Origin of the sequence: Rhodosalinus sp. FB01, assembly GCF_041365715.1 — a bacterium.
Classification (GTDB): Bacteria; Pseudomonadota; Alphaproteobacteria; order Rhodobacterales; family Rhodobacteraceae; genus Rhodosalinus.
The window spans coordinates 279,077-389,039 of sequence record NZ_JBGFSH010000001.1; the positions used below are offsets into that span (position 1 = coordinate 279,077).

The 109,963-nt window shown below is 69.7% G+C and carries 109 protein-coding genes, 6 tRNA genes, 1 pseudogene and 1 riboswitch (2 of these 117 cut by a window edge); of the genes and pseudogenes, 52 read left to right on the forward strand and 64 right to left on the reverse strand.

Annotated features, from left to right (window positions below; translation table 11 throughout):
- Together AB6A65_RS01315 and AB6A65_RS01320 are read right to left on the reverse strand one after the other, a co-directional pair.
- Nucleotides 1–796: the 5' portion of an N-acetylmuramoyl-L-alanine amidase gene (locus AB6A65_RS01315; protein WP_371036550.1), read on the reverse strand. 425 nt of this gene lie to the left of the window's left edge; only the first 796 of its 1,221 coding nucleotides appear in the window; it begins with the start codon at nt 794–796; the stop codon falls past the left edge of the window.
- Between the two features lie 59 nt (nt 797–855).
- On the reverse strand, nt 856–2,013 hold the full coding sequence (locus tag AB6A65_RS01320) for a pyridoxal phosphate-dependent aminotransferase (protein WP_371036551.1): 1,158 nt from the start codon (nt 2,011–2,013) through the stop codon (nt 856–858).
- A 56-nt stretch (nt 2,014–2,069) separates the two neighbouring features.
- Here AB6A65_RS01320 and AB6A65_RS01325 point away from each other — a divergent pair, with 56 nt between their 5' ends.
- The 3 genes from AB6A65_RS01325 to AB6A65_RS01335 are packed head-to-tail and all read left to right on the forward strand — an operon-like array spanning nt 2,070 to nt 4,916.
- Nucleotides 2,070–3,392 carry a M48 family metalloprotease gene (locus tag AB6A65_RS01325; RefSeq protein WP_371036552.1) on the forward strand — a complete coding sequence of 441 codons (1,323 nt, stop codon included), beginning with the start codon at nt 2,070–2,072 and terminating at the stop codon, nt 3,390–3,392.
- A 35-nt stretch (nt 3,393–3,427) separates the two neighbouring features.
- Entirely contained in the window at nt 3,428–4,186 is a 759-nt protein-coding gene (locus AB6A65_RS01330) for a DsbA family protein (protein ID WP_371036553.1), read from the forward strand.
- Nucleotides 4,167–4,916: a hypothetical protein gene (locus AB6A65_RS01335; protein ID WP_371036554.1), complete on the forward strand. Its 750-nt coding sequence runs from the start codon at nt 4,167–4,169 to the stop codon at nt 4,914–4,916. Before AB6A65_RS01330 ends, AB6A65_RS01335 begins: the two co-directional genes overlap by 20 nt.
- 8 nt (nt 4,917–4,924) lie before the next feature.
- Here the strand turns inward: AB6A65_RS01335 and ispG are convergent, their stop codons facing one another.
- The 3 genes from ispG to hemA form a co-directional block, all read right to left on the reverse strand.
- On the reverse strand, nt 4,925–6,052 hold the full coding sequence (gene ispG, locus AB6A65_RS01340) for a flavodoxin-dependent (E)-4-hydroxy-3-methylbut-2-enyl-diphosphate synthase (protein WP_371036555.1): 1,128 nt from the start codon (nt 6,050–6,052) through the stop codon (nt 4,925–4,927).
- Nucleotides 6,053–6,122: 70 nt separating this feature from the next.
- The gene (locus AB6A65_RS01345; RefSeq protein ID WP_371036556.1) at nt 6,123–7,337 is read right to left on the reverse strand and encodes a helix-turn-helix domain-containing protein; all 1,215 of its coding nucleotides are present in this window, start codon (nt 7,335–7,337) and stop codon (nt 6,123–6,125) included.
- A 105-nt stretch (nt 7,338–7,442) separates the two neighbouring features.
- Nucleotides 7,443–8,666, reverse strand: a complete 1,224-nt coding sequence (gene hemA, locus AB6A65_RS01350) for a 5-aminolevulinate synthase (RefSeq protein WP_371036557.1) — start codon at nt 8,664–8,666, stop codon at nt 7,443–7,445.
- Between the two features lie 198 nt (nt 8,667–8,864).
- On the opposite strand from hemA, the gene AB6A65_RS01355 reads away from it, so the two are divergent.
- Both AB6A65_RS01355 and AB6A65_RS01360 read left to right on the forward strand, forming a co-directional pair.
- On the forward strand, nt 8,865–10,259 hold the full coding sequence (locus AB6A65_RS01355; protein ID WP_371036558.1) for a M20/M25/M40 family metallo-hydrolase: 1,395 nt from the start codon (nt 8,865–8,867) through the stop codon (nt 10,257–10,259).
- Nucleotides 10,256–11,137: an alpha/beta fold hydrolase gene (locus tag AB6A65_RS01360; RefSeq protein ID WP_371036559.1), complete on the forward strand. Its 882-nt coding sequence runs from the start codon at nt 10,256–10,258 to the stop codon at nt 11,135–11,137. The genes AB6A65_RS01355 and AB6A65_RS01360 overlap by 4 nt, the downstream gene beginning before the upstream one ends.
- Here the strand turns inward: AB6A65_RS01360 and AB6A65_RS01365 are convergent.
- The 6 genes from AB6A65_RS01365 to AB6A65_RS01390 form a co-directional block, all read right to left on the reverse strand.
- A complete protein-coding gene (locus AB6A65_RS01365; protein ID WP_371036560.1) occupies nt 11,121–11,345 on the reverse strand; it encodes an RND transporter in 225 nt (74 codons plus the stop codon). The genes AB6A65_RS01360 and AB6A65_RS01365 overlap by 17 nt on opposite strands.
- A 35-nt stretch (nt 11,346–11,380) precedes the next feature.
- Nucleotides 11,381–11,457: transfer RNA gene (locus AB6A65_RS01370), tRNA-Asp, on the reverse strand.
- Nucleotides 11,458–11,509: 52 nt separating this feature from the next.
- Nucleotides 11,510–11,586: transfer RNA gene (locus tag AB6A65_RS01375), tRNA-Asp, on the reverse strand.
- 52 nt (nt 11,587–11,638) lie between these two features.
- Nucleotides 11,639–11,715, reverse strand: a tRNA-Asp gene (locus AB6A65_RS01380).
- A 52-nt stretch (nt 11,716–11,767) separates the two neighbouring features.
- A tRNA-Asp gene (locus AB6A65_RS01385) sits at nt 11,768–11,844 on the reverse strand.
- A 52-nt stretch (nt 11,845–11,896) separates the two neighbouring features.
- Nucleotides 11,897–11,973, reverse strand: a tRNA-Asp gene (locus AB6A65_RS01390).
- A 296-nt stretch (nt 11,974–12,269) separates the two neighbouring features.
- Here AB6A65_RS01390 and AB6A65_RS01395 point away from each other — a divergent pair.
- On the forward strand, nt 12,270–12,887 hold the full coding sequence (locus AB6A65_RS01395) for a class I SAM-dependent methyltransferase (protein WP_371036561.1): 618 nt from the start codon (nt 12,270–12,272) through the stop codon (nt 12,885–12,887).
- 368 nt (nt 12,888–13,255) lie between these two features.
- On the opposite strand, the gene AB6A65_RS01400 is transcribed toward AB6A65_RS01395, so the two are convergent.
- Nucleotides 13,256–13,672, reverse strand: a complete 417-nt coding sequence (locus AB6A65_RS01400; RefSeq protein ID WP_371036562.1) for a hypothetical protein — start codon at nt 13,670–13,672, stop codon at nt 13,256–13,258.
- An 87-nt stretch (nt 13,673–13,759) separates the two neighbouring features.
- Here AB6A65_RS01400 and AB6A65_RS01405 point away from each other — a divergent pair, with 87 nt between their 5' ends.
- The 5 genes from AB6A65_RS01405 to AB6A65_RS01425 all read left to right on the forward strand — a co-directional run bounded on the left by AB6A65_RS01405 (nt 13,760) and on the right by AB6A65_RS01425 (nt 17,724).
- Nucleotides 13,760–14,311 (forward strand): hypothetical protein, encoded by a 552-nt coding sequence (locus AB6A65_RS01405; protein WP_371036563.1) that lies wholly within the window; start codon nt 13,760–13,762, stop codon nt 14,309–14,311.
- Between the two features lie 299 nt (nt 14,312–14,610).
- Nucleotides 14,611–15,417 (forward strand): lipo-like protein, encoded by an 807-nt coding sequence (locus tag AB6A65_RS01410; RefSeq protein ID WP_371036564.1) that lies wholly within the window; start codon nt 14,611–14,613, stop codon nt 15,415–15,417.
- Between the two features lie 296 nt (nt 15,418–15,713).
- Nucleotides 15,714–15,920, forward strand: coding sequence for a cold-shock protein (locus AB6A65_RS01415; protein WP_371036565.1), 207 nt, complete (start codon nt 15,714–15,716; stop codon nt 15,918–15,920).
- 75 nt (nt 15,921–15,995) lie between these two features.
- Nucleotides 15,996–16,988 (forward strand): fatty acid desaturase, encoded by a 993-nt coding sequence (locus tag AB6A65_RS01420; RefSeq protein ID WP_371036566.1) that lies wholly within the window; start codon nt 15,996–15,998, stop codon nt 16,986–16,988.
- A 58-nt stretch (nt 16,989–17,046) separates the two neighbouring features.
- A complete protein-coding gene (locus AB6A65_RS01425) occupies nt 17,047–17,724 on the forward strand; it encodes a hypothetical protein (protein ID WP_371036567.1) in 678 nt (225 codons plus the stop codon).
- 219 nt (nt 17,725–17,943) lie between these two features.
- Here AB6A65_RS01425 and AB6A65_RS01430 read toward each other — a convergent pair whose 3' ends face one another.
- The 4 genes from AB6A65_RS01430 to AB6A65_RS01445 form a co-directional block, all read right to left on the reverse strand.
- Nucleotides 17,944–18,462 (reverse strand): toxin-activating lysine-acyltransferase, encoded by a 519-nt coding sequence (locus AB6A65_RS01430; RefSeq protein WP_371036568.1) that lies wholly within the window; start codon nt 18,460–18,462, stop codon nt 17,944–17,946.
- The gene (locus AB6A65_RS01435; RefSeq protein WP_371036569.1) at nt 18,459–19,430 is read right to left on the reverse strand and encodes a Hint domain-containing protein; all 972 of its coding nucleotides are present in this window, start codon (nt 19,428–19,430) and stop codon (nt 18,459–18,461) included. The genes AB6A65_RS01430 and AB6A65_RS01435 overlap by 4 nt, the downstream gene beginning before the upstream one ends.
- A gap of 285 nt (nt 19,431–19,715) precedes the next feature.
- The gene (locus AB6A65_RS01440; protein ID WP_371036570.1) at nt 19,716–19,925 is read right to left on the reverse strand and encodes a hypothetical protein; all 210 of its coding nucleotides are present in this window, start codon (nt 19,923–19,925) and stop codon (nt 19,716–19,718) included.
- Between the two features lie 189 nt (nt 19,926–20,114).
- A tRNA-Leu gene (locus tag AB6A65_RS01445) sits at nt 20,115–20,201 on the reverse strand.
- 58 nt (nt 20,202–20,259) lie between these two features.
- On the opposite strand from AB6A65_RS01445, the gene lipB reads away from it, so the two are divergent.
- Nucleotides 20,260–20,940, forward strand: a complete 681-nt coding sequence (gene lipB, locus AB6A65_RS01450) for a lipoyl(octanoyl) transferase LipB (RefSeq protein ID WP_371036807.1) — start codon at nt 20,260–20,262, stop codon at nt 20,938–20,940.
- A 5-nt stretch (nt 20,941–20,945) separates the two neighbouring features.
- Here lipB and AB6A65_RS01455 read toward each other — a convergent pair whose 3' ends face one another.
- Nucleotides 20,946–21,161, reverse strand: a complete 216-nt coding sequence (locus AB6A65_RS01455; protein ID WP_371036571.1) for a hypothetical protein — start codon at nt 21,159–21,161, stop codon at nt 20,946–20,948.
- A gap of 259 nt (nt 21,162–21,420) precedes the next feature.
- Between AB6A65_RS01455 and ctaD the strand changes: the two genes are divergently transcribed.
- Both ctaD and AB6A65_RS01465 read left to right on the forward strand, forming a co-directional pair.
- Nucleotides 21,421–23,094 carry a cytochrome c oxidase subunit I gene (gene ctaD / locus AB6A65_RS01460; RefSeq protein WP_371036572.1) on the forward strand — a complete coding sequence of 558 codons (1,674 nt, stop codon included), beginning with the start codon at nt 21,421–21,423 and terminating at the stop codon, nt 23,092–23,094.
- A gap of 171 nt (nt 23,095–23,265) precedes the next feature.
- Nucleotides 23,266–23,718 (forward strand): DUF2244 domain-containing protein, encoded by a 453-nt coding sequence (locus AB6A65_RS01465; RefSeq protein WP_371036573.1) that lies wholly within the window; start codon nt 23,266–23,268, stop codon nt 23,716–23,718.
- A gap of 19 nt (nt 23,719–23,737) precedes the next feature.
- On the opposite strand, the gene AB6A65_RS01470 is transcribed toward AB6A65_RS01465, so the two are convergent.
- The gene (locus AB6A65_RS01470; protein WP_371036574.1) at nt 23,738–24,196 is read right to left on the reverse strand and encodes a GatB/YqeY domain-containing protein; all 459 of its coding nucleotides are present in this window, start codon (nt 24,194–24,196) and stop codon (nt 23,738–23,740) included.
- Between the two features lie 194 nt (nt 24,197–24,390).
- Here AB6A65_RS01470 and carA point away from each other — a divergent pair, with 194 nt between their 5' ends.
- Nucleotides 24,391–25,536 carry a glutamine-hydrolyzing carbamoyl-phosphate synthase small subunit gene (gene carA / locus AB6A65_RS01475; protein ID WP_371036575.1) on the forward strand — a complete coding sequence of 382 codons (1,146 nt, stop codon included), beginning with the start codon at nt 24,391–24,393 and terminating at the stop codon, nt 25,534–25,536.
- A gap of 85 nt (nt 25,537–25,621) precedes the next feature.
- A complete protein-coding gene (locus tag AB6A65_RS01480; RefSeq protein WP_371036576.1) occupies nt 25,622–27,541 on the forward strand; it encodes a glycosyltransferase in 1,920 nt (639 codons plus the stop codon).
- Between the two features lie 4 nt (nt 27,542–27,545).
- Here the strand turns inward: AB6A65_RS01480 and AB6A65_RS01485 are convergent, their stop codons facing one another.
- The gene (locus AB6A65_RS01485) at nt 27,546–28,193 is read right to left on the reverse strand and encodes a GntR family transcriptional regulator (RefSeq protein WP_371036577.1); all 648 of its coding nucleotides are present in this window, start codon (nt 28,191–28,193) and stop codon (nt 27,546–27,548) included.
- A 117-nt stretch (nt 28,194–28,310) separates the two neighbouring features.
- On the opposite strand from AB6A65_RS01485, the gene AB6A65_RS01490 reads away from it, so the two are divergent.
- The 3 genes from AB6A65_RS01490 to AB6A65_RS01500 all read left to right on the forward strand — a co-directional run bounded on the left by AB6A65_RS01490 (nt 28,311) and on the right by AB6A65_RS01500 (nt 30,574).
- Nucleotides 28,311–28,955 (forward strand): pyrimidine 5'-nucleotidase, encoded by a 645-nt coding sequence (locus AB6A65_RS01490; RefSeq protein WP_371036578.1) that lies wholly within the window; start codon nt 28,311–28,313, stop codon nt 28,953–28,955.
- A gap of 94 nt (nt 28,956–29,049) precedes the next feature.
- Nucleotides 29,050–29,298: a hypothetical protein gene (locus tag AB6A65_RS01495; protein WP_371036579.1), complete on the forward strand. Its 249-nt coding sequence runs from the start codon at nt 29,050–29,052 to the stop codon at nt 29,296–29,298.
- A 61-nt stretch (nt 29,299–29,359) separates the two neighbouring features.
- Entirely contained in the window at nt 29,360–30,574 is a 1,215-nt protein-coding gene (locus AB6A65_RS01500; RefSeq protein WP_371036580.1) for a UbiH/UbiF family hydroxylase, read from the forward strand.
- On the opposite strand, the gene AB6A65_RS01505 is transcribed toward AB6A65_RS01500, so the two are convergent.
- A complete protein-coding gene (locus tag AB6A65_RS01505) occupies nt 30,571–31,026 on the reverse strand; it encodes an Lrp/AsnC family transcriptional regulator (protein WP_371036581.1) in 456 nt (151 codons plus the stop codon). The genes AB6A65_RS01500 and AB6A65_RS01505 overlap by 4 nt on opposite strands.
- On the reverse strand, nt 31,023–31,478 hold the full coding sequence (locus tag AB6A65_RS01510) for an Lrp/AsnC family transcriptional regulator (RefSeq protein ID WP_371036582.1): 456 nt from the start codon (nt 31,476–31,478) through the stop codon (nt 31,023–31,025). The genes AB6A65_RS01505 and AB6A65_RS01510 overlap by 4 nt, the downstream gene beginning before the upstream one ends.
- Nucleotides 31,479–31,608: 130 nt before the next feature.
- On the opposite strand from AB6A65_RS01510, the gene ilvC reads away from it, so the two are divergent.
- On the forward strand, nt 31,609–32,631 hold the full coding sequence (gene ilvC, locus AB6A65_RS01515) for a ketol-acid reductoisomerase (protein ID WP_371036583.1): 1,023 nt from the start codon (nt 31,609–31,611) through the stop codon (nt 32,629–32,631).
- Between the two features lie 43 nt (nt 32,632–32,674).
- Here the strand turns inward: ilvC and AB6A65_RS01520 are convergent, their stop codons facing one another.
- Nucleotides 32,675–32,836 carry a hypothetical protein gene (locus AB6A65_RS01520; RefSeq protein WP_371036584.1) on the reverse strand — a complete coding sequence of 54 codons (162 nt, stop codon included), beginning with the start codon at nt 32,834–32,836 and terminating at the stop codon, nt 32,675–32,677.
- 102 nt (nt 32,837–32,938) lie between these two features.
- On the opposite strand from AB6A65_RS01520, the gene AB6A65_RS01525 reads away from it, so the two are divergent.
- Together AB6A65_RS01525 and AB6A65_RS01530 are read left to right on the forward strand one after the other, a co-directional pair.
- Nucleotides 32,939–33,877, forward strand: coding sequence for a DMT family transporter (locus AB6A65_RS01525; RefSeq protein WP_371036585.1), 939 nt, complete (start codon nt 32,939–32,941; stop codon nt 33,875–33,877).
- Between the two features lie 56 nt (nt 33,878–33,933).
- Nucleotides 33,934–34,479, forward strand: coding sequence for a hypothetical protein (locus AB6A65_RS01530; RefSeq protein WP_371036586.1), 546 nt, complete (start codon nt 33,934–33,936; stop codon nt 34,477–34,479).
- A 3-nt stretch (nt 34,480–34,482) separates the two neighbouring features.
- On the opposite strand, the gene glmM is transcribed toward AB6A65_RS01530, so the two are convergent.
- The 8 genes from glmM to AB6A65_RS01570 form a co-directional block, all read right to left on the reverse strand.
- A complete protein-coding gene (gene glmM, locus AB6A65_RS01535) occupies nt 34,483–35,832 on the reverse strand; it encodes a phosphoglucosamine mutase (RefSeq protein WP_371036587.1) in 1,350 nt (449 codons plus the stop codon).
- A complete protein-coding gene (gene folP, locus AB6A65_RS01540; protein WP_371036588.1) occupies nt 35,822–36,838 on the reverse strand; it encodes a dihydropteroate synthase in 1,017 nt (338 codons plus the stop codon). Before folP ends, glmM begins: the two co-directional genes overlap by 11 nt.
- A 43-nt stretch (nt 36,839–36,881) precedes the next feature.
- Complete coding sequence (locus AB6A65_RS01545; RefSeq protein ID WP_371036589.1) at nt 36,882–37,811, reverse strand: dihydroneopterin aldolase; 930 nt, start codon at nt 37,809–37,811, stop codon at nt 36,882–36,884.
- Between the two features lie 100 nt (nt 37,812–37,911).
- On the reverse strand, nt 37,912–38,550 hold the full coding sequence (locus AB6A65_RS01550; protein ID WP_371036590.1) for a cell wall hydrolase: 639 nt from the start codon (nt 38,548–38,550) through the stop codon (nt 37,912–37,914).
- A gap of 126 nt (nt 38,551–38,676) precedes the next feature.
- Nucleotides 38,677–41,283, reverse strand: a complete 2,607-nt coding sequence (locus AB6A65_RS01555; RefSeq protein ID WP_371036591.1) for a putative PEP-binding protein — start codon at nt 41,281–41,283, stop codon at nt 38,677–38,679.
- Between the two features lie 31 nt (nt 41,284–41,314).
- Nucleotides 41,315–43,570 (reverse strand): glycine--tRNA ligase subunit beta, encoded by a 2,256-nt coding sequence (gene glyS / locus AB6A65_RS01560; RefSeq protein ID WP_371036592.1) that lies wholly within the window; start codon nt 43,568–43,570, stop codon nt 41,315–41,317.
- Complete coding sequence (locus AB6A65_RS01565; RefSeq protein ID WP_371036593.1) at nt 43,570–44,100, reverse strand: DUF6446 family protein; 531 nt, start codon at nt 44,098–44,100, stop codon at nt 43,570–43,572. The genes glyS and AB6A65_RS01565 overlap by 1 nt, the downstream gene beginning before the upstream one ends.
- A 93-nt stretch (nt 44,101–44,193) precedes the next feature.
- Complete coding sequence (locus AB6A65_RS01570; protein WP_371036594.1) at nt 44,194–45,135, reverse strand: glycine--tRNA ligase subunit alpha; 942 nt, start codon at nt 45,133–45,135, stop codon at nt 44,194–44,196.
- Nucleotides 45,136–45,295: 160 nt separating this feature from the next.
- Here AB6A65_RS01570 and AB6A65_RS01575 point away from each other — a divergent pair, with 160 nt between their 5' ends.
- On the forward strand, nt 45,296–47,041 hold the full coding sequence (locus tag AB6A65_RS01575) for a trypsin-like peptidase domain-containing protein (RefSeq protein ID WP_371036595.1): 1,746 nt from the start codon (nt 45,296–45,298) through the stop codon (nt 47,039–47,041).
- 22 nt (nt 47,042–47,063) lie between these two features.
- Here the strand turns inward: AB6A65_RS01575 and AB6A65_RS01580 are convergent, their stop codons facing one another.
- A complete protein-coding gene (locus AB6A65_RS01580) occupies nt 47,064–48,512 on the reverse strand; it encodes a TrkH family potassium uptake protein (RefSeq protein ID WP_371036596.1) in 1,449 nt (482 codons plus the stop codon).
- 96 nt (nt 48,513–48,608) lie between these two features.
- Between AB6A65_RS01580 and AB6A65_RS01585 the strand changes: the two genes are divergently transcribed.
- On the forward strand, nt 48,609–48,977 hold the full coding sequence (locus AB6A65_RS01585; RefSeq protein ID WP_371036597.1) for a VOC family protein: 369 nt from the start codon (nt 48,609–48,611) through the stop codon (nt 48,975–48,977).
- Nucleotides 48,978–48,984: 7 nt separating this feature from the next.
- On the opposite strand, the gene folE2 is transcribed toward AB6A65_RS01585, so the two are convergent.
- Nucleotides 48,985–50,079, reverse strand: a complete 1,095-nt coding sequence (gene folE2, locus AB6A65_RS01590; protein WP_371036598.1) for a GTP cyclohydrolase FolE2 — start codon at nt 50,077–50,079, stop codon at nt 48,985–48,987.
- 122 nt (nt 50,080–50,201) lie between these two features.
- Nucleotides 50,202–51,383 carry an O-succinylhomoserine sulfhydrylase gene (gene metZ / locus AB6A65_RS01595; protein ID WP_371036599.1) on the reverse strand — a complete coding sequence of 394 codons (1,182 nt, stop codon included), beginning with the start codon at nt 51,381–51,383 and terminating at the stop codon, nt 50,202–50,204.
- Nucleotides 51,384–51,444: 61 nt separating this feature from the next.
- Nucleotides 51,445–51,523, reverse strand: a riboswitch (SAM riboswitch).
- 114 nt (nt 51,524–51,637) lie between these two features.
- Between metZ and AB6A65_RS01600 the strand changes: the two genes are divergently transcribed.
- Both AB6A65_RS01600 and AB6A65_RS01605 read left to right on the forward strand, forming a co-directional pair.
- Nucleotides 51,638–52,582 carry a DUF726 domain-containing protein gene (locus tag AB6A65_RS01600; RefSeq protein WP_371036600.1) on the forward strand — a complete coding sequence of 315 codons (945 nt, stop codon included), beginning with the start codon at nt 51,638–51,640 and terminating at the stop codon, nt 52,580–52,582.
- A 21-nt stretch (nt 52,583–52,603) separates the two neighbouring features.
- Nucleotides 52,604–53,311 (forward strand): glutathione S-transferase N-terminal domain-containing protein, encoded by a 708-nt coding sequence (locus tag AB6A65_RS01605; protein WP_371036601.1) that lies wholly within the window; start codon nt 52,604–52,606, stop codon nt 53,309–53,311.
- Between the two features lie 85 nt (nt 53,312–53,396).
- On the opposite strand, the gene AB6A65_RS01610 is transcribed toward AB6A65_RS01605, so the two are convergent.
- The 3 genes from AB6A65_RS01610 to ftsY form a co-directional block, all read right to left on the reverse strand.
- Nucleotides 53,397–54,023, reverse strand: coding sequence for an inner membrane-spanning protein YciB (locus AB6A65_RS01610; protein WP_371036602.1), 627 nt, complete (start codon nt 54,021–54,023; stop codon nt 53,397–53,399).
- On the reverse strand, nt 54,016–54,918 hold the full coding sequence (locus AB6A65_RS01615) for an EamA family transporter (RefSeq protein ID WP_371036603.1): 903 nt from the start codon (nt 54,916–54,918) through the stop codon (nt 54,016–54,018). Before AB6A65_RS01615 ends, AB6A65_RS01610 begins: the two co-directional genes overlap by 8 nt.
- A gap of 187 nt (nt 54,919–55,105) precedes the next feature.
- Nucleotides 55,106–56,422, reverse strand: a complete 1,317-nt coding sequence (gene ftsY, locus AB6A65_RS01620) for a signal recognition particle-docking protein FtsY (RefSeq protein WP_371036604.1) — start codon at nt 56,420–56,422, stop codon at nt 55,106–55,108.
- A 122-nt stretch (nt 56,423–56,544) separates the two neighbouring features.
- Here ftsY and AB6A65_RS01625 point away from each other — a divergent pair, with 122 nt between their 5' ends.
- The 3 genes from AB6A65_RS01625 (at nt 56,545) to AB6A65_RS01635 (ending at nt 58,926) form a co-directional block, all read left to right on the forward strand.
- Nucleotides 56,545–57,108: a GNAT family N-acetyltransferase gene (locus tag AB6A65_RS01625; protein ID WP_371036605.1), complete on the forward strand. Its 564-nt coding sequence runs from the start codon at nt 56,545–56,547 to the stop codon at nt 57,106–57,108.
- A 73-nt stretch (nt 57,109–57,181) separates the two neighbouring features.
- On the forward strand, nt 57,182–57,595 hold the full coding sequence (locus tag AB6A65_RS01630; protein ID WP_371036606.1) for a hypothetical protein: 414 nt from the start codon (nt 57,182–57,184) through the stop codon (nt 57,593–57,595).
- A 95-nt stretch (nt 57,596–57,690) separates the two neighbouring features.
- A complete protein-coding gene (locus AB6A65_RS01635) occupies nt 57,691–58,926 on the forward strand; it encodes an META domain-containing protein (RefSeq protein WP_371036607.1) in 1,236 nt (411 codons plus the stop codon).
- 6 nt (nt 58,927–58,932) lie between these two features.
- Here AB6A65_RS01635 and xseA read toward each other — a convergent pair whose 3' ends face one another.
- Both xseA and AB6A65_RS01645 read right to left on the reverse strand, forming a co-directional pair.
- Nucleotides 58,933–60,498 carry an exodeoxyribonuclease VII large subunit gene (gene xseA / locus AB6A65_RS01640; protein ID WP_371036608.1) on the reverse strand — a complete coding sequence of 522 codons (1,566 nt, stop codon included), beginning with the start codon at nt 60,496–60,498 and terminating at the stop codon, nt 58,933–58,935.
- 37 nt (nt 60,499–60,535) lie between these two features.
- Complete coding sequence (locus tag AB6A65_RS01645) at nt 60,536–61,096, reverse strand: type 1 glutamine amidotransferase domain-containing protein (RefSeq protein WP_371036609.1); 561 nt, start codon at nt 61,094–61,096, stop codon at nt 60,536–60,538.
- 125 nt (nt 61,097–61,221) lie between these two features.
- On the opposite strand from AB6A65_RS01645, the gene purD reads away from it, so the two are divergent.
- Entirely contained in the window at nt 61,222–62,502 is a 1,281-nt protein-coding gene (gene purD / locus AB6A65_RS01650) for a phosphoribosylamine--glycine ligase (RefSeq protein ID WP_371036610.1), read from the forward strand.
- Nucleotides 62,503–62,617: 115 nt separating this feature from the next.
- Here purD and AB6A65_RS01655 read toward each other — a convergent pair whose 3' ends face one another.
- Entirely contained in the window at nt 62,618–63,358 is a 741-nt protein-coding gene (locus AB6A65_RS01655) for an FG-GAP-like repeat-containing protein (RefSeq protein WP_371036611.1), read from the reverse strand.
- On the reverse strand, nt 63,358–63,681 hold the full coding sequence (locus AB6A65_RS01660; RefSeq protein WP_371036612.1) for a 2Fe-2S iron-sulfur cluster-binding protein: 324 nt from the start codon (nt 63,679–63,681) through the stop codon (nt 63,358–63,360). Before AB6A65_RS01660 ends, AB6A65_RS01655 begins: the two co-directional genes overlap by 1 nt.
- A gap of 150 nt (nt 63,682–63,831) precedes the next feature.
- On the opposite strand from AB6A65_RS01660, the gene AB6A65_RS01665 reads away from it, so the two are divergent.
- Complete coding sequence (locus AB6A65_RS01665; protein ID WP_371036613.1) at nt 63,832–64,293, forward strand: OB-fold nucleic acid binding domain-containing protein; 462 nt, start codon at nt 63,832–63,834, stop codon at nt 64,291–64,293.
- On the opposite strand, the gene AB6A65_RS01670 is transcribed toward AB6A65_RS01665, so the two are convergent.
- The 7 genes from AB6A65_RS01670 to rpiA all read right to left on the reverse strand — a co-directional run bounded on the left by AB6A65_RS01670 (nt 64,290) and on the right by rpiA (nt 72,138).
- Nucleotides 64,290–65,693 (reverse strand): magnesium transporter, encoded by a 1,404-nt coding sequence (locus AB6A65_RS01670; RefSeq protein ID WP_371036614.1) that lies wholly within the window; start codon nt 65,691–65,693, stop codon nt 64,290–64,292. The two genes, AB6A65_RS01665 and AB6A65_RS01670, sit on opposite strands and share 4 nt — an antisense overlap.
- A 138-nt stretch (nt 65,694–65,831) precedes the next feature.
- Nucleotides 65,832–67,271: a Do family serine endopeptidase gene (locus AB6A65_RS01675; protein ID WP_371036808.1), complete on the reverse strand. Its 1,440-nt coding sequence runs from the start codon at nt 67,269–67,271 to the stop codon at nt 65,832–65,834.
- Between the two features lie 204 nt (nt 67,272–67,475).
- Complete coding sequence (locus AB6A65_RS01680) at nt 67,476–67,670, reverse strand: DUF2065 domain-containing protein (protein WP_371036615.1); 195 nt, start codon at nt 67,668–67,670, stop codon at nt 67,476–67,478.
- Between the two features lie 28 nt (nt 67,671–67,698).
- Nucleotides 67,699–68,727 carry a protease modulator HflC gene (hflC, locus tag AB6A65_RS01685; RefSeq protein ID WP_371036616.1) on the reverse strand — a complete coding sequence of 343 codons (1,029 nt, stop codon included), beginning with the start codon at nt 68,725–68,727 and terminating at the stop codon, nt 67,699–67,701.
- Nucleotides 68,727–69,887 (reverse strand): FtsH protease activity modulator HflK, encoded by a 1,161-nt coding sequence (gene hflK / locus AB6A65_RS01690; RefSeq protein WP_371036617.1) that lies wholly within the window; start codon nt 69,885–69,887, stop codon nt 68,727–68,729. Before hflK ends, hflC begins: the two co-directional genes overlap by 1 nt.
- Before the next feature lie 78 nt (nt 69,888–69,965).
- Nucleotides 69,966–71,324 carry a glutathione-disulfide reductase gene (gene gor, locus AB6A65_RS01695; RefSeq protein WP_371036618.1) on the reverse strand — a complete coding sequence of 453 codons (1,359 nt, stop codon included), beginning with the start codon at nt 71,322–71,324 and terminating at the stop codon, nt 69,966–69,968.
- A 25-nt stretch (nt 71,325–71,349) separates the two neighbouring features.
- Nucleotides 71,350–72,138, reverse strand: a complete 789-nt coding sequence (rpiA, locus tag AB6A65_RS01700; protein ID WP_371036619.1) for a ribose-5-phosphate isomerase RpiA — start codon at nt 72,136–72,138, stop codon at nt 71,350–71,352.
- A 176-nt stretch (nt 72,139–72,314) separates the two neighbouring features.
- Here rpiA and AB6A65_RS01705 point away from each other — a divergent pair, with 176 nt between their 5' ends.
- From AB6A65_RS01705 to AB6A65_RS01720, 4 genes are read left to right on the forward strand one after another with little or no spacing between them, the layout of a single operon-like run.
- Nucleotides 72,315–73,019, forward strand: a complete 705-nt coding sequence (locus AB6A65_RS01705; RefSeq protein ID WP_371036620.1) for a glutathione S-transferase family protein — start codon at nt 72,315–72,317, stop codon at nt 73,017–73,019.
- Complete coding sequence (locus AB6A65_RS01710; protein WP_371036621.1) at nt 73,019–74,392, forward strand: L-serine ammonia-lyase; 1,374 nt, start codon at nt 73,019–73,021, stop codon at nt 74,390–74,392. Before AB6A65_RS01705 ends, AB6A65_RS01710 begins: the two co-directional genes overlap by 1 nt.
- A gap of 7 nt (nt 74,393–74,399) precedes the next feature.
- Nucleotides 74,400–75,338 (forward strand): DMT family transporter, encoded by a 939-nt coding sequence (locus AB6A65_RS01715; RefSeq protein WP_371036622.1) that lies wholly within the window; start codon nt 74,400–74,402, stop codon nt 75,336–75,338.
- Nucleotides 75,339–75,378: 40 nt separating this feature from the next.
- Nucleotides 75,379–76,320 (forward strand): DMT family transporter, encoded by a 942-nt coding sequence (locus tag AB6A65_RS01720; protein ID WP_371036623.1) that lies wholly within the window; start codon nt 75,379–75,381, stop codon nt 76,318–76,320.
- Here the strand turns inward: AB6A65_RS01720 and AB6A65_RS01725 are convergent.
- The gene (locus tag AB6A65_RS01725; RefSeq protein WP_371036624.1) at nt 76,241–76,939 is read right to left on the reverse strand and encodes a thiamine diphosphokinase; all 699 of its coding nucleotides are present in this window, start codon (nt 76,937–76,939) and stop codon (nt 76,241–76,243) included. The genes AB6A65_RS01720 and AB6A65_RS01725 overlap by 80 nt on opposite strands.
- Before the next feature lie 141 nt (nt 76,940–77,080).
- Between AB6A65_RS01725 and AB6A65_RS01730 the strand changes: the two genes are divergently transcribed.
- Nucleotides 77,081–79,564, forward strand: coding sequence for a hypothetical protein (locus tag AB6A65_RS01730; protein ID WP_371036625.1), 2,484 nt, complete (start codon nt 77,081–77,083; stop codon nt 79,562–79,564).
- Between the two features lie 7 nt (nt 79,565–79,571).
- Here AB6A65_RS01730 and AB6A65_RS01735 read toward each other — a convergent pair whose 3' ends face one another.
- Both AB6A65_RS01735 and AB6A65_RS01740 read right to left on the reverse strand, forming a co-directional pair.
- Nucleotides 79,572–79,808 carry a DUF2842 domain-containing protein gene (locus AB6A65_RS01735; protein WP_371036626.1) on the reverse strand — a complete coding sequence of 79 codons (237 nt, stop codon included), beginning with the start codon at nt 79,806–79,808 and terminating at the stop codon, nt 79,572–79,574.
- The gene (locus AB6A65_RS01740) at nt 79,808–81,100 is read right to left on the reverse strand and encodes an adenylosuccinate synthase (protein ID WP_371036627.1); all 1,293 of its coding nucleotides are present in this window, start codon (nt 81,098–81,100) and stop codon (nt 79,808–79,810) included. The genes AB6A65_RS01735 and AB6A65_RS01740 overlap by 1 nt, the downstream gene beginning before the upstream one ends.
- A 188-nt stretch (nt 81,101–81,288) precedes the next feature.
- Here AB6A65_RS01740 and secG point away from each other — a divergent pair, with 188 nt between their 5' ends.
- From secG to AB6A65_RS01820, 16 genes and pseudogenes are all read left to right on the forward strand, one after another.
- Nucleotides 81,289–81,660: a preprotein translocase subunit SecG gene (secG, locus tag AB6A65_RS01745; RefSeq protein WP_371036628.1), complete on the forward strand. Its 372-nt coding sequence runs from the start codon at nt 81,289–81,291 to the stop codon at nt 81,658–81,660.
- Nucleotides 81,661–81,843: 183 nt separating this feature from the next.
- Nucleotides 81,844–83,487 (forward strand): annotated as a pseudogene (locus AB6A65_RS01750) (CTP synthase).
- Complete coding sequence (locus AB6A65_RS01755; RefSeq protein WP_371036629.1) at nt 83,484–84,206, forward strand: hypothetical protein; 723 nt, start codon at nt 83,484–83,486, stop codon at nt 84,204–84,206. The pseudogene AB6A65_RS01750 and the gene AB6A65_RS01755 overlap by 4 nt, the downstream one beginning before the upstream one ends.
- 69 nt (nt 84,207–84,275) lie before the next feature.
- Nucleotides 84,276–84,569, forward strand: a complete 294-nt coding sequence (locus tag AB6A65_RS01760) for a DUF1330 domain-containing protein (protein WP_371036630.1) — start codon at nt 84,276–84,278, stop codon at nt 84,567–84,569.
- Between the two features lies 1 nt (nt 84,570).
- The gene (locus AB6A65_RS01765) at nt 84,571–85,020 is read left to right on the forward strand and encodes a TerB family tellurite resistance protein (protein ID WP_371036631.1); all 450 of its coding nucleotides are present in this window, start codon (nt 84,571–84,573) and stop codon (nt 85,018–85,020) included.
- A 39-nt stretch (nt 85,021–85,059) separates the two neighbouring features.
- Nucleotides 85,060–85,500, forward strand: a complete 441-nt coding sequence (locus AB6A65_RS01770; protein WP_371036632.1) for a TerB family tellurite resistance protein — start codon at nt 85,060–85,062, stop codon at nt 85,498–85,500.
- Entirely contained in the window at nt 85,497–86,240 is a 744-nt protein-coding gene (locus AB6A65_RS01775; RefSeq protein WP_371036633.1) for a phosphate/phosphite/phosphonate ABC transporter substrate-binding protein, read from the forward strand. Before AB6A65_RS01770 ends, AB6A65_RS01775 begins: the two co-directional genes overlap by 4 nt.
- Nucleotides 86,241–86,349: 109 nt before the next feature.
- Complete coding sequence (locus AB6A65_RS01780; protein ID WP_371036634.1) at nt 86,350–87,126, forward strand: ABC transporter ATP-binding protein; 777 nt, start codon at nt 86,350–86,352, stop codon at nt 87,124–87,126.
- Nucleotides 87,127–87,173: 47 nt separating this feature from the next.
- Entirely contained in the window at nt 87,174–87,890 is a 717-nt protein-coding gene (locus AB6A65_RS01785; protein WP_371036635.1) for a transporter substrate-binding domain-containing protein, read from the forward strand.
- Nucleotides 87,891–87,946: 56 nt separating this feature from the next.
- Nucleotides 87,947–88,831, forward strand: coding sequence for an ABC transporter permease (locus AB6A65_RS01790; protein ID WP_371036809.1), 885 nt, complete (start codon nt 87,947–87,949; stop codon nt 88,829–88,831).
- Nucleotides 88,828–89,634: an ABC transporter permease gene (locus AB6A65_RS01795; RefSeq protein WP_371036636.1), complete on the forward strand. Its 807-nt coding sequence runs from the start codon at nt 88,828–88,830 to the stop codon at nt 89,632–89,634. The genes AB6A65_RS01790 and AB6A65_RS01795 overlap by 4 nt, the downstream gene beginning before the upstream one ends.
- Nucleotides 89,635–89,720: 86 nt before the next feature.
- Nucleotides 89,721–91,037 (forward strand): glutamine synthetase family protein, encoded by a 1,317-nt coding sequence (locus AB6A65_RS01800; protein WP_371036637.1) that lies wholly within the window; start codon nt 89,721–89,723, stop codon nt 91,035–91,037.
- A gap of 57 nt (nt 91,038–91,094) precedes the next feature.
- A complete protein-coding gene (locus AB6A65_RS01805; RefSeq protein WP_371036638.1) occupies nt 91,095–91,778 on the forward strand; it encodes a type 1 glutamine amidotransferase in 684 nt (227 codons plus the stop codon).
- The gene (locus AB6A65_RS01810; protein ID WP_371036639.1) at nt 91,775–93,133 is read left to right on the forward strand and encodes a glutamine synthetase family protein; all 1,359 of its coding nucleotides are present in this window, start codon (nt 91,775–91,777) and stop codon (nt 93,131–93,133) included. The genes AB6A65_RS01805 and AB6A65_RS01810 overlap by 4 nt, the downstream gene beginning before the upstream one ends.
- A 28-nt stretch (nt 93,134–93,161) precedes the next feature.
- Nucleotides 93,162–94,472, forward strand: a complete 1,311-nt coding sequence (locus AB6A65_RS01815) for an NAD(P)/FAD-dependent oxidoreductase (protein ID WP_371036640.1) — start codon at nt 93,162–93,164, stop codon at nt 94,470–94,472.
- A 193-nt stretch (nt 94,473–94,665) separates the two neighbouring features.
- Nucleotides 94,666–96,141, forward strand: a complete 1,476-nt coding sequence (locus AB6A65_RS01820; RefSeq protein WP_371036641.1) for a DEAD/DEAH box helicase — start codon at nt 94,666–94,668, stop codon at nt 96,139–96,141.
- 195 nt (nt 96,142–96,336) lie between these two features.
- On the opposite strand, the gene AB6A65_RS01825 is transcribed toward AB6A65_RS01820, so the two are convergent.
- The 14 genes in view from AB6A65_RS01825 to nuoG are tightly spaced (at most 49 nt apart) and all read right to left on the reverse strand, a layout consistent with a single transcriptional unit that may run on beyond the window.
- Nucleotides 96,337–98,007, reverse strand: a complete 1,671-nt coding sequence (locus AB6A65_RS01825) for a ribonuclease J (RefSeq protein ID WP_371036642.1) — start codon at nt 98,005–98,007, stop codon at nt 96,337–96,339.
- Complete coding sequence (locus AB6A65_RS01830) at nt 98,004–98,786, reverse strand: type III pantothenate kinase (protein WP_371036643.1); 783 nt, start codon at nt 98,784–98,786, stop codon at nt 98,004–98,006. The genes AB6A65_RS01825 and AB6A65_RS01830 overlap by 4 nt, the downstream gene beginning before the upstream one ends.
- 5 nt (nt 98,787–98,791) lie before the next feature.
- Entirely contained in the window at nt 98,792–99,559 is a 768-nt protein-coding gene (locus tag AB6A65_RS01835; protein WP_371036644.1) for a biotin--[acetyl-CoA-carboxylase] ligase, read from the reverse strand.
- Complete coding sequence (gene nuoN / locus AB6A65_RS01840) at nt 99,549–100,991, reverse strand: NADH-quinone oxidoreductase subunit NuoN (protein WP_371036645.1); 1,443 nt, start codon at nt 100,989–100,991, stop codon at nt 99,549–99,551. The genes AB6A65_RS01835 and nuoN overlap by 11 nt, the downstream gene beginning before the upstream one ends.
- A gap of 13 nt (nt 100,992–101,004) precedes the next feature.
- Complete coding sequence (locus AB6A65_RS01845) at nt 101,005–102,549, reverse strand: NADH-quinone oxidoreductase subunit M (protein WP_371036646.1); 1,545 nt, start codon at nt 102,547–102,549, stop codon at nt 101,005–101,007.
- Nucleotides 102,549–104,633: an NADH-quinone oxidoreductase subunit L gene (nuoL, locus tag AB6A65_RS01850; protein ID WP_371036647.1), complete on the reverse strand. Its 2,085-nt coding sequence runs from the start codon at nt 104,631–104,633 to the stop codon at nt 102,549–102,551. The genes AB6A65_RS01845 and nuoL overlap by 1 nt, the downstream gene beginning before the upstream one ends.
- A 4-nt stretch (nt 104,634–104,637) precedes the next feature.
- Nucleotides 104,638–104,943: an NADH-quinone oxidoreductase subunit NuoK gene (nuoK, locus tag AB6A65_RS01855; RefSeq protein WP_371036648.1), complete on the reverse strand. Its 306-nt coding sequence runs from the start codon at nt 104,941–104,943 to the stop codon at nt 104,638–104,640.
- Between the two features lie 49 nt (nt 104,944–104,992).
- Nucleotides 104,993–105,601: an NADH-quinone oxidoreductase subunit J gene (locus AB6A65_RS01860; protein WP_371036649.1), complete on the reverse strand. Its 609-nt coding sequence runs from the start codon at nt 105,599–105,601 to the stop codon at nt 104,993–104,995.
- On the reverse strand, nt 105,598–106,005 hold the full coding sequence (locus AB6A65_RS01865) for a carboxymuconolactone decarboxylase family protein (RefSeq protein ID WP_371036650.1): 408 nt from the start codon (nt 106,003–106,005) through the stop codon (nt 105,598–105,600). The genes AB6A65_RS01860 and AB6A65_RS01865 overlap by 4 nt, the downstream gene beginning before the upstream one ends.
- On the reverse strand, nt 106,002–106,496 hold the full coding sequence (gene nuoI, locus AB6A65_RS01870) for an NADH-quinone oxidoreductase subunit NuoI (protein WP_371036651.1): 495 nt from the start codon (nt 106,494–106,496) through the stop codon (nt 106,002–106,004). The genes AB6A65_RS01865 and nuoI overlap by 4 nt, the downstream gene beginning before the upstream one ends.
- Nucleotides 106,493–106,681: a hypothetical protein gene (locus tag AB6A65_RS01875; protein ID WP_371036652.1), complete on the reverse strand. Its 189-nt coding sequence runs from the start codon at nt 106,679–106,681 to the stop codon at nt 106,493–106,495. The genes nuoI and AB6A65_RS01875 overlap by 4 nt, the downstream gene beginning before the upstream one ends.
- 1 nt (nt 106,682) lies before the next feature.
- Complete coding sequence (nuoH, locus tag AB6A65_RS01880) at nt 106,683–107,720, reverse strand: NADH-quinone oxidoreductase subunit NuoH (RefSeq protein ID WP_371036653.1); 1,038 nt, start codon at nt 107,718–107,720, stop codon at nt 106,683–106,685.
- A gap of 7 nt (nt 107,721–107,727) precedes the next feature.
- A complete protein-coding gene (locus tag AB6A65_RS01885; protein WP_371036654.1) occupies nt 107,728–108,135 on the reverse strand; it encodes a hypothetical protein in 408 nt (135 codons plus the stop codon).
- A 1-nt stretch (nt 108,136) separates the two neighbouring features.
- Nucleotides 108,137–109,963, reverse strand: partial view of an NADH-quinone oxidoreductase subunit NuoG gene (gene nuoG, locus AB6A65_RS01890; protein ID WP_371036655.1) — the 3' portion only. The gene runs 192 nt beyond the window's last position; the window shows 1,827 of its 2,019 coding nt (coding positions 193–2,019); its start codon lies beyond the right edge, outside the window; its stop codon occupies nt 108,137–108,139.

The following is a 109,963-nucleotide window of genomic DNA, read 5'->3' on the forward strand; positions in this document are numbered from 1 at the left end:
AGGCCGTCGCGCCCCGCGCGCGCCCCGACGCGAGCGAATCGGCATGGAGCGAGATGAAGAGATCCGCGCCGGACCGGTGCGCGATCTGCACGCGCCGCTCCAGGGAGACGAAGACGTCGTCCTCGCGCGTCAGCACCACCTCGTAGCGCCCCGCCCGGCGCAGCGCCTCGCGCAGCTCGAAGGCCAGCGCGAGCATCAGATCGGCCTCTCTCACCTCTCCCACCTCGGCGCCCGGGTCGATGCCGCCATGGCCGGGATCGAGCACCACGACGAGCCCCCGATCGCCCCGGCCTTCGCGGCGCGCGGGGTCCGTCTCGGCGGGCTCGGGCAGGTCCCAGCGCGGGTCCCCGGGCGCGCCGGCCTCCGCGTCGAAGGTGGCCTCGTCCACCGGGGCGAGCAGCAGGCGCAAGGCGGCCTGCCCTGTCAGGTCGCGGACCGACAGCCCCGCCTCCCGCACCGCCAGAGGCCGCTCGAGGTCGGCGACGAGCCGCGACCATCCGGGCCGGAACGTGCCCGCCCGCAACGCGCCAAGGCCGGACGTCGCGAAGCGGTCGGTGTCGAGGCCCGTCCCCTCCACCTCGCGGAAATCGAGCACCAGCCGGTCCGGGTCGGACAGGGTGAAGACCCGCCAGGGCACGCCCTGGCTCAGCAGAAGGTCGATCCGGACGCCGCCCGCGGCGGTCGCCTCGGCGCCGCTGCGCGTCGGGTCGAGCCGCGCGAGGCCACCCATGTCCTGCGCCCCGGCGGGCGCCGCCAGCGCCACGAGAAGCGCGAATGCCGCGACAAGCCTGCTCATGTGATCCGCCCCGCCTTTTGCGCGGACCCTATCCCAAAGCGGACGGCGCGAAAACCGCGTCACGCCGGAAGATGGCCCCGGGCGCGCATGAACTCCGCGAGGCGGGACAGCCCCTCCCGGATGTCGGCCATTGAGGCCGCGTAGGAAAAGCGCAGCGTGCCGCCGCCCCGGACCGGGTCGAAATCGAGCCCCGGCGTGACCGCCACGCCCGCCTCGTCGAGGATCTCCCGCGCGAAGCCGAGGCTGTAGGAGGTGATGTGGCTCACATCCGCGTAGACGTAGAACGCCCCGTCCGGCGGCGCGATGCGGTCGAACCCCGCCGCCGGCAGCCCTTCCAGCATCAGCTGGCGGTTCTCGGCATAGACGGCCAGGTTGGCCGCGAGTTCGTCCTGCGCGTCGAGCGCGGCGAGCGCGGCCACCTGCGCGGCGTGCGAGGGGCAGATGAAGAGATTCTGCGCCAGTCGCTCCACCCGGCGGACATGGTCCTCGGGCACGACCATCCAGCCCACGCGCCAGCCGGTCATGGAGAAATACTTCGAGAAGGAGTTGATGACGTAGACATCGTCGGAAAGCTCGAGCGCGGTGACCGCCTTCGCCTCGTACTCGATGCCGTGATAGATCTCGTCGCTGATGAAGGCCGCGCCTTCCGCCTCGGCCCAGCCGATGAGCGCGCCCAGCGCCTCGCGGCCCAGCATCGTTCCGGTGGGGTTCGCGGGCGAGGCGACCATGAGCCCCGAAAGCCCCTGCCCCGAAAGCTCCTCCGGCACGGGCTGGTAGCGGTTTTCCGGGCGCGTCGGGATGTCCACCGGCCGCAGGTCGAGCGCGCGCAGGATCTGGCGGTAGCTCGGGTAGCCCGGCGCGCCGATGCCGACCGCTTCGCCCGCGTCGAAGAGCGCGGTGAAGGCGAGGACGAACGCGCCCGAGGAGCCCGAGGTCACGACCACCCGGGCGGGATCGAGATCGACGCCGTACCACTCGCGGTAAAGCCGCGCGATGCGCGCGCGCAGTTCGGGGCGGCCGAGCGCGACGGTGTAGCCCAGCGGGCCCGCCTCCATCTCCCGCACGAGGGCCTCGCGCGCGGCGACGGGCGCGGGCGTTCCGGGCTGGCCCACCTCCATGTGGATGACGTGGCGGCCCGCGGCCTCCGCCGCGCGCGCGGCTTCCATCACGTCCATCACAATGAAGGGATCGACCTCGCCGCGCCTTGAGTTCCGCATCGCTCCGCTCCTACTCTGGGTCGAGCCGCTTTTCACAAGCCCGGGAAGGCCCGTCAATGCACCGCGCCCGCCAGTTCGCTGCCGCGCTCGCCGCACTCGCCCTCGTAGCCCTGCCCGGCCCGGCCGCCGCGCTCGGGCTTCTGCGCGACAGCGACGTCGAACGCTCGCTCTCCCAGCTGGCGGCGCCCGTGATCCAGGCCGCGGGGCTGAGCCCGTCGCAGGTGCGTGTGCTGGTGGTGGATGACGGATCGCTCAACGCCTTCATCGTGGATAACCGCCACATATTCATCAATTACGGGCTGATCCTGAAGCTCGACAGCCCCGCGCAGCTTCAAGCGGTGATCGCGCACGAGGCCGCGCATATCGCCAACGGGCACATCACCCGGCGGATGACGAACATGCGGGCGATGACGACGGCGGCGGGGCTCGGCACCGCGCTCGCCGCGATGGCGGCCGCGGCGGGCGCCGACGGATCGGCCGCCGCCGGCGTGGCGATGGGCGCGGCAAGCTCGGCCATGCGGCGCTTCCTGACCCATACGCGGGCCGAGGAAGCCTCGGCCGACCGCTCCTCCATCCGGTATCTCGTGCGCGCGGGCGTCGATCCGCGCGGGGCGGTGGAGGTGATGAAGCTCTTTTCCGGGCAGGAGGTTCTCACCACCGCGCGGCAGGATCCCTACGCGCGCACGCATCCGCTGTCGCGCGACAGGCTGCGCGCGCTCGACTCCTACGCCGCCGCCCATGGCAGCAAGACCGCCCCCGACCCTGCGGCGATCTACTGGCACGACCGCGCGCGCGGCAAGCTCTCGGCGTTCCTGCGCGCCCCGAAATGGACGATGCGCCGCGCCCCGGACAGCGTGTCGCAGGACATCCGGCTGATGCGCGAGGCGGTGGCGCATCACCGCCGCTCGGACACGGGGCGCGCGGTGCGCGCCATCGACGCCGCGCTCGCCCTGCGGCCCGGCGACGCGGGCTACATGGACCTCAAGGGGCAGATCCTGCTCGAAAGCCGGAATTTCGCCGCCGCGGTGCAAGCCTACGGCGCGGCGGCCAACGCGGCGCCCGGCGACGCGCTGATCCTCGCAGGCTACGGCCGCGCGCTTCTGGCCGCGGGCCGGCCCGGCGAGGCGCTGACCGCGCTCGAACGCGCCCGCACGATCGATTTTCGCAATGGTCGGATGCTCCGCGATCTCGCACAGGCCTACGCCCAGACCGGACAGGTCGCCATGGCCTCGGTGGCCACGGCGGAACGCTACGCGCTGCAAGGGCGCATGGAGGACGCGAAACTGCACGCCGAGCGCGCGCGCGCCCGCCTGCCCCGCGGGAGCGGGGGCTGGCAGCGCGCGCAGGATGTGTTCAGTGCCGCCGAGCGCGCCCTCTGACGACAGTCGGACAGCCAACACGGGAGACCCCCACCATGACCGCCCCCCGCCTCGTTTCCGCGGCGCTCGCCGCAACGCTCGCCTTCGCCGCGCCGGCCGGCGCGCTCGACGTCACTCAGATGACCGACGCGGAGCGCGAGGCGTTCCGCGCCGAGGTGCGCGCCTACCTGCTCGAGAACCCCGAGGTGATCATGGAAGCGGTGGCCGTGCTGGAAGAGCGTGACGCCGCCGCGCAGGCCGCCGCCGACACCGAGCTGGTGCAGACCTACGCCGAGGAGATCTTCGACGACGGCTATTCCTGGGTGGGTGGCAATCCCGACGGGGACGTGACGCTGGTGGAGTTCATCGACTACCGCTGCAGCTATTGCCGCCGCGCCCATGAGGACGTGAACGAACTGGTCGAAACCGACGGCAACATCCGGCTCGTGATCAAGGAGTTCCCGATCCTCGGGCCCGACTCGCTGGCCTCGTCGCGTTTCGCGGTGGCGGTCAAGCAGGTGGCCGGCGACGACGCCTACCACCTGGCCAAGGAGGCGCTGATCGAGATGACGGGCGAGGCCAACGAAACCACGCTCGCCCGGCTGGCCGAGACGCTGGGCCTCGATGCCGACGCGATCCTCGTGCAGATGGAAAGCGAAGAGGTGACGGCGGTTCTGGCCGAGACCCGCGCCCTCGCCCAGCGCCTCGGCATCAACGGCACACCCACCTTCGTGCTGCCCGATCGCATGCTGCGCGGCTACGTCCCGCTGGAGGGCATGCGCGAGATCGTGGCCGATGTGCGCGACGCGGGCTAGCGCGGCGCTCCTCGCAGCGGCGCTCGGCCTTGCGGGCGGCGCCCAGGCCGCGGGCCTCGACCTGACCCCGGACGAGCGCGCGGCCTTCGGCGCCGAGGTCCGTGCACTGCTGCTCGGGGAACCGGACATCGTGGACCGCGCCCTGGGCGCGCTTTCCCCGGCGCCGGACTACGCCGACGAGATCGCCCGTGACACCGCGCTTCTGGACGCAGAGCGCGACGCGCTTGCCGCGGATTCGGGCGACTGGAGCGAGGGCCCGGAGGACGGCACCCCCCTTGTCGTCTTCCTGCCGCCAGCCTGCACGGAGTGCCAGCCGCTGCTGGCCGAGCTTCGCGCGCTCGGGGCACGGCGTGGCGACACGCGGCTTGTCGTGAAGGACATGCCGGGCACCGAAGACGGCGGGCAGTCGGCCGAGCGGTTCCTGACCGCCGTCCTCGACGAGGTCGGCCCCGACGCCTGGCTCGAGGCGCGCGAGGGCCTTGCCGCGCTGCCCGAACCCGCCAATCCCGCGATGCTCGAACTTTTCGCCCAGACCATGGCCTGGCCCGCCGGGAAGGTCGTGCAGAAAATGGACGCGTCCACCACCACCGCGCGGCTGGACCGGGTCCGCGACCTGGCCGGCCGCCTGGGCATCGACATCGCCCCGTCCTTCGTGGTGGGCGGCATTCTCGTGCGCGGAAACGTGCCCGCGGCCGTATTGGAGCGCTATCTCGACCGCAGCGCCGACTGAGGCCTGCGCTACTCGGCCGCCTGTGTCGCCGCGTCGGCCTCGAGTTCGGCGGCTTTCTTCTCCACCTGCTCGACGATGTGCTCGATCATCTCGTCGTTCGACATCCGGTGGCTCTGCTTGCCGGCAAGGTAGACCATGCCGTGGCCGGCCCCTCCGCCGGTGAAGCCCACATCCGTCATCAGCGCCTCGCCCGGGCCGTTGACCACGCAGCCGATGATCGACAGGCTCATCGGCGTCTTGATGTGCTCGAGCCGCTTCTCGAGGATCTCCACCGTCCGGATCACGTCGAAGCCCTGCCGCGCGCAGGACGGGCAGGAGATGACGTTGACGCCCCGGTGTCGAAGGCCAAGCGATTTCAGGATCTCGTAGCCCACGCGGATCTCTTCCACGGGATCGGCCGAGAGCGACACGCGGATCGTGTCCCCGATCCCCATCCAGAGCAGGTTGCCAAGACCGATCGCGGACTTGATCGTGCCGGACATGAGCCCCCCCGCCTCGGTGATGCCGAGGTGGATCGGCGCGTCCGTGGCCTCCGCGATGCCCTGGTAGGCTGCGGCGGCAAGGAACACGTCCGAGGCCTTAACGCTGATCTTGAATTCGTGAAAGTCGTTGTCCTGCAGGATCCGGATATGGTCGAGGCCCGACTCGACCATCGCCTCCGGGCAGGGTTCCGCGTATTTGTCGAGCAGGTGCTTTTCCAGGCTTCCGGCATTCACGCCGATGCGGATCGCACAGCCGTGGTCGCGGGCGGCGCTGATGACCTCGCGCACCCGCGCCTCGGATCCGATGTTGCCGGGGTTGATGCGCAGGCAGGCGGCGCCCGCCTCGGCCGCCTCGATCCCGCGCTTGTAGTGGAAATGGATATCGGCAACGATCGGCACCGGGCTTTCGCGCACGATCTCCCGCAGCGCGCGGGCCGACGCTTCGTCAGGCACCGAAACGCGCATGATATCGGCGCCGGCCTCCGCGCAGGCCTGAATCTGCGCGACGGTGGCGGCGACATCCGTGGTGGCCGTGTTCGTCATGCTTTGCACCGAAATCGGCGCATCGCCGCCCACCGGCACCGATCCCACATGGATCTTGCGGCAGTCCCTGCGGTAGATGTTGCGCCACGGGCGGACGTGATTGAGGGTCATGGCGGCCTTTCCGTCGCGTGCCTTGTCGCCCCGAAAATAGGCCGCAGCGCCCCTCGGCGCAATGCGTGCGCTACTCCGACGCGCCGGAGATTTCGCGCGCCTCCGCCATCGCGACGACCTTGGCAAGCTCGGGGTCTTCGCCGAAATCGGCAAGCGCGTAGCCTTGCGTCAGCGCGTCCACGGAAAGCGCCACGTCGCGGATCGTCGACGTGCCCTGCCCCGCCGGGCCGTAAAGCTCTCCGTTCACCTCGAAGTAGAGCGACCCCGACATCCCGGCACGCAGCGTCGGCGCGCCTTCGGTGCGCGGCAGCGTGTAGGCTTCGCCCGCATCGAGGATCTTCTCGAAGATGACCGAGCCGTCGGCGCCGCGCACGCGGATCCACGCCGGACGCACGGCGAGGATCTTCACCTCGGGCGCCTCGGCCTCCACCACCTGGGGCATCTCGGCGGCGGTGGTGGCCGCGCGTTCGGGAACGGCCGGCGAGGCCAGGTCGAGGCCCGACGGCGCGGCGGGCCGGTCCGCGCGCGCGAAGGCCCCCGTGGTCTCGGGATCGAGCGTCGAGATCGGCGCGTCGCGCGCGATCATCACCGGCACGTCGAGCGCCTGGGGCCGGTAAAGGCGCTCCAGCGCCTCGGTGGACAGCGACGGGCCGTCCGGCTCGGATGATCCCGCCCCGTCGAGCGGGTCGAGCTCGGCGAGCACCACCGGCGTCTGGTCCACCGGCGACAGCTGCACACGCTGGATCTCGCGCAGGACCGACCAGCCCCCGAACCCGATCGCGCCGACCAGTGCGGCAAGCACCACGAGCGAGCCGACGGCCCCGGGCTCCACCCTTGAAAACAGGCTTTCGCTGCGCGGGATGAAGGGCGTGGCGGGTTGCACGAAGGGGTCGCGCGCCCCGCCCGACGTCGTCGCGGGCTTGCCGCGGCGGGTCGGTTTCCGAACGCTCGAGGCGTCCTTCGACATGCCATGGGCGGGAGAGAACCCGCTTTCGGCACAGAACTCGGCGAAGGCCCGGTCGGGGTCCATGCCGAGATAGCGGGCATAGGAGCGCACATAGCCCGCGATGAAACCGGGCGTGTCGAAGGCGGACGGATCGGAGTTTTCGATCGCGGCGATGTAGCTCGCCCTGATGCGCAATTCGCGCTGCACGTCCAGAAGCGACTTGCCGAGGGTGGCGCGCTCCCCGCGCATCACGTCGCCAAGACGCAGATCGAAATCGTCGAAGCGCTTGGGCTTCGCCACGGGCTGCGCGTCAGCTCGGGATGGCTTGCGCCGGATCATGCCTGCTGCCTCTGCTCCGTTGGGTCACGGGCCTGCCGCGATTCGGACCCTTCTTTGATTGCAGAAGGTTACCACAGAGGAAACAGCCGGACAGACGAAACACGTTCAGGCGGACTTCTCGGCGCGATTCAGCGCACAATGCGACCACAAATCGTCCATCGCGCTTACCAGCCGGTCCATCTCGTCCGGGCCGTGCACCGGCGAGGGCGTGAAGCGCAGCCGCTCGGTTCCGCGCGGCACGGTGGGGAAGTTGATCGGCTGGCAGTAGATCCCGTAATCCTCGAGCAGCATGTCGGAGATGCGCTTGCAGTGGACCGGGTCGCCCACGATCACGGGCACGATGTGGCTTCCATGATCGATGATCGGCAGCCCGAGCGCCTTGAGCCGCGTCTTGAGAATCCGTGCCTGGGTCTGGTGCTTCTCGCGCCGCGCCCAGTCCGTCTTCAGATGCGCGACACTGGCCGCGGCGCCGGCCGCGACGGCCGGCGGCAGCGAGGTCGTGAAGATAAACCCCGGCGCGTAAGACCTTATGGCGTCGCACATCTTCGCGCTCGCCGCGACGTAGCCGCCCATCACGCCGTAGGCCTTCGCCAGCGTGCCGTTGATGATGTCGATCCGGTGCATGAGCCCGTCGCGCTCTGCCACGCCGGCCCCGCGCGGGCCGTACATGCCCACCGCGTGCACCTCGTCGATGTAGGTCAGCGCGTTGAACTCGTCGGCCAGATCGCAAAGCGCCGCGATCGGGCCGAAATCGCCATCCATGGAATAGATCGATTCGAACGCGATGAGCTTGGGCGCGTCCGGATCGTCGGCCTCGAGCAACTCGCGCAGATGCGCCACGTCGTTGTGCCGGAAAACGCGCTTGGCGCCGCCGTTGCGCCGGATCCCCTCGATCATCGAGGCATGATTGAGTTCGTCGGAATAGATGATGAGCCCGGGGAACAGCTTCGGCAGGGTGGACAGCGTGGCGTCGTTCGCGATGTAGGCCGAGGTGAAGAGAAGCGCCGCTTCCTTGCCGTGCAGATCCGCCAGTTCGGCCTCGAGCCGCTTGTGATAGACCGTGGTACCGGAGATGTTGCGCGTTCCGCCCGAGCCCGCGCCGGTGCACTCGATCGCCTCGTGCATGGCGGCGAGCACCGCCGGGTGCTGGCCCATGCCGAGGTAGTCGTTGCCGCACCAGACCGTGATCGGACACGTCTCGCCGTCCGGGCGGCGCCAGGTGGCATGCGGAAACGAACCGCGCCTGCGCTCGATGTCGATGAAGGTCCTGTAGCGGCCCTCGTCATGCAGGCGCTGGATCGCTTGGTCGAGTTTGGCGGTGTAGTCCAACGTCACTCCCCCCGGTTTGCTGGCAGCGGGGTCGGCCCCAACATATTCAACAATTCACGGATATAACCGTGAACGGCGTCTTGCAACACGTTACGCGGCGCGGTCCTTGGGGCTCATTGATCCAGATCAACCGCCTTGCTGGACAGCGCATGACGCAATGATAGTGTGCGCCCTGACGCTCGACAGGAGATCCCAGACATGCGCGACACCACGACGCTGGACCCGGTTCTGAACCGCCTCGACGCGGGGCTCGACGCATCGCTGGAACGGCTGATGGCGCTGATGCGGATACAGTCGATCTCCACCGATCCGGACTACGCGGCGCGGTGCCGCGAGGCCGCGCAATGGCTTGTCGAGGATCTGCAAGGGCTCGGCGCCGAGGCCCGGCTTGCCGAGACGCCGGGCCATCCGATGGTGGTGGGACACATCGGCGAAGGCGCCCCGCACCTTCTGTTCTACGGCCATTACGACGTGCAGCCCGTCGATCCCCTCGACCTGTGGGACCGCGACCCATTCGATCCGGCCGTCGAGGAGACCGATCAGGGCCGGGTCATCCGCGGGCGCGGCGCCTCGGACGACAAGGGTCAGCTCATGACCTTCGTGGAGGCGTGCCGCGCCTGGATCGCCGAGAACGGGGCCCTGCCCTGCCGCGTGACCTTCTTCTTCGAGGGCGAGGAGGAGTCGGGCTCGCCCTCGCTGATCCCGTTCCTGCGGGAGAACGCCGCGGAACTGACCGCGGACCTCGCGCTGATCTGCGACACCGGCATGTATGACCGCCAGACGCCGTCGATCGCCACGCAATTGCGGGGCATGTTGCGCGAAGAGGTCGTGATCCGCGGCGCCTCGCGCGACCTGCACTCGGGCCTCTACGGCGGGCTGGCCGTCAACCCGATCCATGTGCTCTCGCGCGTCCTTGCCGGGCTGCACGACGAAACCGGGCGCGTCACCCTGCCGGGCTTCTACGATGGCGTGCCCGAAACGCCCCCCGAGGTGATGGAGCAGTGGGCCGGGCTCGGCTTCGACACCGCCCCGTTCCTCGGCAAGGTGGGCCTGTCGCACGGCGCCGGCGAGCAGGACCGCACCCCGATCGAGCGGCTCTGGGCGCGCCCCACGGCCGAGGTGAACGGCATCTCCGGCGGTTACGCCGGCGCGGGATTCAAGACCGTGCTGCCCGCGGAGGCGCGCGCCAAGGTCAGCTTCCGCCTCGTCGGCACCCAGGACCCCGAGGCGATCCACGAAAGCTTCGTGGCCTATGTGGAAAGCATGCTGCCGCCGGACTGCACCGCCGAGTTCCCCATGGGCGACGGCGCGCCCGCCTGCCGCATGGACACAACCCGCCCCGAATTCGAGGCCGCGCGCGCCGCGCTGTCGGACGAGTGGCCGCAGCCCGCGGTCTTCGCCGGCATGGGCGGCTCGATCCCGGTCGCCGGCTACTTCAAGGAGATCCTCGGCATGGACGCGATGCTCGTCGGCTTCGCCCATGACGCCGACCGGATCCACTCGCCCAACGAGAAATACGACCTCGAAAGCTTTCACAAGGGCGCGCGAAGCTGGGCGCGCATCCTGCACGCGCTGGCCGACGCCGGCGCATGATCCCGGGCTTCGCCGCGCATGTCTTCACGCGGGACGGCGTGGACATCGCCTACGAGACGGGCGGCGACGGCCCGCCGCTTCTGCTCCTGCACGGCTTTCCGCAGACCCGCGCGATGTGGGCGCGGATCGCGCCGCGGCTTGCCGAGACCCACACGGTGGTCTGCCCCGACCTTCGCGGCTACGGCGCCTCCTCGAAACCGCGGGGCACGGAGAACTACAGCTTCCGGGCGATGGGGGCGGACCAGCTCTCGCTGATGGCGCATCTGGGCTTCCACCGCTTCCACCTCGCCGGCCATGACCGGGGCGGGCGCACGGCGCAACGTATGGCGCTCGACGCGCCGGAGCGGGTGGCGAGCCTAGCACTCATGGACATCGTGCCCACGCATCACCTGCTCACATGCCTCACGCACGAGGTGGCGCGGGCCTATTATCACTGGTTCTTCCTCGCCCAGCCGCACCCCTTCCCCGAGCGGATGATCGAGGCCGACCCGGACGCCTTCTACGAGCGGTGTCTGCTGGGGTTCGGCAAGGCCGCGCTTTCCGATTTCGCGCCGGACCAGCTTGCGGCCTACCGCGCGGCCTGGCGCGACCCGGAGGCCATCCGCGCGATGTGCGACGACTACCGCGCCGCGCTCGATCACGATCTCGCCCTCGACGACGCCGATCTGGACCGGCGGGTCGCCTGCCCCGCCCTCGTGCTCTGGGGCGCGCAGGGCGCCATGGCGGCGGCCTACGACGTGCCCGGCACCTGGGCCGGCCGGCTGGCGCGGATGGAGGCCCGGCCGATGCCGGGCGGGCACTTCTTCCCCGACCAGCACCCTGACGCGACCGCCGAGGCGCTTGGCGCCTTCCTCGCGTCGCTCAGCCTTTCGGCCTGACGGCCGTCCAGCCCTTTGCCATCAAGAGGACCCAGGGCGCCCCGTGCAGCGCGAGGTCCAGGATATCGATGGGCCGGGTGAGCGTGCCCGCGCCCAGCATGCGAAGCTTTTCGACGAGATGGGGGTCCGGCGTGAAGGGCGCGAGGCCGAGCGTCAGCGCCAAGATCACCGCGACGCTCCATGGCACCTGATCGAGAAGCGCGCGCATCGGTCTTCCGGAGCGTCCCGTGCTTGGGGAAGGTGTGGCGCGGTTGACGGGGCTCGAACCCGCGACCCCCGGCGTGACAGGCCGGTACTCTAACCAACTGAGCTACAACCGCGCATGGGGTGGACGGATCCACCGGGATGCCCTCCGGGCCGGTTCGGCGGCGATGGCGCGGTTGACGGGGCTCGAACCCGCGACCCCCGGCGTGACAGGCCGGTACTCTAACCAACTGAGCTACAACCGCGCATGGGGTGGACGGATCCACCGGGATGCCCTCCGGGCCGGTTCGGCGGCGATGGCGCGGTTGACGGGGCTCGAACCCGCGACCCCCGGCGTGACAGGCCGGTACTCTAACCAACTGAGCTACAACCGCACATGGGGTGGCCGGATCCACCGGGATGCCCTCCGGGCCGGTGCGGCGGCGATGGCGCGGTTGACGGGGCTCGACCCCGCGACCCCCGGCGTGACAGGCCGGTACTCTAACCAACTGAGCTACAACCGCGCATGGGGTGGACGGATCCACCGGGATGCCCTCCGGGCCGGTTCGGCGGCGATGGCGCGGTTGACGGGGCTCGAACCCGCGACCCCCGGCGTGACAGGCCGGTACTCTAACCAACTGAGCTACAACCGCATGCCGCCTGCCCGGTTGCCCGGGCGTGGGGCGGGTTCTATGCGCGGCCCTCGGTCGCGTCAAGCGCATTTGGCGCGGTTTGAGGCCGAGACATCGCGGCGGCGACGCGATCGCCCCTCTGCCGAGACCGCCGCCCTCGGCGCCGCAAGCGCGGCATCCTGCGCCGGGCCTCGCATCGCGGCATTGCGGCGGGGCCGGTCGGGCGCGAAAGGCGCCCGCGAATGTCGGCGATTTCCCCGGCGCGCGGTATGGGGCATAGATCGCGCAGAGCACACCCGACCGCGAAAGGACATCCCGTGGACGCAGCCGCCTTCTGGGACCGCGCCGCCGAGGCCTACGCCCGCCGCCGGATCTCCGACCCCGGCGCCTACGAAGCCGCCCTCGCGCGCGTGAAATCCCGCCTCCGGCCGGAAGACCGGGTGCTCGAGCTGGGCTGCGGGACAGGCTCGACCGCGCTTCGCCTTTCCCCCTGCGTGGCCACCTATGTCGGCACCGACCTCTCCGGCGCGATGATCGCGATCGCCGAGGAGAAACGCCGGACCGCGGCCCAGGGCAACCTGATCTTCCGCCAGGCCGGGGTCGCCCGCGCGGCCGCCCCCGGCGAAGACGTCGGTGCGGTGCTCGCCTTCAACCTGCTGCACCTGCTGCCGGACCTGGCCAAAGGGCTGGGCTCCATGCGCGACGTCTTGCGCCCGGGCGGGGTCTTCATCTCCAAGACCCCGGCGATCGGCGAGAAATGGCGCTATCGCCCCGTGGTCGCGGCGATGCGGGCGTTGGGCAAGCTCCCTGCCATGAGCCTGCTGAAGGTGGCGCAAATCGACCGGGCCATCGCGGAGGCCGGATTCGAGATCCTCGAGACCGACCTGCTTCCGCCCTCGCTTCCCTCGCGCTTCGTCGTCGCCCGCAAACGGTGAAGCGCTTCCCGCATGTTGCGGGCAGGCGCCTCGGCCTGCGTCGCGGACAGTGGCGGCACACCACCCGGGACCTTCATCTTTCCAAGCGTGTCGCGACCGATCCCTTCGGTAGCCGGAGGCGCTGAACCCCCGATCGCTGCGTCGTCCGTCTTCGCGTCCGTGCCGATCCCCGATCTCGGGACGGCTTCAAGCGCGCCTTACCCACGACGCGTTGCTGGCTGGAAAGGCGGCGACACGCATGAAGCATCGAAGGGCCCCGCGCGCGGGAGGCGGTCCCCCGAAAGCGGGACGAGGAAGGCAGGCCCGCAGGATCAGCGGGCGGAGAAATCCATGAAGGCCGTCCGCACGGCCATCGAGGTCACGGCATGTCACTGTTGCTGGATGCTCGACGGGCTGTTCGAACTCCAGAAACATCGGTCGAAATCGACATATTTCAGCATGTCTTCGGTTCTTCCCACCGCGACGATACGCGAGCAGCCCTCCATCGCGTCGAAATCTTCGAACGCGGACACCACACCGGTCCGGTCTGCAAGGGCGCCGTGAACGCAAAGCTGTTCGCCGGGCGCCAGTTTCCGAACGCGCCGTCCGGCCTCCGGCGCTTCTACCGCGAAGACATGGGGCTGCGCGCTGGCATTGCGGACACACAAGGTGCCGTGGGCCGCCGTCGACTGATTCGAGGCCGCCAGGCCCGGCACGGCGACGAGGCTCAGTATGGCGATAGACTTACGGAACACAGCACAAGTGTGTCCCCGCACCACCGGCTCGGTCAATTCCTGAATGATCACGTTCTCCCCACGGTCGGATCAGTCGATCGTGACCCTGCGATCCCGGGATCCGGGTTAACCTATGGGTGAAACGGGAGGAGGTTTCAGATGACCCTAGGACATACCGCGAAAGGCGGCCTGGCCGCTCTGGCGTTGAGCGCGGGCAGCGCGACCGCCCAGGAGGCGCCTTTCGGAACCGACGCGGATACCGGTTATGCGGCCGAATTGTGGGCCGCGATGGAGGACATGAACCTCGCCGGGGAAGGCATGCTGCGCAGCTTCCCTTACCAGGGCGTCGCACCGCATGGCATGATGCTGGAGACGCTCTATACCACAGCCACGATCGACGGACATTCCGGCGATCTGGTGATCAAGCGCAATTACGGTCCCGAAGGCGTCGGGATCGCCGACGTGCTGAGCGACCCCGACACGCATCTCGCCGCGGTCACGGTGATGTTCCGCCGCGAGGCGGGATATGATCCGGACAACGCCGACTGGTTCTGGGCGAAGTACCTGCCCGACGGATCGCTCGACAGGAACCCGAAGGGCATGCGCCTCGCGGGCAGGGTCGCGAAGGGCACGAACGCCGGCTGCATCGCGTGCCATTCCGGCGCTGGCGACGACATGCTTTTCACGACAGATCATCTGGGCTCCGACTGAGACCCGGTGGTCCTCGTCCGCGGCCTCGCGTGACCGTGAAACGGGACTTCCGCGACGGGCAGGCGTGACAGAGGTGCGAAGATGTCATGCGCCGGGGGCGGACCGCCCCCCGCACGCTTGGGCAAGACAGGTTGCCGTATCTCCACCCCGGTCGCGTTCCCCCGCTGGAAGGTCCCGTCCCGGCGCCCGATCCCGGCCGGCGGAGGATGAGTGATGCAAATCATCCGGCCCGTGCACATCGCTGAAAGCGGCCGCGCGACGGCCGGACGGCCGGTTGAGCCGGCGCCACGGAGATGCAGGTGACCGCGTGGTTCGACGCGTTGCTCGATCGTGCCGGTCGCGGCATCGCCCGACGGCTGGAGCAGCCCAGTTCCGGTTACGTGCCCTTCACGCCCTCGGATTTCGAGACCCTGCAAAACACGCTGCGGCCCGCCGACATTCTCCTGATCGAGGGACGGCAGCGTGTCTCGGCCGCGATAAAGTACCTGACGCAGTCAACCTGGTCCCACGCCGCGATGTTCGTCGGGGATCGCACCGTTGGAGGATCCGGCTCCGAGGAGTCCCGTCGCCTGGTCGAGGTCAATCTGGGGGAGGGCTGTGTCTCTTCTCCGCTGAGCAAGTACGCCACGTTCAACACCCGGATATGCCGGCCTGTCGGCCTGAGTGAAGGCGAGGCCTGCGCGGTGGTCGACTTCATGACGTGCCGGATCGGCCTGCGCTACGACATGCGCAACATCGTGGATCTCGCGCGGTACCTGCTGCCCACGCCGCCCGTGCCCGTGCGCTGGCGGCGGCGCATGCTGGCGCTCGGCTCCGGCGATCCGACCCGCGCGATCTGCTCATCTCTGATCGCCCAGGCTTTCCAATCGGTGCGCTACCCGATCCTGCCCGACATCCGGACGGTCGAGGCACGCTCGGGCTCTCGATACGCGCGGCGGGAGATCCTCCACGTCCGGCATCATTCGCTCTTCGCGCCGCGGGATTTCGATCTCTCGCCCTACTTCGAGATCGTGAAGCCGCACCTCGTTTCCGGATTCGACCATCGCAGTCTCGACTGGGCCGATCTGCCGACGGCCGATACCCGGGACGAGGCGCCTCGCTCGTGAACGTGGAATACCCGCGCGAGCCGAACTCGCGTCTTCCACCCGCGCCTCGAGGTCGAGCTTCGATGGTGAATGTTCCGGGCGGCAAGGGCGGCCGGCCTCCTTCATGCCGAAAACCGAAACCTCGGCGAAAAGCGACAGCCCTTGTATGCGATGCTGCGAATGCCCAGCTATGTGAAGCCTGTGTTTTTCGCTTCGAACCGCTGCTTCCGTTCATCCGGCTCTCAGTCGATCGATTCAGTCTGACTCTGCCGGGCTGCCGCATTCCGCGGGCAGCACTTGAACAGGAGACAACGGACATGGCCAATGGCACCGTGAAATGGTTCAACGCCACCAAAGGCTTCGGATTCATCGAACCGGGGTCCGGCGGCAAGGACGTCTTCGTCCACATCTCTGCCGTCGAACGCGCCGGCCTCACCGGTCTCGCGGACGCCCAGAAGGTGACCTTCGACGTTGAAACCGGCCGCGATGGCCGCGAGAGCGCGACCAACATCGCGCTTGCCTGACCCGGTGGTCAAGGGCGCCCCGATGGGCGCCCGGTCTCGTCATCATCCTCGCACAAGCACCAGGAGTACGCCGGTTTGAAGCCGCAACAGTGGACCCGTGTCCTCACGAAGTATCGCGAACCCATCCCCGCCCGCAGCCTTCTCGAGTTGTCCGTGACGCTTCTGCCCTTCCTGGCGATCTGGGCACTCGCCTGGTGGGCCCTGTCGATCAGTCCCGTTCTTTCCGTCGCGCTGGCCATGGTGAACGCCGGCTTTCTCGTCCGAACCTTCATGATCCAGCACGATTGCGGCCATGGGTCGTTTTTCCGAAACCGGAAACTCGGTGACTGGATCGGAAGGGCCCTCGGGGTTCTGACGCTCACCCCCTATGACGTCTGGCGCAAGACGCACGCGATCCACCACGCCACCACGGGCAACCTCGACCAGCGCGGCACCGGAGACGTCCCGGTTCTGACCGTGACCGAATACCGAAGCAAATCCCGGCTCGGCCGCGTGCTTTATCGTCTTCTTCGGCATCCCCTGGTTCTGTTCGGGATCGTGCCCTTCTACACCTTCTTCCTGCAAAACCGACTGCCGGTCGGGTTGATGCGATCGGGATGGCGCTACTGGCTCAGCTCCCAGGCCACGAATGCCGGGATCGGCGGGCTGCTGGCGCTTCTGATCTGGTTTGGCGGGCTGGAGGTCGTGCTGTTCATCTTCGTGCCGACGATGTTGCTGGCTGCGAGCCTGGGCATGTGGATGTTCTACGTGCAGCACCAGTTCGAGGACACGGTCTGGGAACGCCAGGAGGATTGGAACGTGCACGAGGCGGCGCTGCACGGGTCGTCCAATTACATACTGCCGCCGGTCCTGAACTGGCTCACCGGGAATATCGGGGCGCATCACGTGCACCACCTGGCCAGCCGGATACCGTTCTATCGCCTGCCCGAGGTCCTTCGCGACCACGACGACCTCGTCGAGACGCGCCGCCTCACCCTGTGGGAAAGCCTGCGTTGCGCAAGCCTGGCGCTCTGGGACGAAAACGACCGAAAGCTGATTTCCTTCGCCGAGGCCCGGCGACGTCCGTGACGACACCGAAACGGATGCGCCGGTCCGTGACCGACCCGAAACAAGGAGACGACACCCGATGGCACAGTTCAGTTCCGTGGGCCGCACAGGCCAGGCCCCCGATCCCTTCAAGGGCATGACAAAGACCAAGAAAAAAGACGCCAAGCCGAGCGCCCCGCACGAGATCCTGCTCGGAGAGCACAGCCGGTATCAGGTCAAGTCGGGTTGGCTTGCGGGCAAATTCGTCGCACGCGCGTTCCCTAAGCCTCCGACGAAGGCACGCGGCATGATCGCCGAAGCGACCGGCGCGACGGAAGAGGCGGCCATCGCCGCGTTGCAAGACATCCTCGACGCACGGGAAGATCGCAGGACAGGCGAGCGCCGCGAGGATCCCAGAACAGGCATCGCCGTGCCCGGCACGGAAGAATACGTCGAGGCGATCCGGCAGGTCGCGCTCTCACGACCGCAACACGCGATGCTCGCGGCCTTGTCGCTGGCCGGCGAAGACGGGCTGACGGATGGGCGCATGGCAAGCGCCGCGGGGTACAAATCGCAAGCGTCGGCCAACAGATCCTTTCTGGCGGCGGGCCTGCTGATCGCGGAATACCTTTCGGTGAAAGCCGACCCCGACCAGACGTCCGGCGCTTCGGAAGGGGCTGCCCTGCTCGGGTTCAAGGGTGAAACGGAAACCGACGGCGGCACCGGGAACTGGATTCTGCACGAGGAGTTGCGCGAGGCGATCCGGATGACGCTTTGACGCCATCGACCGCCGCGCGGGTGCCCGCGAGGTCGAATGCCGCGCCGCGGACCGAAGAGACGTGCATCCCGGGTGGGATGGCGCCGCGCGGCGCGGAGGTGAGTGCCGTCAGGTCGGCGTGGCAGCCCCGGCGCATGGCAGGCGAAAATGGCAGCCGGGCCGGGGGCGGCGCCGGTCGGGCGTGGAAAAGCTGCGGAAGAGCATTGCACCGCGCATGGCTCAGTCGAAGCGCTTCGGGAAGGCGGTTTCGGAATACACCTTGGCCAGGTCCTGCCGCCGGAAATCGATATGGACGATACGGCGCGTGCGATTGTCGTCGCCGACCCGGCGATAGAAGAATTCCTCGTCGGTGAAATGCCCCTTGCGCATGATCCAGCGGACCATGCTGGCGGTCGTCCCCCTGTAGGGTGCCATGATGTCCACGATCCAGAGGCGGTCGCCCGCGTTCCAGTCCTCGGGCGTCAGTTGCTCGCCGGTGATGAGGCGGCGTTCGCCTCCGGCGCCGAGCCACGCCCAAGTGTAGAGCCCGCGTGCCACGCCGTCGAAACGGAACAGCCGGAACTGGCCCAGCAGAAGTGGCGGTTCGATGTAGCTGCGCAGTTGCGCGACCGGCATCCTCGCATGCCGCGCACTTCGAAAGGCCAGGAAGATCATGTCCCCGTAGGCGCGCAGGCGTTCGGGCCCGGGGCTCTCGACATCCGGCAGGGTGCGACCGAGGGAATCGCGCCGCGCGATCACGGGGCGCCCTTTTCATCCACGACGCCGCCACGCGCCTGCAGGAGCGCGCCTTCCCACGGGCGCAGGGTCATGCGCGCGGTCGCGATCGCGGTGTTGCCTCCGGCGAGTTCGGGGAAGAGCTTGAACAGTTCCTCGCGCGCCTCGCCCTCGATCCCGCAAAGCGCGTAGTCGCCCGGGTGGAAGCTTTCGGTCGCAAGCCCCTCGGTCAGCATGATCTCGTGGCGATCGAAGAGAACGTGATGGTACTCGACCCATCCGGCCTCGTCCTCCACGCGGATCGTCGTGTCGTTGATCAGCCCCTTGGCGGGCACGAGAACCTCCTGCGCGCCGAAGAAAAGCTCCGCGCGCCAGCCGGTCACGAGCACCCGGTGCTGGGGGGAAACGCGCAACTCCCGCGCTGGACGATCGTGTCCGAATGCGCCCGCGGAAATGCGGACCGGACGAAGGGATCGGTGGGCGCGCAGTTCGGCTGGGGAGAAGCGGCGGCATCCAAGCCAGCGCACCGGCCGGAAGGGACCGTCCACCGTCCGCACCATGTCACCGACACGCAGTGCCTCGACGGCGACCGGACCGGCCTCGGTTTCGATCAGGGTGCCGCGAGCGACGCAGATCAGCAGGTTGAGGAAAAGGGTATCGGAGTCGGTGCCCGCGGTGTCGGTGCCGGTGACCGAAATGGCCACCGTCTGGTCCGACCCGGATGCGAAAACCGTGGCGCGGTCGATGGTGAAGGTGAATTCGCCGGTGACGGCATCGAAGCTCAGGTTGCCGAACGCTCCGCCGCTGTTGACGGTGAAACTGTACCCGTCGGAGGGCTCGCTGGAGGGCCCGCCCCCGATCGGCACCTCGTCGAAATCGCCGGAGACCGTGGTGATCCCGGTCCCGTTGAGCGTGACGTCGAAGGTCCAGGTGTCCAGCCCGCCGGTCCCGCCGCCGGTGGAGCCCGTGACCTCGCTGATATTGTAGCCCACTGCTCCGTCCCGCTTCCTGCCCTCGGGCTCTTTCCGGCCCGCGTTATTAGAAGCCAGCACCCAGGCCTGTGTCGATGGTTCGTGGACGACACGCCGTTCTTCGGCGGAAAACGTGACATTGGCGCAGCGCCACGAAGCGGGAGGCTCGAACCGGATAGCGCTGCCCGCGGCCACGACCGCGCCCTGCCCTCGGTCTCACCCGGAGCGACCCGATCTGCCTCGCGCCCTTCCCGGTGATCCGCGTTCGATGCGCGGCGCTTTCGAGACGGCAATCGACGACGGCGGTCACGAAGAGCTCGATCCTCGGCAGTTCGTGCGGAACGTGCCGGGCAGAGCGTCGCCAGTCTCGCCCGGATCGATGCCGCGGCCATGACGAACATGGCGCATCGGAACCGCGTGCAGCGTCTTCAGCCCGGCGCTCTCCTCCTCGGGCGCGTCCGGCAGGAACGGGCGGGCCCTGATCCTTTCCGGCACCTCGACGCGGCTCGCCGACACCCGGGTCCATGGCGAAGCTACCGCTTGAGCGAGAGGTGTCCTGTGCGCTGACAACGGGCCGTGGACCTGCCGGCGCGGTCACGGTTCGCGCATGGATCGCGCCGCATGTTCAGCTATGTTCGGTGAGAAGTGAGGGGCGTTCGGGTCTCTCTTGCCGTTGAGAGACCATCGCCTCGGACCTCAGGGTCTTGGTGCGGTCGAGAAGACTCGAACTTCCACGGGTTTTACCCCACAGCGACCTCAACGCTGCGCGTCTACCAATTCCGCCACGACCGCACGTGACCCAGCAGGTGGGGCGGCGTATAGAACAGGCCGCCGGGGATGTGAAGAGCAAATTCCGGCTGCCGCAACGGGAGCGCACATGGTCGAATGGATCACCTCCGACGGGCTTGTCGACTACCGCCGGGCAGAGGCGGAGATGGAAGCGCGCGCCACCGCGATCGCCGAGGGCCGCGCGGCCGAGGCCATCTGGCTGCTCGAGCATCCCCCGCTCTACACCGCCGGCACGAGCGCCCGGCCGGACGATCTGCGCGCGCCCGACCGGTTCCCCGTCCACCCCACGCGGCGCGGCGGGCAGTACACCTATCACGGGCCGGGGCAGAGGGTGGTCTACGTGATGCTGGATGTCGGCCGGCGCGGGCGCGACGTGCGCCGCTTCGTGGCCGCGCTCGAGGCGTGGGTGATCGCCACGCTCGGCCGATTCAACGTGGAGGGGATGATTCGAGCGGGCCACGTGGGTGTCTGGGTGCCGCGCCCCGACAAGCCCGCCCTGCCCGACGGCACGCCGCGCGACGACAAGATCGCCGCCATCGGCATCCGGCTGCGGCGCTGGGTCAGCTTCCACGGCATCTCGATCAACGTGGAGCCCGAGCTCTCGCATTTCGACGGCATCGTGCCCTGCGGGATCGACGGCCACGGGGTCACGAGCCTCGTGGACCTAGGGCGGCCCGTCACCATGGCGGACCTCGACGCGGCGCTGGCCGAAAGCTTCGCGGAGACGATGGACGCCACCTGAGGACGTCAGTTCCACGTCCGCGAGAAGACGTGGCGCAGGATGTCGTCGCGATGAAGCCCGATTTCCGCAAGCTCCGCGTCGCTGAGCGCGCGAAGGCGGGCGACGCGGGCGGCGAGCTCGCGGGTGCGCGCATCGAAGGGCGTGTCGAAAATGCGCCGGAGCGCGGCGATGCGCGGGGATCCGGTCGCGGTGCGGGACGTGGCAGCGTCTCGGTAGGCCATTTGGTCGATCCTGTCGTCCGGGGCGCCACCCCCCAGGTGGCGCGGAACTCCGGGGGGCCCCCGGCATCAGGAAAGTTACGCGAGCGGCGCGTATCGACCTAGTCGGGGAAACCTGACCCGAGGCGGCGGCTTGGCACGCTTTTCTTGATCTGTGTCAAATCGATCCATTGCCCACGGGGGTGACCCATTCTAGAACACGAATGGAACAAGGGGAGGAGTGCGACTCGCGCGCACTTCGGCACGACCATCAGGAGGCATCATGGCAGACGCGGCCATTCACAGCCACGAGCACGAGGACCAGCGCGGCTTCTTCACCCGCTGGTTCATGTCAACGAACCACAAGGATATCGGAATCCTCTACCTCGTCACCTCGGCGGTGGTGGGTTTCATCGCGGTGGCGTTCACCGTCTACATGCGCATGGAACTGATGGATCCGGGCGTTCAGTACATGTGCCTCGAAGGCGCGCGCCTCTTCCCGGCTGCCGCGGGCGAATGCACGCCCAATGGCCATCTTTGGAACGTGCTGATCACGGGCCACGGCGTCCTGATGATGTTCTTCGTGGTCATCCCGGCGCTCTTCGGGGGCTTCGGCAACTACCTGCTGCCGCTTCAGATCGGCGCGCCGGACATGGCGTTCCCGCGGATGAACAACCTGTCCTACTGGCTTTACGTCTCGGGCACCCTGCTCGCGATCGCCTCGCTCTTCGCGCCGGGCGGCAACGGACAGGCGGGCTCCGGCGTGGGCTGGGTCTTCTACCCGCCGCTCTCGACCAACGAGATGGGCATGTCCACGGACCTCGCCATCTTCGCGATCCACACCGCGGGGGCGAGTTCGATCCTGGGCTCGATCAACATGATCACCACCTTCCTCAACATGCGCGCGCCGGGCATGTCCCTTTTCAAGGTGCCGCTCTTCGCGTGGTCGATCTTCGTGACCGCCTGGCTTCTGGTGCTGTCGCTGCCGGTTCTGGCGGGCGCGATCACCATGCTGCTGACCGACCGCAACTTCGGCACGACCTTCTTCGACCCGGCCGGCGGCGGCGACCCGGTGCTCTACCAGCACATCTTCTGGTTCTTCGGGCACCCCGAGGTCTATATCCTGATCCTGCCCGCCTTCGGCATCATCAGCCACGTGATCTCCACCTTCTCGCACAAGCCGATCTTCGGCTACCTGCCCATGGTCTGGGCGATCATCGCGATCGGCGCGCTCGGCTTCGTCGTGTGGGCGCACCACATGTACACCGTGGGCATGAGCGTGACGCAGCAAAGCTACTTCATGCTCGCCACGATGGTGATCGCGGTGCCTACCGGCGTGAAGGTGTTCAGCTGGATCGCGACGATGTGGGGCGGCTCGCTGGAGTTCAAGACGCCGATGCTCTTCGCCATCGGCTTCGTGTTCCTCTTCACGCTGGGCGGCGTGACGGGCATCGTGCTGAGCCAGGCGGGCGTGGACCGCGCCTATCACGATACCTACTACGTCGTGGCGCACTTCCACTACGTCATGAGCCTCGGGGCCGTGTTCGGCATCTTCGCCGGCATCTACTTCTACTTCGGGAAGATGACCGGTCGTCATTACCCCGAGTGGGCCGGCAAGCTGCACTTCTGGCTCTTCTTCATCGGCGCCAACCTGACCTTCTTCCCGCAGCACTTCCTCGGGCGTCAGGGCATGCCGCGGCGCTACATCGACTACCCCGAGGCCTTCGCCTACTGGAACTGGGTGTCGAGCTGGGGCGCGTTCCTCGCCTTCGCGAGCTTCGTGTTCTTCCTGGGCATGATCGCCTGGGCGCTGGTCCGCGGGGCCCGCGTTACGGAGAACAACTACTGGAACGAGTACGCCGACACGCTGGAATGGACCCTGCCCTCGCCGCCGCCCGAGCACACGTTCGAGCAGCTGCCCAAGCGTGAGGACTGGGATCACGCCCGCGCCCACTGAGCGTGACGGCAATCCGCCGAACCAAGGCCACGGGCCCCGCGCGCAAGCCGGGGCCCGTTTCGCGTCAGGCCTTCCTTCGGCCCTTGCCCGACGCCGCGACAGACATATCCTAATCTCATGCCATACGCCTGGACGACACCGCCCACCCCGCAGCCGGACCATGTCGCGCAGATGCGTCTATGGCCACACCGGTCGCTTCCGCCCGAGGGGTTCGCGGCCTTCATCCTCGTCACCTTCGCCCTGATCTGCGTTCCGCTCTTCACCGTGCTGGGCACGGTCGTGCTATGGGGCGTTCTGCCCTTCGTGCTGCTTGCGGTGGCGGGGGTCTGGTGGGGGCTGCGGCGCAGTTACCGCGACGGATCGCTTTTCGAGGAACTGACCCTCGACGACACCGACCTGCGCCTCGAGCGGCACGACCCGCGCGGCCCGGTCAGGGACTGGGCCTGCAACACCTACTGGGCACGGGTCGAACTGCATGAAACCGGCGGCCCCGTGCCGAACTACGTCACGCTCACCGGCAATGGCCGCGCGGTCGAGATCGGCGCCTTCCTGAGCGAGCCGGAGCGAAAGGCGCTTTACGCGGACCTGATGGAAACGCTGGGCAAACTGCGGAAAGCCAACTGAGCGGCGCGCCCGGCCGCGGTCAGCCGAGGCGGTCCTTCACCTTGGGGCCGACCGTGCCGAAATCCATCTGTCCGGTGTATTTCGACTTCAGCGCGCCCATCACCCGGCCCATGTCGCGGATCGAGTCCGCGCCGAGTTCCGCGATGGCGGCATCGATGGCTTGGTCGATCTCGGACGGGCCGAGCTGGCGGGGCAGGAAATCCTGGATCACCTCGATCTCTTCCTGCTCGGCCGCGGCCAGATCGAGGCGCCCGCCCTCCTCGTAGGCGCGCACGCTTTCCTGGCGCTGCTTGACCATCTTGCCCAGGATCGCGAGCACGTCGGACTCGTCCAGCGACGTCTCGCCCTCTTCCCCGCGAAGCGCGATCTCGCGGTCCTTGATCGCCGCGTTGATGAGGCGCAACGTCGAAAGCCGGGTCGCGTTCTTGTCCTTCATCGCCTGTTTCAAGGCGGCGTTGATGCGCGCGCGCAGATCCATGAGCGGTTCATCCCCAAGCTCCGTCAAGGCGGCGACACTAGTCGAACCCCATATCCCGCGCAACAGTGACGCCGCGGCCGGCACGCCCCGACAAGATGCGGTTTCGGCGCCTCTTTCGCACCGCATGGATCGCCCTTGACCCCGGCACGGGCACACCATAGCGTCCGCGCGCAATTCAGTCCGGAGAGTCGATCATGGCCCAGCAGCGCCCCACAGCCTGCCTCGCCCTCGCGGACGGGACGGTTTTCTTCGGGCAGGGCTTCGGCGCCACCGGGCAGGCGCAGGCGGAACTCTGCTTCAATACCGCGATGACCGGCTACCAGGAGATCATGACCGATCCCTCCTATGCCGGGCAGGTGGTCACCTTCACCTTCCCGCATATCGGCAATGTCGGCGTGAACCCCGAGGACGACGAGACCGCGGAACCGGTCGCGGCCGGCATGGTGGTCAAGTGGGATCCGACCGATCCGTCGAACTGGCGCGCCGCCGAGTCGCTTTCGGACTGGCTCACCCGGCGCGGTCGCATCGCCATCGGGGGCGTCGACACCCGGCGCCTCACCCGGGCGATCCGCCAGCAGGGCGCGCCGCATGTCGCGCTGGCCCACGATCCCGAGGGGCGGTTCGACGTGGGCGCGCTGGTCGAGGCCGCGCGCGCCTTCCCCGGTCTCGAAGGGATCGACCTCGCGCGCGACGTGACCTGCCCGCAATCCTATCGCTGGGACGAGATGCGCTGGGCCTGGCCCGAGGGCTATGTCCGCCAGACCGACCCGCGCTTTCGCGTGGTCGCGGTGGATTACGGCGCGAAGCGCAACATCCTGCGCTGCCTTGCCTCGGCGGGCTGCGAGGTGACGGTGCTGCCCGCCACCGCCACCGCCGAAGAGGTGCTGGCGCATGAGCCCGACGGCGTCTTCCTGTCGAACGGCCCGGGCGACCCGGCGGCGACGGGCGACTATGCCGTGCCGATGATCCGCGAGGTGCTGGAGCGCGACATGCCGCTTTTCGGCATCTGCCTCGGCCACCAGATGCTCGCCCTCGCGCTTGGCGCACGCACGATCAAGATGAACCACGGTCATCACGGCGCGAACCACCCGGTGAAGGATCTCGAGACCGGCAAGGTGGAAATCACGTCGATGAACCACGGCTTCACGGTGGACAGCCAGACCCTGCCCGAGGGCGTGGTGGAAAGCCACGTGTCGCTCTTCGACGGGTCGAACTGCGGCATCCGGGTGGCCGACCGGCCGGTCTTCTCGGTGCAGTATCACCCCGAGGCGAGCCCCGGGCCCCAGGACAGCTACTACCTCTTCGAGCGGTTCGCCGCGGCCATGGCCGCGCGGCGCTGACCCGCGCCGCCGGGCGTCCTTAACCGCATCTTAACCTTGCTTCGCTGATCTGGAGCCGCGCGGCTGCCGCGCGGATGAAACAGCGATGGACGTCTTGCACACCGCCCCCGCCGAGATCGATTTCCTCCGGTCGCCGAGAAGCGACAGCCGGCCGCTGGGGCGCCTGCTGTGCGATCTGGGCTGGATCGACGCGGCGACGCTTCTCGACGCGCTGCGCGCGCAGAAACGCTGCGGCCGCCCCCTGGGCGAGATCCTGCTCGCGCGGGGCAAGCTTTCGGACACGCAGCTGCGCGACGCGCTCGCGCAGCAGTTCGGCGCGCCGACCGTGGCGCTCGGCCGCCACGCGCCCGATCCCGCGCTCTCCGACGCGCTCGATCCCGAAACCTGCCTCGCCGAGCGGTTGCTGCCCTGGGGGCGGCGGCGCGACGCGACGCTGGTCGCCACCGCCCGCCCGCAGGACTTCGCGCGGCAGTCGCGCGCGCTCGAGGCCCGGCTCGGCCCGGTGCGGATGGCGCTCGTCACCGAGCGCGACATCGACGCCGCCATCGCCGCGCGGCACGGGCCGGAACTCGTCCGCCGGGCGGAGACGCGCCTGCCGTCCGACCTGAGCTGCCGCGACTGGCTCGAACCCAGGCCGGCGCGCCGGATCGCGAGCCTCGTGCTGGCCGCCACGGGTGGCGCGGCCGTGCTGTTCGCGCCGGGGCTGTTCTTCTCGGTGCTCTTCTTCTGGGCGCTCGTGACGCTTCTGCTCGCCACGGGGATGAAGGCGATGGCCTTCGCCGCGCAGCTTCTCGCGCGGCGGCCCGCGCCGCGCGCGCTCGCCCCGCCCCTGCCCCGCCGCGTGCCGACCATCACGATCCTGGTGCCGCTTTACGACGAAAGCCGCATCCTGCCCACGCTCCTGCGCCGCCTCGACGCGCTGGATTATCCGCGCGAGGCGCTGGAGGTGCTTCTCATCGTGGAGGAGCGGGACGCCGCCACGCGAGAGGCGCTGTCCCGCGTGCTGCTGCCCGCGCACATGCGCCGGATCGAGGTGCCGCACGGATCCTTGCGCACCAAGCCGCGGGCGATGAACTACGCGCTGGGCTTCGCGCGGGGGGAGATCGTGGGGATCTACGACGCGGAGGACGCGCCGGAGCCGGACCAGCTTCGCCGCGTGGCCGCCCGTTTCGCCACACGGCCGCCGGACGTGGTCTGCCTTCAGGGCGCGCTCGACTATTACAACCCGCATTCCACCTGGATCGCGCGCTGCTTCACGATCGAATACGCGACCTGGTTCCGGATGGTGCTTCCCGGGCTCGCGCGCCTCGGTCTCGCCATCCCGCTCGGCGGCACGACGCTCTTCTTCCGCCGCGACGCGCTGGAGGCGCTGGGCGGCTGGGACGCTCATAACGTCACCGAGGACTGCGACCTCGGGATCCGTCTCGCGCGGCGCGGCTGGCGCACGGAAATGCTCGACACGGTCACGCGGGAGGAGGCGAACAACCGGGTCCTGCCCTGGGTGCGCCAGCGCTCGCGCTGGCTCAAGGGCTTCATGCTCACCTACGCGGTTCACATGCGGCGCCCGCGCACGCTTCTGCGCGAGCTGGGGCCGCGGCAGTTCTGGGGCGTTCAGCTTCTTCTCGTCACGGCGACCACGCAGTTCCTGATGGCTCCGCTGTTGTGGAGCTTCTGGCTGGTGCCCCTCGGCCTCGTCCACCCGCTCGAAGCGACGATAGGGTCCGAGACGCTCACCCGGGCCGGGACTGTCTTCCTTGCGAGCGAGGCGGTGGCGCTCACGGTGGCGGTTGCGGCGGTGGGCGTCACCTCCCACCGGGGTCTCCGGCGCTGGACGCCCACGATGCACCTCTACTTCCCGCTCGGCGCCTTCGCGGCCTACAAGGCGCTGTTCGAGCTTGCCGGGCGGCCCTTCTACTGGGACAAGACCACGCACGGTCATTCGCTGACCGAGCCGCCGGAGGCGCCGGAGGCGCCTTCGCACCCGCCGCCGGGGCGCGAGGGCTGACCCCTCAGGCCTTCTCGGCCGCGGAGTCGAGCTTCAGCCGGGTCACGAAAGCCACCGAGATGTGGTCGCGAAGCGCCTTGTAGGCGGCCTGCTCGTCCCGCCGGGCGATCGCGTCCACGATCGCCGCATGCTCGGCCAGCGCCTTTTCGCCCCGCCCCTCCGCGGCGAGCGAGGTGGTCGCCATCAACGCCATCGACCGGTGCACGAGGTCGAGCTGCTGCACCAGGTAGCGGTTGTGCGACGCCAGGTGGATCTGCTTGTGAAACCGGCGGTTCGCGCGCGCAAGCGCGGACGGGTCGGCCACGAGCGCGCGGTCGTCGGCCACCATGTCGCGCAGCACCTGGATCTCTTCGGCGGTGGCGTGGCGCGCCGCGAGGCTCGCGGCCAGTCCCTCCAGTTCGCAGCGCACGACGTAAAGCTCGGCCATCTGGTTGTGGTCGAGCGACGCCACGATCAGCGACCGCCCGTCCCGGGTCAGCAGCGATTGCGTCTCGAGCCGCTGAAGCGCCTCGCGGATCGGCGTGCGCGACACGCCGAAACGTTCGGCCAACTCGGATTCCACGAGACGGTCGCCCGGCTTGTAAAGCCCGCTGTCGATCGCCTCGAGGATGAGGCTGTAGGCGTCCTTCTGCGGGGTCTTGATCTGGTCCATCGACATGTCCTTGCGTGATCGGGCAAGGATATCGGCCGCGCGGCGGGGCAACAAGGCCCGCCGCCCGCGCCCGCCCGCGGCATTGCGCGCGCCCGTGGCGCGCTCTATCTCTGCGTCATGCCCAAGGAGCATTTTTCCAGCGTGGCCCACTGGGTCTTCGACCTCGACAACACGCTCTACCCGCCCCAGGCGCGCCTCTTCGACCAGATCGAGACGCGCATGACCGCCTTCGTGATGGACGCGCTCAAGGTCGACCGGGCCGAGGCTGACCGGCTGCGCACGCAATACTGGCGCGAGCACGGAACCACCCTGGCCGGGCTGATGGAAATCCACGGGGTCGAGCCCGGTCCCTACCTCGAGACGGTCCACGACATCGACCTCGGCCATCTGGAGGCGGACGCGACGCTCGCCGCGCGGATCCGCGCCCTGCCCGGGCGGCGCATCGTCTACACCAACGGCAGCGCCCCCTACGCCGAGCGGGTGCTTGCCGCGCGGGGGCTCAAAGGGCTTTTCGACGCGGTCTACGGCGTGGAGCACGCGGGCTTCCAGCCCAAGCCCCGGCGCGCCGCCTTCGAGGCGGTCTTCGCCCGCGACGGAACGGACGCCACCCGGGCCGCGATGTTCGAGGACGACCCGCGCAACCTGGCAGAGCCCCACGCGATGGGCATGCGCACCGTCCACGTCGCGCCCGAGCCGCATGCCGCGGACCACATCCACCACCACACCGACGATCTTGGCGGCTTCCTGGGGCGGCTTCTCTGACGTCACGGAATCATGCGGGATTGCGGCAATTTGCCTGTCTTCCGCGAAGAGCCGCGGGCGCATATCTCGCGGGTGAACGAAAAGGAGACACCCGATGAGCCTTGCCGAACGCCCCCGCCCGAGCCGCGCCCTGCGCGCGCTTTTCGCCGTTCCCGTGATCGGCTGGATCGCCCGCGACCTGATGATGGGAGGGCGCGAGAATTTCTATTATCTGCTGGTCGCGCTCGTCACGCTCTGGATCATGGCCGTGGCGACCTGGGGTCTGCCCGCGCTGACGCTTCCGGCCCTCGTCATGGTGCCCGTCATCATGATCACGCTGGTGACGATCACCGTCGGAAAGTGACGCGGCCGCTGGCCGGCCCATCGCGGCCGCGCTAGGTTCGCTGCAAACAAGGGGGCGCGCCATGGATCACGACATCATCGTTACGGGCGGCGGGATCGCGGGGCTCACCGCCGCCGCCGCCTTCGGCACGGCAGGCTTCTCGGTCCTCTGCGTCGATCCCGCCCCCCCGGTGACGGAGCGTGACGCCGAAGGCTCCGACCTGCGCACCACCGCCTTCCTGCAACCGGCCCGCGCATTGCTGGACCGCGCGGGCCTGTGGGAGCGCCTCGCGCCCCACGCCATGCCGCTTCAGGTCATGCGGATCATGGACGCGGGCGGAGAGGTGGCCGAGCCGCGCGTGACACGGGATTTCGACGCGGCCGACCTCTCGGACGCGCCTTTCGGGTGGAACCTCCCCAACTGGCTCCTGCGGCGCGAGATGACCGGCCGGCTCGACGAGCTGCCCAACGTGGTCTTCCGCCCCGGCGTCGCCGCCACCGGCCTCTTCACCCGCAGCTCTGAGGCCCGGGTGCGGTTGAGCGACGGAACCACCGCCCGTGCGCGCCTTGTCGTGGCCGCCGACGGGCGGAATTCGGCCATGCGCAACGCCGCCGGGATCGGTGCGCGCACCACGCGGTTCGGGCAGAAGGCCTTGGCCTTCGCGGTCACCCACCCGATCCCGCACGAGAACGTCTCCACCGAGATCCACCGCACGGGCGGCCCGTTCACGCTGGTCCCGCTTCCGGACTGGGACGGTCGTCCCTCCTCCGCCGTGGTCTGGATGGAGGAAGGGCCCGAGGCGATGCGCCTGCTGAACCTGCCGGTCGAGGCGTTCGAGGCCGAGATGTCGGCGCGCTCGACGCATCTTCTGGGGCCGCTGACGCTCGCCTCGCGGCGCACGATCTGGCCCATCATCTCGCAGATCGCCGAGCGGTTCTGGTCGGAGCGGCTGGCGCTGATGGCCGAGGCGGCGCATGTGGTGCCGCCCATCGGGGCACAGGGGTTGAACATGTCCCTCGCCGACCTGCGCGTTCTGCTGGAGCTTGCCGAAGGCGCGCCCGACCGGCTGGGCGAGGCCGATCTCCTGCAGGCCTATCACCGCCGGCGCTACGCGGAGGTGGCCGCGCGGGTTGCGGGCGTGTCGATGCTGAACCGGGTCTCGATGCAGTCGGCGCGGCCGCTGCGGGACGCACGCGCCGCCGGGATCCAGGCGCTTTACTCGGCGGCGCCCGTGCGTAAGGCGCTGATGCAGCTTGGCCTCGGCGCGCGCGGGACGCGCGGTTCCGGCACTGCCTAGAGCGGGCCCGGGTGCCGCTCTTCCGACAGCAGCACGTTCGCCTCCACCGCGCCCGCGCCCGGCAGCGTCATGATGCGCCGGCGCAGGATCCGCTCGAAATCCGAGATGTCGCGCGCGACCACGCGCAGCCGGTAGTCGTAAAGACCGAGCACATGCTCCACCGTCTGGACCTCGGGGATGGCGGTGACCGCGCGCTCGAAATCCTCGAGGCTCGCGCGGCCCTTGGTGGCGAGCTTCACGCCGAGGAAGACGGTCACCCCATATCCCAGCGCCGCCATGTCGAGCACCACCCGGCGCCCGCGGATCGCGCCCGCCTCTTCCAGGCGCTTCAGCCGGCGCCACGTCGCGGGCTGGCTGAGCCCCAGCGCCCGGCCGAGCGCGCCGGCGCTTTGCTCCGCATCCCGGGCCAGGGCGCGCAACAGCGCCCGGTCGGTCTCGTCGAGCGCAGTCACAGCGGCACCGCCTCTCCCTCCTTGATCCGCGCCACATGCATCAGCGCCTCGATGTCGGCGATGTGCGGCAAGCTCAGGATGCGGCGGCGATAGATGTCCTGGTAATGCGCGAGATCGCGCGCGATCACCGACAGGCGCACGTCCACGCGCCCGAGAAATGTCTGGATTTCCAGAACCTCGGGCACCTTGCGCGCCTCCTCCAGGAATTCGTCGAAGGCGCGCGGCTGCGTCTTGTCGAGCGTGAAGCGCAGCGAGACCTCCACCGTGAAGCCCAGCGCACGCCAGTTGACGATGGCCTCGCGGCCCTTCAGCACGCCCGCGCTGCGCAACCGGGCAAGCCGGCGCGAGGCCACCGCCGGCGTGGTCGCCGCCCTTTCGGCAAGTGCGCTGGGCCCCAGCGCCGGGTCGGCCTGAAGATGGCGCAGCAGGCGCCGGTCAAGGTCGTCGAGCATGATGCCACGCCTTATCGGACTCCTCACGAATGAAGTTTGCGCATCATGCCGGAATACTTGTGAAAATGAAATCCTTTTCGCCGTACGATGGATAGTATCGCCGCATCGGAACACAAGGGAACCCAAGGACATGCGCGTTTATTACGACCGCGATTGCGACATCAATCTCATCAAGGACAAGAAGATCGCCATCCTGGGCTACGGCAGCCAGGGCCACGCCCATGCGCTGAACCTGCGCGACTCGGGTGCACAGCACCTGGCCGTGGCACTGCGCGAGGGGTCGGCGAGCGCGAAGAAGGCGGAGGGCGAAGGGCTGCAGGTCATGGGCATCGCCGAGGCGGCGGCGTGGTGCGACCTGATGATGTTCACCATGCCCGACGAGCTTCAGGCGGAGACCTACTACAAGCACGTCCACGACAACCTGAGGGACGGCGCGGCCATCGCCTTCGCGCATGGCCTCAACGTGCATTTCGGCCTGATCGAGCCGAAGCCCGGCGTGGATGTCATCATGATGGCCCCCAAGGGCCCGGGCCACACGGTGCGCGGCGAATATACCAAGGGCGGCGGCGTGCCGTGCCTCGTGGCGGTCGACAACGACGCCTCCGGCAAGGCGCTGGAAACCGCGCTCTCCTACTGCTCGGCCATCGGCGGCGGCCGGTCGGGCATCATCGAGACGACCTTCCAGGAAGAGTGCGAGACCGATCTTTTCGGCGAGCAGGCGGTGCTGTGCGGCGGCCTGGTGGAGCTTATCCGCTGCGGCTTCGAGACGCTGGTGGAAGCGGGCTACGCGCCCGAGATGGCCTATTTCGAGTGCCTTCACGAGGTGAAGCTGATCGTGGACCTGATCTACGAGGGCGGCATCGCCAACATGAATTACTCGATCTCCAACACGGCGGAGTTCGGCGAATACGTCTCCGGCCCGCGCGTGCTGCCCTATGACGAGACGAAGGCAAGGATGAAGGCCATCCTGACCGATATCCAGACGGGCCGTTTCACCCGCGACTGGATGCAGGAATGTTCGGTCGGTCAGCCGATGTTCAAGGCCACGCGGCGCATCAATGACGGGCACCAGATCGAACAGGTGGGTGAGACGTTGCGCGGCATGATGCCCTGGATCACGGCCGGCAAGATGGTGGATCGCTCGAAGAACTGAGCGCCGCGGCGCCCGGGCCGGCGACGGCCCGGGCGTCACGCGATTACTCGTCCTTCGTCTTGGAATCGCCGTCGCGGGCCAGCGCGCTTTTCGGCGCGTCGGGGTCCTGCTTGCGGCGCTCCGTGCGGCGCTTGCTGTCCCAGGCGATCACGGCGACGACGGCAAGCGTCAGGATCGCCAGTGTCGGAATGATGTACGCGTCCATCAGGAAACCTCCTTTCGGTCGCGGTTGCGAGGCGCAGAGCAAGGCCCGCCGAACACGGGCCGTCCCGCCTCGTTACCAATGAATGTAGGTCACGGAACCGATTTGAAAACCGCCCTTCCCCACGACCTGCCCGTGATCACCGCCCGCAGCTGGGGCATGGTCGCCACGCTCGGCCTCGTCTGGGGCGCGACCTTCATGGTAATCGAGCTCGCGCTTCAGGGGTTCACGCCGCTCTGGGTCGCGACCGGGCGGCTCACGCTCGCCGCTGCGCTCTTGTGTGCGGTCTGGGCCTTCCGGGGCGGGCCCGTGCGGCTGGTCCGCGACGATCGGGCGCGCTGGCCCTATGTTCTGACCGTCGGGCTGACCGGCACGATGCTGCCCTTCATGGCGCTCTCCTGGGGGCAGACCTACGTCACCAGCGGCTTCGCCGGGGTTTGCATGGCGGCGGTCCCGCTGATGGTGCTGCCGCTCGCGCATGTCTTCGTCCCGGGCGAGCGGCTCGGCTGGCGCCGGGTGGCGGGCTTCCTGGTGGGGTTCGCGGGGGTTGCCGTGCTCATCGGCCCGGGCGCCTTCGCCTCGACCGGCGTCGCGGGCGAGGCGCTTGGCCGGCTGGCCTGCCTCGCGGCGGCCGCCTGCTACGCGGTCAGCTCGATCCTCACCCGGCGCTGTCCGCCGATCGACCCCGTGGCGCTGGCGAGCCTCACGCTTCTGGTGGGCGCGGCGATCGCCCTGCCCGTCGCGCTGGCCGTGGACGGTCTGCCCGTCGCGCCGCCGCGCGCCGCGCTCCTCGCGCTGGTGACGCTGGCGCTCGTGCCGACGGCGGCGGCGGCGCTTCTGCGCATCGTCGTGATCCGCAGCGCGGGCCCGGTCTTCATGAACCTCGTGAACTACCAGGTGCCGGTCTGGTCCATCATGTTCGGCTGGGCGCTGCTGAACGAGCCGTTGCCGCCCTCGCTGCTGACCGCGCTCGCGCTGATCCTTGCCGGGCTGGTCCTCAGCCAGTGGCGGGCGCTGGGCGCGCTCTTCCGACGGACCGGGTGACACGCGCCGGCGATGGTGTAGGATCGGGCCGACGGCAAGACCGGCAAGGGGGGTCCATGCGACGGCGCAATCTCATTCTCGGTGCGGCGCTCTCCCTGGCGACGGGGCGCGCCGCCCTGGCGCAGTTCGATGACGACGAGGACATCGAGGTCGGTCCGAACCTCGAACTCCTGCAAGTGCCCGACATCTCGGGGCGCGACCTGGCCGGCGCGCCGCGGGGCACGGGGCGCGTGCGCCGCCTTCTGCTGCTCGGGGACGCGACGGCCGAGGTCTTCTCCCTCGACCTGCCGGCCGTGGCGCAGAACGAGCACCGCTTCGGCCTGATCACGCCCACCGTCCCGCAGCGGTTCGCCGGCGCGGAAGAGGTCGGGCGCGTGCGCCTCGGACCCGGCCCCACGCTTTTCGCCGACCTCGCCGGGGCCGGGCCCGCGCGCCAGGTCGTGATCCTCGCGGGTCCGGTGAGCTACTGGCTGCCGCTCCGCCGGCCGCGCACCCGCCTGCCACGCCTGCCCGAGGGGCTGCCGGTGGTTGGGCAAGTGCTTCGCCGGCCCGGCGAGGGCCCTCAGCCGGTCCTGATCCGCCTGGACTGGCGGCGGAACTGAGCCTCAGACCGCGCGCTCGACCGCGGCCACGACCTCGTCCACGATCGCGGCCATCAGCGCCTCGTCCTCGGCCTCGGCCATGACGCGGATCAGCGGTTCGGTTCCCGACTTCCGGATCAGAAGCCGCCCGCGCGCCCCGAGCCGGCCTTCGGCCGCACGGATCGCCTCCTGCACCGAGGCGGCCTCCAGCGGCGCCTGTCCGGCGGCGTAGCGCACGTTCTTCAGGAGCTGCGGCACCGGCTCGAACTGCCGCGCGAGGCGGCTGGCAGGCTGGCCCGTGCGCACCATCTCGGCGAGGAACTGCAAGCCCGCCATCAGCCCGTCGCCCGTCGTGGCGTGGTCGGTCATCACGATGTGCCCCGACTGCTCGCCGCCGAGGTTCCAGCCGCCCCGGCGCATCGCCTCCACCACGTAGCGGTCGCCCACGCGGGTCCGCTCGAGGCGCAGGCCCGCCGCTTCGAGGTGCCGCTCGAGCCCGAGATTGGACATCACCGTGGCGACCAGGGTGCCGTCGCGCAGACGCCCCTCGCCGGCCCAGCGCGTCGCCATGAGCGCCATGATCTGGTCGCCGTCCGCGATCTGGCCGGTCTCGTCGATCAGAACCGCCCGGTCGGCGTCGCCGTCGAGGCAGATGCCCACATCGGCGCCGTGGGCCACCACGGTTTCCGCGGCCACCTGCGGCGCGGTGGAGCCGACACCGTCATTGATGTTGAAACCGTTCGGGCGAACACCCACCGCCACCACGTCGGCGCCCAGTTCCCATAGCACCTCGGGCGCGGCCCGATAGGCGGCGCCGTTGGCGCAATCCACCACGACCTTCATCCCGTCGAGGCGCATGCCCTGCGGAAAGGTGGATTTCACCCGCTCCACGTACCGGAAGCGCCCGTCGTCGATCCGCCGCGCGCGCCCGATCTCGCCCGCCGGGGCGGCATCGACTCCCGTCTCCAGCAGCGCCTCGATCTCCAGTTCGGCCTCGTCGGACAGCTTGAAGCCGTCGGGGCCGAAGAACTTGATGCCGTTGTCGTGCGCGGGGTTGTGCGAGGCGGAGATCATGATGCCCAGGTCGGCGCGCATCGAGGGCGTCAGAAGCCCCACGGCGGGTGTCGGCACCGGGCCGAGCAGCAGCACGTTCATGCCCGTGGAGGTCAGCCCCGCGGTCAGCGCATTCTCGAACATGTAGCCCGACAGCCGCGTGTCCTTTCCGATCACCACGCGATGCACCGCGCCCGCGACCGTGTCGCGGCGGAAGTAGCGGCCCGCCGCCCGCCCCAGCCGCAGCGCCACGTCGGCCGTCATGGGGTAGCTGTTCGCGGTGCCGCGCACCCCGTCCGTGCCGAAGAACTTACGCGTCATGGTCTTCTCCGTGATGCACCGCCTGCCAGAGCCGCAGCGCCTGCGCGGTCTCGGCCACGTCGTGCACGCGCAGGATCTGCGCGCCTTGCGCCACGCCCGCGAGCGCCACGGCGATCGATCCCGGGGCGCGGCGGGCGGCCTCGGGCGCGCCGCCCAGCTTGCCGATGAAGCCCTTGCGCGAGGCCCCCAGCAGCACCGGCACGCCCAGCCCGTGAAAGAGCGCCAGCCCGCGGATGAGCGCGAGGTTGTGCGCCACGGTCTTGCCGAAGCCTATGCCCGGGTCGGCCACGATCCGCGCGCGGGCGATGCCCGCGGCCTCCGCCGCGGCGATGCGCGCCGCAAGCCCGTCGAAGACATCCAGAACCACGTCGTCGTAGCGCGGATCATCCTGCATCGTCTCCGGCGTGCCCTGCATGTGCATGAGGCAGACGGGAAGCCCGGCCTCGGCGCAATAGCCGGCAAGCGCGGGATCGTGCGTCAGCGCCGAGACGTCGTTGAGCATGCGCGCGCCGGCCTCCACGGCCGCGCGGGCCACCGCGGTCTTGCGGGTGTCGATGGAGACGGGCGCCGCCACCTTGCCGCGCAGCGCCGCGATCACCGGCGCGGTGCGCGCGATCTCCTCCTCTTCGGGCAAGGGGTGCGCGCCGGGGCGGGTGGATTCCCCGCCGACGTCGAGGATGTCCGCCCCGTCCCGCGCCATGGCCTGCGCCCGCGCGATCGCGACGCCGGCCTCGAAATGCTGCCCGCCATCCGAGAAGCTGTCGGGCGTGACGTTGAGGATGCCCATCAGGCGCGGGGCGTCCATCGCGACCCCGGCCACCTTCGGGCGCGGCACGGTCAGCGCATGGCGCCAGTCATCCGGCATCTCCGAGGCGCCGATCACCCGGGCGGGCGCGCCACGTTCCAGCCGCTCGACCCGGCTGAACCAAAGCGCGCCGCCGGCGAGGGACAACGCATCGGCCGGCCGCGCCGGACCGGACTGCAAGAGCGGTCTGAAATAGATCATCTGGCCCGGTGCATGGGCGAAAGCGCCTCGATTGGCAAGCGCCTCAGAGCCGTTCGGCCGCCTCGGGCACGCGGCGCACTGGCAGGCCCGACCCGTCCGGCGGCGTTTCGCCGATGAACAGCAGTTCCGCGGCGTCCATCTGCTGGCCGAGCCACGCGGCCAGCGCCACGGCGTCGCCCGGCTCCGCCTCCGGGGAGGCGGCAGCGTCGAGAACGATCTTCGACGGCGCCCAGACGCTGATCTGGCCGTGCTTCATCGCCCAGTCCAGTTCCGTCCGGCTTTCGACCACGACGCAGCGCGCGTCCCGGCCGGCCAGCACCCAGGCGTTCTGCTCGATGGCGAGCAGGTCGATCCGGCGCTGGGCCAGCCGCGCCCGCGTCCGTGGCGCGGGAAGCTCCGGCACGCCCACGCAAAGGATGGCCGGCCGGCCCGCCGCCTCCAGCTGGTCCAGCCAGCCCGCGAGGCGGGGCGAGGCGATGGCGGCGTTCGACAGGTAGACGATCGCCGGGTGCGGGCGATCGTCGTCGCCCACCAGGTGCAGCTCGCGCGGCAGGTCGCGCCGCGTGCGCACGATCTCGACACCGAGCGCGCCGGGCCCGCGGTCCAGTTTTTCGATGCGGACGAAGGCCCGCATCGCCTGCGGCTCGAGCAGGATGCGCTCGGCGACGCGCTCGGCGAGCGTTTCCAGAAGGTTGACACGTTCCGCGGCCAGCTCGTGGGCGATGGCCTCCGTCACGCGGTCGTAGCTCAGAATCCGGTCCACGTCGTCGTCCAGCGGCTCGGAGGCCTGGCGCACCTCCACCACCACGTTGAAGCAGATGCGCTGCGTCGTGCCCCGCTCGGCCTGGAAGGCGCCGATCTCGACCTCGACCACGTGATCGCGCAACGAGATCCGGTCGCGCGGGCGATCGTCGGCCGTGGCGATCGCCCGCTCGGCGGGATGCGCGAAGGCAAGGCGGATGTCCTGTGTCATCATGGGCTCCGGCAGCGGCAACGCCGCGGACCCTACAGCCGCCGACTGCCGGCGAACAGGGCGGTCAGCGGCATCCCGGCGCCCGTTTGCGGCCACGCGCTCAGTTCGAGGAGAGCTGCGTCGGCTTGCGGTAGAAGTGATGCACCCCGATCGTCGCCGTGCGCGGGTAGACGCGCGCCCAGCGCGGGTTCACCGCCTTGGTGTGGTAATGCGTGGCGCCCTTGGTCAGATCGCGCGGCGCGCCGTCGATCATCGCGCGAGCGACCTTTCCAACCTGTGACCATGCCGTCTTTTCGTGGATCACCTCGGGCTGGCCGTCGCAGGTGTAGGTGAACTGGCATTGATACCGCTGGCCGGTGCCCTGCTTCACGACGCCGCAGACGCTGTCGGGAAAGATCGCGCTGTCCACGCGGTTCAGGATCACCTCCGCGACGGCGAACTGGCCCTTCACGCTTTCCCCGCGGGCCTCGAAATAAAGCGCCTCGGACAGGCAGCGCCATTCCTCTCCGCCCTCGGCGGCTGATCGCGTCGAAAGCCATGTGCGCGAATAGTCGATCTCGAGCGGAGTGTCGGCCGCGGGATCGCCGGAGGCGAGGCGTTTCAGCCGCTCGCGCGGCACCGCGCCCAGCGCGGCCTGCTCCTGCCGCACGATGTGTCCCATCGGATCGAGTGAAAGCTCTGCCTGGGCCGCGGTGACCGACACCGCGAGCCCGGTCAGGGCAGCGAGAATGATACGCATGTTCTTTCCGCCGACGTTCGGCGGCCCCCACAGGTCGTCTCAATTTCGCCGCTCTATAGCGCAAGGATGTCGCAAACGTCCACCCGGGGGGCCCGGCGTCGGTGCGTCACTGCCGACCGGATAGTGTCAGGCACCAGATATTGGCGCCACAAGCCGCTCCGGCTGCGCGATCTTGTCGGCGATCGCAAGCTGCGCTGCGGCAAGACGCGCGATCGGAACACGGAAGGGAGAGCAGGAAACATAATCGAAACCGGCTTTCCGACAGAAGGCAATCGATTCGGGATGGCCGCCATGCTCGCCGCAGAGCGACAGCGTGACGTCGGGCCGCGCGGCGCGGCCCCGCTCGGCGCCGATGCTCAGAAGCTCGCCCACGCCATCCACGTCGAGCACGTGGAACGGATCCTCCGCGAAGACGCGCTGTTCGACATAGGCCGACATGAAGCGCCCGGCATCGTCGCGCGACAGCCCGTAGGTCATCTGCGTGAGGTCGTTCGTCCCGAAACTCAGGAAGGCCGCGTGCTGGGCGATGTCGCCCGCCCGCAGGCAGGCGCGCGGCGTCTCGACCATGACGCCGAGGCGGTAGCTGAACCGCGCCGCCTTTTCCGTGGAGACCGCCGCGGCCACCGAATCCACCCGGGTCTTGACGAGTTCCACCTCGCGCTTGGCCGAAACCAGCGGGATCATGATCTCGGGCACGACCGGCGCGCCCTCGCGGCTGGCTTCCACCGTCGCCTCAAAGATGGCGCGCGCCTGCATCTCGTAGATCTCGGGCACGGCGATGCCGAGCCGCACCCCGCGCATCCCCAGCATGGGGTTGTATTCTCCCATCGCCTCCACACGCCGGGTGACGTCCGACAGCGGCAGGTCCAGCGCGTCGGCGAGATCCCGCAGCCCGGCGCGGTCGGAGGGCAGGAATTCATGCAGCGGCGGATCGAAAAGCCGGATGCAGACCGGCTGACCCTGCATGATGCGGAAAAGCTCTATGAAATCGCCCCGCTGCATCGGCAGCAGGCGGTCGAGCGCCGCACGCCGGTCCTCGGGCGTGTCGGCGAAGATCATCTCGCGCATCGGCGTCAGGCGGTCGGCCTCGAAGAACATGTGCTCCGTCCGGCAGAGCCCGATACCCTGCGCCATGAAGTTCCGCGCGGTCTGCGCGTCGGCGGGCGTGTCGGCATTGGCGCGCACGCCGATGTCGCGCGCCTCGTCGGCCCAGCCCAGAAAGGTCTGGAACGCGTCGTCCAGCGCGGCCTCCACCATCGCGGGCGCCCCGGCGAGAACGTCTCCCGATGTCCCGTCCACGGTGATGATGTCGCCCTCGCGCAGCGTCCGGCCATCCGGCGCCGTGAGCTGTTTCTTGCCCATCTGGAAGCGCAACTCCGACGCGCCCACCACGCAGGGCAGGCCGAGGCCGCGCCCGATCACCGCCGCGTGGCTCGTCATGCCGCCCCGCTCGGTCAGCACCGCGACCGCCGCGTGCATCCCGCGGATGTCCGAGGGCGAGGTCTCGCGGCGGACCAGAACCGCGGCCTCGCCGCGGGCCGCCGCGGCCTGCGCGGCCTCCGCGGAAAAGACCACACGGCCCGAGGCCGCGCCCGGGCTCGCCGCCACCCCGCGGGCGAGCCGGTTGCGGCGCGCGCCGGGCGCCACCTGGCGGTGCAGGAGTTCCGAAAGCGCGCGCGGCTCGATGCGCATCAGCGCCTCGTGACGGGAGATGATCCCCTCCTCGGCAAGCTGCACCGCGATGCGCAGCGCCGCGCGCGGCGCGCGCGCGACCCGCACGCCGTCGAGGATGTAGAGCCGCCCGTTCTCCAGCGTGAATTCCACCTGCATCTCGTCGCGAAGCTTCTCGCGCATCAGCCGGCCATGGGCGAGAAGCTCGGCGAAGACCTCGGGCGCGCGCTCTTCCAGCGACGGGCCGCGCGGATCGCGCTCGAGGTAGAGCGCGGCGTCGCTTTCGCGCAGCGCCTCGCGGCCCTGGCTCTGGCTGAGATAGCGCCCGGTGACGCGGGCCTCGCCGGCGGTGCTGTCCACGAGTTGCAGCACGCCCGAGCCGCACTCGCCCGCGCCGAGGCCGAAGGCCATCTCCTGCACGACGAGGCCGAGCCCGGCATCGTCGGGCGCCCCCTTCGCGCGGCGCAGAAGCCGCGCGGTCGTGCCCTCCCAGGCGCGTGCCATGGACCTCAGCACCGCCGACAGTTGCACGGCGCGATCCTGCGGGAAAGGCTCCTCGGTCTCGTCCTCGTAGGCCCGCAGCGCCTCGCCCAGCGCCTGCTGACCCGCGCCTTCGATCTCGTCGAACATGTCGGGGTCGAGCCGCGCGACATGCACCGCATAGGCCTGCACGAACCGGAAATAGAGCGAGGTCGCGGCCTCCTCGCCAAGCGTTTCCGACAAGGCGGCGTGGCGCGCGCCGTTCATCCCGATATTGAGGATCGCCCCCGGCCCGCCCCAGTCCGGATCCTCTGACGAGGGACGCACGCAGAGCAGCGCATCCTCGGGGAAATGGCCGAGGATGGTCGCGGTATCGGGCGGCACGCCACGGGCGATGTCGCGCACCGCGGCAAAGCCCAGCGCGACGGTGTGCGGCACCGGCAGGTCCAGCCGGACGAGACGCTGCAGGCATTTCGCGCGCCCCCCGTGGGTGGGGGCGCTGATCGGCGCGTCGGCCGTCACGGCCGTGATGCGGGCCTCGTCTTGCTGCACTGCGGCACCTCCCGGGAGTTCGCGCAGCATACGCCCGGCGCGCGCGCTGGCAAGGGCCCGCTCAGCCTTCGATGCGGCGCAGGTCCGCGACCTGCAGGCACACGTCGCGGATGCGCGAGAGCAGGTTCAGCCGGTTGCGTCGCACCACCGAGTTCGAGGTGTTGACCTGCACCGCCTCGAAGAAGGCGTCCACGGCGGGGCGCATCGCCGCCATCGCGCGCATCGCCGCGCCGTGATCCTCGGCCGCGAGCGCGCGCCCGATCTCCGCCTCGGCGGCGTCGAGCGCGTCGAAGAGCGCCGTCTCCTCGGGCGCCTCGGCCAGCCTGCGGTCGGCGCCGAAGCTGTATTCCACGCCATCGGCGTCCTCGGCCTGGGTCAGGATGTTGTTGGCGCGGCGGAACCCCTGAAGCAGGTTCTCGCCCTCCTCGGTTTCAAGCAGCGCGCCCAGCGCCTCGGCCCGCGCCACCACGAGCGCGAGGTCGTCCGAACCCGGCATGGCGAGCGTGGCGTCAATCACATCGTGGCGCAGCCCCTCGCCCCGCAGATGCACCTTCAGCCGGTCGTGAAGGAAGGCCAGCAGGTCGGTGGAAAGATCGGGCACGAGATCGCCCACCGTGCGCAGGAGCGATCCGTCCTCCGTCGAGGGCGCATCCTCCTCCCCGTCGAACCGGCCCAGGACGGTGCGGAAGGCCGCGCCGAAGACGCCGTGACGGGCGACCTCGTCCAGGATGCCCTCGAGCGCCTCGATCTCCTTTTCCTCCGCGTCGTCCCGGTTGAGCGCGATCTTGTGGCGCAGAAGCTGCGCGTCGACGAAGCGGTCGAGGTTCAATCGAAGACCGTTCGCCAGCACGATGCGGATGACGCCGAGCGCCGCGCGCCGGAGCGCGAAGGGATCCTTGGAGCCGGTGGGCCGCTCGTCGATCGCCCAGAACCCCGTCAGCAGATCGATCTTGTCGGCCAGCGCCACGGCCACCGACACGGGCGCCTCGGGCACCGCGTCCGAGGGGCCGAGCGGCGCGTAATGCTCCTCCACCGCCGCGGCCACGTCGGGATCGAAACCCGCCGCCTCGGCGTAGAGCCGGCCCATGTGGCCCTGAAGCTCGGGAAACTCGAAGACCATCTCGGACATGAGATCGGCCTTGCAGATGCCGCCCGCTTCCCCCGCGCGGTCGGGCGCGGTGCCCACCGCCGGGGCGATCTCGCGGGCGAGCGCGGCGATGCGCGCGACCCGGTCGGCCTGGGAGCCCAGCTTGCCATGGAAGGTGACCGTGGAGAGCCGGTCGAGCCAGGGGTGCATGTGCTCTTCTTTCGCCACGCGCAGGTCGTTCTCCCAGAAGAACTTCGCGTCCGAGAGCCGGGCGGAAAGCACCTTGCGGTTGCCGGCGAGGATCGTGGCGCCGCCGTCGGGCGCCTCCACATTGGCCACGGTGACGAAGCGCTCGATCCGGCCCGTTGCCGGGTTCCGCACCGAGAAGAACTTCTGATGTTCCTTCATCGAAGTGCGCAGAACCTCGGGCGGCAGGTCGAGGAACTCCGCCCCGATCTCTCCCATGAGCACGACGGGCCATTCGACAAGCCCCGCCACCTCGTCCAGCAGGCCGCGGTCCTCCACCAGTTCGAGCCCGGCCGCGAAGGCGAGGTTGGCGGCGTCGTGCCGGATGTGCCCGGCGCGCTCCTCGGCGTCGAGCATCACGTTCGCGCGCTTCAGCTTCGCCGCGTATTCATCGAAATTCACGACAGGAAACGGGTCCGGCGCATGCACCCGGTGACCCCGCGTCGTGTCGCGCGCGGCGATGCCGTCCACCGTGAGCGGCACCGCCTGCGCGCCCGCCTCGTCCGAAAGGATGCACAGGATCGCGTGCAACGGCCGCACCCAGCGCAGCGTGCCCGCGCCCCAGCGCATGGATTTGGGCCAGGGAAAGTTGCGGATCACGCTCTCGAGCACCTCGGCCACGATCTCGGCCGCCTCGCGGCCCGGCGTGGTGATCCGGGCGACGTAGACGGACCCCTTCTTGTCCTCCTGGACCGAGAGATCCTCGCGCGAGAGGCCGGTGGAGCGCAGGAAGCCCTCCACCGCCTTCTCGGGCGCGTCCACGCGCGGGCCGCGCCGCGTCTCGGTGACGGCCGGCGAGCGCGCGGACAGCCCCTCCACGGCGAGCGCGAGGCGGCGCGGCGTGCGGAACGCGCCGGCCGAGGCGTAGGTGAGCCCCGCCTCCACCAGCCCGTCGGTCACGCGCGCCTTCAGGTCCTCGGCCGCGCGGGCCTGCATCCGGGCGGGGATTTCCTCGGAGAAGAGTTCGATGAGAAGATCGGGCATCAGGTCTCGCCTTGCGGTGGGGGCGGGCAGCCTTCGGGGGCGGGCTTGCCGTCGAAGACCTCCTCGCCGCAGCGGTTCAGTCGGTGCCACGCGACGCCGCGACCGTCCTCGAAGATGGCCACCACGCGATCCACGCCGTATTCGATGTTCTCCACCCCGAGGAAGGCCGTGGCGCTGCCATTCTCGAGCGCCGCGCCGATGGCCTCTGCGTCGAAGCAGTCGAACCAGCCCGGGGCGACGAGCGGCACGGCGTCCTCGATCGTGACGTAGGTCTCCGCGAGGTCCGCGCGCGGCATCGAGACGGTGAAACACGCTCGGTAGCGGATCGGCGAGCTGTCGGAGTCGATGGCGCGGAAATCGCCGTGGGCCACGGGCTCGGGCACGCCGCTTGCGCGGGCAGTCAGGCGCACGTCCTCCGGTCCCGAGGGCGGCACCTCGTCGTAGAAGGCGTGAATCTGGAGATACCAGAGCGCCGCGCCCCCGATCAGGCCGCTTGCGAGGATCAGCAGGCTGACGAGCTTCCCGGTCACCGGGTCACCTCCCTGTGGCAGGACAACGCGGCCGTGGCGCAACGGCCTGAGGGCCGTGCAATGCACGCGGAGCGCCCGTGTGACCGCCCGGGGTTACGCGGCATCGGGCGCGCTCCAGCCGCCGGCGGGGCTTGCGACGAAGGCGTCGGCGCATTTCTTCGCCAGCGCGCGCACCCGCGCGATGTAGGCCTGCCGCTCCGTGGGCGAGATCACGCCGCGCGCGTCCAGCAGGTTGAAGATGTGGCTCGCCTTGATGCACTGATCGTAGGCGGGATGCGCCATGACGATCCGCCTGCCGGTTTTCGGATCCTCCTGCGGATGGGCGAGGATCGCCTCGCATTCGGTCTCGGCGTCCTCGAAATGGCGCAGCAGCATCTCCGTCTCGGCCACGTCGAAGTTGAAGCGGCTGTATTCCTGCTCGGTCTGGTGGAACACGTCGCCGTAGCTGAGCGGGAAGGTCGCGTCGGGGGCGTTGTAGGGCATCTCCATGACGTGATCGATGCCGAGCACATACATCGCCAGCCGCTCCAGCCCGTAGGTGAGTTCGCCCGAGACGGGGTGGCAGTCATGCCCGCCCACCTGCTGGAAATAGGTGAACTGGCTCACCTCCATCCCGTCGCACCAGACCTCCCAGCCCAGCCCCCAGGCGCCCAGCGTCGGGCTTTCCCAGTCGTCCTCGACGAAGCGGATGTCGTGAAGCTCCATGTCGATGCCGATGGCGGCGAGCGATCCGAGGTAGAGCTCCTGAAGGTCGGGCGGCGACGGCTTGATGAGCACCTGGAACTGGTAATAGTGCTGCAACCGGTTCGGGTTCTCGCCGTAGCGGCCGTCGGTGGGCCGGCGCGAGGGCTGGACATAGGCTGCCGCCCACGGTTTGGGCCCCAGCGCGCGCAGCGTGGTCGCGGGGTGGAAGGTGCCCGCGCCCACCTCCATGTCGTAGGGCTGAAGCACGGCGCACCCCTTCTCGGCCCAGTAGATCTGCAGCCGCAGGAGCACCTCCTGGAAGCTGCGCGGCTTCGTCGTTGCCTCTGCCATGCCTGCCTCGCGCCTCGGGAACGCGCCTTACCTATGCCGGTGCGGCATCGCGGTCAATCGCGCCCGCGAAACGCGCCCCGGCCCGGGAAATTCCCGCTCGCAACCGCCTCGTGTTGCGGTAAACTCTCCATCGCAGGCAAGCCAACGGAAAAGAGCAGTAATGGTCAGGGTATTCGTCGTTTTCTCGCTCGTCGTGATCGGACTTCTGCGGCCCGCCGCCGCGCAACAGGCCGAGAGTGTCTTCGTGCAGGTGGAGGCGCTGCCCAGCCTCCAGGAGGCGCAGACCCGCGCGCGCGCCTACGCCGCGCGCCTGCCCGACGTGAACGGCTTCGCGCTCGGCGCGGGATGGTATGCCGTCACGCTCGGCCCCTACCCGCGCGACGACGCCTCCACGCTTCTCTTCCGCTATCGCAACGCGGGGCTGATCCCCGGCGACAGCTACATCGCGCGAAGCTCCGATTACGGGCAGCGCTTCTGGCCCGTGGGCGCGATCCAACGCGACCCCCCCGCCACCGCCCTGCCCCGCGCGGACGGGGTGGGCACCCTTGAGGCGCCCGCGCCGCTGGCAGAGCCGGAGCCCGCCGGGGAAACCCCGGCCGAGGCACGCCGGAGCGAGGCCGCGCTCACCCGCCGGGAGCGCGCGGAACTGCAGGAGGCGTTGCGCTGGGCGGGGTTCTACGGCGGTGCGATCGACGCCGCCTTCGGGCGCGGCACGCGCGGCGCCATGGCCGACTGGCAGGCGGCCAACGGCCACGAGGTCACGGGCATCCTGACGACCCGCCAGCGCGCCGCGCTGCTGGGCCAGTACAACGCGATCTTCGAGGAGCTGGGCCTTGCAAGCGTGGCCGACGCCACGGCGGGGATCGAGATGCTGATGCCCACGGCCGCGGTCACCTTCGACCGCCATGAATACCCGTTCGCCCACTACGAAGCGACAGGAGAGGTGCAGGACGCGCGCGTCCTGCTGATCAGCCAGGCCGGCGACCGCGACACGCTCGCGGGGCTCTTCGACATCATGCAGACGCTGGAAATCGTGCCGCCCGAAGGGCCGCGCACGCGGACGGGCGACCGCTTCACGCTCGAAGGCCGGAACGCCGGGATCGTCTCCTACACGGAGGCATCGCTCGAGGGCGGACGGATCAAGGGTTTCACCCTGGTCTGGCCGGCGGACGACGAGACGCGCCGCGCGCGCCTCCTCGAGGAGATGCGCGAAAGCTTCACCCGCCTCGCCGGCGTGCTGCCGCCCAGCGCGGGCAGCGACGACGCGCAGGCCGTGGACCTTGTCTCGGGGCTCGCCGTGCGGGTGCCGAGGCTCTCGCGCTCGGGCTTCTACATCGACGATCGCGGCACGGTGCTCACCACCGCCGAGGCCGTTCGGGGCTGCGGCCGGATCACGCTGGAGGGCGAGTTCGACGCGCGGGTGGTCACGCTCGACGAGGCGCTCGGCGTGGCGGTGCTGCGGCCTGTCTCCGCGCTCGCCCCCGCCGAGGTCGCGGCCTTCTCCGACGGGTCGGCGCGCCTGCGCTCCGAGGTTGCGGTCTCGGGCTACTCCTTCGGCGGCCAACTCACCGCGCCCACGCTGACCTTCGGCCGGCTCGCGGCGCTGAACGGGCTTCAGGGCGAGACGGAGATCAAGCGCCTCGACCTCGACGCGCTGCCGGGCGACGCGGGCGGGCCTGTCTTCGACGAGACCGGCGCGGTTATGGGCCTCCTGCTGCCCCGGGCCGAGGGCGACCGGCAGCTGCCCGGCGACGTCCGCTTCGCCGCCAGGTCGGACGCCCTGCGTCCCCTGATCGAGGCGGCGGGCGTCCCGGCGCGCACGGCGCAGCCGGCGGCGGCGATCGCGCCCGAGGACCTGACGCGGCGCGCGATGGACATGACCGTGCTGGTGAGCTGCTGGGAGTGACCGCCGGCCGGCGCGCGCGCCCTCAGGCGCGCCAGAATACAGGCAGAAACAGGACGATCACTGCAAGAAGCTCGAGCCGTCCTGCCAGCATGGCGAGGCACATCATCCACTTGGCCGCGTCGGGCAAGGCGTCGAGAGCACCGGTCGCTCCGACCAATTCGCCAAAGGCGGGTCCGACGTTGAAAAGCGATGTCCAAGCGGCCGTGAGAGCGTCTAGCAAGGGCAGCCCCAACAGTGCAAGACCCGTGGAGAGAAAGCCCAGCGACAGGATGTAGAGCGTGAAAAGCGCCATGACCGACGTCACGACCTGCTCTGAAAGGGTCTGGCCATCGTATCGCAAGCTCATCTGTCGGTGAGGCGCACGGATCTTGAGGACCTGAACGCGAATCGCGTTGAGTAGGATCTGATACCGGAAGATCTTAATCGAGCAGGCGGTGGAGCCGGTGCAGCCACCGATCATGCCCACGACGAACAGCACCGTGAAGGGCATTGCCCCCCAGACCGTGACATCGCCCGCGCCATAACCTGTTCCGGTAAAGATCGAGACGAGGTTGAAAAGCCGCAGCCGCACGCCGTTTTCGTCAAGAAAACCGGTTGCGACCCACTCATAGGCGAGGAGCAGCACTAGGGCATAAAATACCCATCGCAGGAACGTTCTGATCTGGCTGTCGCGCCAAAGCGGGGCCGGGTTGCCGTAGATGAGCTGCATCAGGCGCACGAAGGGCAGCGCGCCCAAGATCATGAACAGCGCCGCCGCGTATTGAGGCGCGCCCGGAAAGGCGCCGAAGGAAAGATCGGACGTCGAGAATCCTCCGGTCGAGATCGTGGTCATCGCATGGACGGTCGCCTCAAAGGGCGTCAGCCCGGTCGCCGAGTAGACAAGGCTGCACACCAGCGTCAGGCCGACATAGACCTGTATCAGTCCCTTCGAGATATCGAGTGCCCGCGGCAGGACCTTGCCAAGCGTGTCGAATGCCTCCGTCTCGAAGAATTGCATCCCGCCAACGCGCATCACGGGGAGGAACACGATCGCGACGATGACGATGCCGAGCCCACCCAGCCACTGCAGGATGCCCCGCCACAAAAGCAGGCCCTTCGGCAACTCGTCCAGGCCGACGATCACGGTCGAACCGGTCGTGGTGATGCCCGACATGGCCTCGAAATAACTGTCCACGAGATTCAGTTGCGTTGCGCCGATCATGAAGGGCAGCGCGCCGAACAGCGGCAGAACGGCCCAGACACCCGTGGTGAGCAGGAACGCCTGCTGGATCGACAGACCTGCCCGCGCGCCGTTGGCGCAGCCCAGCGCGATGAGCCCGCCCGAAAGCCCGGTGACGAAGGCGCTCTGGGCGAAGACGGGCCAGTGGCCGCGCCCCTCGGCGATGTCCACCAGCATCGGCAGAAGCATCGCCGCGCCGAGCACGGCGACGAGCAGGCCGATGACGTATCCAACCGGGCGCAGATCGAACATGAGGCGGAGCGTTGGCGGGCCGTCGCGCGGCTGTCAAGCGCGCGCCTTGCCCTGCGCCGCGTCTTCGTGAGACGCTCGCGAGGTGGAGGGCACGCGATGGACTGGAAACCCGAGGGGCAGACGAGCGTGGCCCCCTACCTCATCGTCTCCGATGCGGCGGCGCAGGCCGAGTTCCTGAAGGCCGTGTTCGGCGCGGAGGTGCTGGAGGCGCACCGCCACGAAGGCGGCGGGATCAGGCACATGACGCTGCGCCTCGACGACGGCACGGTGATGATCGGCCAGGCCCCGGACGGGCCCGAGGCGCATGTGCATGTCTGGGTCGCCGACCCGGCCGCCGCGCACCGCACCGCGCTCGCCGCCGGGGCCGAGGAGGTGCAACCGCCGCGGGACACGGCCGAGGGCGACAGCCGCGCCGGCGTCCGCGTTGGCGGCATCACCTGGTGGATGAGCCGGCACCGCGGCTGAGCGCGCGTCAGCGCGCGTGGATCAGCGTGGCGAACAGCTTCGGATCCAGGCTTTCGGCGGCGAAGGTGTCACCCTCGGTCAGCACCGAGATCGCGTCGTGGCTGTGCAGGCTCTCCTGGTGGCTGGCCGCCACGCGAAAGTCGCCCACCCGCGCGTCCTGCTCCAGCTCGGCGGCGAAAAGCCGCGCCGCGTCCTCCACGAAGATAGGGTTCGCGGCGTTGAGCTCGGCGAAGGCCTGCTCGTCCTCGCGCTTGACCATCACCTGGGTCTCGGTGGGCACCGCGCGGCGGCAGAGTTCCACGAGATCCTCGAACCACAGGCACCCCTCGCCCGTCAGTTCGACGGAGACCCGCGCCACCGACCGCTGCGAATGGGGCGTGGCGAGCTGGCTCCGCTCCCGCCGCGCATGTTCCGACAGCTCCAGCGAGCAGGGGCAGGTGGACGAATACACATAGTCCAGATGCATGATGCGGCGACGCTGGCCCGCCGTCTCCACCAGTTCGAGCGCGATGTCGTAATACTGGTAGCCCGACAGGCCCGAGCGCAGGCTCTCCACCCGTACGGGGAAGGAAAAGCGCATCATGATGCGCGCGTCGAGGCTGTCGAGATCGCTCTTGTAGTCGTCGAGCGCCGCCTCGATCACGTCGAAGCTGAACACCCGCTCGGCGTGGGCGTAGAAGCTCCGCATGATGCGGCTCATGTTGATGCCCTTCTTCTCGGCTTCCAGGCTCACCGTGCCGGTGACGGACGTCTCGAGCGTCAGGTCGCCGTTGTCGCGGGTATGGAAGCGGATCGGCAGGCGGAAGTTGGAGATGCCCACATGCTGGATCGGCCGCCGCGCGCCGCGGATGAGCGCGGCCGGGCCGTTCTGAAGGTCCGGCAGCGTGGCCTTGTAGGCCGCGTCGGCGCGGAAATCATCCGGATAGTCGCGCGCGAGTTCGGGGTAGCCGTCGTGCCCGGGCAGCAGGCGCAGGACAGCCGGGTCGAGCGCGGCGATCTCTTCCTCGCTCGCGTCCTCGATCCAGCGCCGCAGCCGGGCCAGCGCCATCTCGGCCTCCTTGCGGTCGGGCGCCGTTTCCATCTCGCTCACATGCACATTCATCGGGCTCGCCCCTTCGGCAGATCCTCTGTCGGCTGAAGACATAGGACGGGCGCGGGCGGAAATCCAACGGCGACGCAGCATTTTCCGGCCCGCGCCCGGCGCTCACGCCGCCCCCGGACCGCTCATGCCGCGTCGAGCGCGCGGGTCAGATCGGCCAGCAGATCGTCGCCGTCCTCGAGCCCGCAAGAGAGCCGCACGAGCCCCGGCGTGATCCCCAGCACGGCCTTCTGCGCCTCGGGCAGGCGCTGATGGGTCGTCGTGGCAGGATGGGTGACGATCGACTTCGCATCGCCCAGATTGTTCGAGATGACGACAAGATCGAGGGCATTGAGGAAGCGGAACGCCGCCTCCTGCCCGCCGGCGAGCTCCAGCGCGAGCATCGTGCCCCCTGCGCCCATCTGCCGCTGCGCCAGCGCGTGCTGCGGATGCGAGGCGAGGCCGGGATAGAGGACGCGCGACAGCTTCGGATGACCCTCCAGCGCCGCGGCCAGCCGCGCGGCCGTCTCGGTCTGCGCCCGCACCCGCAGATCCATGGTTTCCAGGCCCTTCAGGAGAACCCAGGCGTTGAAGGGCGAAAGCGCACCGCCCGTATGCTTCATGTAGGGCTCCACGGTCCCGCGGATGAACTCCCGCGTTCCGAGGATGACGCCGCCAAGCACCCGGCCCTGCCCGTCGATGTGCTTCGTGGCGGAATAGATCACGACGTCCGCGCCCTGCAGCGCGGCCCGCGAATGGACGGGGGTGGCGAAGACGTTGTCCACGACGACGGTCGCGCCGGCGGCATGGGCGATGTCCGAAACGGCGGCGATGTCGATGACGTCCAGCGTGGGGTTCGAGACGGATTCGAAGAACGCCGCGCGCGTGCCGGGGCGCAGCGCCGCGCGCCACTGATCGAGGTCGGTGCCATCCACGAAGCTCACCTCGACCCCGTAGCGGGCGAGCACCTCCTCCAGCACGTAAAGGCAGGAACCGAAAAGCGCGCGGGCGGCCACGACATGATCGCCCGCCCGCAGCATCGACATGAGCGCGCCCGACACCGCCGCCATGCCGCTCGCGGTCGCGAAGGCGTCCTCGGTTCCCTCGAGGCCCGCGATGCGATCCTCGAACATTGCCACCGTCGGATTGCCGTAGCGGGCATAGATGAACTCGTCGGGGCCGGCGGCGCGGAACCGCGCCTCGGCGGCCTCGGCACTGTCGTAGACGAAACCCTGGGTGAGGAAGAGCGCCTCGCTCACCTCCCCGTATTGCGAGCGCCGCGCGCCGCCATGCACCAGCCGCGTGCGCGGCTTCCAGCCCTCCGACATCCTGCACCTCCCCCGGGGCTCGCCCGGACGAAAAAGCCCCCACGCGCGGTCAAGCGAACGGGGGCCCTTCGTCTTGACCTCTTTAGCGGTATCTTTCGCGTGGCCCGCAATCCGGTGAACAAATCGCCACGGGACCGCGGTTACCCGCGGCGCTGTTGCACGTCAACACCGTCACGAATCCGTAACCCCGCCGTCACGCCAGTTTCGTATGGCCGCCCTAAGCGTTGCCCACAACATGTAGTGGGGCATGGGCGATGCCGCTTCTGCGACTGGATGCACTGGGCGAGACGCCGCACCTGCACGGGAGTGCCGATGCGCCCGGGCCGCTGCTCGCCGAGGCGGCGCGCACGGGCAGCGGGCCGATCATCGTGATGGTGCATGGCTACAAGTTCCGTCCCGGCCACCCCGCGCGCTGCCCGCACGGCCACATCCTCTCGCTCGAAGAGCGCGGAGACTGCTGGAAGGCGCTCAGCTGGCCGCGCGGCCTCGGCTTCGGCGCCGGCGGTCCCGAGGAAGGGCTCGGCATCGCGCTGGGCTGGAACGCGCGCGGCACGATCTGGCAGGCCTACGACCGCGCGGCGGGGGCGGGGGCGGCGCTTGCCCAGGCGATCGAGGTGCTGCACGCCACCGCGCCCCACCGTCCGATCCATGCGCTCGCCCATTCGCTCGGCGCGCGGGTGGTGCTGCAAGCCCTTGCCCGGCTGCCCGAGCGGGCCGTGACCCGCGCCATCCTGCTCGCGGGCGCCGAGTTCGCCAGCCGTGCCGAGGCGGCGCTCGCCACGCCCGCGGGCCGCGCGGCGGAGATCGTCAACGTCACGAGCCGCGAGAACGACCTCTTCGATTTCCTGCTCGAGCGGCTGATCGCCCCGCCGCGGCGGGGCGACCTCACGCTCGGCCACGGTCTCGGCGACCGGCCCGGCGCGCTCACGCTCCAGCTCGACGACCCGGCCACCCTCGCCGTGCTGCGCGCGCGCGGCTTCCCCGTCGCGGCCCCGGCGCGGCGCGTCTGCCACTGGTCGGCCTATCTCCGCCCGGGCGTCTTCGGACTCTACCGCGCACTTCTCCGCCGCCCCGAGACCCTGCCGCTCGCAGCGCTCCGCGCCCAGCTGCCCCAACGCCCGCAACCCCGATGGTCACGGCTTCTTGCGCCGGCGCACGGGGACGCGGCCTTGTCATTGCTGCCGAACACGTCATCCTGACGGCGAGCACAGGAGGCCCGGATGACCCGACCGATAGAGTTGCATTACTGGCCCACGCCCAATGGCTGGAAGATCGCCATCGCGCTGGAGGAGATGGAGCTGCCCTACGAGGTCAAGCTCGTGAACATCGGCAAGGGCGACCAGTTCGACCCCGCGTTCCTGAAGATCGCACCCAACAACCGCATGCCCGCGATCGTGGACCCCGAAGGCCCCGACGGCCGGCCCATCTCCGTCTTCGAATCGGGGGCGATCCTGCAATATCTCGCCCGCAAGACCGGGCGCTTCCACGGAAGCACCGAGCGCGAGCGCGTGGCGGTGGAAGAGTGGCTCATGTGGCAGATGGGCGGGCTCGGCCCGATGGCCGGCCAGGCGCATCACTTCCTGAAATACGCGCCCGCCATGGATCCGCCGCAGGACCTGCCCTACGCCAAGGATCGCTACCGCAACGAGACCGCGCGGCTCTACCGCGTGCTCGACACCCGGCTCGCCGAGACCCGTTACGCGGCCGGGGAGTTCTACTCCATCGCCGACATGGCGATCTGGCCCTGGGCCTCGCTCTGGGAAGGCCAAGAGCAGACGCTGGACGACAAGCCCCACATGAAGCGCTGGCTCGAGGAGGTGGGCGCGCGCCCCGCCGTGCGGACGGGCCGCGACCTCGCCGCCGAGATGCGCAGCTCCGCCGCCGACGACCGCGAGGCGCAGAAGATCCTGTTCGGACAGAAGGGCTAGGGCCGCGCCCGCCCCTTCTTCTTGGCGCAAATACTCTCGGGGGGTGAGGGGCGACGCCCCGAGGGGGGCGGACAGCCCCCCTTTTTCAGCGCCCGCCCTCGTCCCCGTCCTCGATGTGATGCTGGAGCGCCATGATCTGCCACCAGAGGAAGACGAAAAGCAGGATCGGGAAGCCGAAGGTCTCGATCTTGACCCAGGCGTCGGTGGACATGGTGCGCCAGACGAACTCGTTGCCCACGGCGAGCGCGGCGAACATCGCCGTCAGCCGCCGCGTGAGGATCATCCAGCCCTCCTCGCGCATTGGCAGCGCCTCCGAGAGCACGTAGGCCAGCAGGCTCCGCCCCCGCAGAAGCCCAAGCCCGAGCAGCGCCGCGAAGAAGCCGTAGACGATCGTCGTCTTCATCTTGAAGAAGCGCTCGTCGTTGAACCAGGCGGTGAGCGCGCCGAAGAAGACCACCATGATCGCGGTGAAGACCTGCATCCGGCTCATCCGTCCGGTCAGCCACCAGAGCACCCCAATCGAGGCAAGCAGAATCGGCACGAAGGCTACCGTCGCCACGATGAAGCCGGAATATTCCGTGCCGGCGATGGTGAAGACGTCGTCCCTGAGCCGCAGGTAGATCACGAAGAACAGAAGCGGCGGGCCCAGTTCCAGCGTCTGCTTGAGCCAGGGAGCCACGGGCTTCGGGTCGGTGGGGCGGTTGTCAGCCATTGGCTTCCACTATCACGGCCCCCGCCGCGATCAAGGCCATCAGCGTGATCCGGCGCGGCCCAACCGTCTCCTTGAGCACGAGCCAGCCGATGAGGGCGGCGAAGACGGTCGAGGTCTCGCGCAGCACCGCCGCCTCGCCCACGTCGTCGAGCCGGGTGGCCAGCATCACCGAGCCGAAGCTGCCGAAGGCCACGAGGCCGCCGATCACGCCGCGCAGCATCAGGCCCGCGGCCGCGGGCCGCGCCGGCATCCGCCGCCAGTGGAGGTAGACGAAGCCCGGCAGCATGATCCCGTCGAGCAGGAAGAACCAGGCGAGGAAGGTGAAGGGATCGGCGGTGGCGCGGATCCCGTAGGCGTCCCAGGTGGTGTAGAGCGCCACGAAGAGCCCCGTGGCGAAGGCGAGGCCGAGCGCCGCGGGCAGCGTCTCGCGCGCTGTGGGCCAGAAGGCGAGGTTGTAGGCGGCGAGGCCGAAGATCCCCGCCAGAAGGACCGCGAGGCCCAGCCACTGCATCGGCGTGAACGCCTCGCCGAAGATCACGAGCGCGCCCAGCACCGCGAAGAGCGGCCCGGTCCCGCGCACCACCGGGTAGACCACCGTATAGGCCCCCCGCGTGTAGGCCAGGGCCTGCAGGATCTTGTAGCCCAGGTGGATCGCCATGGCCCCGGCGAAGATCGGCCACATGTGCGGCTCGGGCCAGGGCACGACGAAAAGGGCGAAAGGCGCGGCCATCGCCGCATAGGCGGCATCGATCGCGCCGCGGCTGAGCCAGGGGTCGTGCCGGCCCTTCTGCAGCGCGCCGAAGACGGCGTGCAGGAAGGCCGCGAAAAGCGCGAGCGCGGCGGCGAGCGTCTCGCCCGCCGCCGTGCCCTCGAGCGAGACGAGCCACGCGCTCATGCCCGCCGCGCTGTTTCGGGCGCCCGCCCTGGCCGGGCGCGCACCGGGCGCGGTGGCGCGGGCGGGCCGGTTCGCGGTGCGGAGCAGCGATTCGAAGAGGCCATGCGGGCATGGCGGGTGTCTGGGGCCGACGGCGACGGCTGCGCGGCCCCTGCCGCGGGGGCGGCGCCCCCGCGGGCGCGTCCATTCATGCCGAGTTGTCCAGCCCGGTCAGCGCGGCGGCGAACTCCTCGGGATCGAAGGGGGCGAGGTCGTCGATCTGCTCTCCCACGCCGATGGCGTGGATCGGCAGACCGAAGCGGTCGGCGAGCGCCACCAGCACCCCGCCTTTCGCGGTGCCGTCGAGCTTCGTCATGACAAGACCGGTCACGTCGGCGATCTTGCGGAACACGTCGACCTGGTTGAGCGCGTTCTGGCCCGTGGTGGCGTCCAGCACCAGAAGCGTGTTGTGCGGCGCGTCGGGGTCCTTCTTGCGGATCACCCGCACGATCTTGGCAAGCTCCTCCATCAGGTCCTGGCGGTTCTGCAACCGCCCGGCGGTGTCGATCAGCAGAAGGTCCGCGCCCTCGGCCTCGGCCTTCGTCATCGCGTCGAAGGCGAGGCTCGCGGGGTCCGACCCCTCCGGCGCGGTCAGCACCGGCACGCCGGCGCGCTCGCCCCAGATCTGCAACTGCTCCACCGCGGCGGCGCGAAACGTGTCGCCCGCGGCGATCACGACCTGCTTGCCCGCGGCGCGGAACTGGCTTGCGAGCTTGCCGATGGGCGTCGTCTTTCCGGACCCGTTGACGCCCACCACCAGAACCACCTGCGGGCGCCTGGCATAGATCGGCAGCGGCTTCGCCACCGGCTCCAGGATGCGGGCGATCTCCTGCGCGAGCAGGCGCTTGCTCTCCTCCACAGAGAGTTTCCGGCCGAACCGGCCCTCGGCCATGTTCGCCGTGACGCGCAGGGCCGTATCCACCCCCATGTCGGCCGCGATCAGCAACTCCTCGAGGCGCTCCAGCATCTCGTCGTCGAGGCTGCGCCGCATGACGGGCGCATCGCCGCGGCGCCCCAGAAGCCGGCCCAGAAGACCGCGGCCTTCCTGCGGCGGCTCTTCCTGCGGCGTGTCGCCGGGGATCTCCACGGGCATCGGCCCGGGCCCCGGCTCGCCCGGTTGCGGGCGCTCGCGCGGCGGGGTCGCGGGCTCGGGGTCCGCCGGGCGCGGCTCTTCGGGCGGCTCGAACGGGGCCGGGGCGGGCTCCTCCTCGGGCGGGCGCGCGGGCTCCTCCTCGGGCGCGGGCCGCGGCGCGGGCTCCGGTTCCGGCTCCGGTTCGGGCGCGGGCGAGGGGATCGGTGTCGGTTCGCGCTCGGGCGACGGCTCGGGCTCGGCCGGATGCTCGGGCCCGCGCCCGGGCGCGTCCGGCTCGACGGCGCCGCCCTCCTCGACAATGGCCTCGAGCCCCTCGTCGATCTTCGACGAGGACTTGAAAAGACGGTCCTTGAGCTTTCTGAAAAAGGCCATTCGCGCACGCTTTCGGTTTTTCTTCACCTAACCACTGGCGCGACGGGATGGAAGGGCAGAGCCGCCCCGCCTATGATCCCCGAGGATGGCATCGTTCTGGCGGAGCAGCGAGGAAACGACCGATGACGAGGACCGGAAAGACCGCGCCGCGCCGCGATGACCCGCCTGCCCCCGCAACGGGCAAGACGCCCGCCGCCCCCGCCGCGATGTCGGACCTGCGCGGCGCGGACCCCGACCTTCGCGCCAGGGCGCTGCGGCTCAACCGGATGCACGAGGCCGAGACATCGCCGCTTCGCGCCGGCGACCTCGAGGCGATGTGCGCCGCCGCCTTCGCCGCGCCGGCGTTCGGGGACGGCACGGGCTTCCTGATCGCCTTCGACGAGGGCGCGGCCTATGACAGCCCGAATTTCCGCTGGTTCAAGGCGCGTTATCCCGCTTTCGTCTACGTGGACCGGGTGATCGTGGATCCGGACGCGCGCGGGCGCGGTCTCGCACGGCGGCTCTACGCCGCGCTTTACGACGCGACGCGGGCGAGCGGGCGCAGCCTGATCGCATGCGAGGTGAACGTGGCCCCGCCGAACCCGGCCTCGCTGGCCTTTCACGCGCGCGAAGGCTTCGACGCGGTGGGCGAAGGCGCGTTCCTGCCGGGCAAGCGCGTGGCCTACATGCTGCGGCGCCTGCCCTGATGGACCGCGCATGCCGGCCCCTCGGCTGCAATGAGCGGTTAACATCGCCGCGCCGCCATGGCAGGTTCGAAAAATGTCGTACCGCACCCTTCACGCCCTGACCTGCGCCGCGCTTCTGGCCGCAACGCCGCTTGCGGCCGCCGAGCCCATGAACGCCGAGGAGTTCGACGCCTACACGCGCGGAAAGACGCTCTATTACGGTCAGTCCGGGCAGGCCTACGGGGTCGAGGAATACAAGGACGACCGCGAGGTGGTCTGGTCCTTCCTCGACGGCGAGTGCATCGAGGGGCGCTGGTACGAGGACGCGCGCGGCTACATCTGCTTCGTCTACGAGGATGACCGGCTCGGGCCGCAATGCTGGCAGTTCTTCCGCGCACCGGGCGGCGGGCTGACCGCGATCTTCGAGGATGACACCGCGGTGCCGCTCTACGAGGCGGGGGAAAGCGACGAGCCGATGCAGTGCCTCGGCCCCGAGGTGGGCGTCTGATGGCCGCGGGGTCGCGCGCCCGTTACAGAATGCCGGCACGCTCGCGCCCGGCGGACACCGTTCCGATGACACATCACCCCGCAAGGAGACGTTCCATGCCCGTTTTTCATCGCGTTGCGGCGCTTGGCCTGACGCTCGCCCTGACGGCGCTCGCGCCGGGCGTCTCGGCGCAGGACAGCCGCTCGATCGAGGGCCGCGCGTCCTACATGGCGCGCATCGCCCTGCCGCCCGACGCCGAGATCGCGGTGGAGGCGCGCGGCTTCAACGACGAAAGCCTGGGCTTCGTCCGCGAAGCCACCGAGGGCGCGCAGGTGCCCCTTCCCTTCTCGGTGGACATCCCGCAAGGCCTGCGCGCCGATCTGCGGGTGGCGATCTTCGTGGACGGCGCGCCGCGCTGGCTGAGCGCGCCCGTGGCCGTGGAACCCGGCGCAGAGCCGGTGGACGTGGGCGAGGTCATGCTGCGGCCCTACACGCCGATGGGATTCACCAGCGAGATGGTCTGCGGCGACCGGCGTCTGCGGCTCGGCTTCGCCGGCGAAAAGGCGCTTCTGGACACCGGGACCGCCGTGATCGAGCTCGATCAGGTGCGCGCGGCGTCCGGCGCGAAGTTCGAGGCCGCCGACGGTTCGGCCATGGTCTGGACGAAAGGCGACAGCGCAATGGTCGAAATCGAAGGCGAGGCGCTGCCGGAGTGCCGGCTCGTGCCCCCCGACGCCGCGCCCGCATGGACCGCGCGCGGCAACGAGCCGTTCTGGACGCTGGAGATGCAGGGCGGACAGGTCACCCTGACCACCGGCATGGGCGCCGAATCGGTGACCGCCCAGCTTCCCGATCCCGTGATCGCGGACGGGGCCTTCGGCTACGCGATGCGCGAGGCCGACATCCGCCTGACCGTGGCCGAGACGATCTGCCGCGACAGCATGACCGGAATGCCCTATCCCGAAACCGTGACCGTCGAGACGCGCGAGCAGACGCTTCGCGGCTGCGGCGGCGCGCCGATCGAGCTTCTGACCGGGCGCGAGTGGGTGGTCGAGGACATCTCCGGCGAAGGGCTGATCGATTCGTCGCGCGTGACCGTCCATGTCGGCCGGGAGGGCCGCGTCAGCGGCACCGGCGGCTGCAACCGCTATACCGGCCAGTTCGAACTGACCGGAGAGCGGCTGACCGTCGGGCCGGTCGCCGGGACCATGATGGCCTGCGCGGAGGCGGTCATGAACCAGGAACAGCGATTCTACGACGCGCTGGGGAAAGTGGACGGCTTCGACATCGACGAAACCGGCGCGCTGCTGCTGCGCGGGGGGGGCGAGACGCTCATTCTCGCCCGGCGCTGACGGCACCTAGAACAGGGAGCCCTGCTCGGGCGGCGGGTCGCTCGCCTTGCTCCCGCCGCCGCGCTTCGGGCCCTGCCCCAGGCGCAGCCGGCCATCGGCGAACTCGATCTCCAGCGCGCTCACGGCCTCGGCCGCCGCCTTGCGCGTGACCACGGCGCCGTCGCCGCGGACCACGGCATAGCCGCGCTCCAGCGTGGCGCGGTAGCCCAGCGTCTCGCGCAGCCGGTCGAGGGCGGCGAGCCGCTCGCGGCGCGCCGCGATGCCTGCCGCGCCCGCCTCGGAAAGCCGGCGGGCAACCCTGTCCAGCGCCTCGCGCCGCCGGGCGAGGTCGTCGCGCACCGGGCGCAGGTCCAGCCGGTCCGCGCGGCGGCCCAGCGCCTCGCGCCGCGCCGCGACAAGGCGCGCAAGCGCGGGGGCGAGGCGCGGGCCAAGCGCCGCGAAGGCGTCCCGGCGGAAGTCGAGGCGCGAGGCCAGCAATGCCGGCCTGAGGCTTCCCGCGGCCTCGGAAAGCGTCACGCGCCGGGCCTGCACCCCGTGCGAGAGCGCCGCGGGCAGCCGGTCCGACAGCGTGTCGAGCCGCTGGCGGGGATATTCCACCAGCGTTTCGGGGCGCGGCAGGCCGCGGCCGAGGTCGCGCAGCCGCTCGCCGCGCCGCGCGAGGCCCGCGGTCAGCGCATGGGTGAGCCGCCCGCCCTGCCCGTCGAGCCACACGACGAGGTCGAGCCGCACCGGCACCGCAAGCTCCGCCGCGGCAGTGGGCGTTGGGGCGCGGCGGTCGGAGACGAAATCGATGAGCGTGGTGTCGGTCTCGTGGCCCACCGCCGAGACGAGCGGGATCCCGGAGGCCGCGGCGGCGCGGGCCACGATCTCTTCGTTGAAGCCCCAGAGATCCTCGATGGAGCCGCCGCCACGGGCCACGATCAGGAGGTCCGGCCGCGGGATCGGCCCGCGCCTGGGCAGCGCGTTGAAGCCCCGGATGGCGTTCGCCACCTCGGGCGCGCAGCGTTCGCCCTGCACCGCCACGGGCCAGATCAGCACGTGGCGCGGGAAGCGGTCGCGCAGGCGATGGAGGATGTCGCGGATCACCGCGCCCGAGGGCGAGGTCACGACCCCGATCACCTCGGGAAGGTAGGGCAGGCGCCTCTTGCGCGCCTCGTCGAAAAGCCCCTCGGCGGCGAGCTGCTTCTTGCGCTGCTCGAGCAGCGCCATGAGCGCGCCCTGCCCGGCGGGCCGGATGTCCTCGATCACGATCTGGTAGCGCGACTGGCCGGGGAACGTCGTCAGCCGCCCGGTGGCAACCACCTCGAGCCCTTCCTCGGGCTGGGTGGCGAGCCGCGCCGCAGCGCCCTTCCAGATCACGCCCGAAAGCACCGCGCGCTCGTCCTTGAGGTCGAGATAGACATGCCCCGAGCGCGGCCGCGAGACGCGCCCCACCTCGCCGCGCACGCGGACATGGGGAAACTCCCCTTCCACGACACGCTTCACGGCGCCGGAAAGCTCCGACACCGTGAATTCGGGGGCGTTGCCGCGCGGCCCCGCTCCGGGCCCGTCATCTTCGATCAGATCGGACATGCCGCCTGCATGCCCGATCCGGCCGGCGAAGGGAAGCTCATGCCGCGCGGTCGTGGTGGCGCCCCTCGCCGATCTCCTCGACGAGCTTGTCGCAGAACGCGTCGAGGTCGCCCGGGTGGCGGCTGGTGATGAGCCCCTGGTCGATGACGACCTCGGACTCCTCCCATTCGCCGCCGGCGTTGCGCAGGTCGGTGCGGATCGAATGGTAGGAGGTCACGCGGCGGCCGCGCACGACATCCGCCTCCACCAGAAGCCAGGGCGCGTGGCAGATCGCGCCGATGGGCTTGCCGGCCGCCCAGAACGCCGAGACGAGGGCCACCGCCGCCGGCTCGACCCGCAGAAGGTCGGGGTTGATCTGGCCGCCGGGCAACACCAGCGCGTCGTAGTCCGCGGCGTCGGCCCCGGCGAGGTCGCGGTCCACGCGGACGGGGCGGCCCCAGTTGTCGCCGTCCCAGCCGGTGATCTCGCCGCTTTCGGGCGAGACCACATGCACGGTGGCGCCCGCCGCGGCGAGACGGTCCCGGGGCACCTCCAGTTCGGATTGCTCGAAGCCGTTGGTGGCGAGAATGGCAATGGTCTTGCCGTCGAGTGCGGACATGGCGTCTCTCCTCTCGGTTCGGTCTGAAGTCGAGCATACGATAACACGCCACGCAAACCGGGCCCAAGCTTGCTCCGCGCCCGCCGCGCCCCTAATCAGGCGCGACCCGAGCGGAGGCACGACGCATGAACATCCTGATTCTCGGCGGCGGGGGCCGCGAGCACGCGCTCGCCTGGGCGGCGATGCAGAACCCGAAATGCGACAAGCTGATCGTGGCCCCCGGCAACGCCGGCATCGCGGCGATCGCGACCTGCGCGTCGCTCGACATTCTCGACGGCGCGGCGGTGGCGAATTTCTGCGAAAGCGAGGCGATCGACCTCGCGATCGTGGGACCCGAAGCGCCGCTCGCCGCAGGGATCGCCGACCGGCTGCGCGACGCGGGCGTCGCCGGCTTCGGCCCGTCGGCGGCGGCGGCGCGGCTCGAAGCCTCGAAGGCCTTCACGAAGGAGATCTGCGATGCCTGCGGTGCGCCCACCGCCGCCTGGGCGCGCTTCACCGACGTCCGCGCCGCCAGGGCGCACCTCGAGACCACCGGCGCGCCCGTCGTGGTAAAGGCCGACGGGCTCGCCGCCGGGAAGGGCGTGGTGGTGGCCGAAACGCTCGACGAGGCCCGCGCGGCGGTGGACGAGATGTTCGCGGGCGCTTTCGGGCAGGCGGGCGCCGAGGTGGTGATCGAGGAGTTCATGACCGGCGAGGAGGCCTCCTTCTTCGTGCTGGTGGACGGCGAGGAGGTGCTGCCCGTCGGCACCGCGCAGGACCACAAGCGCATCGGCGAGGCCGACACCGGCCCCAACACCGGCGGCATGGGCGCCTATTCGCCCGCCCCGGTGATGACGCCGGAGGTGGAGGCCCGCGCCCTCGAGGAGATCGTGAAGCCGGTGGTGGCCGAGATGGCGCGGCGCGGCACCCCCTATTCCGGGGTCCTTTACGCCGGGCTCATGATCGCGGAGGGCCGGCCGCGCCTGGTGGAATTCAACGTCCGCTTCGGCGATCCGGAGGCGCAGGTGCTGATGCTGCGCCTCGGCGCGCAGGCGCTGGATCTCATGCAGGCGACCGCGGAGGGCCGGCTGGGCGCGGCCCGCGTCAACTGGGCGGGCGATCACGCCATGACCGTGGTGATGGCCGCGAAGGGCTATCCCGGCGACTACGCGAAGGGCGAGCCCATCGGCGGGCTGGACGCGCTGCCCGAGGACAGTTTCCACCAGTGCTTTCACGCCGGCACAGCGCGCGCCGACGGGCGCATCGTCTCGGCCGGCGGGCGGGTCCTGACCCTGACCGCGCGCGGCGCGACACTCGCCGAGGCGGCCGAGCGTGCCTACGCCATGGTGCGAGCCGTGGACTGGCCGGGCGGTGTCTGGCGATCCGACATCGGCTGGCGTGCGCTCGGCGGCGGCCGCGCGGGCTGAGAGGGCGCAGGGGGCTCCGCCCCCGCCGCGCCTGCCGGCGCGCCTCCCCCGGAGTATTTCTGCCAAGAAGAAGCAGGGAACCGTCCGCGCACGGGAGCGGGGGGAGGTTGCGCGGCTAGCCGGTCTCGCAGGCGAGGGCCGCGGCGAAGCTCGTGCCATCGGCGAGCGGGCCGATGTCGCGGGCGGCGAGACGCCCATCCGCGAGCGTCACGGCGCGAAGGCGGCGCCAGCCGGCGTCGGCCAGCACGATCTCGGGGCCCTGCCCGCAGTCGCGGATGCCGCCCGAGATCACCTCGTCGCCGATACGGTGGTTCGTGAGCCCTTCGAGCGCGGCGATCTCGGTCAGGCCGCCGGCGGCCCAGCTCCACACGCGCAGGGTGCGGACGAGGTGCGGCCGGTCCACATAGGCGATGTCGGTCACGCCGTCGCCGTTCAGATCCGCGATGCCCGCCGGTGCGAGCCAGCGAAAGCGCGTGCCGATATGCGGCGTTGCGTGCGCCTTCACGAGCGCCCCCTGCCGCAGCGAATAGACGGCAAGCTGTGCGCCCAGTTGCGGGTCGGTCTCGACGACGATCACGTCGGCCGCGCCGTCGCCATCGGCATCGGCGACGCGGGGGGCGGTGTCCTCGAACACATGGTCGGGTTCGGGCCCGTCGCGCAGGTCGATCCGCAGCGTACGCCCGTCGGTCGTGGTCACGGCGAGCACGGCCTTCTCGCGGATCGATCCCATGATGCGATGGGGATAGGTATCGAGCGACACCTCGTACCGGGCAGACGCGATATCGCCGGCAGGGCCGCCGTCGGCCGCGGCGCAGCCGGCCGCGGCGAGACAGGCGAGCGCCGCGGCGAGCCGCATCAGATCTGCTTTTCGGGCATCTGCACCACGAGGCCGTCGAGCGCGTCGGAGACCTTGAGCTGGCAGGTCAGCCGCGACCGCTCGGGATCGGGCTCGTAGGCGAAATCGAGCATGTCGGCTTCCATGTCCTCCCTGGGCGGCAGCTTGCCGACCCAGTCGGGGTGGACGTAGACATGGCAGGTGGAGCAGGCGCAGGCGCCGCCGCAATCGGCCTCGATGCCGGGGATGTTGTTGTCGCGCGCGCCTTCCATCACGGTCAGGCCGTTCGGGACCTCGACGACGTGCTCGGTGCCGTTGTGCTCGATATAGGTGATCTTCGCCATGCCGCGTCGTTCCCTTGCTCATTCCTAAGGGGGTTCCTAGCCAAGCGATCTAGGACACGCCAGAGCGATTTGCGACCCCGTTGCCGGGGCATCGCGGCCAGGACACCGGGCAGGCTTGCGCAGGCGCGCAAATGTTCTATTTTCGTTCTCATGCTGACGCTTCGCCCTGCCCCGCGCGGGCCCGCCTTTTCCGGGCCCTGGCCGCGCCCCCCAGCGGCGCTGCCGGCCGCGCGGCTTGGCGAGCCGCCCGCGGGCGCGCGGGTGACGGTGGCGGGGCTCGTGATCCTGCGCCAGCGGCCCGGCACCGCAAAGGGGGTGATCTTCGTCACGCTGGAGGACGAGACCGGGGTGGTGAACGTCGTGGTCTGGCGCGCGCTCTACGAGCGTTTCCGCCGCGCGGTGATCGCGGCGCGGCTTCTGAGGGTGACCGGGCGGCTTCAGCGCGAGCATGGCGTCACCCATGTCGTCGCCGAACGGATCGAGGACATCTCGGACATGCTCGACGCGCTTCTCGCGCCGGAGCCCTGCCGCGCGGCCGACCAGCCCGGCACCACCCATGCCGATCCGCGCACACCGCCGGCGCGGCGCGGCCCGCGCGGCGGGCCCGGCTAGAGGTAGAGCTGCGTGGCGATCGCGAAGAGGATGAGCACCCCGGCCACGTCGTTCAGGGTGAGGATGAAGATCCCCATCGCCACGGCCGGATCCACCTTCGCCCGCGCAAGCGCCACCGGCACGACCGTGCCCACCGTTCCCGCCACCAGGATCACCAGGACCTGCGACATGGCGACCGTGGCCACCAGCGCGGGCGCGCGCTCGATCGGGACCGCGAAGGACACCGCGAAAAGCAGCAGCCCGACGGCAAGCCCCATCGCCACGCCGTTCATCGCCGCGCCCGCCACCTCGCGGCCGAGGCGCGCGGCGAAGCCGCCGGTGAGCTTGCCGTGCTCCGACAGCGCCTGGATCGTCACCGTCGAGGCCTGCATGCTGGCGTTGCCGGCCGTGGCGCTGACCACGGGGATGAAGCTCGCCAGGATGGCGGCCTGGGTCAGCGTCTCCTCGTAGGCGCCCACCACGAGCGCGGTGACGAGCGCCCCGGCGAGACCGGTGAGCAGCCACGGAAGGCGCCGCCGCACGATCTGTCCCGGGCTGTCGAACCCCGTCGATTCGGGCGAGACGCTGCCCATCAGCATGATGTCCTCGCGCGCTTCGCGCCGGGCGATCTCGGTCAGTTCGCGCGGCGCTATGACGCCGAGCAGCCTGTGCGCCTCGTCCACCACGGCGATCACCGTCTCGCCCTGCGCCTTGGCGAGGTCGAGCACATCCTCCTGGTCGGTGTCCCGCGCGACCGCGGGCGGATCGCGCCGCATCACCTCCGACACCGGCGTGCGGCCGTGGTTGAGGATCAGGTCCCGAAGCTTCATGTAACCGACGAGCCGGCCTTCCGCGTCCACGACATGCAGGCTGTCGATCCGTTCGATCCGGTCCGAGCGGCGGCGGATATCCTCGATCACATCGTGGACCGTCTCGGTGTCGCGCGCCACCACCGCGCCGTGCTTCATCGCCGCTTCGGCGCTGTCGTTGTCCACGAGGATCTCGCGCAGCCGCTCTGCCTGCGGGTGGCTGTCGGCGAGTTCGAGCGCGAGGCGCGTGGGCAGCGTCACGAGAAGGCGCTTGGCCCGGTCGAGCGTGAGCCGGCCGAGCAGCTTGGCGAACTTCGCCCGCGTGGCCTCCGCGAAAAGCGCATGGTTGAAGCGCGGATCGACCTCCGACAGGACCCGCAGGCTGAGATCGTCGGACAGCCAACGCAGCATCTTCTGCGCGTTCTTCGTGCGGAGCGCGAGAAAACAGTCGAGGATGTCGGAGGGCGCCCAGGTCTCGAGCGCGGCGACCACGCGCTCGCGCTCGCCGGCCGAGATCAGCTCATCGAGCCTGCGCGCGGTGGCCGCGTTGGCGGCCGCGACCTCGGCGCTGTCGCCGCGCCGCCATTCCAGAGACGTCCCATTCTCGGCCATCGCGCGCCCGCGCTCCACCTGCACCCCTGCCTGCCAGAAGGGGCAAAGGCGCGCCGCATGACAAGCCCCGCGACCGCCCCCAAACGAAAAAGGGCGCCCCGTCGGAGCGCCCCTTTCATGGTCGATCCGGCGACGGCGTCAACCTTCACCGATGCCGAGCGCCACGAACCGCGGATCGCCCCCCCGGCGGACGAGAAGGAGCAGGGATTTGCGGCCCGCGTCACGGGCGTCCTCGATCCGCGCCTCGAGTTCCTCGGCCGAGGTCAGACGCTCCTGCCCCGCCTCGGTGATCAGGTCACCCGCGCGCAGGCCCTTGTCGTAGGCTTCGGACTCGACGTCCACGTCCGTCACGACGAGGCCCTCGGCATCGGACGAAAGCTCCAGCTGGGCGCGCAGCTCCTCGGTCAGCGGCGACACCGTCATGCCGAGCATCTGCGATTCGGCTGGCTCTTCCTCGGGACCGGGCTGGGCCGCGGGCACCGACCCCTCCGCCGTCTCGCGGCGGCCGAGCGTCACCCTGAGCGTCTGGCTCTTGCCGTCGCGCAGCACGGTGACCCGCACCGACTTGCCGACGGCGGTATTGGCGACCACGCGCACGAGCTGCCGCGTGTCCATCACCTCTATGCCGTCGAAGCCGAGGATCACGTCGCCCGATTCCATCCCGGCCTCGCGCGCGGGTCCCTCGGGCACGTCGGTGACGAGCGCGCCACGCGCCTCTTCGAGCCCGTCGATGCTCTCGGCAATGTCGGGGGTGACATCCTGGATGCGCACGCCGAGCCAGCCGCGCCGCGTTTCGCCGAACTCCTTCAGCTGGTCGACGACACCGATCACGACATTCGACGCCATGGCGAAACCGATGCCGATGGAGCCGCCGTCGGGGCTGCGGATGGCGGTGTTCACCCCGATCACCTCGCCGTCCATGTTGAACAGCGGCCCGCCCGAATTGCCGCGGTTGATGGCGGCGTCGGTCTGGATGTAGTCGTCATAGGTGCCCGAACGCGCCCGGTTGCGCGCCGACACGATGCCGGCGGACACCGAGAAGCCCTGTCCGAGCGGGTTGCCCATCGCCATCACCCACTCGCCGACGCGCGCCGCATCGCTGTCGCCGAAAGGCACGTGCCGCAGCGGCTCGTCCGGAGCGACCTTGAGAAGCGCGATATCGGTATTGGGGTCGGTGCCGACCACCTCGGCCTGAAGCTCGAAACCTTCGAAGAATTCGACGAGGATCTCGTCCGCGCCCTCGATCACGTGGTTGTTGGTGACCACGAAGCCGTCCTCGGAGATGACGAACCCCGAGCCGAGGGAGGAGCTGCGCCGCGGGGCCGGCTCGCCGGGTCCCTGGAATTCGCGGAAGAAATCCTCGAAGGGCGAACCTTCGGGGAACATGCGGGGCGCGTCGGTTCCGGCGACGGTCGTCGTCGTGGTGATGTTGACCACGGCCGGGCTGACCTGGTCGGCGAGGTCGGCGAAACTTTCGGGCGTGCCGCGCGCCTGGGCGGACACGGCCTGCGCGAGCGCGAAGGCCAGCGCCAGCATGAAAAGCCAGAAACCGCGCAGGATGCCGGGCGCGGCCGGCATCGTCGTCTGGATTGCCTTTGATTGCACCGGAGCACTCCTTTTCTGGTGTTCGGTATCCTGTGAGCCGGAAGCGGCCCGACGCGGGACGCGACAGACCGGCAGGCGTATTGCTGAGGCTAATGTATGGCAGCGAAGCGCGCGCGCAAACCTTCAACCCCGCCCTCGCCGTGATGTGAACGCTGCCGGCTGGCCGATGCGCGGCCGTCACAGCCCAAGCGCGCTGGCCGCCCACAGAAAGACCGCGCCGATCGAAATGGCAACGAGACCCAGCAGCCGCCGTGTCTCGGGAGGCAGCGCGCGAAGCGCCGCGAGCAGGTCCTCGACGATGCGGGGGGCCAGCGCGTAGACCAGCCCCTCCAGCACGAGGGCGAAGCCGAGGCCGAAAAGAAGATATTCCATGTCTTCCCCCGGCGGGCCGGCCGACGGATCAGCCGCCGGTGCCCTCCTCCTCGGCCGCCTGCGCATCCTCTTCGAGGCGTTCGCGCACCTCGGGCGGCAGCTCCTCGGACGGCGTCCGTTCGGGCGCCAGCTCGCGCAGCTCGTCCGGCGAGGTCAGTTGCGCGCCCGTGCCGACGATGCCCTCCGCCCGGATCGCGTCGAACAGCGGCTGGATGAATTCGCTGTCGGGCGAGACGACGAGCGTCGAGGTTTCCGTCTGCAGCGAGCTTTCGAGCGCCGCGAGAGAGCGGTAGAAGCTGAAGAACTGCGGGCTGTCGCCGAACGCTTCGGCGTAGATGCGGTTACGCTCGGCGTCCGCCTCGCCTCGGATGATCTCCGCTTCGCGTCCGGCATCCGACAACGTCTCGACCACGGTCCGGTCGGCGATGGCGCGCACGCGCTGGGCGGCCTCATTACCGCGGGCGATCTCGTCGGCGGCTTCCCGCTCACGCTCGGCACGCATCCGGGCATAGGTCGCTTCGAGGTTCTGCTGCGGCAGGTTCGTCTGCTTCAGCCGGACGTCGATCACGTCGAGACCAAGGCTGAGGGCGGAGGCGCGCGCGTTGTCGCGGATCCGACGCGCGAGTTCGGCGCGCTCGACCGAAAGAATCCGGTCCGACGTCACCTGATCGGCACCGAGCACCTCCCGGATCTGGGCGTTCAGGATCGACGACAGGCGATCCTCGGCGACGCGAAGCCCCCCCACGCCGACGGCCTGGCGGAACTGGACCACGTCGTTGATCCGGTACCGCGCGAACGCGTCCACGACGAGGCGGCGGTCGTCCGCCGGCGTGACCTCGATGGTGTCGGTATCCAGCGACAGGATCCGGTCGTCGTAGCGCACGACCTCCTGGATCAGCGGCACCTTGAAGCCGAGCCCCGGCTCCTCGCGCACCTGCTTGATCTGGCCGAACTGGAGAACCAGCGCCTTCTGGCGCTCGTCCACGATGAAGAGCGTGGACCAGATTCCCACCAGCACCACGGCGAGGATCGGAAGGATGAAGGCAGATTTCCGCATCAGTTGGTCCTCCCGGTGTTCGCCGGCACGTTCCGGCGCAGTTCGTCGAGCGGCAGGTAGGGCAGCACTCCCTCGCCCTGCGCGCTGTCGATCAGGTACTTGTCCACGGCGCCGAGCGTCCGCTCGATCGTTTCGAGGTAGAGACGCCGCTGGGTAACCTCCGGCGCGGCCTCGAATTCCTGTGCCACGGCGAGGAAGCGGCTGGCTTCACCGATGGCTTCGTTCACGACCCGGGCGCGGTAGCCCTCGGCCTGTTCGAGCGACTGCGCCGCCTCGCCGCGCGCCTCGGCGATGACACGGTTGGCGTAGGCGTCGGCCTGACGCTGAAGCCTGTCACGCTCCTGCTCGGCCGCCTGGACCTCGCGGAACGCGTCGATCACCTCGGCCGGCGGGTCCGCCTGGTCGAGGTTGAGGCGGACGATGTTGATCCCCGCGTCGTAGTCGTCGAGCGCGCTCTGGATCCGCTGCACGGCCTGGTCGGCGATCACGCCACGGTCGCGGTTCAGAATCGGTGCCAGGTTCGAGGCCGCGATGATCTCGCGCATCGCCGCCTCGGAGACCGCCTGAACGGTGAGTTGCGGATCGCGGATGTTGAACAGCAGCTTTGCGGGGTCGTTGATGTTCCAAACCACCTGGAACTCGATATCGACGATGTTCGCGTCGGTGGTCAGCATCAGGCCCTCGTCGCGGGCCCGCGTGCTCGCCCCGATAGTCTCGGTCCGCTCCGAGGTCACATTGACGACCTCCGCAGTGACCAGCGGCCAGGGCGCGAAGTTCAGGCCCGGATTGCCGATCTTGTGGAACTGCCCGAGGAAGAGCTCGACGGACTGTTCTTCCGGTTTGACGGTGTAGAGGCTGGAAAACGTCCAGAGACCCACGGCCGCCAGCGCGCCCACGATGATCGTGGAGCGGTTGAAGGCCGGGCCGCCCCCGCCACCGCTTCCGTCGCCCTTGCCGCCGCCACCGCGGCCACCCATCAGCACGCGGAGCTGCTCCTGCCCCTTGCGGACCAGATCGTCGATCTCGGGGATCGGCGGTCTGTCGTCGGGACCTCCGGGGCGGCGTCCGCCGCCCTGGTTCCTGTCGCGTTCGCCGCGATCACCGCGATCGCCGCCTCCTTGACCGCCGCCCCCCCAGGGGCCGCCGCTATGTCCTGCCATACGTTTCTTCCTCGCTTGCGCGTCCGTGACGTCTTGGGTTTAAACTGTGCATGTCGGGCGGGATTTCAAGCCGGAGCGTCAGACCTTCCGGACCGGGTCCCGCATGGTCACCAGCTCTTCCGAAACGGTGGGGTGCACCGCAACGGTCTGGTCGAACTGCTCCTTCGTGGCGCCGAGCTTCACCGCGACCGCCGCCAGCTGGATCATCTCGCCCGCGCCCGGCGCGACGATATGGCACCCCAGCACCCGCCGGGTGTCGGCGCACACGACGAGTTTCATGAGCACACGGTCGGGCCGGCCGGCGAACGCCGTGCGCATGGGACGGAACGACGTGCAGTAGACCTCGATCGGCCCCTGCTCCGCGGCCGCCTCCTCGGACAGCCCCACCGTGCCCATTTCCGGCTGGGTGAAGATCGCCGTGGCCACGCGATCGTGATCGACCGGCGTCGGGTTGCCCCTGAACACCGTCTCGACGAAGGCCATGCCCTCGCGGATCGCCACCGGCGTCAGGTTCAGCCGGTCGGTCACGTCGCCGATCGCGTAGATCGACGGCACCGAGCTTTGCGAGTAGGCGTCCACCAGCACCTCGCCCCGGCGGCCGAGATCCACACCGAGCCCGGACAGCCCCAGATCGTCGGTGTTGGGCACGCGGCCGGTGGCGAACATCACCTTCTCGAACACGCGCTCGGTGCCGTTGGTGGCCTTCACGCGCACGCCGCCGTCGGCCTCCTCCATCCCGATGATGTTGGTGCCGATGTGCAGATCGACCCCGTTCTGGCGCATCTCTTCGGAAATGAGGCCGCGGGCCTCGTCGTCGAAACCGCGCAGGATCTGCGCGCCGCGGTAGTACTGGGTCACCTCGACGCCCATGCCGTTCAGGATGCAGGCGAACTCGCAGGCGATGTAGCCGCCGCCGACGATCAGGATCGAGCGCGGCAGCCGGTCGAGGTGGAAGATGTCGTCCGAGGTGATGCCCAGCGCGGCGTTCTCCATCTCCGGCCGCAGCGGGCGCCCGCCCGTGGCCAGCAGGATGTGCCGCGCGGTCTTGCGGGTGCCGTCGGCCAGCTCCACCGTGTGCGGGTCGGCCAGCCGCGCGCGCTGATCGAAGGTCTCCACCCCCGAGCCGGCGAGAAGCTTGCGGTAGACGCCTTCGAGCCGGTCGAGTTCCGCCTCGAGCTTTCCGCGGAACTGGCCCCAGTCGAGACCGTTCTCGCGGATGTCCCAGCCATAGGCGCGCGCGTCCTCGACCATCGGCGCGAATTCGGAAGCGAAGACCATCAGCTTCTTGGGCACGCAGCCGCGGATCACGCAGGTGCCGCCGTAGCGGCTTTCCTCGGCGAGAGCCACCTTCGCGCCGGCTCCGCCCGCGGCCACGCGGGCCGCGCGCACCCCGCCCGATCCGCCGCCGATCACGAAAAGGTCGTAGTCGAAATCCATCGTTCCCCCAGAAAGGTCGTCAGGCTCAGTCGTTGATGTCGCGGAAGAGGTTGTCGGGCTCGCCCGGATCGAAGCTCTCTCTCTCCACGGTGCCGGAACCGAGGTCGCGCACCTCCACGCGCCCGTCGCCGAACCCGATCACGACGGTGTCGCAGATGTCGATGAAGAGGCCGTTCTCGACCACGCCCGGGATCTGGTTCAGCACCATGGCAAGCTGGCGCGGTTCGCCGATGCGCTTGAGGTGCAGATCGAGGATGTAATTGCCCTCGTCGGTGACGAAGGCCGCCTCGCCGTCCATCCGAAGCGACACGTCGCGGCCGAGCACGTCCATGGAGATCAGGGTCTCCTCGACGAGCGCCCGGGTCGTCTGCCAGGCGAAGGGGATCACCTCCACCGGCAGCGGGAAGGCGCCCAGCGTCTCCACCTCCTTGCCGATATCCGCGATCACCACCATTCGGTCCGAGGCGGTGGCCACGACCTTTTCGTGCAGGAGCGCGCCGCCGCCGCCCTTGATGAGGTTGAGGTCGCCGTCGAACTCGTCCGCGCCGTCGATGGTGATGTCGAGCCAGCGCGCCTCGTCGAGGCCGATCACCGGGATGCCCGCCTGCCGGGCAAGCTCGGCGGTGCGCGTCGAGGTGGGAACGCCGCGGATGCGCAGCCCGTCCTCGCGCATCGCGTCGCCCAGGCAGCGCACCAGCCACGCCGCGGTCGAGCCGGTGCCGAGCCCCACGCGCATCCCGTCCTCCACCAGCTCCGCGGCGCGTCTCGCGGCGGCGAACTTGGCCTTGTCGATGGGCGACAGCTCTCCGGTCATGGGCGGCTCCGTGCAGATGCGCGGCCGTTATAGGGGGATCGGCCGCGGGGTGCGAGCGGGTTTTCGCCGCCGCGCCGCCGCGCGGTGGCCTTCCGCCGGGCGAGGGCGCGCGGTTTCCGGCCCGAAAGGTCGTTTTCGGGCAGGCGTGCCGCGCGCGATGCTCTAGGGGTGCCGCCATGCCCGCGCCCTATCGCCTGCATTACGCTCCCGACAACGCCTCGCTGGTCGTCCGGCTGGCGCTGGAGGAGCTTGGCCAGCCCTACGAGACGGCGCTCGTGGACCGCGCGCGCGGCGCGCAGAAAAGCCCCGCCTACCGCGCGCTCAACCCCTCGGGCCTCATCCCGGTACTGGAAACGCCCCAAGGCGCGATCTTCGAGACGGCCGCGATCCTGCTGTGGCTCGCGGACCGGCACGGCGCCCTCGCCCCCGCGCCGGACGCGCCGGAGCGCGGGGATTTCCTGAAATGGCTCTTCTTCGCGTCCAACACGCTTCACGCGGGGCTCAGGATGCTGTTCCACCCGGCGCCCTTCGTGGGCGAGGACGCGGCCGCGGGACAGGCGCTTCGCGACAATATGGGCGCAGCGCTCGCGGCGCACTGGGGCCACCTCGAGGCCGCCGCCGCGACGCGGCCGCCCTGGCTCGGGGCCGCGTCGCCCTCGGCGCTCGACTTCTATCTGGCGCCGCTGCTACGCTGGTCGGCGCTTTACCCCGTGGGCGGCACGGGGTGGTTCCGGTCGGCGGACTACCCGCATCTGCGGGCGATGGCCTCCGGGATCGAGGCCCGCCCGGCCGCTGCCGCCGCCATCGCCGCGGAAGGGCTCGGGCCCCTGCCCTTCACCGCGCCCCGCATCGCAACGCCACCGGAAGGATCGGCCACCTGATGTTTCTTTCCGTCTTCGAGATGTTCAAGGTGGGCATCGGGCCCTCGTCCTCCCACACGATGGGGCCGATGGTCGCCGCAGCCCGTTTCCTGGACCTGATCCGCGGGGCGCCCTTCGCCGTCGCGGGGGTGAAGGGGAGCCTGCACGGCTCGCTCGCCCACACCGGCGTGGGCCATGCGACCGACCGCGCGACGATCCTCGGCCTCGCGGGCTTCGATCCCGAAAGCTACGACCGCGAGACCGCCGACGCGGCGCTCGAGCGCATCCGCGAAACCAACACGCTCGCGCCCGAGGGCCTGCCGCCGCTCGCCTTCGATCCGCGCGAGGATCTGCGCTTCGACTTCGGACCGCCGCTTCCGGGCCACGCCAACGGGATGATCCTGATGGCCACCGACGCGCAAGGCGACGTGATCCTGCAGGAGACCTACTACTCGGTGGGCGGCGGCTTCGTGCTCACCGAGGCCGAGCTGGCGCAAGGCAAGGACAGCGACGAGGGCGCGCCCGTGCCCTACCCGTTCAAGTCCGCCGCCGAGATGCTTCGGATGGCCGAAACCTCGGGCAAGTCCATCGCGCAGATGAAGCGCGAGAACGAGCTTACCCGGCGCGGGCCGGAGGATCTGCGCGCCGGGACGCGGCGGCTCTGGCAGGTGATGTCAGACTGCATCGACCGTGGCCTTGCCGCGGACGGCACGCTTCCGGGCGGGCTGAGGGTCCGGCGGCGCGCCCAGGGGATCCACGAAAAACTGCTGGACGAGCGGGGCATGAACCTGACCCCGCCCCACACCATCAACGACTGGATGAGCGTCTACGCCATGGCGGTGAACGAGGAGAACGCCGCCGGCGGCCAGGTCGTGACCGCGCCCACCAACGGCGCGGCGGGCGTGGTGCCCGCGGTGATCCGCTACTGGCTCGACCATGTGCCGGGCGCCTCGGAGCGCCGGGTGGAGGACTTCCTGCTGACCGCCGCCGCGATCGGCGGGCTGGTGAAATACAACGCCTCGATCAGCGGGGCCGAGGCGGGCTGCCAGGCCGAGGTCGGCTCTGCCGCCGCCATGGCCGCGGCCGGTCTTTGCGCGGTGATGGGCGGCACCCCCGCGCAGGTGGAGAACGCCGCCGAGATCGCGCTCGAGCATCACCTCGGCATGACCTGCGACCCGGTGAAGGGCCTTGTGCAGGTGCCCTGCATCGAGCGCAACGGTCTCGGCGCGATCAAGGCGGTCTCGGCGGCGTCCCTCGCGCTTCGGGGCGACGGCACGCATCTCGTGCCGCTCGACGCCTGCATCGAGACCATGCGGCAGACCGGCGCCGACATGAGCGAGAAGTACAAGGAAACCTCGCTCGGCGGGCTCGCCGTCAACGTTCCCAACTGCTGACGGCCGGATGACCGGTCCCGCCATCCCCGCCATCCGCCCCGACCGCACGCTGGCGGGGATCCTCTGCATGGTGGGCTTCACCGTCGTCGCGCCGATGATGGACGCCTTCGCCAAGGCGACGCCGTCGCATGTGCCGATCCTGCAGATCCTGGCCGCGCGCTTCGGCCTCCAGGTGCTGGTGCTGGTGCCCGTCGCCATTGTCTTCGGGCTCACGGCGCGGGCGGATCCGCGCGACTGGGGCCTTCACCTGCTGCGCGCGCTCCTCCTGCTGGCGGCCACGGGCATGTTCTTCGAGGCGCTGCGCCACATGCCCATCGCCAACGCGATCGCCATCTTCTTCGCGGAACCCTTCATCCTCACGCTGCTCGGCGGGCTTCTTCTGGGCGAGGAGGTGGGACGGCGGCGCATCGCGGCCTGCGCGGTGGGATTCGCCGGCGCGCTCATGGTGATCCAGCCGAGCTTCGCCGATCTCGGGCCCGTGGCGCTTCTGCCCCTCGGGACGGCCTTCTGCTTCGCCTTCTACATGGTGATGACGCGGTCGATGGCGCGGCGCACCCACCCGATCGACCTGCAGGCCAGGACCGCCGTCGCGGCGAGCGCGGTGGTCCTGCCGGTTCTCCTGCTTTTCGAAGGCTCCGGCGTCGCCGCGCTCGACCCGGTGCGGCTCGAGGGCCTCGCCGTCTGGACGCTGCTCGGCGTGGGCGTCGCGGCCACCGTCTCGCATCTCTTCATCAGCTTCGCGCTGCGCCTCGCCCCGGCGGCGACGATCGCGCCGCTCCAGTATCTCGAGATCGTGGCCGCCACGGCCCTCGGCTACTGGATCTTCGGCGATTTCCCCGGGCTGCTCACCTGGGCCGGCATCGCGGTGATCGTGGGCTCGGGGCTCTACGTCTTCGCCCGCGAGCGCGCGCTCAGCCTGCGCCGCCGCCCCCTGCCCCCGGTCTGAGCCGCTTGCCCGCGCCCGGCGCGCGGCCTAGCCTCGCCGGATGCAGCCCGATCGCCCGCTTCTCGGCATCCTGCTGATGCTCGGTTTCTGCGCCCTCGCGCCGCTCGGGGACGCGGTGGCGAAGATCCTCGGCGGCGTCGTGCCGCTCGGGATGCTGCTGCTGGCGCGCTTCGGGATCCAGGCGGCGATCCTCCTGCCCATCGTGGCCGTCGGGCGGCGGCCCTGGCGGATGCGGGGCCGGGTGCTGGCGCTCGCCTGGGCGCGCACCCTTCTGCACATCGCGGGCATCGCCATGATGTTCTCGGCGTTGCGCCACCTGCCGCTCGCCGACGCCATCGCCATCGCCTACGTCATGCCCTTCATCCTGCTCCTTCTCGGCTGGGCCGTGATGGGAGAGGAGGTCGGCTGGCGCCGCCTCGCCGCCTGCGTCGCGGGCTTCGCGGGCACGCTCCTCGTGATCCGCCCCAGCTTCCAGGAGGTGGGCTGGCCCGCGCTCCTGCCGGTGGGCGTCGCGGTGGGCTTCGCGCTCTTCATGCTGGTGACCCGCGCGATCGCGCGGCAGACCGATCCTCTCGGCCTCCAGGCGGTCTCGGGCGTGATTGCGACGGCGCTCCTCCTGCCCGCGCTCGCGCTCGTGGACGGGCGGGGCGTGCCCGCGCTGCGCCTCGTCGCGCCGCCCTCCGAGGCGCTGTCGCTTCTGCTCCTTCTCGGCGTGCTCGGCACCCTCGCCCATCTGTGCATGACCTGGGCGCTGCGCTTCGCGCCCTCGGCCACGCTCGCGCCGATGCAGTACATCGAGATCCCCTTCGCCACGCTCTTCGGCTGGGCGATCTTCCGCGACCTGCCCGATGGCATGGCGGCGGCGGGCATCCTCGTGACGATGGCGGCCGGGCTTTACGTCCTCATGCGGGAGCGGGCCATCGCGCGAGCGGCGCTTGCAGCGCCGCCGCCGCGACGGCAAGGCAGCGCCGGGGCAGGATGACCAGCATGTGCGGCGCCTCGATCCGGATCGAGACCGGGCCCGTGGCGCGATTGGAAGTGCCGATCATGCCCCCCGGCGCGAAGTCGATCCCGTCGATCGGCCAGAAAAGACCGTCCGACTCTCCGCGCACGGGCGCGAGCGGATAGAGCGAGACACGCGTGTCTGCCGCCAGATCGAGGCCGAGCCGCGGCGGGCAGAGGAACGCGACGTCGCGCTGGCCGAGAAGAAGGCAGGGCCGGTCCGCACGGCGCAGCAGAACCGACTGCGCGGCCAGCAGGTGATCCAGCCGCTCGCCGAGGAAACCGACGCCGATCACCAGCGGCGCGGCGATGCGGCGCAGCGCCTTGTCGAAGTCGGTTGTTTCCTGTTCGGAAACGCAATGCAGCCGCTCGGGGGGAATCGCGGCGCGCGTGGCGGGGTCGAGGCTGTCCAGATCGCCGATCACCGCCTCGGGCACCGCCCCGGCGGCCAGCGCCCGCGCCGCCCCGCCATCCGCGGCCACGAGGCGGGGCGCCAGCGTCAGCGCCGCCGCGATATCCGCAGGGGGCGCAAGCCCCGCGCCCACAAGCGTGACAGCGCCGTCGGAGCGCAGAATTTCAACTTCCGGTAGAGAATTCACGCGACGACCTGCCCTTGGCGCTGAAATGGCCACATTTGGACCACGAAATGATACCCTCCAAGGCACAGATTCGGGCCAAAATAGACTGGTATCCTTTGGTAAACAGTCTGTTGTTGGTGCAATGAAGCGGGCGCGTATCCCATGGTCAACAGTAACAAGATCCTCACCGTCTCCTACGGCACCTTCTCGTGCACGCTCGAAGGGTTCGACGATTCCTTCGACACGATGAAGGCGATCGCGGAGTATTTCCGAGACCTTGCCGCTGACGACCGTTACTTCGGCGCCGGGCCGCCCACCCCCGACGCGGAGATGCTGGCCCGCATCGCCGAGCGCGAGATCTCGCGCCGCGTCGAGGCGCGTCAGGAACAGGGCGGTATCGTGCTGCGCCCGTCGCTCGTCGCGCCGCAGGGGCGCCCCGGGCCCCAGGCGTCTCGCCCCGAGGACGCGCAGACCGGCGACGGACAGGCAGAGAAGGCCGCGCCGGCCCCGGAGGCGAAGACCGAAACGCGCCCCGCCCACAAGCCGGAGCCAGCGCCCGCACCCGACACTGAATCGCCCGCAGCCACCGAGACGCCCGCCCCCGCCGAAACCGCCAGCGCGGAAGACGTGGACGACACGGCCGCTGCCGCTCCCGAAGAGGCAGGCGCGCCGATCGGCGACGAGCGTCCCGAACCGCAGGAGGAAGCCGCGCGGGCCGAGCCCCACGCTCCCGAGGAACACGCCGACGCGTCGGAAGAGCCGTCCGAAGACGTGGCCGCCGACACCCCGGCCGCGGACGAGACCGGGATCGCAGGGTCGCTCGCCCAGACGGACGCGCTTACCGCCGTCGCGCCGGAGGGTCCCGAGGCGGCAATCGAACCCGCCGCAGACGAGGGCGCGGACACCGGCATCGAGGCGGAGGCGGCGGAGCACGACGCCGTCGAGGCCGTGGCATCGCAGGACGAGGTCGCCGAGGACGAGGTCGCGACGGAAGACCACGGTGCGGAAGAAACCGCGTCGGAGGAAATCGCCGAGGAGGAGACGCCAGAGCCCGAGGCAGAGGCTGAGGCTGAGGTCGAGACTGAGGCAGAGGCCGCGGCTCAGGCCGATGACGAGACCGAGGCCGAGCTCGCCGCGCCCGCCCCGGCGGCGGATCGTCTTTCGGGCGCGCCGCTTGCCGCCAGCGCCGCCGCGGCGGCCGCGATGGCTGCGGACCTGCCCCGCCGACCGGCGGCCGAGACCGAGGCCGCGCCGGCCCCGCGCCCCGAGATCACGCATCCCGACCCGCAGAGCATCGCGGCAAAGTTGCAGCGCATCCGCGCTGCCGTGGCGGGCAGCCTGGCCGGCGCGGATGATGGCGAGGACACGGTGAACCTCTTCACCGATGACGGGCGCCGCGCCGAGAGCGGCGAGACCGGCCAGATTGCCGCACGCGTGCTGCGCGTCCGCCGCCCCGAGCCGGAAGCCGACACCGTCTCGGCCGTGGATCCCGGCACCAGCACCGAGGACAGCGAGGCCGATGTCGCCGCCGACGAGGACCTGCAGCAGGCCTTCGCCGCGCTCGAGGCCGAGCTTGGCGCCGCCCCGGCCGGCGCGGCGGAACTCGACGCGGAAGGCGCTGTCGAGCCCACAGCCGTCGCCGATGCCGAGGATGTGGCCGCTGACGAGGACGACCTCGACGGATGGGATACGGCCGCGCCCCTGGGCGACGCCGAGGAAGAGATCGCCTACGAGGAGGAGATCGAGGTTTCAGAGGCGCTCGTCGTGGAAACGATCGAAGCGGAGGATCCGGGCGCCGGGCAGGACGCCGCGGTCGCCGAGACGGGGGCGCCCGACACGGAAGCGACCGCAGAGGACGAGCGCGAGGCCGGCGAACCGGTGGCCGACGCCACGACCGACGCACAGCCGGCAGAGGACGACGCGGACACCGATGCGGACAGCGTTTCGGACGCCCTGGCCGCGGCGGCCCGGCGCGCGAGCCGCGAGCCCGAGACCGCACGCCGCGGCGAGGTCACCCGTCTGCTCGACGAGACCGAAGGCCAGATGGACAAGCCCGAGGCGAGCCGCCGGCGCAGCGCGATCGCGCATCTTCGCGCCGCCGTGGCGGCGACGCGCGCCGAGCCGCGGCACGCCGATGCCGAAGCGAGCGAGCAGCCCGAAGAGGCCTACCGTGCCGACCTCGCCGACGCGGTACGCCCGCGCCGCCCCGGCGCCGGCGGCCACCGCACGCCGCGCCCCGAGGAGTCGCGCCCCGCGCCGCTCAAGCTCGTGGCGGAGCAGCGCGTGGACGCGCCGGCCGAGGATGCGGGACCGATTCGGCCCCGCCGCGTCACCGCACCGGCGACCGAAGCGGAGGATTCCAATGGCTTCATCGCCTATGTGGAAGAGCTCGGCGTGAGCGGTCTGCCCGATCTGCTGGAAGCCGCGGCGGCGTATCTCGCCCACGGGGCCGAGGATGGCGGCTTTTCGCGCCCGCAACTCATGGCGAAGCTGCGCGATGCGCAGGCCGACGGGTTCAGCCGCGAGGAAGGCCTGCGACACTTCGGCCAGCTTCTCCGCGAGGGGAAGATCGTGAAGCGCGGCGGCGGGCGCTTCGGCGTCTCCGACGACATTTCATATCAGCCGGGCGCGCGCGCCGCCGGCTGACCGCCCGTCACCGGTCGTCGTCCTCGGCGGGCGCGTCGGGGTCGCGCTGCCCCACCCCCTTGAAGATGAATTTCAGCGGAAATGCCCAGACCACGCCGAGCGTGACGTATATCGCCAGTTCCAGCAGGATGCCCGGCCGCTCAAACCACCCGACCACCGTCACGGCGGCCATGATGTAAAGCGGCAGGCCGATCACGAGGATCACCAGCGACCAGCGGCGTCGGGCCTTGTAACTCAGTTCCATCAGTCTGCGAACGGGTCCGTGACGAGAATGGTGTCTTCCCTTCTGGGAGATGTGGAAAGTAGCGCCACCGGGCAGCCGATCAACTCCTCCACCCGGCGAACATACTTGATCGCGTTCGCGGGCAGATCCGCCCAGCTGCGCGCGCCCTCAGTGCTTTCGCTCCAGCCCGGCATCTCCTCGTAGACGGGCGTGAGCCGCGCCTGGCGGTCGGCGGCGGTGGGCAGGTGATCCAGCCTTTGCCCGTCAAGCTCGTATGCCGTGCAGATGCGCAGCCGGTCGAACCCGTCGAGCACGTCGAGTTTCGTGAGCGCGATACCGTTGATGCCCGAGGTGGCAATGGCCTGGCGCACCAGCACCGCGTCGAACCAGCCGCAACGGCGCTTGCGGCCCGTGGTGGTGCCGAACTCGTGGCCCCGCGTGCCCAGGCGCTCGCCATCGGCGTCGTCGAGTTCGGTCGGGAACGGGCCCTCTCCCACGCGCGTCGTGTAGGCCTTGACGATGCCCAGCACGAAATCGATCGCGCCGGGGCCGAGCCCGGTGCCCGTGGCGGCCTGCCCGGCGATCACGTTGGAGGAAGTCACGAACGGGTAGGTGCCGAAATCGATGTCGAGCATGGCGCCCTGCGCCCCCTCGAAGAGAATGCGGCGACCCGCGCGGCGCGCCTCGTTCAGCACCTTCCAGGCCGGCGCCGCGAAAGGCAGGATCCGCTCTCCCACCTCCGAAAGCGCCGCGAGAAGCGCCTCCCGGTCCACGGGCTCGAGCCCGAGGCCGCGGCGCAGCGCGTCGTGATGGACGAGCGCCCGGTCCACACGGGCCTCGAGCGTCGCGCGATCTGCGAGGTCGGCCACGCGCACCGCGCGCCGGCCCACCTTGTCCTCGTAGGCCGGGCCGATGCCGCGCCCGGTGGTGCCGATCTTGGCCACCGCGACGGCCGCCGCGCGGGCGCGGTCGAGCTCTCCGTGGAAGGGCAGGATGAGCGGCGTGTTCTCGGCGATCATCAGCGATGCGGGCGTGATCTCCACGCCCTGGTCCCGCAGCGCCGCGATCTCGTCCACGAGGTGCCAGGGATCGAGCACCACGCCGTTGCCGATCACGCTGAGCTTGCCGCCGCGCACCACGCCCGAGGGCAGCGCGTGCAGCTTGTAGGTCTGCCCGTCGATGACCAGCGTGTGCCCGGCGTTGTGCCCGCCCTGGAAGCGGGCGATCACGTCGGCCCGCTCGGAGAGCCAGTCGACGATCTTGCCCTTTCCCTCGTCGCCCCACTGGGCGCCCACCACGACCACGTTCGCCATGCCTGCCGCTCCCGTCCGGCTGCCTCGTTCCGGCGCCGGGTATAGCCGCGCGCGCGCGGCGTGGAAACCGCGAATCCCGGGCATGCCGCAGGGGCAGCCGGGCGACGTGTCGCGGCGGCCCCGCCTCCCTTGCCCCTGCGCGCCGCATCGCATAAGTAGCGCCGCATCGGCCAGCCACGCGGGGTGCCATGGAAAACGTCTTGCTCATCATCCACCTCCTGCTTGCGCTGTCGCTCATCGGCGTCGTGCTTCTGCAGCGGTCCGAGGGCGGCGGGCTCGGCATGGGCGGCGGCGGTGGCGGCGGCGCGATGTCCGGGCGCAGCGCGGCCACGGCGCTGGGCCGGCTCACCTGGATCCTGGCCATCGCCTTCATCGGCACGTCGATCACGCTGACGATCTTCGCGGCGCAGAACTCCGCGGGCAGTTCGGTGGTCGACCGGCGGGGCAACGAGGCCCCCGCGCAGGACGCGCCAGCCGTGCCGGCGGTTCCCGAAACCGACGGGCTCTTGCCGCCGCCGGCGGCGGACCCCGACGCGCCACTGGTGCCCCGCGCCGAATGAGCCACAAGGGCTTGTTGGGCTCGAACGCAACGTCAACATCATCTTGCGGTCGGCTTGCCAAGGCCCGCCGAATCCTGTAACGATCAAATCCCGTGATGACGCCCGGCGGATGCCAGCGTCCGCACCGGTATGGCGGCAGGATCGGCCCCGACCGCATGGCATATCACGGGGGATCGCCTGCACATGGCCAGGTTCGTGTTCATCACCGGCGGCGTGGTCTCGTCACTCGGCAAGGGATTGGCCTCGGCGGCGCTCGGCGCGCTGTTGCAGGCGCGCGGCTTCAGCGTGAGGCTGCGGAAGCTCGACCCCTATCTAAACGTCGACCCAGGCACCATGTCGCCCTTCGAGCACGGGGAGGTCTTCGTCACCGACGACGGCGCGGAAACCGACCTCGACCTCGGCCATTACGAGCGCTTCACCGGCGTGGCCGCCCGCCGGACCGACTCGGTCTCCTCGGGGCGGATCTATTCCAACGTGCTGGAGAAGGAGCGCCGCGGCGACTACCTCGGCAAGACGATCCAGGTCATTCCCCACGTCACCGACGAGATCAAGGACTTCATCCGCATCGGCGAGGACGAGGTCGATTTCATGCTCTGCGAGATCGGCGGCACGGTGGGCGACATCGAGGGCCTGCCCTTCTTCGAGGCGATCCGCCAGTTCGCCCAGGACAAACCGCGCGGACAGTGCATCTTCATGCATCTCACGCTGCTGCCCTGGATCGCCGCGTCGGGGGAACTCAAGACCAAGCCCACCCAGCACTCCGTGAAGGAGCTGCGCTCCATCGGCATCGCCCCCGACATCCTGGTCTGCCGCTCGGAAAAGCCCATCCCGCAGAAGGAGCGCGACAAGCTCGCGCTTTTCTGCAACGTGCGGCCCGAGGCGGTGATCGCGGCCTACGACCTGAAGTCGATCTACGAGGCGCCGCTGGCCTACCACCGCGAGGGGCTGGACCAGGCGGTGCTCGACGCTTTCCAGATCTCGCCCGCGCCGCGGCCGGATCTGGCGCGCTGGGAGGATGTGGCCGACCGCGTCTTCAACCCCGAGGGCGAGGTGAACGTCGCGATCGTCGGCAAGTACACCCAGCTCGAGGACGCCTACAAGTCCATCGCGGAGGCGCTCACCCATGGCGGCATGGCCAACCGGGTGAAGGTCAATTCCGAATGGATCGACGCCGAGATCTTCTAGCGCGAGGACCCCGCGCCATACCTGGAAGGCTTCCATGCGCTCCTCGTGCCCGGCGGCTTCGGCGAGCGGGGCACCGAGGGCAAGATCCGCGCCGCGCAATTCGCGCGCGAGCATGACGTGCCCTATCTCGGCATCTGCCTCGGCATGCAGATGGCGGTGATCGAGGCCGCGCGGAACGCCGCGGGGCTCGCGGACGCGGGCTCGGAGGAGTTCGACCACGAGGCCGGGCGCAAGCGTTTCACGCCCGTCGTCTATCACCTCAAGGAATGGGTGCAGGGCAACGCGACGGTCGCGCGACGCCCCGACGACGACAAGGGCGGCACCATGCGGCTGGGCTCCTACGACGCGGTTCTGGAGCCCGGCTCCAAGGTGGCGGAGGTCTACGGTGCGACCCGGATCGAGGAGCGCCACCGCCACCGCTACGAGGTGGACATCGCGTACCGCGACAAGCTGGAGGCCGCGGGGCTGCGCTTTTCGGGCATGTCGCCGGACGGGCGCCTGCCCGAGATCGTGGAATGGCCCGAGCACCCGTGGTTCATCGGCGTGCAGTTCCATCCCGAGCTCAAGTCCAAGCCCTTCGACCCGCACCCGCTCTTTAGGGATTTCATCCGCGCGGCGAAGGACGTGAGCCGGCTGGTATGATGGGCCGCGCCCGGCGCCTCCGCGCGGCCCTCGCGGCGTCCCTCCTGTCGGCGCTGGCGGCCCCGGCCGCCGCGGAGCGCATCACGCCCCTGCCCTACGAGGAGCTTCCGCCGCTCGCGCCCGAGCTTCTGACCTTCGAGCGCCTGCCGGCCAAGCCCTATCCCGGCTACGTCTTCGATCACGGCATCGCCTTCGCGGGCGGGCGGATCGGGGAGCGGTTCGCCGGGCAGACGCTCGGGAAGATCACGCTGGACGAGGGCGGCCCCCACGACGTGCTGCGGGGCCGCCCCACCGCCCCGCTCGCGGTGGAGCCGGGCGCCCCGGGCGAGGGGGTGAGCCTGTCGCTCCACTCCGCCTTCCGCAGCATGGCGCTCTACCCGCTCGGGCCCCTCGGCCAGCCCGACCCCGAGGCGCGCGGCGAGGGCGCGGCGGCGATCCTCTTCCACGAGGACGCCTGCGCCTTCGGGCTGCGGGTTCACACCGAATACACCGACGCCTTCGGCGCCAACGAGGGGCATCTGGGCGAGATCGACCTGACCTTCTACGCCCGCGACGGCGCCGAGATCGGCCGGGTGACCGTGCTGGCGCCCGAGCATATCTCCGGCCACGGTTTCCTCGACACGGGCGGGGGCATCGCGGGGGTGACGGTGGAAAACCGCGACCCGGGCGGCATCTCCTTCGACGACGTGCGTTTCGGCTGCCCGAATGTCACCGGCTGAGCACGGCGGCGATTGCAATCGGCCCGCGCCGCGGCCAGACTGCGCGGCGCCGTAACGAGGGAGGCAGCCATGCCCAAGGCCTACTGGGTGGCGAACGTGGACGTGCGCGACGCCGACGCATACGCCAAATACCGCGAGGCGAACGCCGAGGCCTTCGCCAAGTATGGCGGGCGCTTCCTGGTGCGCGGCGGCGCGCAGGAACAACGCGAGGGCGCGGGCCACGGTCGCACCGTCGTGATCGAGTTCCCCGACCTCGAGGCGGCGCGCGCCTGCTACGACAGCCCCGAATACCAGCGCGCCAAGGCGATCCGCGACCCGGTCTCGGACGCCAACCTCGTCATCGTGGAAGGCTACGAGGGCTGAGATGTTCCGGCGGATCCTCGCCCGCTTCGCCCATCACGCCCAGCCGGCCGAGATGCTGCCCGAGCCCGACGCCCGCATGGCGCTCGCGGCACTTCTGGTGCGCGTGGCGAAGTCGGACCACGCCTATCTCTTCGAGGAGATCAGCCGGATCGACCGCATCCTCGCCGCCCGCTTCGATCTGAACCCCGTGGAGGCCGCAAAGCTCCGCGCCGACGCCGAGAAGCTGGAGCGCCAGGCGCCCGGCGACATGGAGCGCCTCGCCCGGGTGATCCGCGAGACCGTGGCCTATCCCGAGCGGCTTGGCATGGTGGGCGCGCTCTGGGAGGTGATGATGGCCGACGGCGAGGCCGAGGAGCACGAGGAGGCCGCCATCGCCGCCATCGAGGCGGCGCTCGGCATCCAGGAGTACGACAGCGCCGAGGCCCGGGCGAGCGCGCGCGCGATCCGCTGACCATTGGCGCGCCGGACCGGCACCGCTATATAGCGCATCATGTTTGCAGATTTCTTCAAGAGACTCTCCGGCCACACGCCCGAAACCCTGCCGGACGAGGACGCCCGGCTGGCGCTGACGGCGTTGCTGGTGCGCGTCGCGCGTTCGGACGGCGATTACGCCGAGGCCGAGCGCGACCTCATCACCCGGATCATCACCGACCGGTTCGAGCTGTCCCGCGCCGAGGCCGAAAGCCTGCGCGGCGAGGGAGAGGCCGCCGAGACCGAGGCGCCGGACACCGTTCGCTTCACCCGCACGATCAAGGACGCGGTCCCGCACGAGGAGCGGCTCGGCGTGATCGAGGCGTTGTGGCGCGTGGTGCTTGCCGATGGGCACCGCGACCACGACGAGGATACGCTGTTGCGGCTCGTGGCGAACCTTCTGGGCATCTCGGACGTGGAAAGCGCCATGGCCCGGCAACGGGTCGCGGACGCCGGGTGATCGCGGCGCTGCCGATGGACGACCGCCCCGAGACGGCGGCGGCGAATGACAGCTTCTGGCGCGCGATCCGGGGCGAGCTGGGATACGGCCCCGAGGCGCTCACCCGGGGGCGCGATCCCTGGGAGATCTGGGAACACCCCGACCTCCTCCTCGCGCAGACCTGCGGCTATCCGTTCCGCACCCGCCTGCGCGATCGCGTGACGCTGGTGGGCACGCCCGATTACGCGCTCGAGGGCTGCCCGCCGGGCCATTACCGCTCCGTCTTCGTGGCGCGGCGCGACGATCCGGGTGACCTGCCGGCCTTCGCGGGCCGGCGCTTCGCCTTCAACGAGGCGCTTTCGCAATCGGGCTGGGCGGCGCCGGCTCACCACATGGCCGAGGCCGGGCTGGGCTTCGGGCCGCTCCTGCGCACCGGGGCGCATGCGGCCTCGGCCCGCGCGGTGGCGTCGGGGCGCGCCGATTTCGCCGCGCTCGACGCCCAGACATGGCGCCTCATCGCCGCGCACGACGATTTCGCCGGGGCGCTTCGCGTCATCGCCCGCACGCGGCCCACACCGGGCCTGCCGCTCATCACGGCGCGGGGCCGCGACCCCGGCCCGATCCTGGCGGCCGTCCGCCGCGCCGCGGAGCGGCTGGATCCGGCGGACCGGACGCGGCTTTGCCTGGCCGGCATCGTCGCCATTCCCGCCGCGGCCTATTTCGAGGTGCCCACGCCGGCACCGCCCGAATCCGACGCATGACAGCACGAAAATGCCTGGCGGCCTGTCGGTTTCGCCGGGTTGCGCATTGCATCGCCGCGTGTTTTCCGCCCTAGTAGCGCGAAACCGTGACACCACCGTGAAGGCCGCCTTGTCCGACACCGACCCCGTCATCGAGATCCGGGACCTGCACAAGAGCTACGGCGAGCTCGAGGTCATCAAGGGCGTGGACATCACCGCGCGGCGCGGCGACGTCGTCTCGCTGATCGGCTCTTCGGGTTCGGGGAAATCGACGCTGCTGCGCTGCGCGAACCTGCTGGAAGACAGCCAGCAGGGGGAGATCCTCTTCAAGGGCGAGCCGGTGAAATGGCGCGGGACGGGCCTGCACCGGCACCCGGCGGACCCCAGGCAGGTGCTGCGCATCCGCACCAACCTTTCCATGGTGTTCCAGCAGTTCAATCTCTGGGCGCACATGACGGTCCTGCAGAACGTGATGGAGGCGCCGGTCACCGTTCTGGGCCGCGACCGGCAGGAGGTGGAGACGGCGGCGCGGGGCTATCTCGACAAGGTCGGCATCGGCGACAAGGCGGATGTCTACCCGGCGCAGCTTTCGGGCGGGCAGCAGCAGCGCGCGGCGATCGCGCGGGCGCTCTGCATGGAGCCCGAGGCGCTTCTTTTCGACGAGCCCACCTCGGCCCTCGATCCCGAACTCGAGCAGGAGGTGGTGCGCGTCATCAAGGATCTCGCGCAGGAGGGGCGGACCATGCTCATCGTCACGCATGACATGAGGATGGCCGCCGATGTCTCTGATCACGTGGTATTTCTTCACCAAGGGCGGATCGAGGAGGAAGGCCCGCCCGAGACCCTGTTCGGCCAGCCGGACTCCGAGCGGCTGAGGGGCTTCCTGTCCTCGACCCAGGCCGCCTGAGAGCGGCCGGCCCGACCAACACCAGTCCAACCAGAGGGAGACCGACCATGAAGAAAATGATCCTCGCAACCGCGGCCCTGGCGCTGAGCGCCGGGCTTGCCAGCGCCCAGGACGTCGTGCGCCTCGGCACCGAAGGCGCCTACCCCCCGTGGAACTTCCTCAACGACGCCGGAGAGGTGGACGGGTTCGAGCGCGAGCTGGGCGACGAGCTTTGCCGCCGCGCCGAGCTGACCTGCGAGTGGGTGACGAACGACTGGGATTCGATCATCCCCAACCTCGTCTCGGGCAACTACGACGCCATCATCGCCGGCATGTCGATCACCGACGAGCGCGACGAGGTCATCGACTTCTCGCAGAACTACACCCCGCCCGATCCGTCGGCCTATGCGGCCGTGTCGGACGGCATCGATGTCGAGGCGGCCGTGATCGCGGCCCAGACCGGCACCATCCAGGCCGGCTACGTCGCCGAGACGGGCGGCACGCTGGTCGAGTTCGCGTCCCCCGACGAGACGATCGCTGCGGTGAAAAGCGGCGAGGCGGACGCGGTGCTCGCCGACAAGTCGTTCCTCGCGCCCATCGTGGAGGAGGATCCGGACCTCATCTTCGTGGGCCCCGACGTGCCGCTCGGCGGCGGCGTCGGCATGGGCTTCCGCGAAAGCGACCAGGAGCTGCGCGACACCTTCGACGCGGCGATCCAGTCGATGAAGGACGACGGCTCGCTGAACGAGCTCATCGCGAAGTGGGACGTCTCGTCCCAGTTCTGATCCCGTGACCGGGGCGGGCCCGCGGGTCCGCCCCTCCATCACGACGGAGCGAGGCCATCTTCGCGTTCTGCACAGATCCCGAGAGCCTCGGGACCGTCCGGTGGCTTGCCTGCTACCTCACCACGGGCAAGCACATGTCGTTCTATGCGGCGTTCGGCACGGTCCTCACCCTGCTCGCCATCACGGCGCCCACCGCGCTGGCCTTCGGCTTCGCCGGCGCCGCCGCCGCGCGGTCGCGGGTTCTACCCGTCTCGATCCTCGGCAAGGGCTACATCGCCGTGGTGCGCGGCGTGCCCGACATCGCCTTCTTCCTCTTCTTCGTGATCGCGCTCGACCAGGGCTTCGAATGGATCCGCCACCAGGCGCTCTGCCCCGACTGGACAGAGGCGGTGCGGCAGGGCAACGACTTCGTGGTCTGCCCCGAGGCCAAGCTGCCCCTCGGCAACGCGCCGCAATGGATGCACGAGATCTACGGCTTCTTCCTCGCCGTGCTGACCTTCGCCATCGTCTTCGGCGCCTTCGCGGCCAACGTGCTCTTCGGCGCGATGCGCGCGGTGCCGCAGGCGCAGATCGAGACGGCGGAGGCCTACGGCATGAGCCGCCGCCAGGCGTTCTGGCGCATCCTCGTGCCACAGATGTGGATCTACGCCCTGCCCGGGCTTTCCAATCTCTGGATGGTGCTCATCAAGGCCACGCCCCTGCTGTTCCTGCTCGGCGTCGAGGATATCGTCTACTGGGCGCGCGAGCTCGGCGGCGCCAAGACCGCGCGCTTCACCGACTACCCCCACGGCGACTGGCGGATGTGGTATTTCCTCGCGCTGCTGGTCTTCTACCTCGCCTTCACCCGCGTCTCCGAGATCGTGCTGGAGCGGCTGACCGTGCGCCTCAGCCACGGGCAGGCGACGGCGCAGGGCGAGGCCCAGCGCAAGGCGGGCGCATGAGCTGCTGGGAGACGATCGGCGATTACGCGCTGCGCTCGGTCGGGATCGGCGAGCGGCTTCTGCCGCGCGACAACTTCACGCTCTGCCAGCAGATCACGCTGATCGGCTCGGGGCTCATCTGGAACGTCTATTTCGGCGTTCTGGCCATGGCCTCGGGCTTTTTTCTGGCCGTCGCCGTGGCGATGGGCAAGGCGGCGCGCTCGGCCTGGGTGCGCAAACCCTCGGAGTGGTTCATCCTCGTCTTCCGGGGCTCGCCGCTCTTCATCCAGTTCTTCTTCGCCTATTTCTTCTTCCTCAACCTGAAATCCGTCTCGCCCTTCTTCGATTCCCTGACCTCGGCGGGGCTCGGCGCGCTGATCGTGCTGTTCCTCAACACGGCCGCCTATTCCGGAGAGATCTTCTACGGCGCGCTGCGCACGATCCCCAAGGGCGAGACGGAGGCGGCCGACGCCTACGGCTTCACTGGATGGGCGCGGTTCCGGCGCATCGTCTTCCCGACCATGCTGCGGCTGGCCTGGCCGGCCTACACCAACGAGGCGATATTCCTCTTCCACGCCACGACGCTCGTCTACTTCTCGGGCTTTCCGGCCTGGCAGCAGAAAGGCGACGCGCTTTATTACGCCAGCTACTTCGCGGACAAGACGTTCAACCCCTTCGTGCCCTACCCCATCCTCGCGGGCTACTTCATCCTGCTCACACTTGTGATCATATGGCTCTTCGGGGTCGCCAACCGGCGCCTCAACCGGCACATGCCGCAAGAGTTGCGTCGACCCATCCGTTTCCGCCCGAATCTCATTCGCTGAGCGCGCGTCCGCCGGCCGAAGGCGCGCTCGCCTCTGGACACATGTGCCGCCTTCTGTAATTTGATCAAAATTCCGAAGGACGCCCCATGGACCTCTCCCAGTTCCGAACGCTGCGCGCCGCGGCCTGCGATCTCAACGGCCAGATGCGCGGCAAGCGCCTGCCGGCCGGCGAGGCCGAGAAGCTCGAAAACGACGGGCTGCGGATGCCGCTCTCGGCGCTCAACGTGGATCTGTGGGGTCGCGACATCGACGACAGCCCCCTCGTCTTCGCAACCGGCGACCGCGACGGCGTGCTCCACCCGACCGAGCGCGGGCCGGTGCCCATGCCGTGGCTCGCCACCCCCTCCTCGCTGGTGCCGATGTGGATGTCGGACGAAGGCGGCGCGCCCTTCATGGGCGACCCGCGCCACGCGCTCCGCGCGGTGCTGGAACGCTTCGCCGCGCGCGGCTGGCACGTGATCGCGGCCACCGAGATGGAATTCACGCTGGTGGACGATTCGGGCGACGCGCTGCACCCGCCCGCGAACCCGGTGACGGGCCGCCCGCTGCAAGGGCACGCGGTGCTCTCGATCCGCCAGCTGGACGCCTTCGACGCCTTCTTCACCGATCTCTACGAGGGCTGCGCCGCGATGGGCATCCCGGTCCAGTCGGCCACGTCCGAAGCGGGGCTCGGCCAGTTCGAGATCACGCTGGGCCACCGCGCGGCCATGGCCGCGGCCGACGACGCGTGGCTTTTCAAGGCGCTGGCGCGCGGGCTGGCGCGGCGCCACGGGATGGCCGCCACCTTCATGGCCAAACCCTATCCCGACGATGCCGGCAACGGGATGCATGTGCATTTCTCGGTGCTGGACGAGGCCGGGCAGAACGTCTTCGACGATGGCGGGCCGGAGGGCTCCGCGCTTCTCCGGCAGGCGGTGGCGGGCTGCCTGCGGGCGATGCCGGCCTCGACGCTGGTCTTCGCGCCGCACGGTGCGAGCTACGACCGCCTCGTGCCCGGCGCGCACGCGCCAACCGGCGCCGGCTGGGGCTACGAGAACCGCACCGCCGCGATCCGCATCCCGAGCGGTCCGACCAGGGCGCGGCGGATCGAGCATCGCGTTGCGGGCGGCGACATCACGCCCTACCTGCTGATGGCCGCCGTGCTGGGCGCGGCCTTTTCCGGCATCGAGGACGCGCTCGAGCCGCCGGCGCCGCTGACCGGCAACTGCTACGAGCAGGACCTTCCGCAACTCGCCCCGAGCTGGGCCGAGGCGATCGAGGTGCTGGAAGGCGACTCGCTGATGGCGCGCATCCTTCCCCCGCTGCTGATCGAGAACCTGTGCCGGACCAAGCGGCAGGAGCTCGCCCGCTTCGCCGAACTGCCGGCCGAAAAGCACTGGCAGTCCTACCTGGAAGCCGTCTGACCCCCTTGTGAGGGGTCGGGGCAGTCGCTAGTTTTTGGCACGTCAAACGGTGATTTCATGAAGATCGGCATCCTCCAGACCGGCCGCGCGCCGGCGGACATCCGGCCCGAGACGGGCGACTACCCGGACATGTTCGAGCATCTCCTCGCGGGCCGGGGCTTCGACTTCGAAACCTGGGTGGTCGAGGACGGCGCCTTCCCCGACGGCCCCGGGGCTGCCGACGGCTGGCTCATCACGGGCTCGCGCCACGGGGCCTACGAGGACCATGACTGGATTCCCCCGCTCGAGGCGCTCATCCGCGAGATCCGCGCGGCCGGCAAGCCGCTCGTCGGCATCTGCTTCGGCCATCAGATCATCGCGCAGGCGCTTGGCGGCAGGGTCGAGAAATTCGCGGGCGGCTGGGCCGTGGGCCGAACGGTCTACGACTGGCAGGGCGCCCCCGTGGCGCTGAACGCCTGGCACCAGGACCAGATCGTCGCGTTGCCGGAGGGGGCGGAGGTGATCGCCTCCAACCCCTTCTGCGCCTACGCCGCGCTCGTCTGGCCCGGAGAGATCTTCACCGTCCAGCCGCACCCGGAATTCGGCGCGCAGGTGATCGACGGCCTCATCCGCACCCGCGGCAAGGGCGTGGTTCCCGAAGACCAGCTCGACGCGGCGCGGGACGCGCTGCCCGCCCCGACCGACAACGCCAAACTCGGCCAGATGATCGCGCGGTTCTTCCGCGAAAGGAGCCTCGAATGAGCGACTGGAGCGACAGTCTTCCCGAGGCCGCGCGCCTCTACCTCGAGGGCCGCCGCCTCGACGAGGTCGAGTGCATCATCGCCGACATTCCCGGCATCGCCCGCGGCAAGGCGGTCCCCGCCTCGAAGTTCGCGCGGCAGCTCAGTTTCCACCTGCCCAATTCGATCTTTTTCCAGACCATCACCGGGGACTGGGCCGAGGCCGCGGGCGACGAGGGCTATGTCGAGCCCGACATGATCCTGAAGCCCGACATGTCCACGGCCACCGCCGCGCCCTGGACCGGCGACTGGACGCTTCAGGTGATCCACGACGCCTTCGACCGCGCCGGAGCGCCGATCCCCTACGCGCCGCGCAACGTGCTCAAGCGGGTGGTGCAGCTTTACCGCGACCAGGGCTGGGAACCGGTGATCGCGCCGGAGATGGAGTTCTTCCTCGTCGCGCGCAACGTGGACCCGGCAAAGCCGATCGAGGCGATGATGGGCCGCACCGGGCGCCCGGCGGCCGCGCGCCAGGCCTCCTCGATGAGCGCGGTGGACGAATACGGCCCCGTGATCGACGACATCTACGACTTCGCCGAGGCGCAGGGCTTCGAGATCGACGGCATCACCCAGGAAGGCGGCGCGGGCCAGGTGGAGATCAACCTGCGGCACGGCGATCCGGTGAAGCTGGCCGACGAGGTGTTCTACTTCAAGCGGCTGATCCGCGAGGCGGCGCTGCGCCACGACTGCTTCGCCACCTTCATGGCCAAGCCCATCGAGGACGAGCCCGGCAGTGCCATGCATATCCACCACTCGGTGATCGACGCCGGCACCGGGCGGAACCTCTTCGCCGGCCCCCAGGGCGGGGAAACGGACGCGTTCTTCAATTTCCTGGGCGGGCTGCAAAAGCACCTGCCCTCGGCGATCGCGATCTTCGCGCCTTACGTCAACAGCTACCGCCGATACGTCAAGGACCACGCCGCCCCCATCAATCTCGAATGGGGCCGCGACAACCGCACCACGGGCCTGCGCATCCCGATTTCCGAGCCGCAGGCGCGGCGCGTGGAAAACCGCCTCGCCGGCATGGACTGCAATCCGTATCTGGGGATCGCCGCCTCTCTGGCGGCCGGATATATCGGCCTCGTGAACGAGGACTGGCCGTCCAAGCAGTTCCGCGGCGACGCCTACGAGGGCGAGGGGGACATCCCGCGCGTTCTCGGCGATGCGCTCGACCTCTTCGACGAGGCCGAGGCGCTGCGCGAGGTGCTGGGCCCGGAGTTCTGCCGCGTCTATTCCGTCGTCAAGCGCACCGAGTACGAGGAATTCCTGCAGGTGATCAGCCCGTGGGAGCGGGAGCATCTCCTGCTCAACGTGTGACGATACCGCGCAAGGAGCGCGCCCTGGCATGACGAACCTGCTTTACGCCAATGACCGGCCGGGCCGCTATCCCGCGAGCTGGTATGCCGCGACGGTGGAGACGCCGGCGCCCCGCGCGCCGCTGCGCGAGGAGATCCGTGCCGATGTGTGCATCGTGGGCGCGGGCTTCACCGGGCTCTCGGCCGCGCTCCATCTGGCCGAACGCGGCCACGACGGCGTGGTGCTGGAGGCGCACCGCGCGGGCTTCGGCGCGTCGGGGCGCAACGGCGGGCAGCTGGGCAGCGGCCAGCGGGTCGGCCAGGCGGAGCTGACCCGGCTTCTGGGCGCGGAGGCGGCGGACAGGCTCTGGGCGCTCGGCCAGGACGCCAAGGCCCTCGTGAAGGACCTCACCGCACGCCACGGCATCGACTGCCATCTCAAGCCGGGCGTGGCCCACATGGCCTATTCCGACGCCGAGCGGCGGGAGCTGCACGAGGAGGCCGAGACGCTGCAACATCGCTACGGCTACGCGGAGATCGAAGCGCTCGACGCCGAGGCCGGCCACGCGCTCTGCCCCTCGCCGCGCTATCGCGGCGGCACCCTCGACATGGGCGCGGGCCACCTGCATCCGCTGGCTTTCGCGTTGGGCCTCGCCCGCGCGGCGGAGGCTGCCGGCGCGCGCATCCACGAGACGACCCGCGTCGCGGAGATCGACGACAGCGGCGCGCGCCCCGTCCTGCGGACCGAGGAGGGCCGTGTCGAGGCCGAGCACGTGATCCTGGCCTGCAACGGCTATCTCGGCGGGCTGAACCGGCAGGTCGCGGCGCGCGTCATGCCGATCAACAACTTCGTCGCGGCCACCGAGCCGCTGGGCGCGCGGACGGCCAAGGTGCTCACCCGGGACGTCGCCGTCGCGGACACCAAGTTCGTGGTGAACTACTTCCGGCTGAGCCATGACGGGCGGCTTCTCTTCGGCGGGGGCGAAAGCTACGGCTACCGCTTCCCGCGCGATATCGCCGCGCTGGTGCGCCGGCCGATGGCGCGGGTCTTTCCGCATCTCGCGGACGTGCCGATCGACTATGCCTGGGGCGGCACGCTCGCGATCACCATGCGGCGGATGCCCTATCTCGCGCGGGTCGGGCGGCAGGTCCTGTCGGCTTCCGGCTACTCGGGGCACGGGGTGGGCAACGCCACGCTGGCCGGCAAGCTTCTGGCGGACGCCGTGGCCGGCGAAAGCGCGGGTTTCGACACCATGGCCTCGGTGCCAGCGCCGGCCTTTCCGGGCGGTACGCTGGTGCGCAGCCCGCTCCTCGTCCTCGCGATGAGCTGGTACGCGCTGCGCGACAGGTTGGGCGTGTGACTGTTGCCCGTTTCGCGACGATCCCGCCCGAAATACCCCCTTCTTCGCGTTGGGAGCGCCGCGGATTGACCCCGGCACGAATTTTCGGGTAGATGCGCCCACACGGGCCGACCTAGCGCGCCGCCTATCATGGGCGTGAGCGCCGCCATACCAGACGCTACGGGCCACGCGTGTCCGTAAACCACGGATGCACATGACAAAGTTTACCGATCTCGACCTCAACCCGAAGGTTCTGAAAGCGATTGAGGAGGCGGGATACGAATCTCCCACCCCGATCCAGGCCGGCGCCATTCCGCCCGCGCTCGAAGGGCGCGACGTTCTGGGCATCGCCCAGACCGGCACCGGCAAGACCGCAAGCTTCACGCTGCCGATGATCACGCTCCTGGCGCGGGGCCGCGCACGGGCGCGGATGCCGCGCAGCCTCGTGCTCTGCCCGACGCGCGAGCTTGCCGCGCAGGTGGCCGAGAACTTCGACACCTACGCCAGGCACGTGAAGCTCACCAAGGCGCTGCTGATCGGCGGCGTCAGCTTCAAGGAACAGGACGCGCTGATCGACAAGGGCGTCGACGTGCTGATCGCGACGCCGGGGCGGCTTCTCGATCATTTCGAGCGCGGCAAGCTGCTTCTCACCGGCGTCCAGATCATGGTGGTGGACGAGGCCGACAGGATGCTCGACATGGGGTTCATCCCCGACATCGAGCGCATCTTCAGCCTGACGCCCTTCACGCGGCAGACCTTCTTCTTCTCGGCCACCATGGCGCCCGAGATCGAGCGGATCACCAAGACCTTCCTGCAGGCCCCCGCCCGCATCGAGGTGGCGCGGCAGGCCACGGCATCGGAAACGATCGCGCAGGGCGTGGCGATGTTCAAGCCGTCGCGGCGCGACCGCGAGGCCTCGGAAAAGCGGCGGCTGCTGCGCGACCTGATCGACCGCGAGGGCGCGGCGTGCAAGAACGCGATCATCTTCTGCAACCGCAAGATCGACGTCGACATGCTCGCCAAGTCGCTGAAGAAGTACGGCTACGACGCCGCGCCGATCCACGGCGACCTGGACCAGTCCCAGCGCACGAAGACGCTGGATGCCTTCCGCTCGGGCGAATTGCGCTTTCTCGTGGCTTCCGATGTCGCCGCGCGCGGCCTCGACATCCCTGCCGTCAGCCACGTCTTCAACTACGACGTGCCATCGCACGCGGAAGATTACGTCCACCGGATCGGGCGCACCGGGCGGGCCGGACGCGAAGGCAAGGCGCTGACCATCTGCGGGCCCAAGGACGACAAGAACCTCGAGGACATCGAGAAACTCTTGCAAAAGGAAATCCCGCGCGTGGACAGCCCCTCTGGCGCCACCCCGGCCGAGGCGGCCGAGGAACGGCCCGCCGCCCCCGACGCGGAGGAGCCGGACAAGGAGCGTCCGCGCCGCGGACGCCGTGGCGGACGGCGCACCAAGCAGGAAGACACGCCGCCCGCCGCGGAGAAGGCCGCCGTTTCCGCAGCTTCCGAGGCCACGGACGAGCCCGCCGCCGAAGCGCCCGAGCGCGAGCCCGCACCGCGCAAGGCGCCCGCGCGCGCGCGCGACACGTCGCGCGGCAAGGGCCCGGCCGTGGTAGGAATGGGCGATCACCTGCCCTCTTTCATCGCGATGAGCTTCGAGGAACGGCTGAGCGGCTGACCCGCGTCCGCGGGGCGCCTCCGCGAAGGCCCCCGCCCGCCGACCCGATACGGTTCTCGCGCCGTGCGGATGACGTGCACGGCGTGCGCAAGGGCGCGCCATTTCGCGCGGTCGCGCGCACGGACACGACCCTGCCAGGGACGCCCCCGCCGCCCGGGCGCCGGGCCCGCCGCGCAAGCGGTGGCGCGCCGGCGCTCAGCTCAGGCGGCTGATCACCACCGTCACCTCGGGCTTCTTGCCGATCTCGTTCAGGGCGCTCTGGCGCACGACGCGGCGCATGCCTTCCTCGAGCTTGTCGTCGTCGGCGCGGACCTTCCGCGCCGCGCGCCCGAGGAACTGCGAAAGATCCTCTTCCAGAACGTCGGGCAGCGGCGCGTCCGAGCGGCCCGTCCCGGCAAGGCCCATCAGGTCGCACCACGGATCGCCCACGGGCTCGTCGTCTTCGTCGAGGATCACGGTCACGATCACGTGGCCGTTCAGCACCATCCGGATGCGGTCACGCACGATCGCGTCGAGCGCGCCGACCTGCACCGCGCCGTCGAGATAGGTGCGCCCGGTCTCGACGTAGTCGCAGACCGCCGGCGCCTCGCCGGTGAGATCCAGCATGGTCCCGTTGACGGCGATGGCCGCCTCGATGCCCTTGGCCTTCGCGATCTTCACATGCTCGCGCAGCATCCGGTGCTCGCCATGCATCGGGATCACCATCTGCGGCCGCATCAGCGCATGCATCGCCTCGAGATCGGGGCGGTTCGCGTGGCCCGAGACGTGGTAGCGGTCCGTGGCGTCGTCGACCACATCCACGCCCAGCTCCGAAAGCTGGTTGATCACGCGCAGGACACCCCGCTCGTTTCCGGGGATCGTGCGCGACGAGAACAGGAACGTGTCGCCGGCCTTGAGCTCGAGCCCCTGATAGGCGCCGCCCCGGGCGAGCTGCGCCGAGGCGGCGCGCCGCTCGCCCTGGCTGCCGGTGACGATCACCATCAGGTTCTCGCGCGGGACGCGGGCGGCGTCCTCGGGGCTGATCACCGGCGGGAACCCCTTCAGCACGCCGGTCTGCACCGACGCCTCGACCATGCGCTTCATCGAGCGCCCGATCAGGCAGATCGACCGTCCGGCACGCTGGCCCGCCTCGGCCAGCGTCTTCAGCCGCGCCACGTTCGAGGCGAAGGTCGTCGCCACGAACATGCCCGAGGCGCCGCCCACCAGCGCCTCGATCGCGGGGCCGAGCGTAGATTCCGACCGGCCGGGATGCTGCGTGAAGACATTCGTCGAGTCGCACATCAACGCACGGACCCCGGGCTTCGCCGCCTCGGCCCAGGCCTCGTCGTCGAAGGCCTCGCCCACCACCGGGTCGCGATCGATCTTGAAATCCGCGGTATGCACGACGCGCCCCGCGGGCGTGTCGATCACCAGCGCCGAGCTTTCCGGGATCGAATGCGAGACGGGCAGAAAGCCCACGCGGAAGGGCCCCGCCTCGGTCATGTCGGGCATCGGCTCGACCACCTTGACCACGCGCTCGGGCTGGCCGTGCTCTTCCATCTTGCCGCGCGCGATCTCGGCGGTGAAGCTGCGCGCATAGACCGGCGCACCAAGCCGCGACCACAGATGACCGAGCGCGCCCACATGGTCCTCGTGCGCGTGGGTGATGAAGATCGCCTCCAGCCGGTCGCGGCGCGCCTCGAGCCAGGCGATGTCGGGAAAGATCAGGTCGACCCCGGGGCTCGTGTCCATGTCGGGGAAGGTCACGCCGAGGTCCACGAGGATAAGCCGCTCCTTGTTCTTCGGTCCGTAGCCGAAGACATAGGCGTTCATCCCGACCTCGCCGGCACCGCCGAGGGGAAGATAGATCAGTCGGTCGCTGCTCATGGAGTGACTCCGTTCTTCTTGTTGTAGGCGTGGATCACGGCAAGGCCGTGCATCGTCAGATCGTCGTCGAAGGTGTCGAAAAGGGTTTCGGCCTGCTGGAAGAGCGGCGCGAGCCCGCCCGTGGAGATGACCTTCATCGGCCGGTCGCGTTCTGCCTTGATGCGGGTGCAGATCTCGCGGATCAGCCCGACATAGCCCCAGAAGATCCCCGATTGCATGCAGGCCACGGTGTTGGTGCCCACGACCCGCTGCGGCCGCGAGATGTCCACATGCGGCAGGGCGGCCGCGGCCTCGTGCAGCGCGGCGAGCGAGAGGTTGACCCCGGGCGCGATCACGCCGCCCACATAGGCGCCATCGCCATCGACGACGTCGAAGGTCGTCGCGGTGCCGAAGTCCACCACGATCAGGTCGCCGCCGTAACGGTCGAAGCCCGCGACGGTGTTGACCAGCCTGTCGGGCCCCACCTGCGTGCCCGGATCGACCCGGATATCGACGGGCAACAAACAGTCGGGCCGGCCGACGACCAGCGGCCGCGTGTTGAAATAGCGGTCCGACAGGACGCGAAGGTTGAACACCACCCGCGGCACGGTCGAGGACACGATCACGTCGGTGATCGCGGTCTCGATCTTCTGAAAGGATTTGAGCGTGGACAGCCAGACGTAGTATTCATCCGCCGTGCGCTGGTGCTGGGTCGCCATGCGCCAGCTGGCGACGAACCGCTCCCCGTCCCAGATCGAGAAGACGGTGTTGGTGTTGCCGCAATCGACCGCGAGTAGCATCGCCCTCAGACCCCCTCGGGAAAGTAGACATCCGCGGCGGCGACGGCCTCGCGCCCGCGCGGCGTTCGCAGGATGAGGTTGCCCGCCTCGTCCACCGTCTCGAACGTGCCCCTGACCTCGCGCGGGCCGATCCGCGCGGTCAGCGGCTGGCCGATCCGTGCGGCCCGGTCGAGCCAGGCGGTACGGATCGGCGCGAAGCCGAACGTGGCTAACTGCCCCTCGCGCATGTCGAAGGCGCTTGCGAGATGGTCGAGGAACGCCTCGGGCGGCACCGCCGCGCCGGTCTCGTGCAGAAGCGCCACGGGCCGGAGCGACCCCTGTTCCAACCGTTCCGGCTCGGGGGCATGGCGCAGATTGACGCCGACGCCGATGGCGAGCGCGCCGCCCGGCAGGCTTTCGAGCAGGATGCCGGCCAGCTTGCCCCCGTTGAGCAGCACGTCATTGGGCCATTTGAGCCCCAGCCCCTCGGGCCGCGCGCCGAGAACCGCGACCGTGTCGTAAAGCGCGAGCGCGGCCACGAAGGACCGCAACGCGGCGCGGCGCGGGTCATCCTCGCGCAGCACGAGCGTCGCGGCGAAATTGCCCGGCGGATCGGCCCAGGCGCGGCCGCGCCGTCCGCGCCCGGCGGTCTGGCGATGCGCCATGATCCACGCGGGCCGCGAAAGGGAGGGCGCGCGCGCGAGCGCCTCGGTCATGGTGGAGGGCGCTTCGTCGAGGACGATCCGGTCATAGGCGGCAGGCCAGCCCTGCGGCTGGTGCGCGTCAGTTGACAAGCGCCGCCGCGGCGGCGGCCGCCGCGCCCTCGATCCCGAACAGGTTGACGATGCCGACGAGCATGGCCACCGCGGAGGCCATCAGCATCCCCCAGAGCACCGGGCCGCCCCCTGCCTCGAGCGGCTCGGCGCGCTCCTCGCCGCAATACATGTAGTAGACGATGCGCAGGTAGTAGAACGCACCGATGACGGAGGCCACGACGCCCGCCACGGCCAGCCAGACGAGCCCGCCCTCATAGGCCGCGCGCAGCACGTAGAGCTTGCCGAAGAAGCCCAGAAGCGGCGGAACCCCCGCGAGGCTGAAAAGCAGGACCAGCATCGCGAAGGCGCGCCCCGGTTCGACGCGCGAGAACATGTGGAGCGAGCCGATATCCGTCACCGGTTGGCCGTCCCTCTCCATCGAGAGGATGAACGCGAAGGTTCCGACACTCATCGCGACGTAGATCGCCATGTAGACGAGCATGGCCTGCACGCCGAAGGCCGTTCCGGCGGCAAGGCCCATGAGCGCGTAGCCCATATGCGCGATGGAGGAATAGGCCATCAGCCGCTTGATGTTGGTCTGGCCGATCGCGGCGATCCCGCCCAGGAACATCGACAGCAGCGACAGGAGCGCGATGACCTGCTGCCAGTCCGCCACGATCCCGCCGAACGCGTCGTGCAGCACCCGCGCGAAAAGCGCCATGGCGGCGATCTTGGGCGCGGTGGACAGGAACGCCGTCACGGGCGTGGGCGCACCCTCGTAGACGTCGGGCGTCCACATGTGGAACGGCACGGCGGAAACCTTGAAGGCCAGCCCGCACGCCACGAGCACGAGGCCGATCAGAAGCCCCAGATCGGCCCGCCCCTCGCCCGCGGCCTCGATCACGCCGATGAAGAGCGTGGTGCCGGCATAGCCGTAGGTGAGCGAGGCGCCGTAGAGCAGCAGGCCGGAGGACAGCGCGCCCAGCATGAAGTATTTCAGCCCCGCCTCGGTCGACTTCGCGCTGTCGCGGCGCATCGCGGCGACGACGTAAAGCGCGAGCGATTGCAGCTCCAGCCCCATGTAGAGCGCCATCAGGTCTCCGGCGGACACCATCACCATCATGCCGACCACGGCAAGCGCGACGAGAAGCGGAAACTCGAACCGCAACAAGCCCCGCCGCTCCATGTAGTCTTGGCTGATCGCGAGCACCGCCGCGGCGGACAAGAGGATCGCGACCTTGGCGAACCGCGCGAAGCCGTCGTCGACGAACATTCCGCCGAAGGCGATTTGCACGCCCTCGCCGCGCAGACCGATCCAGGCGGCAAGCACGACGAAGATCGCGGCGGTGCCCCAGGTCAGCGATGGCGCGATGCGGTCCTTGCCGGTGTAGGCCGCGGCCACGAGCGCGCCCAGCGCGTAAACCGACAGCAGGAGCTCTGGCAGAAGGATGTTGAGATCGGCCTGGATCATCGGGGGCTCCCGTTCATTCGGCGCGCGCGACCATGCCGGTCGCCGCATGCTCCGCCAGGGCGGTTTGATAATCGGACACCAGCGCGCCGACCGACGGGCCGATGATGTCGGTCACGAGCGCGGGATAGACGCCCAGCAGCAGCGTCATGACCACGAGCGGCGCGAAGATCGCCCTCTCGCGCCGGTCCATGTCGGCGATGGACCGGAGCGACGCCTTGATGAGGTCGCCGAAGACGACGCGCCGGTAGAGCCAGAGCGCATACGCGGCCGAGAGGATCACGCCGGTGGCCGCGACGGCGGTGACCCAGGTATTGACCTGAAACGCGCCCGTCAGCGTCAGGAACTCGCCCACGAAGCCCGAGGTGCCGGGCAGGCCGACATTGGCCATGGTGAACAGCATGAAGACCGCGGCATAGGCGGGCATCCGGTGCACGAGACCGCCATAGGCCTCGATCTCGCGGGTGTGCATCCGGTCGTAGATGACCCCCACGCAGAGGAAGAGCGCGCCCGAGATGAAGCCGTGGCTGATCATCTGGAAGATCGCGCCGTCCACGCCCTGCTGGTTGGCCGCGAAGATGCCCATCGTCACGAAGCCCATATGCGCCACCGAGGAGTAGGCGATCAGCTTCTTCATGTCCTCCTGCGCGAGCGCCACGAGCGACGTGTAGACGATCGCGATCGCGCTCATCCACAGCACCAGCGGCGTCATCACCTCGGCCCCGACCGGGAACATCGGCAGGCTGAAGCGCAGGAAACCGTAGCCGCCCATCTTCAGCAGGATCGCGGCGAGCACCACGGATCCGGCCGTGGGCGCCTGCACATGCGCGTCGGGCAGCCAGGTGTGCACCGGCCACATCGGCATCTTCACCGCGAAGGACGCGAAGAAGGCCAGGAACATCAGCGTCTGCGCGCCGCCGATCACCTGGATGCCCAGAAGGCTGAAGCTGTCCGTGCCGAAGCGGTGGTTCAGCAGCGCCGGGATGTCCGACGTGCCCGCATCGACATACATCGCCACCATGGCCACCAGCATCAGGACCGAGCCGAGGAAGGTGTAGAGGAAGAACTTGAACGCGGCGTAGATACGCGCCTTGCCGCCCCAGATCCCGATGATGAGGAACATCGGAATGAGCCCCGCCTCGAAGAAGAGGTAGAATAGCACGAGATCGAGCGCCATGAAGACGCCCAGCATCAGCGTCTCGAGCACGAGGAACGCGACCATGTATTCCTTCACGCGATGCGTGACGCTCCACGACGCGGCAATGGCGAGCGGCATGATGAAGGTGGTCAGCATGACGAAAAGCACGCTGATCCCGTCCACGCCCATCTTGTAGGACAGCCCGAGGATCCACGCGCCCTCCTCCACCATCTGGAAGCCGGTGTCGGACGGGTCGAACTGCGCCAGGATGAAGAGCGACACGAGGAAGGTGGCCGAGGTCGCGATCAGCGCGAGCCACTTGGCGTTGCGCTGCGCGGCCTCGTCGTCGCCCCTGAGGAAGACGAGCAGGATCAGCGCGGCGAGCGCCGGCGTGAAGGTGACGATGGAAAGCAGGTTGTCCATCAGCGCGCCCCCCCGGCGAAGGTGACCCAGGCGATCAGCCCCACGAGGCCCAGAACCATCGCAAGCGCGTAGGTGAAGATGTATCCGGTCTGCGCGCGCCCGGCGAGCCGCGTGAGCCACGGGATCGCGCCCATGGCGATGCCGTTGATGGTGCCGTCGATCACGTCGCCGTCACCGCGCCGCCAGAGCACCCGCGCCGTCGCCCGCATCGGACGCACGAAGACGAAATCGTACACCTCGTCGAAATACCACTTGTTGAGCAGGAAGAGGTAAAGCGGCCGCTGGCTTTGCGCGAGGCGCCCGGGCAGCGCGGGGTTCGCGATGTAGAACCAGTAGGCGACGCCCAGCCCGATCAGCATGGCGAGGAAGGGGCTCGTCTTGACCCATTTCGGCACCTCGTGCGCCTCGTTGATCACGTCGTTGCCGGGCGCGACGAAGATCGCGCCCTGCCCCGGTTCGCCGGCGAAGACGTAGTGATGCGCGCCCTTGCCCGCCTCGGCCTCGCCGTGGTCCTCTTCCGCCGCGGCCTCGGCATAGGGCACGCCGAAGAATTTCGCCACGGTGTCGGTGTGCCCGAAGAAGGCGTTGTACCAGATCATGCCCGCCGTCACCGCACCGAGACCCAGCACGCCGAGCGGCGCGAGCATGACCGTGGGGCTTTCATGGGCGTGCTCGTGGGTGTGCCTGTCGCCGCGCGGCGCGCCCCAAAAGGTCAGGAACATCAGCCGCCAGGAGTAGAAGGAGGTGAAGAGCGCCGAGACCACCAGCAGCCAGAAGGCGGCGCCCCCATCCGTGCCGGCGAAGACGCTTTCCACCACCGCGTCCTTCGACTGGAAGCCGGCAAGGCCGATCGGAATTCCGCCGGCGGTGAAAAGCACCGCCGGCACGCCGACGCCGGTGATGGCGAGTGTGCCCACCAGCATGGCCCAGAACGTCATCGGCATCTTCCGGCGCAGGCCGCCATATTTCCGCATGTCCTGCTCGTGGTGCATCCCGTGGATCACCGAGCCCGCGCCGAGGAAGAGGAGCGCCTTGAAGAAGGCGTGGGTGAAGAGGTGGAACATCGCCACCGAGTAGGCGCCGACCCCCGCCGCGACGAACATGTAGCCAAGCTGCGAGCAGGTGGAATAGGCGATCACCCGCTTGATGTCGTTCTGGACGAGGCCGACAGAGGCCGCGAAGAAGGCCGTGAAGGCGCCGAGATAGACGATGAAGGTCTGCGCCGACGGCGCGAATTCCATCACCGGCGACATCCGGCAGACGAGGAAGACCCCCGCCGTCACCATCGTGGCGGCATGGATCAGCGCCGAGACGGGCGTCGGGCCTTCCATGGCGTCGGGCAGCCAGGTGTGCAGGATGAGCTGCGCCGACTTGCCCATCGCACCCACGAAAAGCAGGAAGGCCACGAGTTCGGCCGCGTTCCAGGATCCCCATAGGAAGGTGACCTGCGTCTCGGCGATCTGCGGCGCGGCCTCGAAGATGTCCTGAAGCTGGATCGAGTCCACCAGGAAGAAGAGCGCGAAGATCCCGAGCGCGAAGCCGAAATCGCCGACCCGGTTCACGATGAACGCCTTCATCGCCGCCGCGTTGGCGGAGGGCTTGCGGTAGTAGAAGCCGATCAGCAGGTAGGAGGCGAGGCCCACGCCCTCCCAGCCGAAGAACATCTGCGCGAGGTTGTCGGCCGTCACCAGCATCAGCATGGCGAAGGTGAAGAAGGAGAGATAGGCGAAGAAGCGCGCCTTGTAGTGCTCTCCCTCGCGGAAGTTCTCGTCATGCGCCATGTAGCCGAAGCTGTAGAGGTGCACGAGCGCCGAGACCGTGGTGATCACGATCAGCATGACCGCCGTCAGCCGGTCGAGCCGGATCGCCCAGTCCGTGGCGAGCGTCCCGCTCTCGATCCAGCGCAGGATCTGGATCTGCTGGGTTTCCCCGTCGAAGGACAGGAAAACGATCCACGACAGAAGGCAGGAGAGGGCCAGAAGCCCGGTCGCGATCCACTGCGCCGCGGTCTCGCCGATCAGCCGCCAGCCGAAACCCGCGACGAGCGCGCCCACGAGCGGGGCGAAAAGCAGGATCGTCTCCATCGTCTCAGCCCTTCATCACGTTGATGTCTTCCACCGCGATGGTGCCGCGGTTGCGGAAGAAGCAGACGAGGATGGCCAGGCCGATGGCCGCCTCTGCCGCGGCCACGGTCAGCACGAAGAGCGTGAAGACCTGCCCCACGAGGTCGCCGTGATACCACGAGAACGCGACGAGGTTGATGTTGACCGCGAGCAGCATGATCTCGATCGACATCAACAGGATGATCACGTTCTTCCGGTTGAGGAAGATCCCGAAGATGCCGATCACGAAAAGCGCCGCGGCCACCGTCAGGTAGTGTTCCAGTCCTATCATTGTACCGTCCCGTCCTCGGCGTTCACGCGCCGGGTTGTGTCGTGTCCGTTCAGAGGCCCTGCCCCGGCTTCACGTCCCTCAGCTCCATCGCCTTGGCGGGGTCGCGATACATCTGCGCCAGCACGTCCTGGCGCTTCACGTCCGCGCGGTGGCGCAGCGTCAGCACGATCGCGCCCACCATCGCCACGAGCAGGATGAGCCCGGAGAGCTGGAAGAGCAGGAAATACTCGTCGTAAAGCACCATGCCCAGCGCCTCGGTGTTGTGCCGGTCGGCCGGGATGGGCTGCGCGCGCGCGGCCTCGGCGGTGGCGCTTACGTCCCATGTGCCCAGCGCGAGCCCCAGCTGCATCAGCAGCACCACGCCGATCAGCAGCGCGAGCGGCATGTATCTGGCCATCTCGGCCTTCAAGGCGGCGAAGTCCACGTCGAGCATCATCACCACGAACAGGAAGAGCACCGCCACCGCGCCCACGTAGACGATGATCAGCAGCATCGCCACGAACTCCGCGCCGAGCAGCACGAAAAGGCCCGCCGCGCTCAGGAAGGCGAGGATCAGCCAGAGCACGGAGTGCACCGGGTTGCGCGCGATCACCGTGAAGAGCGCGCCGGTGATCAGGGAAAGCGCGAAGAGATAGAAAGCGAAGGCCGCGGCGGTCATTCTTCCTGCTCCTCACTGTCCTGCCAGACATCCTGTGCGAGCTGCATGGCCCGCGTGCTCGCCGGAAGCCCCGCGAAGACCGACATCATGCCGATGGCCTCGACGATCTCCTGCCGGGTGGCACCGGCCTCAAGCAGATGGCGCACGGTCAGCCGCAGATGCGATTCCGCCTGCGCCCCCTGCATGGTCAGACCCGCGAGTGTCAAGAGCAGCCGGGTCCGGGCGTCGAGCCCACCCTTGTTGAAGGCGTTGCCGAACAGCACCTCCATCCAGTCGCGCGGCATCGTGGGCCACATCGCCTCGACCCCCTTCGGCGAAAAGGTCTCGAGCGCGGGGTTCATGGTCTTCGCCATGTCCTGCATGGCCGACACCATCTCCTCGAAGGGGTTGCGCGTGTCGTTCATCGATAGGGCGCGTCCAGTTCGAGGTTGCGCGCGATCTCGGCTTCCCAGCGGTCGCCGTTCTCCAGAAGCTTCGCCTTGTCGTAGAAAAGTTCCTCGCGCGTCTCGGTGGCGAACTCGAAGTTCGGGCCCTCGACGATGGCGTCCACCGGACACGCCTCCTGGCAGAAGCCGCAATAGATGCACTTCGTCATGTCGATGTCGTAGCGCGTGGTGCGCCGCGAGCCGTCGGCGCGCGGCTCCGCGTCGATGGTGATGGCCTGCGCGGGGCAGATCGCCTCGCAGAGCTTGCAGGCGATGCAGCGTTCCTCGCCGTTGGGATAGCGGCGCAGCGCGTGTTCGCCGCGGAACCGAGGGGAAAGCGGCCCCTTCTCGTGCGGGTAGTTCACCGTGGCCTTGGGCGCGAAGAAATACTTCAGTCCAAGCTTGAGGCCATGGAAGAAATCCTGAAGCAGGAAATACTTCGCCGCGCGGCCGTAATCGATGTTCGTCATCCGGAACCTCCTTCGATTCCCTCGGCGGCCCAGCGGAAGATCGCCGCGGCGATCGCCTGTTCGCGCGGGCCGGCCAGTTGGTTGTCCCCCTCCGGCGCCGTCCGGGCGGCCTCTCCCGCCGCGGCGGCAAGATCCATCATGTCGATGTAGCGGGCGTTCAGGATCGCCGTCTTGAGTTCCTGCATGTCAGCCTCCCACGGTCCAACGGGCATAGGCGCCCCAGAACCAGTCGAATTTCGCGGCGAAGGACACGAACACCACCCAGAACAGGCTCATGGGAAGGAACACCTTCCAGCCCAGCCGCATGAGCTGGTCGTACCGGTAGCGGGGCGTCACCGCCTTCACCATGGCGAAAAGGAAGAAGAAGACCGCCATCTTGCCCACCATCCAGAGCGCCCCGTCGGGCAGCCCCGGGATCGGCGACAGCCAGCCGCCGAAGAAGAGCAGGCTCATCAGCGCGCACATCAGGAAGATGGCGATGTATTCGCCGGCCATGAAAAGCAGGAAGGGCGTGGACGAGTATTCCACCTGGTAGCCCGCGACGAGCTCGGATTCTGCCTCCGGCAGGTCGAAGGGCGGTCGGTTCGTCTCCGCCAGCGCCGAGATGAAGAACAGGAACACGATCGGCAGATGCGGCAGCCAGTACCACGAGAAGAAGCCGTAGGCGCCATCCTGGCTGGCGACGATCTGGCTGAAGTTGAGCGAGCCCGACGAAATCACCACCCCGATGATGATGAGCCCGATCGACACCTCGTAGGAGATCATCTGCGCGGCCGACCGCAAGCTGCCGAGGAAGGGATACTTGGAGTTCGAGGCCCAGCCGCCCATGATGACGCCGTAGACCTCGAGCGAGGACATGGCGAAGACGTAAAGGATCGCCACGTTGATGTCCGCGAGCACCCAGCCCTCGTTGAAGGGGATCACCGCCCAGGCGATCACGGCGAGCACGAAGCTCGTCATCGGCGCCAGGATGAAGACCGGGCGGTCCGCGCCCGCGGGCACCACCACCTCCTTGAGGACGTATTTCGCCGCGTCGGCCACCGTCTGGAGCAGGCCGAAGGCGCCCACGACGTTCGGACCCTTCCGCATCTGCACGGCCGCCCAGACCTTGCGGTCCGCGTAGACCAGGAAGAGCAGCGAGATCATCACGAAGGCCAGCACCGACAGGCACTGGGCGACGATGATGAGGCCCGTGCCGAGAGGGGTGGAAAAGAAAGCTTCCATCAGGTCCTCATACCATCGGTATCCCACGTTCGGCGCAGGCGGCGGCCTCGACCTCGGCGTCGATGGTGCGAAGGCCTTCGGGCCGGCGCGCCGAGATGGTGTAAACCGCATCTGCGCGCCAGAGGCCACCCTCTTTGGCGACATTTGTCCGCAGATGGCGCAGGAACTTCCGCGCCCGCGACAGCGTATCGAGCGCCGCCGCGCAGCGCGCGTAGCCTTCGATCTCCTCGAGGCTGGCCGCGCCGCCCATCGCGACGTCGACGCTCAGCAGGTCGAGGTCGAGAAGCCGCGTCTCGACCCCGCGATAGTCCGGTGCCGCCCGCCCGACCGCCTCGGCGGCGGCGGCGTGCGGCCGCTCCGGTGCACACCCCGCCAGCGTGACGGCGGCGGACGCTATGGCGGCGATGCCGCGCATGTCACTCTGCCGCGAGGCGGTCGGTCGCGCGATCGCTCGCGCGGCGCGAAAGCTCGGCCATGAGCTCGCTCGCCCGCGCGACCGGGTTCGTGAGCCAGAAATCCCCGACCGCGAGGCCGAAATCGCCCTCGCCCAGCGCGGCGGGCGCCAGCGGCTCCCACACGTTCTCGGGCACCTCGTCGATCCGCGCGAGATGGGGCGCCGCCGCCACCAGCTTCTGGCGCAGCTGCGCGAGGCTGTCATAGGGCAGAGTCGCCCCCGCCTTTTCCGATGCGGCACGCAGGATCGCCCAGTTTTCCTTGGCCTCTCCGGGCGGGAAGGACGCGCGCAGCGCAAGCTGCGGACGGCCCTCGGTATTGACGAAAAGCCCCTGCTCCTCGGTCCAGGCCGCGGCGGGCAGGATCACGTCGGCGCGATGCGCGCCCCGATCGCCATGGCTTCCCTGGTAGATCACGAAAGCTCCTTCGGGGATCTCGACCTCGTCCGCGCCGAGGTTCCAGATGACGTCGCCCGCGAGCGCCGCGTCGATCCCGCCCTCGCAGGTCGCGCCGGCATCCATCGCGCCCGCGCGCCCCGCTGCCGTGTGCAGCACCAGAAGGCCCGACCCGGTCTTTTCGGCAAGCTGCATGGCCGTGGCCAGCACCGCCTCGCCGTCATCCTCGCGCAGCGCGGCCTGGCCCACGATCACGACGCTCTCGTGCTCGGAAAACTCCGCGGGGGGCGCCTCCGCGAGCTGTGCAAGCGCCGCGCGCCCGGTCCCGGCATGGGTGTAGCCGTAGGTCAGATCCACCGGCCGGCCCACGAGCGTGACCTCGGCGCCCTGCACCCAGGCCTTGCGGATGCGCGCGTTCAGCACCGGCGCCTCCTGCGCGGGATCGCTGCCCACGATCACGACGCGCCGGGCATGTTCGAGATCCTCCACCGCGGCGGTGCCCACATAACCCGAGCGGTTGCCTGCGGGCAGCTTCGCACCGTCGGTCCGGCACTCGACAACGCCGCCATGGCTCTCCACGAGCTGCTTGAGCGCGAAGGCGGCCTCGACCGGGGCAAGGTCCCCAACGAGGCCTGCAAGCCGCTTCGCCCCTTTCACCGCCTCGGCGGCGGCGGCGAGCGCCTCGCCCCAGCCCGCGGGCCGCAGCTTTCCGTTCTCGCGGATGTAAGGCCGGTCGAGGCGCTGGCGGCGCAGCCCGTCCCAGACGAAGCGCGTCTTGTCCGAGATCCACTCCTCGTTCACGCCGTCATGGTTGCGCGGCAGGAAACGCATCACCTCGCGGCCCTTGGTGTCCACCCGGATGTTGGAGCAGAGCGCGTCCATCACGTCGATCGACTCGGTCTTGGTCAGCTCCCAGGGCCGCGCGGTGAAGGCGTAGGGCTTCGAGACGAGCGCCCCCACCGGGCAGAGATCGATGATGTTGCCCTGCATGTTCGATTCGAGCGTCTGGCCCAGGTAGGAAGTGATCTCGGCGTCCTCGCCGCGGCCCGTCTGGCCAAGCTCGGGCATCCCCGCCACCTCGGTGATGAAGCGCACGCAGCGCGTGCAGGAGATGCAGCGCGTCATGTGCGTCTCGACCAGCGGCCCGAGGTCGAGATCCTCGACCGCGCGCTTGGGCTCGCGGTAGCGGGAGAAGTCCACCCCGTAAGCCATTGCCTGGTCCTGCAGATCGCATTCGCCGCCCTGGTCGCAGATCGGGCAGTCGAGCGGATGGTTGATGAGCAGGAACTCCATCACCCCCTCGCGCGCCTTCTTGACCATGGGCGAATTGGTCTTGACCTGCGGCGCCTCGCCCTCGGGACCGGGGCGCAGGTCCTTGACCTGCATCGCGCAGGA

Bases quoted from the DNA above. Each gene is read 5' to 3' on its own strand.
- AB6A65_RS01825 (WP_371036642.1), bottom strand. From the start codon at position 98,007: ATGAGCAGCGACCGACTGATCTATCTTCCCCTCGGCGGTGCCGGCGAG.
- AB6A65_RS01550 (WP_371036590.1), bottom strand. From the start codon at position 38,550: ATGCGTATCATTCTCGCTGCCCTGACCGGGCTCGCGGTGTCGGTCACC.
- rpiA (WP_371036619.1), bottom strand. From the start codon at position 72,138: ATGACCGGAGAGCTGTCGCCCATCGACAAGGCCAAGTTCGCCGCCGCG.
- AB6A65_RS01665 (WP_371036613.1), top strand. From the start codon at position 63,832: ATGCTGACGCTTCGCCCTGCCCCGCGCGGGCCCGCCTTTTCCGGGCCC.
- AB6A65_RS01470 (WP_371036574.1), bottom strand. From the start codon at position 24,196: ATGGATCTGCGCGCGCGCATCAACGCCGCCTTGAAACAGGCGATGAAG.
- AB6A65_RS01765 (WP_371036631.1), top strand. From the start codon at position 84,571: ATGTTCCGGCGGATCCTCGCCCGCTTCGCCCATCACGCCCAGCCGGCC.
- metZ (WP_371036599.1), bottom strand. From the start codon at position 51,383: ATGTCGGAGGGCTGGAAGCCGCGCACGCGGCTGGTGCATGGCGGCGCG.
- AB6A65_RS01770 (WP_371036632.1), top strand. From the start codon at position 85,060: ATGTTTGCAGATTTCTTCAAGAGACTCTCCGGCCACACGCCCGAAACC.
- glyS (WP_371036592.1), bottom strand. From the start codon at position 43,570: ATGCCCGATCTTCTCATCGAACTCTTCTCCGAGGAAATCCCCGCCCGG.
- AB6A65_RS01740 (WP_371036627.1), bottom strand. From the start codon at position 81,100: ATGGCGAACGTGGTCGTGGTGGGCGCCCAGTGGGGCGACGAGGGAAAG.
- AB6A65_RS01865 (WP_371036650.1), bottom strand. From the start codon at position 106,005: ATGAACGACACGCGCAACCCCTTCGAGGAGATGGTGTCGGCCATGCAG.
- AB6A65_RS01805 (WP_371036638.1), top strand. From the start codon at position 91,095: ATGAAGATCGGCATCCTCCAGACCGGCCGCGCGCCGGCGGACATCCGG.
- AB6A65_RS01755 (WP_371036629.1), top strand. From the start codon at position 83,484: ATGATGGGCCGCGCCCGGCGCCTCCGCGCGGCCCTCGCGGCGTCCCTC.
- AB6A65_RS01820 (WP_371036641.1), top strand. From the start codon at position 94,666: ATGACAAAGTTTACCGATCTCGACCTCAACCCGAAGGTTCTGAAAGCG.
- AB6A65_RS01465 (WP_371036573.1), top strand. From the start codon at position 23,266: ATGCGTCTATGGCCACACCGGTCGCTTCCGCCCGAGGGGTTCGCGGCC.
- nuoN (WP_371036645.1), bottom strand. From the start codon at position 100,991: ATGATCCAGGCCGATCTCAACATCCTTCTGCCAGAGCTCCTGCTGTCG.
- folE2 (WP_371036598.1), bottom strand. From the start codon at position 50,079: ATGAATGTGCATGTGAGCGAGATGGAAACGGCGCCCGACCGCAAGGAG.
- purD (WP_371036610.1), top strand. From the start codon at position 61,222: ATGAACATCCTGATTCTCGGCGGCGGGGGCCGCGAGCACGCGCTCGCC.
- AB6A65_RS01320 (WP_371036551.1), bottom strand. From the start codon at position 2,013: ATGCGGAACTCAAGGCGCGGCGAGGTCGATCCCTTCATTGTGATGGAC.
- AB6A65_RS01325 (WP_371036552.1), top strand. From the start codon at position 2,070: ATGCACCGCGCCCGCCAGTTCGCTGCCGCGCTCGCCGCACTCGCCCTC.
- AB6A65_RS01415 (WP_371036565.1), top strand. From the start codon at position 15,714: ATGGCCAATGGCACCGTGAAATGGTTCAACGCCACCAAAGGCTTCGGA.
- AB6A65_RS01335 (WP_371036554.1), top strand. From the start codon at position 4,167: ATGTGCGCGACGCGGGCTAGCGCGGCGCTCCTCGCAGCGGCGCTCGGC.
- AB6A65_RS01490 (WP_371036578.1), top strand. From the start codon at position 28,311: ATGCCCAAGGAGCATTTTTCCAGCGTGGCCCACTGGGTCTTCGACCTC.
- AB6A65_RS01355 (WP_371036558.1), top strand. From the start codon at position 8,865: ATGCGCGACACCACGACGCTGGACCCGGTTCTGAACCGCCTCGACGCG.
- AB6A65_RS01405 (WP_371036563.1), top strand. From the start codon at position 13,760: ATGACCCTAGGACATACCGCGAAAGGCGGCCTGGCCGCTCTGGCGTTG.
- AB6A65_RS01610 (WP_371036602.1), bottom strand. From the start codon at position 54,023: ATGGCTGACAACCGCCCCACCGACCCGAAGCCCGTGGCTCCCTGGCTC.
- AB6A65_RS01760 (WP_371036630.1), top strand. From the start codon at position 84,276: ATGCCCAAGGCCTACTGGGTGGCGAACGTGGACGTGCGCGACGCCGAC.
- AB6A65_RS01800 (WP_371036637.1), top strand. From the start codon at position 89,721: ATGGACCTCTCCCAGTTCCGAACGCTGCGCGCCGCGGCCTGCGATCTC.
- AB6A65_RS01330 (WP_371036553.1), top strand. From the start codon at position 3,428: ATGACCGCCCCCCGCCTCGTTTCCGCGGCGCTCGCCGCAACGCTCGCC.
- gor (WP_371036618.1), bottom strand. From the start codon at position 71,324: ATGGATTTCGACTACGACCTTTTCGTGATCGGCGGCGGATCGGGCGGG.
- AB6A65_RS01500 (WP_371036580.1), top strand. From the start codon at position 29,360: ATGGATCACGACATCATCGTTACGGGCGGCGGGATCGCGGGGCTCACC.
- ftsY (WP_371036604.1), bottom strand. From the start codon at position 56,422: ATGGCCTTTTTCAGAAAGCTCAAGGACCGTCTTTTCAAGTCCTCGTCG.
- AB6A65_RS01360 (WP_371036559.1), top strand. From the start codon at position 10,256: ATGATCCCGGGCTTCGCCGCGCATGTCTTCACGCGGGACGGCGTGGAC.
- AB6A65_RS01785 (WP_371036635.1), top strand. From the start codon at position 87,174: ATGAAGAAAATGATCCTCGCAACCGCGGCCCTGGCGCTGAGCGCCGGG.
- AB6A65_RS01455 (WP_371036571.1), bottom strand. From the start codon at position 21,161: ATGGCCTACCGAGACGCTGCCACGTCCCGCACCGCGACCGGATCCCCG.
- AB6A65_RS01885 (WP_371036654.1), bottom strand. From the start codon at position 108,135: ATGCGCGGCATCGCCGCCATAGCGTCCGCCGCCGTCACGCTGGCGGGG.
- nuoI (WP_371036651.1), bottom strand. From the start codon at position 106,496: ATGACGAACATCGATTACGGCCGCGCGGCGAAGTATTTCCTGCTTCAG.
- secG (WP_371036628.1), top strand. From the start codon at position 81,289: ATGGAAAACGTCTTGCTCATCATCCACCTCCTGCTTGCGCTGTCGCTC.
- AB6A65_RS01675 (WP_371036808.1), bottom strand. From the start codon at position 67,271: ATGCCGGCCGCGCCCGGCATCCTGCGCGGTTTCTGGCTTTTCATGCTG.
- AB6A65_RS01660 (WP_371036612.1), bottom strand. From the start codon at position 63,681: ATGGCGAAGATCACCTATATCGAGCACAACGGCACCGAGCACGTCGTC.
- AB6A65_RS01655 (WP_371036611.1), bottom strand. From the start codon at position 63,358: ATGCGGCTCGCCGCGGCGCTCGCCTGTCTCGCCGCGGCCGGCTGCGCC.
- AB6A65_RS01715 (WP_371036622.1), top strand. From the start codon at position 74,400: ATGACCGGTCCCGCCATCCCCGCCATCCGCCCCGACCGCACGCTGGCG.
- glmM (WP_371036587.1), bottom strand. From the start codon at position 35,832: ATGACGCGTAAGTTCTTCGGCACGGACGGGGTGCGCGGCACCGCGAAC.
- AB6A65_RS01645 (WP_371036609.1), bottom strand. From the start codon at position 61,096: ATGTCCGCACTCGACGGCAAGACCATTGCCATTCTCGCCACCAACGGC.
- AB6A65_RS01705 (WP_371036620.1), top strand. From the start codon at position 72,315: ATGCCCGCGCCCTATCGCCTGCATTACGCTCCCGACAACGCCTCGCTG.
- ilvC (WP_371036583.1), top strand. From the start codon at position 31,609: ATGCGCGTTTATTACGACCGCGATTGCGACATCAATCTCATCAAGGAC.
- AB6A65_RS01585 (WP_371036597.1), top strand. From the start codon at position 48,609: ATGGACTGGAAACCCGAGGGGCAGACGAGCGTGGCCCCCTACCTCATC.
- AB6A65_RS01480 (WP_371036576.1), top strand. From the start codon at position 25,622: ATGGACGTCTTGCACACCGCCCCCGCCGAGATCGATTTCCTCCGGTCG.
- AB6A65_RS01580 (WP_371036596.1), bottom strand. From the start codon at position 48,512: ATGTTCGATCTGCGCCCGGTTGGATACGTCATCGGCCTGCTCGTCGCC.
- AB6A65_RS01730 (WP_371036625.1), top strand. From the start codon at position 77,081: ATGGTCAACAGTAACAAGATCCTCACCGTCTCCTACGGCACCTTCTCG.
- AB6A65_RS01425 (WP_371036567.1), top strand. From the start codon at position 17,047: ATGGCACAGTTCAGTTCCGTGGGCCGCACAGGCCAGGCCCCCGATCCC.
- AB6A65_RS01615 (WP_371036603.1), bottom strand. From the start codon at position 54,918: ATGAGCGCGTGGCTCGTCTCGCTCGAGGGCACGGCGGCGGGCGAGACG.
- AB6A65_RS01625 (WP_371036605.1), top strand. From the start codon at position 56,545: ATGACGAGGACCGGAAAGACCGCGCCGCGCCGCGATGACCCGCCTGCC.
- AB6A65_RS01635 (WP_371036607.1), top strand. From the start codon at position 57,691: ATGCCCGTTTTTCATCGCGTTGCGGCGCTTGGCCTGACGCTCGCCCTG.
- nuoK (WP_371036648.1), bottom strand. From the start codon at position 104,943: ATGATAGGACTGGAACACTACCTGACGGTGGCCGCGGCGCTTTTCGTG.
- AB6A65_RS01830 (WP_371036643.1), bottom strand. From the start codon at position 98,786: ATGCTACTCGCGGTCGATTGCGGCAACACCAACACCGTCTTCTCGATC.
- ispG (WP_371036555.1), bottom strand. From the start codon at position 6,052: ATGACCCTCAATCACGTCCGCCCGTGGCGCAACATCTACCGCAGGGAC.
- AB6A65_RS01485 (WP_371036577.1), bottom strand. From the start codon at position 28,193: ATGGACCAGATCAAGACCCCGCAGAAGGACGCCTACAGCCTCATCCTC.
- AB6A65_RS01680 (WP_371036615.1), bottom strand. From the start codon at position 67,670: ATGGAATATCTTCTTTTCGGCCTCGGCTTCGCCCTCGTGCTGGAGGGG.
- AB6A65_RS01555 (WP_371036591.1), bottom strand. From the start codon at position 41,283: ATGCTGCGCGAACTCCCGGGAGGTGCCGCAGTGCAGCAAGACGAGGCC.
- AB6A65_RS01860 (WP_371036649.1), bottom strand. From the start codon at position 105,601: ATGACCGCCGCGGCCTTCGCTTTCTATCTCTTCGCGCTTTCCCTGATC.
- AB6A65_RS01495 (WP_371036579.1), top strand. From the start codon at position 29,050: ATGAGCCTTGCCGAACGCCCCCGCCCGAGCCGCGCCCTGCGCGCGCTT.
- hflC (WP_371036616.1), bottom strand. From the start codon at position 68,727: ATGCGGAAATCTGCCTTCATCCTTCCGATCCTCGCCGTGGTGCTGGTG.
- AB6A65_RS01345 (WP_371036556.1), bottom strand. From the start codon at position 7,337: ATGATCCGGCGCAAGCCATCCCGAGCTGACGCGCAGCCCGTGGCGAAG.
- AB6A65_RS01710 (WP_371036621.1), top strand. From the start codon at position 73,019: ATGTTTCTTTCCGTCTTCGAGATGTTCAAGGTGGGCATCGGGCCCTCG.
- nuoL (WP_371036647.1), bottom strand. From the start codon at position 104,633: ATGGAGACGATCCTGCTTTTCGCCCCGCTCGTGGGCGCGCTCGTCGCG.
- AB6A65_RS01365 (WP_371036560.1), bottom strand. From the start codon at position 11,345: ATGCGCGCGCTTCTCGATCAGGTGCCATGGAGCGTCGCGGTGATCTTG.
- folP (WP_371036588.1), bottom strand. From the start codon at position 36,838: ATGATCTATTTCAGACCGCTCTTGCAGTCCGGTCCGGCGCGGCCGGCC.
- AB6A65_RS01545 (WP_371036589.1), bottom strand. From the start codon at position 37,811: ATGACACAGGACATCCGCCTTGCCTTCGCGCATCCCGCCGAGCGGGCG.
- AB6A65_RS01605 (WP_371036601.1), top strand. From the start codon at position 52,604: ATGACCCGACCGATAGAGTTGCATTACTGGCCCACGCCCAATGGCTGG.
- AB6A65_RS01845 (WP_371036646.1), bottom strand. From the start codon at position 102,549: ATGGACAACCTGCTTTCCATCGTCACCTTCACGCCGGCGCTCGCCGCG.
- AB6A65_RS01520 (WP_371036584.1), bottom strand. From the start codon at position 32,836: ATGGACGCGTACATCATTCCGACACTGGCGATCCTGACGCTTGCCGTC.
- AB6A65_RS01795 (WP_371036636.1), top strand. From the start codon at position 88,828: ATGAGCTGCTGGGAGACGATCGGCGATTACGCGCTGCGCTCGGTCGGG.
- hflK (WP_371036617.1), bottom strand. From the start codon at position 69,887: ATGGCAGGACATAGCGGCGGCCCCTGGGGGGGCGGCGGTCAAGGAGGC.
- carA (WP_371036575.1), top strand. From the start codon at position 24,391: ATGGCCCAGCAGCGCCCCACAGCCTGCCTCGCCCTCGCGGACGGGACG.
- AB6A65_RS01810 (WP_371036639.1), top strand. From the start codon at position 91,775: ATGAGCGACTGGAGCGACAGTCTTCCCGAGGCCGCGCGCCTCTACCTC.
- xseA (WP_371036608.1), bottom strand. From the start codon at position 60,498: ATGTCCGATCTGATCGAAGATGACGGGCCCGGAGCGGGGCCGCGCGGC.
- AB6A65_RS01600 (WP_371036600.1), top strand. From the start codon at position 51,638: ATGCCGCTTCTGCGACTGGATGCACTGGGCGAGACGCCGCACCTGCAC.
- AB6A65_RS01530 (WP_371036586.1), top strand. From the start codon at position 33,934: ATGCGACGGCGCAATCTCATTCTCGGTGCGGCGCTCTCCCTGGCGACG.
- AB6A65_RS01735 (WP_371036626.1), bottom strand. From the start codon at position 79,808: ATGGAACTGAGTTACAAGGCCCGACGCCGCTGGTCGCTGGTGATCCTC.
- AB6A65_RS01570 (WP_371036594.1), bottom strand. From the start codon at position 45,135: ATGGCAGAGGCAACGACGAAGCCGCGCAGCTTCCAGGAGGTGCTCCTG.
- AB6A65_RS01670 (WP_371036614.1), bottom strand. From the start codon at position 65,693: ATGGCCGAGAATGGGACGTCTCTGGAATGGCGGCGCGGCGACAGCGCC.
- AB6A65_RS01815 (WP_371036640.1), top strand. From the start codon at position 93,162: ATGACGAACCTGCTTTACGCCAATGACCGGCCGGGCCGCTATCCCGCG.
- nuoH (WP_371036653.1), bottom strand. From the start codon at position 107,720: ATGGAAGCTTTCTTTTCCACCCCTCTCGGCACGGGCCTCATCATCGTC.
- AB6A65_RS01510 (WP_371036582.1), bottom strand. From the start codon at position 31,478: ATGCTCGACGACCTTGACCGGCGCCTGCTGCGCCATCTTCAGGCCGAC.
- AB6A65_RS01720 (WP_371036623.1), top strand. From the start codon at position 75,379: ATGCAGCCCGATCGCCCGCTTCTCGGCATCCTGCTGATGCTCGGTTTC.
- AB6A65_RS01875 (WP_371036652.1), bottom strand. From the start codon at position 106,681: ATGCAGGAACTCAAGACGGCGATCCTGAACGCCCGCTACATCGACATG.
- AB6A65_RS01630 (WP_371036606.1), top strand. From the start codon at position 57,182: ATGTCGTACCGCACCCTTCACGCCCTGACCTGCGCCGCGCTTCTGGCC.
- AB6A65_RS01575 (WP_371036595.1), top strand. From the start codon at position 45,296: ATGGTCAGGGTATTCGTCGTTTTCTCGCTCGTCGTGATCGGACTTCTG.
- ctaD (WP_371036572.1), top strand. From the start codon at position 21,421: ATGGCAGACGCGGCCATTCACAGCCACGAGCACGAGGACCAGCGCGGC.